The organism is Desemzia sp. FAM 23988 (assembly GCF_045528365.1).
GTDB lineage: Bacteria > Bacillota > Bacilli > Lactobacillales > Carnobacteriaceae > Desemzia.
In genome coordinates, this window is sequence record NZ_JBGQQS010000010.1 from 1 (window position 1) to 101,399 (window position 101,399).

At 39.5% G+C, this 101,399-nt stretch carries 96 protein-coding genes, 8 tRNA genes, 2 rRNA genes, 1 other RNA gene, 2 riboswitches and 2 other annotated features; of the genes, 83 read left to right on the forward strand and 24 right to left on the reverse strand.

The features are described from left to right. Positions 1-15: 15 nt before the first annotated feature. The 12 genes from rrf to ACEN4L_RS07175 all read left to right on the forward strand — a co-directional run bounded on the left by rrf (position 16) and on the right by ACEN4L_RS07175 (position 4,837). Positions 16-131, forward strand: a 5S ribosomal RNA gene (gene rrf, locus ACEN4L_RS07120). Positions 132-142: 11 nt separating this feature from the next. Next, positions 143-218, forward strand: a tRNA-Val gene (locus ACEN4L_RS07125). Position 219: 1 nt separating this feature from the next. Next, positions 220-292: transfer RNA gene (locus ACEN4L_RS07130), tRNA-Lys, on the forward strand. 43 nt (positions 293-335) lie between these two features. Further along, positions 336-417: transfer RNA gene (locus ACEN4L_RS07135), tRNA-Leu, on the forward strand. Positions 418-446: 29 nt separating this feature from the next. Further along, a tRNA-Thr gene (locus tag ACEN4L_RS07140) sits at positions 447-522 on the forward strand. A 4-nt stretch (positions 523-526) separates the two neighbouring features. Continuing rightward, a tRNA-Gly gene (locus ACEN4L_RS07145) sits at positions 527-598 on the forward strand. A gap of 38 nt (positions 599-636) precedes the next feature. After that, positions 637-725, forward strand: a tRNA-Leu gene (locus tag ACEN4L_RS07150). Between the two features lie 6 nt (positions 726-731). Continuing rightward, a tRNA-Arg gene (locus tag ACEN4L_RS07155) sits at positions 732-805 on the forward strand. A 30-nt stretch (positions 806-835) separates the two neighbouring features. Continuing rightward, positions 836-909: transfer RNA gene (locus tag ACEN4L_RS07160), tRNA-Pro, on the forward strand. 475 nt (positions 910-1,384) lie between these two features. Beyond that, positions 1,385-1,846, forward strand: coding sequence for a CtsR family transcriptional regulator (locus ACEN4L_RS07165; RefSeq protein ID WP_407096738.1), 462 nt, complete (start codon positions 1,385-1,387; stop codon positions 1,844-1,846). Between the two features lie 21 nt (positions 1,847-1,867). Continuing rightward, positions 1,868-4,366 (forward strand): ATP-dependent Clp protease ATP-binding subunit, encoded by a 2,499-nt coding sequence (locus ACEN4L_RS07170; protein WP_407096641.1) that lies wholly within the window; start codon positions 1,868-1,870, stop codon positions 4,364-4,366. A gap of 120 nt (positions 4,367-4,486) precedes the next feature. Continuing rightward, a complete protein-coding gene (locus tag ACEN4L_RS07175; RefSeq protein ID WP_407096642.1) occupies positions 4,487-4,837 on the forward strand; it encodes a hypothetical protein in 351 nt (116 codons plus the stop codon). A 50-nt stretch (positions 4,838-4,887) separates the two neighbouring features. Here ACEN4L_RS07175 and ACEN4L_RS07180 read toward each other — a convergent pair whose 3' ends face one another. After that, complete coding sequence (locus tag ACEN4L_RS07180) at positions 4,888-5,751, reverse strand: helix-turn-helix domain-containing protein (protein WP_407096643.1); 864 nt, start codon at positions 5,749-5,751, stop codon at positions 4,888-4,890. Between the two features lie 147 nt (positions 5,752-5,898). Between ACEN4L_RS07180 and tadA the strand changes: the two genes are divergently transcribed. Genes tadA through ACEN4L_RS07195 form a run of 3 tightly spaced genes read left to right on the forward strand, consistent with a single transcriptional unit; the run spans position 5,899 to position 7,201 of the window. Next, on the forward strand, positions 5,899-6,417 hold the full coding sequence (gene tadA / locus ACEN4L_RS07185; RefSeq protein ID WP_407096644.1) for a tRNA adenosine(34) deaminase TadA: 519 nt from the start codon (positions 5,899-5,901) through the stop codon (positions 6,415-6,417). 3 nt (positions 6,418-6,420) lie between these two features. Continuing rightward, entirely contained in the window at positions 6,421-6,906 is a 486-nt protein-coding gene (locus ACEN4L_RS07190) for a ribonuclease domain-containing protein (protein ID WP_407096645.1), read from the forward strand. Between the two features lie 10 nt (positions 6,907-6,916). Next, positions 6,917-7,201: a barstar family protein gene (locus ACEN4L_RS07195; RefSeq protein WP_407096646.1), complete on the forward strand. Its 285-nt coding sequence runs from the start codon at positions 6,917-6,919 to the stop codon at positions 7,199-7,201. Positions 7,202-7,228: 27 nt separating this feature from the next. Here the strand turns inward: ACEN4L_RS07195 and ACEN4L_RS07200 are convergent, their stop codons facing one another. Then, positions 7,229-7,732, reverse strand: coding sequence for an ECF transporter S component (locus tag ACEN4L_RS07200; RefSeq protein ID WP_407096648.1), 504 nt, complete (start codon positions 7,730-7,732; stop codon positions 7,229-7,231). A 147-nt stretch (positions 7,733-7,879) separates the two neighbouring features. On the opposite strand from ACEN4L_RS07200, the gene ACEN4L_RS07205 reads away from it, so the two are divergent. Beyond that, positions 7,880-8,740, forward strand: a complete 861-nt coding sequence (locus tag ACEN4L_RS07205; RefSeq protein ID WP_407096649.1) for a pyridoxamine kinase — start codon at positions 7,880-7,882, stop codon at positions 8,738-8,740. Positions 8,741-9,343: 603 nt separating this feature from the next. Here the strand turns inward: ACEN4L_RS07205 and ACEN4L_RS07210 are convergent. Together ACEN4L_RS07210 and proC are read right to left on the reverse strand one after the other, a co-directional pair. After that, on the reverse strand, positions 9,344-9,739 hold the full coding sequence (locus tag ACEN4L_RS07210) for a hypothetical protein (protein WP_407096651.1): 396 nt from the start codon (positions 9,737-9,739) through the stop codon (positions 9,344-9,346). Positions 9,740-10,070: 331 nt separating this feature from the next. Continuing rightward, positions 10,071-10,901 (reverse strand): pyrroline-5-carboxylate reductase, encoded by an 831-nt coding sequence (proC, locus tag ACEN4L_RS07215; protein ID WP_407096652.1) that lies wholly within the window; start codon positions 10,899-10,901, stop codon positions 10,071-10,073. A gap of 151 nt (positions 10,902-11,052) precedes the next feature. Between proC and ACEN4L_RS07220 the strand changes: the two genes are divergently transcribed. The 8 genes from ACEN4L_RS07220 to ACEN4L_RS07255 all read left to right on the forward strand — a co-directional run bounded on the left by ACEN4L_RS07220 (position 11,053) and on the right by ACEN4L_RS07255 (position 20,339). Then, positions 11,053-11,499: a CopY/TcrY family copper transport repressor gene (locus ACEN4L_RS07220; RefSeq protein ID WP_407096653.1), complete on the forward strand. Its 447-nt coding sequence runs from the start codon at positions 11,053-11,055 to the stop codon at positions 11,497-11,499. Positions 11,500-11,511: 12 nt separating this feature from the next. Continuing rightward, positions 11,512-13,971 carry a heavy metal translocating P-type ATPase gene (locus ACEN4L_RS07225; protein ID WP_407096655.1) on the forward strand — a complete coding sequence of 820 codons (2,460 nt, stop codon included), beginning with the start codon at positions 11,512-11,514 and terminating at the stop codon, positions 13,969-13,971. A 60-nt stretch (positions 13,972-14,031) separates the two neighbouring features. Then, the gene (locus ACEN4L_RS07230; protein ID WP_407096657.1) at positions 14,032-14,253 is read left to right on the forward strand and encodes a heavy-metal-associated domain-containing protein; all 222 of its coding nucleotides are present in this window, start codon (positions 14,032-14,034) and stop codon (positions 14,251-14,253) included. A gap of 444 nt (positions 14,254-14,697) precedes the next feature. Then, positions 14,698-16,911 (forward strand): heavy metal translocating P-type ATPase, encoded by a 2,214-nt coding sequence (locus tag ACEN4L_RS07235; protein WP_407096658.1) that lies wholly within the window; start codon positions 14,698-14,700, stop codon positions 16,909-16,911. Between the two features lie 612 nt (positions 16,912-17,523). After that, complete coding sequence (locus ACEN4L_RS07240; RefSeq protein WP_407096659.1) at positions 17,524-17,814, forward strand: hypothetical protein; 291 nt, start codon at positions 17,524-17,526, stop codon at positions 17,812-17,814. 390 nt (positions 17,815-18,204) lie between these two features. Continuing rightward, a complete protein-coding gene (locus ACEN4L_RS07245; protein ID WP_407096660.1) occupies positions 18,205-19,059 on the forward strand; it encodes a DegV family protein in 855 nt (284 codons plus the stop codon). Positions 19,060-19,076: 17 nt separating this feature from the next. Continuing rightward, the gene (locus tag ACEN4L_RS07250) at positions 19,077-19,748 is read left to right on the forward strand and encodes an endonuclease III domain-containing protein (protein ID WP_407096661.1); all 672 of its coding nucleotides are present in this window, start codon (positions 19,077-19,079) and stop codon (positions 19,746-19,748) included. A gap of 6 nt (positions 19,749-19,754) precedes the next feature. After that, positions 19,755-20,339: a hypothetical protein gene (locus tag ACEN4L_RS07255; protein ID WP_407096663.1), complete on the forward strand. Its 585-nt coding sequence runs from the start codon at positions 19,755-19,757 to the stop codon at positions 20,337-20,339. A 130-nt stretch (positions 20,340-20,469) separates the two neighbouring features. Here ACEN4L_RS07255 and ACEN4L_RS07260 read toward each other — a convergent pair whose 3' ends face one another. Continuing rightward, positions 20,470-20,613, reverse strand: a complete 144-nt coding sequence (locus tag ACEN4L_RS07260) for a putative holin-like toxin (protein WP_407096665.1) — start codon at positions 20,611-20,613, stop codon at positions 20,470-20,472. A gap of 241 nt (positions 20,614-20,854) precedes the next feature. Between ACEN4L_RS07260 and ACEN4L_RS07265 the strand changes: the two genes are divergently transcribed. From ACEN4L_RS07265 to ACEN4L_RS07290, 6 genes are all read left to right on the forward strand, one after another. Next, complete coding sequence (locus tag ACEN4L_RS07265) at positions 20,855-21,706, forward strand: aldo/keto reductase (protein WP_407096666.1); 852 nt, start codon at positions 20,855-20,857, stop codon at positions 21,704-21,706. Between the two features lie 79 nt (positions 21,707-21,785). Beyond that, positions 21,786-22,220, forward strand: a complete 435-nt coding sequence (locus ACEN4L_RS07270) for a hypothetical protein (RefSeq protein ID WP_407096668.1) — start codon at positions 21,786-21,788, stop codon at positions 22,218-22,220. Positions 22,221-22,590: 370 nt separating this feature from the next. Next, the gene (locus ACEN4L_RS07275) at positions 22,591-23,262 is read left to right on the forward strand and encodes a hypothetical protein (protein ID WP_407096669.1); all 672 of its coding nucleotides are present in this window, start codon (positions 22,591-22,593) and stop codon (positions 23,260-23,262) included. A 15-nt stretch (positions 23,263-23,277) separates the two neighbouring features. Then, positions 23,278-23,604: an 8-oxo-dGTP diphosphatase gene (locus ACEN4L_RS07280; protein WP_407096671.1), complete on the forward strand. Its 327-nt coding sequence runs from the start codon at positions 23,278-23,280 to the stop codon at positions 23,602-23,604. Further along, complete coding sequence (locus tag ACEN4L_RS07285) at positions 23,595-23,735, forward strand: hypothetical protein (RefSeq protein ID WP_407096672.1); 141 nt, start codon at positions 23,595-23,597, stop codon at positions 23,733-23,735. Before ACEN4L_RS07280 ends, ACEN4L_RS07285 begins: the two co-directional genes overlap by 10 nt. A 25-nt stretch (positions 23,736-23,760) precedes the next feature. After that, positions 23,761-24,312: a GNAT family N-acetyltransferase gene (locus tag ACEN4L_RS07290; RefSeq protein WP_407096674.1), complete on the forward strand. Its 552-nt coding sequence runs from the start codon at positions 23,761-23,763 to the stop codon at positions 24,310-24,312. A 228-nt stretch (positions 24,313-24,540) separates the two neighbouring features. Here the strand turns inward: ACEN4L_RS07290 and ACEN4L_RS07295 are convergent, their stop codons facing one another. Continuing rightward, the gene (locus ACEN4L_RS07295) at positions 24,541-26,214 is read right to left on the reverse strand and encodes a hypothetical protein (protein WP_407096676.1); all 1,674 of its coding nucleotides are present in this window, start codon (positions 26,212-26,214) and stop codon (positions 24,541-24,543) included. Then, positions 26,207-26,992: an ABC transporter ATP-binding protein gene (locus ACEN4L_RS07300; protein WP_407096677.1), complete on the reverse strand. Its 786-nt coding sequence runs from the start codon at positions 26,990-26,992 to the stop codon at positions 26,207-26,209. Before ACEN4L_RS07300 ends, ACEN4L_RS07295 begins: the two co-directional genes overlap by 8 nt. A 342-nt stretch (positions 26,993-27,334) precedes the next feature. On the opposite strand from ACEN4L_RS07300, the gene ACEN4L_RS07305 reads away from it, so the two are divergent. The 18 genes from ACEN4L_RS07305 to adhE all read left to right on the forward strand — a co-directional run bounded on the left by ACEN4L_RS07305 (position 27,335) and on the right by adhE (position 45,014). Further along, positions 27,335-28,225 (forward strand): transporter substrate-binding domain-containing protein, encoded by an 891-nt coding sequence (locus ACEN4L_RS07305; protein WP_407096678.1) that lies wholly within the window; start codon positions 27,335-27,337, stop codon positions 28,223-28,225. A gap of 17 nt (positions 28,226-28,242) precedes the next feature. Further along, a complete protein-coding gene (locus tag ACEN4L_RS07310; protein WP_407096679.1) occupies positions 28,243-28,929 on the forward strand; it encodes an amino acid ABC transporter permease in 687 nt (228 codons plus the stop codon). Between the two features lie 131 nt (positions 28,930-29,060). Continuing rightward, positions 29,061-30,731, forward strand: a complete 1,671-nt coding sequence (locus ACEN4L_RS07315) for an FAD-dependent oxidoreductase (RefSeq protein WP_407096680.1) — start codon at positions 29,061-29,063, stop codon at positions 30,729-30,731. Between the two features lie 106 nt (positions 30,732-30,837). Further along, positions 30,838-30,926, forward strand: an RNA gene (gene ffs, locus ACEN4L_RS07320) — signal recognition particle sRNA small type. A gap of 616 nt (positions 30,927-31,542) precedes the next feature. Then, positions 31,543-33,393, forward strand: a complete 1,851-nt coding sequence (dnaX, locus tag ACEN4L_RS07325; protein WP_407096681.1) for a DNA polymerase III subunit gamma/tau — start codon at positions 31,543-31,545, stop codon at positions 33,391-33,393. A 21-nt stretch (positions 33,394-33,414) separates the two neighbouring features. Beyond that, entirely contained in the window at positions 33,415-33,729 is a 315-nt protein-coding gene (locus ACEN4L_RS07330; RefSeq protein WP_407096682.1) for a YbaB/EbfC family nucleoid-associated protein, read from the forward strand. Between the two features lie 93 nt (positions 33,730-33,822). Next, complete coding sequence (recR, locus tag ACEN4L_RS07335; protein WP_407096739.1) at positions 33,823-34,419, forward strand: recombination mediator RecR; 597 nt, start codon at positions 33,823-33,825, stop codon at positions 34,417-34,419. Positions 34,420-34,712: 293 nt separating this feature from the next. Next, complete coding sequence (locus ACEN4L_RS07340; RefSeq protein ID WP_079650937.1) at positions 34,713-34,943, forward strand: YaaL family protein; 231 nt, start codon at positions 34,713-34,715, stop codon at positions 34,941-34,943. 33 nt (positions 34,944-34,976) lie between these two features. Further along, complete coding sequence (locus ACEN4L_RS07345) at positions 34,977-36,410, forward strand: aminotransferase class I/II-fold pyridoxal phosphate-dependent enzyme (protein WP_407096683.1); 1,434 nt, start codon at positions 34,977-34,979, stop codon at positions 36,408-36,410. A gap of 60 nt (positions 36,411-36,470) precedes the next feature. Continuing rightward, positions 36,471-37,121, forward strand: coding sequence for a dTMP kinase (gene tmk / locus ACEN4L_RS07350; protein ID WP_407096684.1), 651 nt, complete (start codon positions 36,471-36,473; stop codon positions 37,119-37,121). Between the two features lie 13 nt (positions 37,122-37,134). Beyond that, on the forward strand, positions 37,135-37,464 hold the full coding sequence (locus ACEN4L_RS07355; protein ID WP_407096685.1) for a cyclic-di-AMP receptor: 330 nt from the start codon (positions 37,135-37,137) through the stop codon (positions 37,462-37,464). A gap of 67 nt (positions 37,465-37,531) precedes the next feature. Then, positions 37,532-38,533 (forward strand): DNA polymerase III subunit delta', encoded by a 1,002-nt coding sequence (gene holB / locus ACEN4L_RS07360; RefSeq protein WP_407096740.1) that lies wholly within the window; start codon positions 37,532-37,534, stop codon positions 38,531-38,533. A gap of 68 nt (positions 38,534-38,601) precedes the next feature. Next, the gene (locus ACEN4L_RS07365) at positions 38,602-38,943 is read left to right on the forward strand and encodes a DNA replication initiation control protein YabA (protein ID WP_407096741.1); all 342 of its coding nucleotides are present in this window, start codon (positions 38,602-38,604) and stop codon (positions 38,941-38,943) included. Between the two features lie 167 nt (positions 38,944-39,110). Next, positions 39,111-40,109, forward strand: coding sequence for an NAD(P)H-quinone oxidoreductase (locus ACEN4L_RS07370; RefSeq protein WP_407096686.1), 999 nt, complete (start codon positions 39,111-39,113; stop codon positions 40,107-40,109). A gap of 72 nt (positions 40,110-40,181) precedes the next feature. Beyond that, positions 40,182-40,940: a tRNA1(Val) (adenine(37)-N6)-methyltransferase gene (locus tag ACEN4L_RS07375; RefSeq protein WP_407096687.1), complete on the forward strand. Its 759-nt coding sequence runs from the start codon at positions 40,182-40,184 to the stop codon at positions 40,938-40,940. Next, positions 40,936-41,283: a GIY-YIG nuclease family protein gene (locus ACEN4L_RS07380; RefSeq protein ID WP_407096742.1), complete on the forward strand. Its 348-nt coding sequence runs from the start codon at positions 40,936-40,938 to the stop codon at positions 41,281-41,283. Before ACEN4L_RS07375 ends, ACEN4L_RS07380 begins: the two co-directional genes overlap by 5 nt. Further along, the gene (gene rsmI, locus ACEN4L_RS07385; protein WP_407096688.1) at positions 41,261-42,142 is read left to right on the forward strand and encodes a 16S rRNA (cytidine(1402)-2'-O)-methyltransferase; all 882 of its coding nucleotides are present in this window, start codon (positions 41,261-41,263) and stop codon (positions 42,140-42,142) included. The genes ACEN4L_RS07380 and rsmI overlap by 23 nt, the downstream gene beginning before the upstream one ends. A 274-nt stretch (positions 42,143-42,416) precedes the next feature. Then, positions 42,417-45,014 (forward strand): bifunctional acetaldehyde-CoA/alcohol dehydrogenase, encoded by a 2,598-nt coding sequence (gene adhE / locus ACEN4L_RS07390; protein WP_407096689.1) that lies wholly within the window; start codon positions 42,417-42,419, stop codon positions 45,012-45,014. Positions 45,015-45,066: 52 nt separating this feature from the next. On the opposite strand, the gene mscL is transcribed toward adhE, so the two are convergent. Further along, on the reverse strand, positions 45,067-45,474 hold the full coding sequence (mscL, locus tag ACEN4L_RS07395; protein ID WP_407096690.1) for a large conductance mechanosensitive channel protein MscL: 408 nt from the start codon (positions 45,472-45,474) through the stop codon (positions 45,067-45,069). Between the two features lie 235 nt (positions 45,475-45,709). Here mscL and ACEN4L_RS07400 point away from each other — a divergent pair, with 235 nt between their 5' ends. The 7 genes from ACEN4L_RS07400 (at position 45,710) to ACEN4L_RS07430 (ending at position 53,966) form a co-directional block, all read left to right on the forward strand. Continuing rightward, the gene (locus ACEN4L_RS07400; protein WP_407096691.1) at positions 45,710-46,519 is read left to right on the forward strand and encodes a hypothetical protein; all 810 of its coding nucleotides are present in this window, start codon (positions 45,710-45,712) and stop codon (positions 46,517-46,519) included. A gap of 357 nt (positions 46,520-46,876) precedes the next feature. After that, positions 46,877-47,905 (forward strand): ABC transporter ATP-binding protein, encoded by a 1,029-nt coding sequence (locus ACEN4L_RS07405; RefSeq protein ID WP_407096743.1) that lies wholly within the window; start codon positions 46,877-46,879, stop codon positions 47,903-47,905. Then, the gene (locus ACEN4L_RS07410) at positions 47,902-48,792 is read left to right on the forward strand and encodes a carbohydrate ABC transporter permease (protein WP_407096692.1); all 891 of its coding nucleotides are present in this window, start codon (positions 47,902-47,904) and stop codon (positions 48,790-48,792) included. Before ACEN4L_RS07405 ends, ACEN4L_RS07410 begins: the two co-directional genes overlap by 4 nt. 16 nt (positions 48,793-48,808) lie before the next feature. Next, positions 48,809-49,630: a carbohydrate ABC transporter permease gene (locus ACEN4L_RS07415; protein ID WP_407096693.1), complete on the forward strand. Its 822-nt coding sequence runs from the start codon at positions 48,809-48,811 to the stop codon at positions 49,628-49,630. A 40-nt stretch (positions 49,631-49,670) separates the two neighbouring features. Continuing rightward, the gene (locus ACEN4L_RS07420) at positions 49,671-50,993 is read left to right on the forward strand and encodes an ABC transporter substrate-binding protein (RefSeq protein WP_407096694.1); all 1,323 of its coding nucleotides are present in this window, start codon (positions 49,671-49,673) and stop codon (positions 50,991-50,993) included. Positions 50,994-51,003: 10 nt separating this feature from the next. Beyond that, positions 51,004-52,311: an MBL fold metallo-hydrolase gene (locus tag ACEN4L_RS07425; RefSeq protein ID WP_407096695.1), complete on the forward strand. Its 1,308-nt coding sequence runs from the start codon at positions 51,004-51,006 to the stop codon at positions 52,309-52,311. An 89-nt stretch (positions 52,312-52,400) separates the two neighbouring features. Further along, positions 52,401-53,966, forward strand: a complete 1,566-nt coding sequence (locus ACEN4L_RS07430; protein ID WP_407096744.1) for a bifunctional metallophosphatase/5'-nucleotidase — start codon at positions 52,401-52,403, stop codon at positions 53,964-53,966. A gap of 190 nt (positions 53,967-54,156) precedes the next feature. Here ACEN4L_RS07430 and ACEN4L_RS07435 read toward each other — a convergent pair whose 3' ends face one another. The 3 genes from ACEN4L_RS07435 to proB are packed head-to-tail and all read right to left on the reverse strand — an operon-like array spanning position 54,157 to position 57,362. Further along, a complete protein-coding gene (locus ACEN4L_RS07435) occupies positions 54,157-55,287 on the reverse strand; it encodes an NAD(P)/FAD-dependent oxidoreductase (protein ID WP_407096696.1) in 1,131 nt (376 codons plus the stop codon). Then, entirely contained in the window at positions 55,284-56,528 is a 1,245-nt protein-coding gene (locus tag ACEN4L_RS07440; protein WP_407096697.1) for a glutamate-5-semialdehyde dehydrogenase, read from the reverse strand. The genes ACEN4L_RS07435 and ACEN4L_RS07440 overlap by 4 nt, the downstream gene beginning before the upstream one ends. 18 nt (positions 56,529-56,546) lie before the next feature. After that, on the reverse strand, positions 56,547-57,362 hold the full coding sequence (proB, locus tag ACEN4L_RS07445; protein ID WP_407096698.1) for a glutamate 5-kinase: 816 nt from the start codon (positions 57,360-57,362) through the stop codon (positions 56,547-56,549). Between the two features lie 445 nt (positions 57,363-57,807). On the opposite strand from proB, the gene abc-f reads away from it, so the two are divergent. Then, on the forward strand, positions 57,808-59,385 hold the full coding sequence (abc-f, locus tag ACEN4L_RS07450; RefSeq protein WP_407096699.1) for a ribosomal protection-like ABC-F family protein: 1,578 nt from the start codon (positions 57,808-57,810) through the stop codon (positions 59,383-59,385). 188 nt (positions 59,386-59,573) lie between these two features. Then, positions 59,574-60,569 carry a DUF4349 domain-containing protein gene (locus ACEN4L_RS07455; protein WP_407096700.1) on the forward strand — a complete coding sequence of 332 codons (996 nt, stop codon included), beginning with the start codon at positions 59,574-59,576 and terminating at the stop codon, positions 60,567-60,569. A 298-nt stretch (positions 60,570-60,867) separates the two neighbouring features. On the opposite strand, the gene ACEN4L_RS07460 is transcribed toward ACEN4L_RS07455, so the two are convergent. Beyond that, on the reverse strand, positions 60,868-62,007 hold the full coding sequence (locus tag ACEN4L_RS07460) for an acyl-CoA dehydrogenase family protein (RefSeq protein ID WP_407096701.1): 1,140 nt from the start codon (positions 62,005-62,007) through the stop codon (positions 60,868-60,870). Between the two features lie 974 nt (positions 62,008-62,981). On the opposite strand from ACEN4L_RS07460, the gene ACEN4L_RS07465 reads away from it, so the two are divergent. Continuing rightward, complete coding sequence (locus tag ACEN4L_RS07465; RefSeq protein WP_407096702.1) at positions 62,982-64,046, forward strand: FUSC family protein; 1,065 nt, start codon at positions 62,982-62,984, stop codon at positions 64,044-64,046. 237 nt (positions 64,047-64,283) lie between these two features. On the opposite strand, the gene ACEN4L_RS07470 is transcribed toward ACEN4L_RS07465, so the two are convergent. Next, complete coding sequence (locus tag ACEN4L_RS07470) at positions 64,284-64,799, reverse strand: type 1 glutamine amidotransferase domain-containing protein (protein WP_407096703.1); 516 nt, start codon at positions 64,797-64,799, stop codon at positions 64,284-64,286. 175 nt (positions 64,800-64,974) lie between these two features. Between ACEN4L_RS07470 and mgsA the strand changes: the two genes are divergently transcribed. After that, complete coding sequence (gene mgsA / locus ACEN4L_RS07475; protein ID WP_407096704.1) at positions 64,975-65,406, forward strand: methylglyoxal synthase; 432 nt, start codon at positions 64,975-64,977, stop codon at positions 65,404-65,406. A gap of 54 nt (positions 65,407-65,460) precedes the next feature. On the opposite strand, the gene ACEN4L_RS07480 is transcribed toward mgsA, so the two are convergent. The 5 genes from ACEN4L_RS07480 to ACEN4L_RS07500 all read right to left on the reverse strand — a co-directional run bounded on the left by ACEN4L_RS07480 (position 65,461) and on the right by ACEN4L_RS07500 (position 72,394). After that, on the reverse strand, positions 65,461-68,007 hold the full coding sequence (locus ACEN4L_RS07480; RefSeq protein ID WP_407096705.1) for a vitamin B12-dependent ribonucleotide reductase: 2,547 nt from the start codon (positions 68,005-68,007) through the stop codon (positions 65,461-65,463). 266 nt (positions 68,008-68,273) lie between these two features. Continuing rightward, positions 68,274-69,467, reverse strand: a complete 1,194-nt coding sequence (locus ACEN4L_RS07485; protein WP_407096706.1) for an amidohydrolase — start codon at positions 69,465-69,467, stop codon at positions 68,274-68,276. A 300-nt stretch (positions 69,468-69,767) separates the two neighbouring features. After that, positions 69,768-70,589, reverse strand: a complete 822-nt coding sequence (locus ACEN4L_RS07490) for a MetQ/NlpA family ABC transporter substrate-binding protein (protein WP_407096707.1) — start codon at positions 70,587-70,589, stop codon at positions 69,768-69,770. Between the two features lie 33 nt (positions 70,590-70,622). Next, positions 70,623-71,303, reverse strand: a complete 681-nt coding sequence (locus tag ACEN4L_RS07495) for a methionine ABC transporter permease (protein ID WP_407096708.1) — start codon at positions 71,301-71,303, stop codon at positions 70,623-70,625. Between the two features lie 14 nt (positions 71,304-71,317). Then, complete coding sequence (locus ACEN4L_RS07500) at positions 71,318-72,394, reverse strand: methionine ABC transporter ATP-binding protein (RefSeq protein ID WP_407096709.1); 1,077 nt, start codon at positions 72,392-72,394, stop codon at positions 71,318-71,320. A gap of 292 nt (positions 72,395-72,686) precedes the next feature. Further along, positions 72,687-72,947, reverse strand: a binding site (T-box leader). A 60-nt stretch (positions 72,948-73,007) separates the two neighbouring features. Further along, positions 73,008-73,273, reverse strand: a binding site (T-box leader). A gap of 68 nt (positions 73,274-73,341) precedes the next feature. Here ACEN4L_RS07500 and ACEN4L_RS07505 point away from each other — a divergent pair. The 7 genes from ACEN4L_RS07505 (at position 73,342) to ACEN4L_RS07535 (ending at position 79,277) form a co-directional block, all read left to right on the forward strand. After that, positions 73,342-73,527 carry a hypothetical protein gene (locus ACEN4L_RS07505; protein ID WP_407096710.1) on the forward strand — a complete coding sequence of 62 codons (186 nt, stop codon included), beginning with the start codon at positions 73,342-73,344 and terminating at the stop codon, positions 73,525-73,527. 169 nt (positions 73,528-73,696) lie between these two features. Further along, positions 73,697-73,801, forward strand: a riboswitch (THF riboswitch). A gap of 39 nt (positions 73,802-73,840) precedes the next feature. Next, positions 73,841-74,362 (forward strand): folate family ECF transporter S component, encoded by a 522-nt coding sequence (locus ACEN4L_RS07510; RefSeq protein WP_407096711.1) that lies wholly within the window; start codon positions 73,841-73,843, stop codon positions 74,360-74,362. Between the two features lie 216 nt (positions 74,363-74,578). Beyond that, a complete protein-coding gene (locus ACEN4L_RS07515) occupies positions 74,579-75,784 on the forward strand; it encodes a hypothetical protein (RefSeq protein ID WP_407096712.1) in 1,206 nt (401 codons plus the stop codon). A gap of 13 nt (positions 75,785-75,797) precedes the next feature. Then, the gene (locus ACEN4L_RS07520) at positions 75,798-76,985 is read left to right on the forward strand and encodes a hypothetical protein (RefSeq protein ID WP_407096713.1); all 1,188 of its coding nucleotides are present in this window, start codon (positions 75,798-75,800) and stop codon (positions 76,983-76,985) included. Next, the gene (locus ACEN4L_RS07525) at positions 76,982-77,920 is read left to right on the forward strand and encodes an ABC transporter ATP-binding protein (RefSeq protein ID WP_407096714.1); all 939 of its coding nucleotides are present in this window, start codon (positions 76,982-76,984) and stop codon (positions 77,918-77,920) included. Before ACEN4L_RS07520 ends, ACEN4L_RS07525 begins: the two co-directional genes overlap by 4 nt. Further along, positions 77,904-78,743, forward strand: coding sequence for a hypothetical protein (locus tag ACEN4L_RS07530; protein WP_407096715.1), 840 nt, complete (start codon positions 77,904-77,906; stop codon positions 78,741-78,743). Before ACEN4L_RS07525 ends, ACEN4L_RS07530 begins: the two co-directional genes overlap by 17 nt. Positions 78,744-78,836: 93 nt before the next feature. Beyond that, on the forward strand, positions 78,837-79,277 hold the full coding sequence (locus tag ACEN4L_RS07535; protein WP_407096745.1) for an NUDIX hydrolase: 441 nt from the start codon (positions 78,837-78,839) through the stop codon (positions 79,275-79,277). 72 nt (positions 79,278-79,349) lie between these two features. Here ACEN4L_RS07535 and ACEN4L_RS07540 read toward each other — a convergent pair whose 3' ends face one another. The 5 genes from ACEN4L_RS07540 to ACEN4L_RS07560 form a co-directional block, all read right to left on the reverse strand. After that, positions 79,350-79,790, reverse strand: coding sequence for an organic hydroperoxide resistance protein (locus tag ACEN4L_RS07540; protein WP_407096716.1), 441 nt, complete (start codon positions 79,788-79,790; stop codon positions 79,350-79,352). Positions 79,791-79,885: 95 nt separating this feature from the next. Next, on the reverse strand, positions 79,886-80,701 hold the full coding sequence (yidA, locus tag ACEN4L_RS07545) for a sugar-phosphatase (protein ID WP_407096717.1): 816 nt from the start codon (positions 80,699-80,701) through the stop codon (positions 79,886-79,888). Positions 80,702-80,735: 34 nt separating this feature from the next. Further along, a complete protein-coding gene (yidA, locus tag ACEN4L_RS07550; protein ID WP_407096718.1) occupies positions 80,736-81,545 on the reverse strand; it encodes a sugar-phosphatase in 810 nt (269 codons plus the stop codon). Between the two features lie 17 nt (positions 81,546-81,562). Then, positions 81,563-82,942 (reverse strand): HD domain-containing protein, encoded by a 1,380-nt coding sequence (locus ACEN4L_RS07555; RefSeq protein ID WP_407096719.1) that lies wholly within the window; start codon positions 82,940-82,942, stop codon positions 81,563-81,565. Next, complete coding sequence (locus ACEN4L_RS07560) at positions 82,926-83,807, reverse strand: biotin/lipoate A/B protein ligase family protein (RefSeq protein ID WP_407096720.1); 882 nt, start codon at positions 83,805-83,807, stop codon at positions 82,926-82,928. Before ACEN4L_RS07560 ends, ACEN4L_RS07555 begins: the two co-directional genes overlap by 17 nt. 252 nt (positions 83,808-84,059) lie before the next feature. On the opposite strand from ACEN4L_RS07560, the gene ACEN4L_RS07565 reads away from it, so the two are divergent. From ACEN4L_RS07565 to ACEN4L_RS07635, 15 genes are all read left to right on the forward strand, one after another. Continuing rightward, positions 84,060-84,494 carry a DUF1934 domain-containing protein gene (locus ACEN4L_RS07565; RefSeq protein ID WP_407096721.1) on the forward strand — a complete coding sequence of 145 codons (435 nt, stop codon included), beginning with the start codon at positions 84,060-84,062 and terminating at the stop codon, positions 84,492-84,494. Positions 84,495-84,538: 44 nt separating this feature from the next. Then, entirely contained in the window at positions 84,539-85,180 is a 642-nt protein-coding gene (gene rpoE, locus ACEN4L_RS07570; protein WP_407096722.1) for a DNA-directed RNA polymerase subunit delta, read from the forward strand. A 233-nt stretch (positions 85,181-85,413) separates the two neighbouring features. Further along, a complete protein-coding gene (gene fba, locus ACEN4L_RS07575; RefSeq protein ID WP_407096723.1) occupies positions 85,414-86,271 on the forward strand; it encodes a class II fructose-1,6-bisphosphate aldolase in 858 nt (285 codons plus the stop codon). Positions 86,272-86,914: 643 nt separating this feature from the next. After that, a complete protein-coding gene (locus ACEN4L_RS07580) occupies positions 86,915-88,174 on the forward strand; it encodes a UDP-N-acetylglucosamine 1-carboxyvinyltransferase (RefSeq protein ID WP_407096724.1) in 1,260 nt (419 codons plus the stop codon). A gap of 380 nt (positions 88,175-88,554) precedes the next feature. Beyond that, positions 88,555-89,850, forward strand: coding sequence for a transcription termination factor Rho (rho, locus tag ACEN4L_RS07585; protein WP_407096725.1), 1,296 nt, complete (start codon positions 88,555-88,557; stop codon positions 89,848-89,850). Between the two features lie 153 nt (positions 89,851-90,003). Then, positions 90,004-90,267: a type B 50S ribosomal protein L31 gene (locus ACEN4L_RS07590; protein ID WP_407096726.1), complete on the forward strand. Its 264-nt coding sequence runs from the start codon at positions 90,004-90,006 to the stop codon at positions 90,265-90,267. Positions 90,268-90,457: 190 nt separating this feature from the next. Then, positions 90,458-91,228, forward strand: a complete 771-nt coding sequence (locus ACEN4L_RS07595; RefSeq protein ID WP_407096727.1) for a hypothetical protein — start codon at positions 90,458-90,460, stop codon at positions 91,226-91,228. 173 nt (positions 91,229-91,401) lie between these two features. Continuing rightward, positions 91,402-92,511: a D-alanine--D-alanine ligase gene (locus ACEN4L_RS07600; RefSeq protein WP_407096728.1), complete on the forward strand. Its 1,110-nt coding sequence runs from the start codon at positions 91,402-91,404 to the stop codon at positions 92,509-92,511. Between the two features lie 73 nt (positions 92,512-92,584). Further along, positions 92,585-93,970: a UDP-N-acetylmuramoyl-tripeptide--D-alanyl-D-alanine ligase gene (gene murF / locus ACEN4L_RS07605; protein ID WP_407096729.1), complete on the forward strand. Its 1,386-nt coding sequence runs from the start codon at positions 92,585-92,587 to the stop codon at positions 93,968-93,970. A 369-nt stretch (positions 93,971-94,339) separates the two neighbouring features. Further along, positions 94,340-95,893 (forward strand): DEAD/DEAH box helicase, encoded by a 1,554-nt coding sequence (locus ACEN4L_RS07610; protein WP_407096730.1) that lies wholly within the window; start codon positions 94,340-94,342, stop codon positions 95,891-95,893. Between the two features lie 202 nt (positions 95,894-96,095). Then, positions 96,096-96,446, forward strand: coding sequence for a holo-ACP synthase (acpS, locus tag ACEN4L_RS07615; protein ID WP_407096731.1), 351 nt, complete (start codon positions 96,096-96,098; stop codon positions 96,444-96,446). A gap of 23 nt (positions 96,447-96,469) precedes the next feature. Next, positions 96,470-97,591 carry an alanine racemase gene (gene alr / locus ACEN4L_RS07620; RefSeq protein WP_407096732.1) on the forward strand — a complete coding sequence of 374 codons (1,122 nt, stop codon included), beginning with the start codon at positions 96,470-96,472 and terminating at the stop codon, positions 97,589-97,591. A gap of 142 nt (positions 97,592-97,733) precedes the next feature. Further along, positions 97,734-97,985, forward strand: coding sequence for a hypothetical protein (locus ACEN4L_RS07625; protein ID WP_407096733.1), 252 nt, complete (start codon positions 97,734-97,736; stop codon positions 97,983-97,985). 24 nt (positions 97,986-98,009) lie between these two features. Continuing rightward, entirely contained in the window at positions 98,010-98,366 is a 357-nt protein-coding gene (locus ACEN4L_RS07630) for a type II toxin-antitoxin system PemK/MazF family toxin (protein WP_407096734.1), read from the forward strand. A gap of 132 nt (positions 98,367-98,498) precedes the next feature. Next, a riboswitch (PreQ1 riboswitch) is annotated at positions 98,499-98,544 on the forward strand. A 7-nt stretch (positions 98,545-98,551) separates the two neighbouring features. After that, positions 98,552-99,043, forward strand: a complete 492-nt coding sequence (locus ACEN4L_RS07635; RefSeq protein WP_407096735.1) for a QueT transporter family protein — start codon at positions 98,552-98,554, stop codon at positions 99,041-99,043. 102 nt (positions 99,044-99,145) lie between these two features. On the opposite strand, the gene cbpA is transcribed toward ACEN4L_RS07635, so the two are convergent. Further along, a complete protein-coding gene (cbpA, locus tag ACEN4L_RS07640; protein ID WP_407096736.1) occupies positions 99,146-99,781 on the reverse strand; it encodes a cyclic di-AMP binding protein CbpA in 636 nt (211 codons plus the stop codon). Positions 99,782-99,912: 131 nt separating this feature from the next. Here cbpA and ACEN4L_RS07645 point away from each other — a divergent pair, with 131 nt between their 5' ends. Beyond that, complete coding sequence (locus ACEN4L_RS07645; RefSeq protein WP_407096737.1) at positions 99,913-100,617, forward strand: O-methyltransferase; 705 nt, start codon at positions 99,913-99,915, stop codon at positions 100,615-100,617. Positions 100,618-101,200: 583 nt separating this feature from the next. Then, positions 101,201-101,399, forward strand: a 16S ribosomal RNA gene (locus tag ACEN4L_RS07650); the annotation flags it as partial.

Consider the following 101,399-nt stretch of genomic DNA (forward strand, 5'->3'; position numbering starts at 1 on the left):
ATTCTCACACATATGTGTGGTGACGATGGCAAGAAGGTCACACCTGTTCCCATGCCGAACACAGTAGTTAAGCTTCTTAGCGCCGAAGGTAGTGAGGGGTTTCCCCTTGTGAGACTAGGACGTTGCCACGCATATAGTTTTTGGAGGTTTAGCTCAGTTGGGAGAGCATCTGCCTTACAAGCAGAGGGTCAGCGGTTCGAGCCCGTTAACCTCCACCACGAGTCATTAGCTCAGTTGGTAGAGCATCTGACTTTTAATCAGAGGGTCGCAGGTTCGAATCCTGCATGACTCATACTAGTTGCTTGTTGACTAGTATGTTTTGCCTTAAACTAAATGCGGGTGTGGCGGAATTGGCAGACGCACTAGATTTAGGATCTAGCGCCGCGAGGCGTGGGGGTTCAAGTCCCTTCACCCGCATCATTTATTTTTTTTGGCACTAAACAGTTGCCGGCTTAGCTCAGTTGGTAGAGCATCTGATTTGTAATCAGAGGGTCGAGGGTTCAAATCCTTTAGCCGGCACCATTTTGCGGAAATAGCTCAGTGGTAGAGCACCACCTTGCCAAGGTGGGGGTCGCGGGTTCGAACCCCGTTTTCCGCTTTCTAGTTATACTAGAAAATGATAACTTGTTCATTAAAGCCGGGGTGGCGGAACAGGTAGACGCACAGGACTTAAAATCCTGCGGATAGTGATATCCGTGCCGGTTCGATTCCGGCCCTCGGCACCATTTTTAGCACCCATAGCTCAATTGGATAGAGTACTTGACTACGAATCAAGCGGTTGCAAGTTCGACTCTTGCTGGGTGCATCTCTTTTAAAGAGTTTTTACCAACGTATACGGGAATTAGCTCAGCTTGGTAGAGCACTTGGTTTGGGACCAAGGGGTCGCAGGTTCGAATCCTGTATTCCCGATAATAAAATAGAGTATCCAAAAGTGAGATAAGCAATCAGCTGTCTCGCTTTTTTTGTATTATGGAGGACGTGGATGATATAATCAGTGCATGTTTCTTCTATAGAATGAGAAAGTAAGCTGTGGGATTCTAGGTTGTATATCTTTCGAAATGCGCAATAGTAATCAGAATGGTTCAGGTATTCTGCAGCTCATGACTATTATATAGAACTCTAGTGGTCGTTTTGAGGTTATTCAATAGAGAAGTGAGACAAACGTTGGTTCTATTAAGAAGTGGGACTTTTCAAATGGAGTTTTTTCCAGTATAATAATAGTCAGGATTAGTCAAAGGAGTATAGAACCTTTGTTAGGAAAGTGGCCTTATATGAAGGCTGAAAGAAAAGGAGGGTTATTAAAAAGTTGATGTTGGCATGAGTAGCGAAAAAGTGTATGATACTTAGACACCAATCATCAATGGTTTTTAATAACAAACAGCACATGGAAAATAAAAATATGTCAGATATTATTGAAGCTTATTTGAAAAAGGTGTTAGGACACTCAGATCAAGTTGAAATCAGACGTAGCGAAATGGCTGATTTATTTAATTGTGTTCCTTCTCAAATCAATTATGTGATCAACACGCGTTTCACTGTGCAAAAAGGTTATTTAGTGGAAAGTAAGCGCGGCGGTGGTGGTTACATTCGGATTATCAAAGTTAAATTGTTGGACGAATCTGAGATGTTAGATACAATAATAGAAATAGTGGGCAATAGTATTTCGCAAAATGATGCTTATGCAATTGTACAAAAGTTATATGACGATGATTTCTTGAGTAAAAGAGAAGCCGTCATTTTGATGGCTGCAATGGAAAAAACAGTATTGGGACTGGAAACTAAAGTGGCTAAAGAAGTAAGGGCACGTATATTAAATTCTTGCCTGAACAATTTGAGATACGAATAATGATAATGTGGAGGCGAGAAAATGAACGAATTATTTACTGAAAAAGCACAAGCCGTGTTAGAGATCGCTCAAGAAGAGGCAAAAGCATTTCGCCATCATTCTGTAGGTACTGAGCATATCTTACTGGGGATTGTCAAAGAGCAAGAAGGTATTGCAGGTAAAACACTCCGTCAGTTTTCAATCACCGAGCAAGATATTCGTGAGGAAATTGAACATTTTACGGGATATGGAACAATGAAATACATTTCAAAACAAGCTGTTTTACCTCATTCTCCTCGAGCAAAACAAGCTATTACGTATGCGACTGATGAATCTAGACGCATGGGGGCAAAATTAGTCGGGACAGAGCATTTGCTGCTTGGCTTATTGCGTGAAGAAGATATTTTATCTTCTAAAATTTTAGCTAATTTAGATGTGAGCTTGAATAAGGCGCGTCAAGTAGTCTTGAAAAAAGTCGGACAAGGCCAAGTGAAGAACAGCAAACGTCAAAGACCTGCAACAAAGCAGCCCACTGCGGGAACGCCCACACTGGATTCATTAGCTAGAGATTTAACCGCTCAAGCTAAAGAAGGCAAAATGGATCCTGTTGTAGGCCGTCAAAAAGAAGTTCAACGAATCGTACAGATCTTAAGCCGTCGAACTAAAAATAATCCGGTATTGGTTGGAGAACCCGGGGTAGGTAAAACAGCCATTGCTGAAGGCTTGGCACAGCGGATCATAGATGGAGAAGTACCTTCTACTCTTACAAATAAACGCTTGATGATGCTGGATATGGGATCATTGGTTGCGGGAACGAAATACCGTGGTGAATTTGAAGAGCGCATGAAGAAAATTATTGAGGAGATTTATCAAGATGGAGAAGTGATTCTCTTTATTGATGAATTGCATACGTTAATTGGAGCAGGCGGAGCAGAAGGGGCTATTGACGCTTCGAATATTCTGAAACCAGCACTTGCGCGTGGAGAATTGCAAACGATCGGGGCAACAACATTAGACGAATACCAAAAACACATCGAAAAAGATGCGGCTTTGGAGAGACGTTTTGCACCAATCCACATTGATCCGCCAAATGAAGATGAAACAGAAGAAATCTTATATGGTCTGCGTTCACGTTATGAAGATCATCATGGAGTAAAAATTACGGATGAAGCAATTCATGCAGCGGTCAAATTATCTAATCGTTATATCACATCTAGACAATTGCCGGATAAAGCGATTGACCTGATAGATGAAGCAGCTTCTAAAGTACGTATCGATGTTACTGGAAAACCAACGCCAGTTGCAGCAGCGATGGAAGAGTTGGAAACATTGATTGAAGACAAAGAAGCAGCGATTCAAAATCAAGATTTCGAAAAAGCGGGTCTTATTCGAACGCAGGAAATGAAACAGCGTAAAAAAATTGAAACATTATTGAGAAAACAAGAGAAGAAAGAAACGCCAAATGAACTAGAAGTTACTGAACACGATATTGCTGAAGTTGTGGCATTGTGGACAAGTATTCCTGTGCAACAAATGGAACAAAAAGAATCGGATCGTTTATTGAAGATGGAAGATGTGCTGCATAAACGAGTCATTGGTCAAAATGAAGCCGTTGTAGCGGTCTCAAAAGCGATTCGCCGTGCAAGAAGTGGTTTGAAAGATCCGAATCGTCCAATCGGTTCATTCATGTTCTTAGGACCTACTGGAGTTGGGAAAACGGAATTGGCTAAAGCTTTGAGTGAAGCGATGTTTGGAAATGAAGAAGCGTTGATTCGTGTGGATATGTCTGAATACATGGAAAAATTCAGTACCAGTCGATTAGTCGGTTCTCCTCCAGGTTATGTAGGATATGATGAAGGTGGGCAATTGACAGAAAAAGTCCGTCAAAAACCTTATTCTGTTATCTTGCTGGATGAAGTAGAGAAAGCTCATCCGGATGTCTTTAATATTCTATTGCAAGTATTGGACGATGGTCATTTGACAGATGGAAAAGGTCGTAAAGTAGACTTCAAAAACACAATCATGATCATGACTTCCAATCTAGGAGCAACAGCTTTACGAGATGAAAAATCAGTTGGTTTTACTGTGAAAGATACGAAACATGATCACAACATGATGGAAAAACGCATTAAAGAAGAGTTGAAAAATGCTTTTCGTCCTGAGTTCATCAACCGTTTAGATGAAACAATCGTCTTCCATTCATTAGAGAAAACTGAATTGAATGAGATCGTTAAATTGATGTCGCAAACAATCGTCAAACGATTAGCTGATATGGACATCCATGCAAAAATCACACCAGCTGCCATCGATGTGATTTCTAAAGAGGGATTCGATCCTGAATATGGTGCACGTCCATTACGCAGAGCTATTCAAAAGAAAATTGAAGATCTTTTAAGTGAAGAGTTGTTGAGCGGAAGAGTGAAAATTGGGGACAACATCACTATTGGTGCTCAAAAAGGAACAATCCGTTTTACGGTTCGGGAACCTAAAAAGTTAGAAAAAGATGCTAAGGCGGAAAAGGAAACAGCTTCTGTCAATTAAGCTAACCAACAAGAAACGTCTATCAGAATTTTAAATTCTGGTAGGCGTTTTTATTCGTGATTGAAATTTATTTCTGATATGATGAAATAGAGAAAAATACGAAGAGGGAAGTGAATTTCTATGAAAAACACAACAAGAAATATTTTATTAGGTGTTGGAGCTGCTGTAGCTATTGGAGCAGCATACATGGTGACTTCAGATAAAGCAATGGAAAAAGCTGAAAGCATGATTAACCGCAAAAGAGCGAAATACTTTGTGAAAGATAAACTGCATGGCAATGAAAAAGCTATGAAAGTTGTGGAAAACTTATCTGATGAGGAAGTGATCAACTTACTCAACGTTGTGGATAAAGTTAGTCATTTACGCGGAAGTGTCAGCGATTATACACATCAATTGAAAGAAGCGACAACAGAATTTACCGATCTGTTATCGGATAAAAAAGATACCTTTGTAGACAAAGTAAAAAAATAAAATGCATAAAAACCTTCTCGTAAAAGATTGTCTTTTACAAGAAGGTTTTTTTAGTCCAGCGTCAATAAATAACACAACAGCAAGTCATCCATATTACGCAACGATAGACCGCTTGTTTCATGAAAACGATCGATTCGGTATTGCAGTGTGTTGCGGTGGATATAAAGGGATTTTGCGGCTACAGATATGTTGCCTTGGCTTTTCCATATTGCTAAGATCAATTCCTTCAGTTCGGCATCCATTACATACTGAGTTTTCATTTGCTGCATCAATGGGCTTTGTGAAATAGCTTCCGCCGTATAATAATGTAAAGCAACTGAGGGCAAATCAAAAACTTGGGTCTTTTGATTTTTTTGAGCTTCAAAAATATGCTGTTCTTCTTTAAATATATTGGGCAAAGCAGCAGTTATTGGCCAATATTGCCCCATATAACACACAGTCTTAATTGAAAAATCATCGTCTAAGGTGCGAATAATGCCGGCCATTTCTTCGCTGCTCAATAAATCAGGCTGTTTTCCTTGGATGAGAATACCTTTATTTTCTGTTAGGAAAAAAGTATCCTCTATGCCTGAAAATAAACTTTTGAAGGCTTTTAGCCAAAGTCCGCGTTCAAAAGCAGCATCCTTCTTAATGATCTCAAATTGGATAATGCGATAGAAGCCTTCTTCTTTAGGCAAAGCAAAGGACCCATTAACTAAAAAAGTATGCCATTTGGACATTTTTTTCGTTTTAAAGGGAATAGGCTTTTGGTTGAGCGCATATTGAATCAAGGCCAATTCAGTATCGCTTTTTTGGTAACGTTCAAATTGAATCCATTGATCTTGATAAGGAAAAGCTATGTACTGCTTCCCAGAGGTGTTGTATTCGGTTAAAACAGCTTCTGGATACAAGTTTTTTAGTTCTTTAAAGTTCACTTCAGTTCCTCATTTCTGCATTGAAATCGTCAAGCTGAATAAGTTGAGCATTCTTCTCTATTTTAGCACTCTTTGGATTTTTTTGTAGGGTTTGAGAGAGAATATGCTATCATAGGGGAAGGAAATGATGAGCAAAAGGAGCACAATATGGAATTGACCAGTAGGGAAAAAGAATACTTTATGCGCGAAGCTATTGAAGAGGCTAAAAAAGCTGGAGCTAAATTAGAAGTGCCGATCGGGGCTGTAGTGGTATTGAACGGGGAGATTATTGGGCGCGGTCACAATTTGCGGGAAATGACCCATGATGCGACGACTCATGCAGAAATGATTGCCATTCGGGAAGCCAATCAGTGCTTGGGGAATTGGCGCTTGGAGGATACGCAGTTGTTTGTAACGTTGGAACCTTGTCCGATGTGCAGTGGAGCAATGATCTTGTCGCGTGTCAACGAGCTTTACTATGGAGCTCCGGATCCTAAAGGCGGGACAGCCGGTACTTTAATGAATTTGCTTGGAGATGAGCGGTTCAACCATCAAGTAACGATTGAAAAAGGACTTTTAGAAGACGAGTGTGCCGCATTATTGACGGATTTTTTTAGAAGCTTGCGTGTGCGTAAAAAAGCTGCTAAACTAGCTCGCAAAGAAATGGAACAAGAAAATGAGGAGTAGAAGATGAAACAAAAGAAAAATTGGATCGTAACGATTGTCGGTGTGCTGGTACTTTTGCTTGGAGGTCAGCAGATGGACGTATTTGATGCGCTGTTTGATTCAGATTCTCAAGAGTCACAAATGGAATCACAAACAGTGGATAGTTCGGTGGTTGAAGGACAAGCCTATTCGACGAAAAAAGATGTGGCCGCATACCTGAATGAATTTGGAGAGCTTCCACCCAATTATTTGACGAAAAAAGAAGCAGAAGCTTTAGGCTGGGATAACTCAGAAGGTAATTTATGGGAAGTCACTGATCAGATGTCGATCGGCGGTGATCGCTTCGGCAATTATGAAGAGTTGCTGCCTGAAGCAAAAGGCCGCGTGTATTATGAAGCGGATATCAATTATGACGGGGGTTTCCGTGGAGCTGAGCGGATCGTCTTTTCCAATGATGGATTGATTTTCTACACCGGGGATCATTACGAAACGTTTGAACAGCTTTACTAGGAGGTTAGTGATGGATAAGCGTATTATTTTGGATGGTCAAGAAATGACCAGTAAAAAAAGATTGCATCAATATTTAACGATGCAGTTGAACTTACCGGATTATTATGGGCAGAATCTGGATGCTCTGAAAGATTGTCTGATCACTGATTTTACTCCACAAACGATTGAGATCATTGATGCAGAAGCGATTGAGAAGTATCTAGGAAAATACGGAGAAAATTTGTTGAGAGTCTTTAGGGACGCAGCAGCAGAAAATGAATATTTAGAGATCCACATAAAAAATACCAGCGAGTAGTTTTCGAGACTGCTCGTTGGTATTTTTTTAATTGATTCGTTTGATAAAAATCGGTCCAATAAATTTGTGCAATAGAACGGCAAGTATGGCGCCTACAATTCCTTGCATCAGATTCATAGGAAAAGCGGCTATTCCAGCAGCCAGTCCAAATAAGATCCAATCCCCGATGACATAACCGACCGCCATCCAGATACCGGCGATAAGCGCCGACACAATCGGTTTTGAAGCATTCATTTTCAGGAAAATCCAACCGCACAACAAGCCTTCGATTCCTTTGACAAGGAATGTAATCGGCGCATAAAATGAATAACCCGTAAATAAGTCTGCCAATGCACTTCCTATTCCACCGATCCAAAATCCGCCGGCTGGTCCAAACAGCATCCCAGACAGTAGCAAAATAGAATCCCCAATATTGACATAGCCTTGTGCAAAAGGAATTGGTATCCGAATAATCAACGTCATGACAACTGTCATGGCAATAAATAAAGCATAAAGAACTACATTTTGTGTAGTGAGTGTTTTATGTTTCAATTTCCGTTCCCCCTTAATGTAAATCCATTATACCTTTTTTGATGAGCAGACGAAATGCAGTTTTCAGAAAATTTGAAAGAGAGAGCTGAAATCAGGAACAAAACTGTTATAATAAGGAGAGAATGCAAGGGAATAGTGGTGAAATAAATGAATCAGCCAAAAGTGTTAGTGATACAAGATATTTCTGCAAGCTGTCAAATTTCGATGAATGTAGCTTTACCGATTTTAAGCAGTCTGAATAACAGTACGAGTATCCTTCCGACAGCTCTGTTATCGACTCACACGGGCTCGGGATTTGAAGACTATACTTTTTTAGATTTGACCAGCGAAATGGAGCGCATCCTTGATCACTGGAGACAGCTGGGGATGTCATTTGATGGGGTATTGATCGGTTATCTAGGATCGCATGCTCAAATGAACATTGTGAAACGAGTGATTCGTGAATTTGCAACGGATAATGCAATTATCGTGCTGGATCCGGTAATGGGCGATCATGGAAAATTGTATCCTGGTTTTGATGAAGAATATGTTCAGCAAATGCGGGAATTGTGTCAGTTATCCACAGTAGTTATCCCCAATATGACCGAAGCGGCTTATTTAACGCAGACGCCATATCATAAGGGGCCTCATACGAAACAAGAGATCGAATTAGTGATACAAAAGATGCTGGAATGGAATCGGCAGCAAGTCGTTCTGACAGGTGTGATGCCAAGTGAACAGGAAATCGGTGCAGCATCAGGTAGTGTACACGATGAGCAAGTAAAGACGGCTTTTTCTCGGATTTACCCTGGACATTTTGATGGCACGGGAGACCTGTTCAGCAGCGTGGTTGCAGGATTATTGTTTCAAAAAGCAACCTTGGAGGCAGCAACTGAAACAGCCGTCGCTTATGTAGAAAAAGTGATTCAACGAACTGTTGCCAGCAAATCAGATCCTAAATATGGTGTGCAATTCGAAACCGATTTGCTTTATTTGATAGAAAAAGCAGCACAGCTTAGAAATGAATAAAAAGTAAAGGATTCAGACAAACTTCTGAATCTTTTTTGCGTGTTCAGGGTGTATTAAAAGAACGAGCAAATAGAGAATATCTTTAAGTTGTCCACATTTCTAAAGAAAATGTGGACAACTTAAAGAGAAGTCAGAAATAATTGTTCACAGATTCAATAATGTGGACAAATCACATCGAAAGAGAGCTCAGTCATCGACTTCCTCACAATAGTGGGTAAACGATGTGGACGTTTTTCTTTATTCGTCTATTTGGGTTAAAAAAAAGTAGTCAAATGTCGCTAACAAGACGAATAGGGTCCATTTGGTTGAGAAAAAGTAGTTAAATGACGCTAACAAAGCGAATAGCGTCTATTTGGGTTAGAAAAAGTAGTCAAATGTCGCTAATGAGGCGAGTAGCGTCCATTTGAGTGAGAAAAAGTAGTCAAATGTCGCTAACAAGGCGAATAGCGTCTATTTGGGTGAGAAAAAGTAGTCAAATGACGCTAACAAGGCGAATAGCGTCCATTTGGATGAGAAAAAGTAGTCAAATGTCGCTAACAAGGCGAATAGCGTCTATTTGGGTGAGAAAAAGTAGTCAAATGACGCTAACAAGGCGAATAGCGTCTATTTGGGTGAGAAAAAGTAGTCAAATGGCGCTAACATGGCAAATAGCGTCCATTTGGGTGAGAAAAAGTAGTCAAATGTTGCTAACAAGGCGAATAGCGTCCATTTGGGTGAGAAAAAGTAGCCAAATGTCGCTAACAAGGCGAATAGCGTCCATTTGGGTGAGAAAAAGTAGTCAAATGGCGCTAACAAAGCGAATAGCGTCCATTTGGGTGAGAAAAAGTAGTCAAATGTTGCTAACAAGGCGAATAGCGTCCATTTGGGTGAGAAAAAGTAGCCAAATGGCGCTAACATGGCAAATAGCGTCCATTTGGGTGAGAAAAAGTAGTCAAATGGCGCTAACAAAGCGAATAGCGTCCATTTGGGTGAGAAAAAGTAGCCAAATGTCGCTAACAAGGCGAATAGCGTCTATTTGGGTGAGAAAAAGTAGTCAAATGGCGCTAACATGGCAAATAGCGTCCATTTGGGTGAGAAAAAGTAGTCAAATGTTGCTAACAAGGCGAATAGCGTCCATTTGGGTGAGAAAAAGTAGCCAAAAGTCGCTAACAAGGCGAATAGCGTCCATTTGAGCCAGAGAAAATTCTCGAATAGCACTAATATTATTCTGAGGGGTCCAAATTCAAGCTCAACCCGGAAGCACTCTATATTTAGGTTGCTTATTTGCTCGTTAAAAAATATAAAAAGAAGTTGTCCCGATACTCGAGTATTGGGACAACTTCTTTATGTGTTAGTTCATGTTGGTGTCTTTTTCCACAACTGCATCCACAGCTTTCACAACCGATGTCATAAAGCCATTTTCTTCTAAAGCCAGTACGCCTTCAATGGTCGTTCCGCCTGGAGAAGAAACTTGATCGATCAAATTCCACGGCGTTTCGCCACTTTCTAGGACCATTTTCCCACTTCCTAAAACAGCTTGAGCGGCGATTTTGGTCGCCATTTCTTTTGGAATGCCGTATTTGACAGCAGCGCGTGCCAGCGAATCTATAAATAAGAACGTAAACGCTGGTGAGCAGCCGGCGATGGCTGAAAAGACACCAAAGTCAGCTTCCTTCATAACGATCGCTTCCCCAATGGATTGGAAAATACTGATGACAAATTCAACATCATCTTGTGTAGACTGTTCATTTCCGCAAACAGCTGCCATTCCTTCGCCGATTTGTGAATTCAAGTTAGGCATCACGCGAATGAGGCGCATGGCTGAGTCGCTTCCGATCCAGTCTCGCATTTGAGCTAAACTAACGCCAGCTGCGATGGATACCACTACCGGATTGTATTTAAGCAAATGGGTACTTAATTCAGGTAGCACGGTTGAAAACAAGTTGGGCTTGATAGCCAAGATGACCACATCTACTTTGGACACCAATTCTTCATTAGAGGAACACGCAACAGTTCCTGTTTCCTTGGTCAATTGCTCTAATTTTTCTGGACTTCTATTGGAGATATAAATATTTTCTTTAGGAAGGTGTTGTGCTTTGATCATTCCTTTTACGATAGCACTGGTCATGTTGCCAGCACCGATAAAGCCTACTTTCATGTGAAACCTCCTCTCAAATTGCATCTGTAAACCTGTTTGTATTTTACCACAGCAGACCTTTTTTTAAAATATTGAGCAAAAGAGGTTGACTTATATCGATTACAAATGTAAACTATGAATTGTAGACGGATTACAAGTGTAAACGAAAATAAAAAATGTTGAAAGGAAGAGAGCCATGCAAGCAATGGAAAAAATAACTATCAGTGATGCAGAGTGGGAAATCATGCGTGTTGTGTGGACGTTAAAACAAGCGACTAGTAAAGAAATCAATGCGGTCCTACAAGACAAGATGGCTTGGAAGCCGGCGACCACGAAAACATTGATCGGCCGATTGGTTAAAAAAGGCGCCTTAACCACGGAAGCCATGGGAAATCGATTTATTTATTCTGCGGCGATTAGTGAAGAAGTGGAAATCAAAGAAGCTACTAGCGATATTTTAGCTCATATTTGCAACCGGAAAGCGGGAGAAGCGATTGCACATCTGTTGGAAGAAGCTGCTTTAAGCCACGATGATGTGGCGATGTTGGAAGAATTGTTGAAGAAAAAAAAATCGGAAGCGGTGGATGTTGTAGCGTGTGACTGTGTTCCAGGGCAATGCACGTGTCAACACTTTCATGGATAAAGGAGGAGCAACATGGCTCAAAAAACATTCAAAATAGAAGGCATGAGTTGCGCAAGTTGTGTGCAAACCGTTGAAAAAGCGGCCTCTAAGTTATCTGGGGTGCAAGAAGCCAACGTCAACTTAGTGACCGAAAAAATGAATATTCAATTTGATGAATCTAAAACAACTATCGCAGATATCCAATCAGCTGTTGAGAAATCAGGTTACAAAGCGGTTGAAGACGGTGTGCAAAAGAATTTTGTGATTGAAGGCATGAGTTGTGCGACTTGTGCACAAACTGTGGAGAAAGCGACCAGTAAATTAACTGGTGTAGCTTTCTCGAATGTCAATTTGGCTACTGAAAAAATGACGGTTCAATTTGACCCGAGTGTCCTTTCAGTCAACGACATTACGACTGCTGTTGCGAAATCGGGTTATAGCGCTCATGAAGAAGTCAATTCTGCGGACGCTGTAGATGAAGACCGCGAGAAAAAAGAAGCACACATGAAAGAAATGTGGCGTCGTTTTTGGTTGTCAGCGGTGTTCACTGTGCCGTTGTTGTACGTTTCGATGGGGCATATGATGGGCGCTCCTTTACCAGAATGGTTGAATCCGATGCACAACCCGGGAATCTTTGCGCTGGTGCAATTGCTGTTGACGCTTCCGGTGATGGTGTTAGGGAAGAAATTTTTTACGGTTGGGTTTAAAGCGTTGTTCAACCGACACCCCAATATGGACTCGCTTGTTGCTTTAGGAACCAGTGCTGCGTTTGTGTACAGTTTGGCAGCGACGGTTTCCATTTGGCAAGGGAATGCAGCATTGGCGATGGATTTGTATTATGAATCAGCTGCGGTTATTTTAACGTTGATTACATTGGGCAAATACTTTGAAGCCCGCTCGAAGGGAAAAACGTCTGAAGCGATTAAGAAATTGATGGGCTTAGCGCCAAAGACGGCCAAAGTAATCCGCAACGACAAAGAAATGGAATTGTCGATTGATGAAGTTCAAGTCAATGACATCATTGTAGTTCGACCTGGAGAAAAAATTCCTGTGGATGGCATGATTATAGAAGGCGTGACTTCTGTGGATGAAGCGATGCTGACTGGGGAAAGTATGCCTGTGGAAAAAGTTATAGGAGATCAAGTAATTGGAGCCAGTATCAATAAAAATGGTGCAATCCAATATAAAGCGACTAAAGTTGGAAAAGATACCGCGTTGGCTCAAGTGATTAAATTAGTGGAAGACGCTCAAGGTTCCAAAGCACCGATCGCTAAACTGGCGGATATTATATCGGGTTATTTTGTACCGATTGTAATGGTATTGGCTGTAGCAGCTGGATTCGCTTGGTTCTTAGCTGGAGAGTCAGGAGTCTTTGCTTTGAGTATTGCGATTTCGGTATTGGTTATTGCTTGTCCATGTGCTTTAGGACTAGCTACACCAACTGCGATCATGGTCGGTACGGGTAAAGGCGCGGAACATGGCGTGTTGATCAAGAGTGGTGGAGCTTTGGAAACGACTCATAAAGTGCAAACGGTCGTATTGGATAAAACCGGAACGATTACAGAAGGAAAGCCTAAAGTCACGGATATTTTAGCCGTAGATGGCATCTCAACAGAAGAGTTGTTGAGCGTTTCTGCATCGGCTGAAAAAGGCTCGGAACATCCTCTAGGTGCAGCTATTGTTCGAGCAGCTGAAGAAAAAGGGGTTCATTTGCACAAAACGACCTCGTTCAACGCTATACCTGGACACGGAATCGTGGTGCAGATCGATGGTGACGTGTATTCTCTGGGGAATAAAAAAATGATGGACAACCAGCAGATTTCGTTGGCAGAATTGGCTGGTCAATCAGACGCATTAGCCAGTGAAGGAAAAACACCAATGTATGTGGCGAAAAACGATGACTTGATGGGAATCATTGCTGTTGCGGACACGGTGAAAGGCACCAGTTCCCAAGCGATTGCCAAATTACGCCGCATGGGCATCGAAGTGGTCATGATGACGGGCGACAACAAACGGACAGCTGAAGCCATTGCCAAACAAGTTGGCGTGGACCGTGTGTTGAGTGAAGTATTGCCGGAAGACAAAGCGGCTCAAGTAAAGTTATTGCAAGAAGAAGGCAAAAAAGTAGCGATGGTAGGAGACGGTATCAACGATGCTCCAGCTTTGGCCCAAGCGGATGTTGGAATCGCGATTGGTTCAGGAACAGACGTGGCTATGGAATCAGCGGACATTGTCTTAATGCGCAGCGATTTGATGGATGTGCCGACAGCGATTGAATTAAGTAAAGCCACCATCAAGAATATCAAAGAAAATCTTTTCTGGGCATTTGCTTACAATACGCTGGGCATTCCAGTTGCAATGGGTGTCTTGTATTTATTCGGTGGACCATTGTTGAATCCAATGATCGCCGGAGCTGCAATGAGTTTTAGTTCTGTATCGGTATTGTTGAACGCATTGCGCTTGAAACGCTTCAAGCCCTCTGCAAATCAATAGCAGTTTGTGGTAAGAAAGATTACACTAGTATCAAATACAATTTGAAAAGGGGAATGAATGATGAGAAAAGAAATTACGATTGAAGGCATGAAATGTGAAGGTTGCGCAAATGCAGTCAAACAAAACTTTTTAGACGTTGAGGGAGTAAATGAGGTAGTAATCAACTTGGAAGCTAAAAGTGCTCTGATTCAAAGTGATGGTGCAGTAAATGAAGACGAACTACGCGAATCTTTAGCTGACACAAACTATTCAGTTGTAGGGATCAAAGAATTAGACGCTTAATTGAAAATAGAACGCTTACCTGTTGCTTAGCACTAGATAGGCGTTTTTTGTTTAATGGACCCTTAGTCTTCTAGCGTGGGTAAAGAAATTTCCTCCGGCCTATGGGGTTGCTTATGAAAGCCATGGGACCGCCTTGAGCCGAAAACCGCATCTCTAGGCTTGCAAGCTTTGCCGAAGCCGTTGGAGCGCTAGCGACGTACGGATATGGTATGCGCAGCGCAGCGGAGAACAAACTCCGAGTAAAAGCTGAAGCTTTTACTCGGGATTAATTCACATTGCATCCTTTTTCATGGCTATAAGCAACCCCATAGGCCTCCAGAAATTTCTAGGAATGAGTTTCTAAAAGGTTTTGGATTAAAAAGAAATGTAGGTTTTACTTAACAATGCAAAATGTTGTAGAACCAACAAAAACACTTATTTGAATTACATTAAGGAGTGATTGGAATGGATAAAAATAAACACGATGAACATCAACACCACGACCATCATCACGAAAATCATGAACACATGAATCACACCGGACACGATCATAAAGAAAATAAAGAGCACGTCGGTCACGCTTATCATGAAGAACAAATAGAAGAAGGGATACATGATGACCACAATCCTGCTACGGAACATGAACATCATGACCATACGAATCATCATGATCATGAAAATATGGATCACGACAGTCACAGCGGACACGATCATCATGACCACATGGATCATGGTGGTCATGGCGGACACCATCACCATCATGGAAACTTCAAAGAAATCTTTTTGAAGTCTCTACCTATAGGACTTGTCGTTATGATTTTATCTCCACTGATGGGAATTACGCTTCCGGTGCAATTTACATTTCCTTACTCGGATATCTTGGTAGCCGTGTTGGCGACAGTTTTGTTCGTTTACGGAGGGAAACCCTTTTATCAAGGGGCTGTAGATGAATTTAAACAACGAGCTCCGGGAATGATGGCGCTAGTAACGTTAGGAATAAGTGTCTCTTACGTGTACAGTATTTATGCTGTGGCGGCACGTTATGTAACCGGAACACATGTGATGGACTTCTTCTTTGAATTTGCTTCATTGATTTTAATTATGTTGTTGGGTCATTGGATCGAAATGAAAGCAGTAGGAGAAGCAGGAGATGCGCAGAAATCGCTGGCTGAGTTGTTGCCTAAAGATGCTCATGTAGTGCTGGAGAATGATTCAATAGAAACGCGCTCGGTGTCTGAGTTGAAAATAGGAGACATTGTACGAGTACAAGCTGCTGAAAATATTCCTGCAGATGGAGTCATCAAAAGCGGTACAACCAGAGTCAATGAAGCATTGCTGACTGGGGAATCTAAACCCGTTGAAAAAGGGGAAGGAGATACCGTGATCGGTGGTTCCACAAATGGCGACAGTGTTTTGTATATAGAAGTAAAGGAAACAGGAGATAAATCCTTCATTTCTCAAGTTCAAACACTTATCGGACAAGCGCAAGATCAACCTTCAAGAGCAGAAAATCTGGCTCAAAAAGTAGCTGGATGGTTATTTTACATTGCTGTAGCAGCCGCAGTTATCGCTTTTATTGTATGGTTGTTTGTGGCAGATTTAGAAAATGCTATTCTTTTTACGGTAACGACATTAGTCATTGCCTGTCCTCATGCATTAGGCTTAGCTATTCCTTTAGTAGTAGCTCGCAGTACCAGCTTAGGTGCGAGTCGTGGTTTATTGGTTAAAGACCGTGAAGCTTTGGAATTAGCAACAAACGCTGATGTAATGGTACTAGATAAAACAGGTACTTTAACAACTGGAGATTTCAAAGTTTTGAAGGTAGAGGCATTAAGCGAAGAGTATTCAAAAAATGAACTCACTGCGTTAATGGCAGGTATTGAAGGCGGCTCGAGTCATCCCATCGCACAATCGATTGCGGGATTTGCTAACGAAGAAAACATTCAACCGATTCCATTCGATTCTATTGATGTTGTATCAGGCGCTGGTGTAGAAGGTGTTGCCAATGGGAAGAATTATCAATTGATCAGTCAAAAAGCTTACGGTCAAGACATAGATATAGAGATTCCTGTAGGTGCAACGCTTAGTATTTTGGTAGAAAATGATACAGCCATCGGGACTGTAGCTTTGGGAGATGAACTGAAAAAGACAAGTTCAGAACTCATCAAGGTGTTGAAAGAAAACGGTATTCAACCACTAATGGCCACTGGTGACAATGAAACAGCGGCTCAAGGTGTGGCAGAAGAACTAGGGATCGACTACAAAGCCAATCAATCTCCGCAAGACAAATACAATCTAGTGGAGTCGCTGAAAAATCAAGGCAAGACGGTCATCATGGTTGGAGACGGGGTAAACGATGCACCTTCTCTTGCGTTAGCGGATGTCGGCGTGGCCATTGGAGCTGGAACGCAAGTGGCTTTGGATTCTGCAGATGTGATTCTGACGCAATCGGATCCAGGTGATATCGAATCTTTTATTGAACTAGCTCAAAAAACAACGAGCAAAATGAAACAAAACCTTCTTTGGGGAGCGGGGTATAATTTTATCGCTATCCCGCTAGCTGCTGGAATTCTTGCACCAATAGGTTTTACGTTAAGTCCGGCTGTTGGAGCGATTTTGATGTCATTGTCTACCGTAATTGTAGCGATTAATGCAATGACGTTGAGATTGAAGAATTAATAGTTCCTCAGTAAACGTAAAAAATTTCTCTTTCAAAAAGTCTATTCAGAAATTGGACAAATCATAAGGTAATTGCCTGCGGTTTATACAATTTTGTTTTGGATCCGAGTCTTGGAAGTTGGAGTGGAAAATCCATAACTATCTACATCGAGTGAGTACCAAATCGACCAGTTTAATTTCTACTATTTTTGGCTAAGTATCAATTTCATATAAAAATGCAAGGTGAAATTTGTCGTATATGATAAATTTCGCCTTGCGTATATTTTTTTGAAAAATAATTAAATAATAATTAAGCCACTCAAAACATTAATAATTCAATTACGCTGAATTGGATATTTTTTATAATTTACAAAATAAGCTTTGGTGCTCAGTAATATTATTAGTTTTTTTTGTCATATAGAGCAAGATTTAAATATGAGTGACTTTTTTGATATAATTTTCATGAAAGGAGGAGAACTAAAATAAGTGATTTTCTTATTAAAGGCGAACTATAAAAATGAGGAGAATTTGTATGAAAAGAAAAATAATGATTGGTTTAATTGTTTTGTCCGCTAGTATGTTTTGTCCGCATGTAGATTTAATCAACAAGATTTGACTGAAAATTGGAATGAAATGGCTGCAACACAGAGTTTTTCTCTGGATTCTCCAGATGGATTTCAGATTCGATTTAACGTTGACGGGATGGATGTACGCAATATAAACGAAGTAGCAACACCATTTTCCTTTGAAGAAAACGCAATATATGCAGACTATCAAGTTGTCCAGGAAGGCGAGCAACTTATCATCTCAACTAAAGATGATTTGGAGTACCAGTTAACAATTGAAGGACCAAGGTCTTTTACGGACGAAGAAAATAGTGTGAGTTACCAAACTGTCCCATATCTTATAGAATATGAAGAATAATGGAGAAAATAAGATTGTCTTTAAATTTAGATTACATACAAAAAAAAAGAGGCTGGTTCAAAAGATAACCAGTCTCTTTTTTTTTGTTTTTTGGCAATTAAATTCACGGGATATATGTATTTAGAAAGAGTTGATCTTTGTAAAAAGTGAGATTGTAGGCTACTACTTCATAAAAGCAGGCAATTTTTGTTAGGGGATACGAGCTATCAGAGGTTTAGCTCATAAAAATAGAAGAATTTCGATAAGAAATGTGAGTTAGTCGTTTTCTATACCCACCATTCTTTTGAAAAGGAACTTCTCGAAAGAATTCCTTCTAAACACATGAAATGCTATACTGGAGAAGAAAATGTAAGGGGTATAGCTTTAATTGGGAATCCAGGAGGAGAAATGATGCGAAAGATTATTTTTACAACAGAAAGTGGCGCAGATTTACCTAGGGACTTAGCTGAAAAATACACTATCAAAATTGTACCGATGCATGTCGTGATGGATGGGGTCGATTACAAAGATGATGGTTCGCTTCCGGTATCTGACATTTATGATTACTACAACCGCACTAAAATGATTCCATCTACAACATCTACGAATCCTAACGAATACGAAGAGTTTTTTGCGAAGATTAAACGCGATTATCCAGAGCATACGATTGTGCACATCGGATACACGTCAAAAGCTTCTTCTTCATTCCATAATGCAGAAATTGCGGCAGAAAATTTTACCGATATCCATTTGATCGATGCGTTAAATGTTTCGGCAGGATTATCGGTAGTCGTATTGCATGCGGCTGAGTTGTTGGAAGAGAACCCGGAGATTGCTTTAGAAGAATTATTGGCGAAAATTGAAGCCAGTGTTCCTAAATCAAGAATGGTCTTTGTTCCGGGCAGTCTGGAGTTCTTAAAAGCAGGTGGACGTGTATCTAATGCAGCCTATATCAGTGCCTCTTTGTTGAAAATTAAACCCGTGATTGAATTGGTTGATGGCAAATTGGTTTCCACTAAAAAGTATCGTGGAAAAATGAGTCGAGTGTCTGTCGAATTGATGCAGGATTATTTGAAAAAATACCCTATCGATAGAAAACAGCTTTACTTTGTGTTTTCAATTGGGTTAGACGACAGTATAAAAACTCAAATGGAAGAAGTTGCTAAAGAGAACGGATTTGAAAAAGTAACGTGGATTGAAGCTGGATCGGTCATTTCGACACATGGCGGTCCTGGTGCGTTTGGTATTGCCGGTTTAGAACAGTAAGGAGAACATTTTTTGTTATGAAGAAAGAACTGGAGTTAAAGCAGCTTTATGAATTGTTGGATAAGTATGTCGAGGCTGGGACGAAGTGGCCGGCTGATACGGTATTTGAGATGATGTTAGGAGCTATTCTCGTCCAAAACACGACTTGGCATAATACGACATTATCGTTGACTCGGCTTGGAGAAGTGACGGGGTTTGATCCTGAAGTGATCGCTGACTTATCGACTGAAGAACTCAAAACACTCATTTATTCAAGCGGCTTTCACAAGCGAAAAACGCAGCTGATTCTGGAATATTTTAGTTGGCTGAAGAAGTATGCGTTTGATTTAGAGAAAATCAAGCGCAAGTACCCTGACAATTTGCGCGAACGGCTGTTGGAATTCAAGGGAATCGGGAATGAAACAGCTGACGTGTTGTTGCTGTACGCATTTGAAGAACCGGTCTTTGTAGCAGATACTTATGCGCTCAAATTATTCCGCCATTTAGGCAGTGAACACAGTACGGATTACCTGACATTGAAGAACTATGTAGAAAGTACCGGCACGTTCACGCTGAAAGAGTGGCAGAAGTTTCACGGGTTGATCGATGAATATGGAAAAGTTCATTTGCGGGGGAAACAAGTGGTTGGGCAGCCACATTGGGAAGCGTATAGGTTAGTGATTAAACCAGATTCATCATCAGGGAGTTGATTAGTAGTGGACTTAATAGTCATTATGGGGCCTCAAGCTGTCGGTAAAATGACGGTGGGAAGAGAGTTAGAGAAAAAAATAGAGGCAAAGTTGCTTCACAATCATGAAACGATCGATTTATTTGCCAAGTTTCTCGGTTATGGGAAAGAAACTTTTCGTCTATCGGACCAAACGCGTAAAGAACTCTTCAAAGCTTTCGTCAGCAATGAGCAAAACGTTACCGAAAGCATTATTTTTACAGTTGTAGTAGCGTTTGATTTGATAGAAGATATCGATTTTCTAACTGAAATCAGTGAAATATTTCTGGAAGGACAAGGCAGAGTCTTTCTTATTGAACTGGAAGCAGATTTAGAGACTCGCCTGCAGAGAAACATTGGAGAAAGCCGCTTAGAAGCTAAACCTTCAAAACGAAATATTGAATTTTCTAGAAACGATTTACTAACGACGCACGAAAAGCATCGGTTAAATTCTTTGCCAAATGAGGTTACAGAAAAAATTAAACAGGTAAACTACCTCAAAATAGACAATACGCATCTAGAAGCGGAAAAGGTCGCGAGTAGAATAGCTGAATTTGTTCAAAATAATGGATAGTTTTTTACGTTTGTATTATAATCTTATTGAAGAGGAGATATGCGTGAACATATCCCCATCTTGTAGAACCGTTTAAGACGGTAGCTTTGAACAAGTTAAAAAATAACCGTTGCTGGCTAAAGCAAGACGGTTATTTTTTTTTGTCGTTTTTAGCGATTGCAACCACTAATGTGATTAAGGAAATCAATAGACTTCCAAACATTAGCATGAGTTGCAATGCTTCCGATACGGACAAAAGGCTTCTCCTTTCTAAGACTTCAGCACTTACATACATAAGCACCAACTCCTTTCAAAGATAGCCACCATCTTAACTTTTCTACCAACCAATTATAGCATAATCTATTATAGAAAAAGAATGCTAGAAGTATCTTTTCCCACCATGATCAGGACTTTTCAAGTGATTTTATTTACCGTCGAGTCTTTCATTTGGAATGGCAGATCTTAAAAAGATACAATAGAAGATGAATGAGTCAAGGCAATTGATGAATAGCTAGTGGAAGGGAAGGATGAGAAATATGGAGAATATTTTTGATACTGTTGAATTGAATAATGGTGTGAGAATGCCAGCTTTTGGACTAGGAACTTCTGGAAATAAAGATCAGACAGTCTGCAATGATACGATAAAAGCAGCGGTTGAGGTAGGTTACCGTTTGATTGACACCGCACAAATGTATGGGAATGAAGAGCAGGTAGGAAAGGCCATTCATCAAGTCGATCTTTCTGACAAGAACTTGTTCATTACCAGCAAGGTGGATAATCCTAATCACGGGTATGAGGCAGCCAGCAAAGCCATTGATGAATCACTGGAAAAGCTGGGACTCGACTATATCGATTTATACTTAATCCATTGGCCCGTCGTTGAAGGCCGAGGAGAGAACTGGAAGGAAGACAATATTGAAACCTGGCGTGCTTTAGAAGATGCTTATGAAGCGGGGAAAGTTAAAGCGATTGGTGTTAGTAATTTTATGGTAAAACACTTAGAAAATTTGATTGCCAACTGCCGCATCAAGCCGATGGTTAATCAAATCAGATTGCATCCTGGTGTGCTGCAAGAAGAAACAGTCGTTTTTTGTAAAAAAGAGCAAATCGTTGTGGAAGCTTGGTCTCCGTTGTCCCCAATCAAGCAAATGTCTGAGGATGATAAAGTGCAAGCCATGACCAAAAAATACGGAAAATCCGTTGCTCAGCTGTTACTGCGTTTCAGTCTGCAGCACAACTTTGTTCCGCTGACCAAGTCGTCTCATCCTGAACGGGTAGTAGAAAATGCGGATGTCTTTGATTTTAAAATCTCTGATGAAGATATGGACTACTTGAACAGCCTGAAGTTTGATGATTTAAAAGCACCGGATGTAGATGAAGAAAAATAATCTTTTTAAACAAAGCCAAAATTGTTTTTTGTCAGCAATCTTTAATAGTTTAGTGTATATGAATTAAGTGGGTGACATAATGCAAAAAATAGAAAACATGTTAAAAAAATGGTTTGATTTAGAGAGTGTAGATATCAGTCGACTATTTGGTTCATATTTTAGTCTAGAGCTGGACAATATCAATGAATATACAGAAGGTAAGTATTCGATAGAAGAAATAGAGAATAGCCTATCGGTCTATGGAATTAAATACAATGAAAAAAGCGAGAAATATTTTTCGGAATCTTGGGGGCATTGTTTTCCTTTAAAGACATTAGATGGGGATCTAGTTTTATTAGTTATTACATTTGAAAAAGATAATTATGAATATTTTACAAGTAATTCTACAAGGTTACAGTTAGATTTGATTGTAGAATTGGGAGTAACAGAAGAAGATATAACTGAGCAAAATGATAAATATTATAGTTACAAAGGTGCTAAAGATATATTGGATAATTATGATAAATTTATCTAGGTTGAGTCAGTATGGTAATATGAGTATGAAAAGCCGTTATACTAGTAAAAGGTATTCGGCTTTTTTGTACATATTTTTTAAGATTCATTTTCTTTTTTATTCAGGTTTACGATTCGGAGAAAGAGTGACTTTACTGACTAGGTCTTGGAAGTATTGAAATGACATTCGGAATATATTTCACTTATATCCAAATGAGAATAACGACGTAACTAAACGACTGAATCAAGTTGGTAAACAAGAGTAGTTGGTTCTTGCAATTTTTCTCACGGGGAAAATTGCATCTGAAAGACATATATACCAATAACTTGACTGGGAAGGTGCTTATTATGTGGTAAAATGGAAGGAAATAGATATAAGGGAGTGAGAAATAGTGTCAGTTGAATTTTGGTTAGCAGCAGAAACTTTTTACAATACTACAATGGTTGCAGTGGCAGTTGTTATTCTAGTGTTGCTGATGTTGACCGGCATGATTTTAGGTTATTCAAAAAGTCGGCACAAGAAAAAGATTGCAGCAGGAGGTGGGGTCCTCATTTTAGGACTGAGTATCTGGCTCGTTGCAGGACATTTGAGATACAATGAATTTTTAGAAGTGAATGATCACGTAACACCTCTAGTGCGCGACAGACAAAAGACATTCGGTGATTACATCTATCGTTCTGAAGATGAGATGCAATATTTTGGCAAATTACATGATCCGGAGAGTGTTCGTGCTTTAGAAATGTACGAAGAAGAAACGGTCACTGAACCCATCATTTATGTGGGAAAAGATGCGAACTTTTACTATTTTGAGCAAGAAGATGAACTGTTCAAGCAACGTATGAATGTGATTTTTGATGCGGAAGCTGAAGAAACCGAGATGGTCGGAACCACATTTTCCTTGATCGATGAGTCGTTTTTTGAGATCGGTTTTCGGAATCCGCCTTATATCATGTACGATCATATTGTGGTGAATCAAGAAGATGACGATGAGTTGATCGATGTAGAAAATGACGACTTTGTGGATACTGCCGAAGAGCATTTTATCCGAACTTGGTCTTTTTAAAGGTGGCGAATAGAAGTGAGTAAAGTGATGTTGACCAATATGTGTATGATCACAGACAGCGAGACCAACTTAGTTTTAGTACAGAAACGGAAGAAGAGTTGGCAGGGACTAACCTTTCCAGGCGGAAAATTAGAACCGAAAGAGTCGATCTTAGATTCTGTTGTCAGAGAAGTTAAAGAAGAAACTGGTCTTCAAGTGTCTAATTTGAAACTGTGCGGTATAAAAGATTGGTATGAAGAGGAAGAAGATTTTCGCTATGTCGTCTTTTTATACCAAACAGCTGATTATCAAGGAGAACTATTGGCAGAAACCGAAGAAGGTCTCTGGAATGGATGCAGCTGAATGAACTGACTGAAGAAAACTGCTCTCCAGGATTTGCTGTTACACTAGAGGTTTTCAAAGATTCAGCAAAACAAGAACACTTTTATTATTACGATACTGCAACGAATATCTTACGCAATCAAGTGATGTAAACTATTTTAAAAGGTGGCTGGTGTGATGAATAAAGAATACGTTTTTGCGTTACATAATCAGATTGATGGAGAACGGATTCGGTTGAGACCCATTCGACTAAGCGATGCGGAAGATATGTATGAGTATGCATCTGATGCAGAAACGACAAAATACGTCTTTGAAACCCATAAAAGTTTGGAAGACACGAAAGAAAATATTGCGAAATATTTCTTAGCCAGTCCTTTGGGCAAATTTGCTATTGAGCTGAAAGACACTCATAAGATGATTGGGACCATCGATTTGCGTGTAGATGAAAAGGACAAAAAAGCAGAAATGGGTTATACCTTGAATAAAGGGTACTGGGGAAAAGGGTATACTACGGAAGCTGCCAAATTAATGCTGCAGCTGGGATTCCAAGAATTAGAATTGCAGCGAATCTTAGCCGTTCATGATGAACGCAATCCAGCTTCAGGCAGAGTGATGGAAAAATTAGGAATGATTTGTGAAGGAACACTCCGAAACAATCGGTTTGTAAAAGAGGAATCTGTTACAGACAAAATGTACAGTATCTTGAAAGAAGAGTATTTTTCAAACTAAGTTGTTTTAGCGGCAAATTTGGTTAGGAGTGAGATAAATACTTGGAAATGGCTGTCGAGTCCACCTGGAATGGAAACAGGGAGAATATCGAAGAGAAGACGTTTAAAATCCATTTGGGTGTAGAGAAGAGTATCAAACGAGGCTAATAAACTGTATTAGCCTCGTTTGCATTGCAAAAGAAAAAGGCGTTAGCGAGTATATCGCTGGCACCTTTAATCATTCGAGAAACTAATCGTGTTTAAATGAAAAGAATAATAATTTCATAGTAAGAAGCAGTAAGATGATGGTCAATATCCAGCCGCCGTAAGGAATGTAGCTGTCCAAAGCGTAATTGATAAGCCCAATGACTCCGGCCATGATGACAAATAAGATACTGGTCATACAGCCTTCAGAACTGTTCGCCGCGTTTCTTTCTTGTGAGAATGGGTAGTATTTCATAGTTGCTATCAAATAAACGAAGAAACTGCATGTCAATGCCAGAAAAGCATTCAAAGTGACGGACAGAGCGTCCCAACCAAATAGAAATAATAGAATAGTTCCAGCTGCTAAAAAGAGCGGGCATAAAATACGGATCCAAACGGCTTTGCCAGCTGCGATCACAAAATAGGGTTTATGCGATTTGGGACTTAATTGAAAGGCCCAAGCTCCTTTGTAATAAGTCGAATATTTCATAGAAGCGACTATCTCCGGCACCAATAAAAGCGTGAAATAAAGGTAGTAAGCTAGATTCGTTTCTCTCAATTCAGCCAAATTAAAGCCATCAGAAAACGAAGTGAAAATCAAAATGACTGGCAAAAGGAAGGAAGTCAACAAAGAAGGATATATTCTTGTTTTGAACTCTCTTTCATTTTGAATCGTTTTCCATGTAAAGTGATAGTAAGGCATCTCTTCTGTATGCTGGCAAATCAACTTCTTCGATATGGTCAGCCAGCGACTGGTTTTTTCTGGACTTTGTTTATTAGAGGCAGCCAGCTGCATTAAGCTCTCTTCCATTTTTTCAGCATTTTTTTGGTAAAAAACGGCCAGTACAATAGACAATACTATCATCAAAATTACATAAAGGGCGTAATAAATCGTGACACCTTCTTGCAGCATTCCTAAAGGAGCCGCAAACCAGATGGGGAACAAAAAGACATGCCATAAATGAGGTATATAGACAATAAAAACATCTACAAAATCAAATACTCTGCCTAATAATTGGTAGCCGACCACCATAAAAATAGACAAACCGATTTGAGTATAAGAAATGATATTTTTTAATTTTTCCCCATCAAATTTCTTTAAGACAAAAGAATAAATCCCTAGAGTGAACAATAGTGTCCAAAAACAAAAAACGATCGTCAGAATAGTCACTAAAAGTCCAGGGACGATTCCATTCACGAAGTAAGTAACGATCACCACTGGACCACCTAAAACCAGTGTAAAGGAAAGCAAATAAATGAACACATGCGTAGTTTTGACGGCATTTAATGTTTTCTTGGAAATAGGTTTCGTGCCCAGCAATTCATAGTCTCTGGTGTCCAATAAAATGGCAGAAAAACTGGCGATCAAGTTGGACAATAACATGATAAACAAATAGCTGAAATAAATAGTGTATTGCCAGATCCAAGAATCTCCTATAAATAAGAAAATCACTGTAAAACAACTGATTAGCAGATAAGCTCCCAATGACCGAAAAAAAGAGTTGCCTTCTTTTTTAGCCGGTTGATCTTGGCCTAATAAATTAGGTTGACGTCCGTCCATAATCAATTTGTTCTCAATGATCAAACGTAATGTTGCGTAATCAATATCATTTTTGAGGTAAATCACTTTAAAAAAATCCATTATTTTCAAGATGACTGAATCCTGTTTGGGTGAGAGATTTGTTTCCAACGATTCCTGATTATTGAAAAAATCATTCATAGACCGTTTCTCCTTTCATGGCATCCAGAAAGGCGGCGGCTAATTCTCCTTGCTCATTAAAGCCGGTCAGTTGATTGAATAAATGTTCCAGAGTACTATCTGCTTCTTGAGAAATTTCTTTAAAACTACCGTCTGCCACAACTTGCCCGTTATTCAAAATGAGGATCCGATCGCTTAACTTTTCAACAGTATCCATAATGTGTGAAGAGTAAAAAATCGTTTTTCCTTGTTCTTTCAAACGTACTAAAATTTCTTTGATGACTAAAACACTGTTTGCGTCCAAGCCATTTAACGGCTCATCCCAGAATAGTAAATCAGGATCATGCAGCAGGCTGGAGATGATCAATACTTTCTGACGCATCCCTTTGGAAAAAGTTTCCAGACGTGCATGAAAAGAAGATTCGATGCCTAGAGCCGTCATCATTTGATAAGCTTTATGAAGGACGACTTTCTCTTCCACTCCATACAGCTGCCCCATAAAGACCAAGTACTCTGCAGCAGTTAGTGTTTCGTAGAGATCTGCATTCTCTGGCACATAACCGATGCGCTTTTTATAGTCCTCTTGATTGTTTTGCAACTTCTCGCCAAAAATATGTATTTCACCGCTATCTTGAGACAATAACCCCATAATGATTTTAACTGTGGTGCTTTTCCCAGCTCCGTTTGGTCCAATGTAGCCAATGATTTGTCCAGGGTAAACTTTAAAATCGATACCTGTTAACACTTCTTTTTCGCCAAAGGCCTTTTTAACTTGCTTCATTTCGATGATGGGTTCCATAGTTCTGCTCCTTTTTGAATAGCATCAGATAACAATCTATTTTTAATAAGAATAACCGAAAACGCTTAAGAAAAACAGAGGAGATTGTAGTTTTTTGCACAAAAAGCAGATATTAAACTAAGTTAAACAGATGAATAATACAGTTTCTATCAGCTGTTTTTTGGAGGAATATAAACAATATTGTTTATGATTATTCCTTTAAAGTAGGCTATTTTAAAGCCTTTCACTAAAAAAGAATACAATTTTGTGCTTGAAGTCGAGCTTTTTCTCATGATGGTTTGACGACAGATAATCACACTGTTACTATTTGTAAGGTGATTAAAAAGAAAAGAGGTTTTTAAGTTGAAGAAAAAAAGCACGTGGTTAACGACTTTACTTGCAGGTGCACTGTTCTTTGTTGCAGCTTGTGGGTCACAAGCCGATACTGGAGAAGAAAATGATGAGGAAGAAGCTGCTGAGGCACTTGTTTCAAGAGGCTGGGAAGAAATTAAAGAAGATGGCACGTTAAAAGTCGCTACATCAGGAACCTATTTCCCTAACTCATATCATGATGGGGATACAAATGAACTAACCGGTTTTGAAGTCGAAATTATACGCGAAATCGCGAATCGTTTAGGATTGGAAGTAGAGTTTACTGAAATGGGCGTAGACGGAATGTTGACGTCATTAAACAGTGAACAAATCGATATTGCAGCACTTGGGATCGACCGTGATGGAGAAAACGCAGATAAATACAATTATACTATACCGTATAAATATTCTTTCGGATCTATGGTCGTTAGAGAAACAGACAACTCTGGAATCGAAACGCTGGAGGACTTAAAAGGGAAAAAAGCAGCTGGTGCAGCGACAACTTCTTACATGAAAGTAGCTGAACATTTTGGAGCAGAATTAGTAGTTTACGATAATGCAACCAATGATCAATACTTGTGGGATGTAGCAAATGGACGTACAGACACAGTATTGAATGACTACTATGGTCAAACAATGGCACTAGAAGCGTTGCCAGAAATCCCTGTAAAAATATTGGAAGATGTTTTCTATAATCCAAGTGAAACCAATTACGCTATCAAAAAAGGAAACGATGAATTAACGGATCAAATCAATGCTCAGTTAGAAGCGATGCATGAAGATGGCACGCTAAGTGAAATTTCGAAAGAATTTTACAATGGGGAAGATGTAACCGTTGAAAAAGATTATGATTTCCGTGAAATTGATGTTTCTGCCTACTAAGGAGTTGGAAAAAGACGATGTCTGGAATACAATGGCAATACATTTTTGATCCACAACTCGCGTTAGAAAGTATTCCTTTTATACTGAAAGGATTGCCTTACACTCTTGGAATTGCTCTAGTCAGCACCATTTTTGGAACGATCATTGGTTTTTTTGTGGCTATTATGCGGATATCGAAGATCAAACCATTGGAATGGATCGCCCGCTTTTACATTTCTTTTATGAGAGGAACGCCGGCTCTGGTACTGCTTTTTTTATTGTACTTCGGATTGCCTTTTATAGGGATTCAATTTGATGCTGTGACAGCGGCTGTGATTGGGTTCAGTATCAATTCTGCTGCCTATATTGCTGAGACGATTCGTTCAGCGCTGTCTTCCGTAGATCATGGGCAATGGGAAGCAGCTTATGCTCTTGGATTGAAAAAATCCTTTATTATGCGCAAGATCATCATTCCTCAAGCAGCTCGGATTGCGATTCCGCCATTGAGCAACGTGATGCTGGACATTATCAAAGGTACATCCTTAGCAGCGATGATCACAGTGCCGGAGATGTTTCAAAATGCCAAGATCATTGGTGGACGAGAATTTGATTACATGACGATGTACATCTTAGTAGCCGTTGTGTATTGGGTCGTCTGCAGTTTATTTGGCTTCTTGCAGGAGTACTTGGAAAAACGCACGTCAGTTTATGTAGAAACGCATTAAATAAAAAAAAAGCAACGTAAAACTAGCTACTAGTCACGTTGCTTTTTTTTGTACATTTGTTTCTTCAAATTTTATGAATTGTAAGTTACACTAAAAGAAATCAGTGTCACTTAACTAAGGAGGAAAATGCGATGAGAATCATTGTGATCGGCTCGGTAGCTGCAGGAACATCGGTAGCGGCTAAAGCCAGAAGAAATACAGAAGAAGCAGAAATCGTTGTCTATGAACAAGGAAAAGATATCTCATATTCCGTTTGCGGAATCCCCTATGCTATTGGAGGAGAAGTGGGCAGTATGGATAAATTGACTCCGCGTGATACCCAATGGTTCAAGACACGCTATAATGTGGACGTATTAACAGAACATAATGTGGTTCGCATTGATAAAGATCATAAAACGGTCCAAGTCCGCAATCTGAGAACGGGCGAAGCTTTTCTGGACCATTACGACACACTCGTATTAGCAACAGGAGCAAGACCCTATACTCCGTCGCCATTTGACAAAAGGACATATTCCAATGCATTTCAAGTTCGCACAATAGAAAATACGCGCCATATCAAAGACTATATGGAGAACCATTCTGTCAAAAAAGCAGTCATTATCGGAGCCGGATTTATTGGTATGGAGATGACTGAACAGTTGACCAATCTAGGGATAAAGGTCAGTGTAGTGGAGTTTTCTGATCAAGTGATGCCCTCTTTGGATGCGGATATGGCTTTTCGAGTGGAAGAACACTTAGCAGAACATGGAGCAGAACTTTATCTTGGGGACACGGTTGCTGAGATTATGGGAGAAGAGAAAGTGGAGCAGCTTGTGACCACTAAAGGACAGACTTTAAAAACAGACCTGGTTATCTTAGCGGCTGGCGTGCGTCCCAATACGGAGTTGGCAGAAGAAATCGGAATCGATTTAGGCGAGTCCAAGGCAATCAAAGTGAATCCTAAAATGCAGACGTCTATTCCTGATATCTATGCAGTAGGAGATGTAGCGGAAAGTTTTTCAGTTATTACAGGACAGCCTCTTTACCGTCCGCTGGGTTCGACAGCGAATAAAATGGGGCGTATTGCCGGAGATGCGATAACAGGCGGTCAATTAGAACACCGCGGCATACTCGGTACCGGCATTTATCGCGTATTTGATCTGCACATTGGCCAAACGGGTTTGACAGATAAAGAAGCAGCTCGACAAGGATATGACGTAGAGGTCCTTTACAGTATCAAACCAGATCATGCCGACTACCTGGGCGGCACAGAATTGACGATCAAAGCATTAGCGGATAAAGCTTCAAAAAGAGTTCTAGGCGCTCAAATTGTAGGGAAGAACGGCGTGGATAAACGGATCGATGTCTTAGCTACAGCGATCACGTTTAAAGCTAAAGCAGAAGATTTGTTCCATTTGGACTTAGCGTATGCGCCTCCGTTTGCAACGACAAAAGATCCTGTGCTGTATACGGGGATGGGACTGGATAATGCATTGAATCGCAATCCGTTGATGACGCCGGAATTTTTAGTAGCGTGTCAAAACAAAGGCGATAATTTGCAGATTATCGATACACGCTCCAAAAAGGATTACGAGGTTTCGCGGGTGAAAGGTGCCGTGCATATTCCTTTAGCAGAACTCCGTGACAGAATCGGCGAGCTGGATAAAGCGATTCCCACAGTAACGTATTGCAATAAAGGAGTTACGGGAAATGCTGCTCAAAATATTATGCTGAATATGGGGTTTGAATCGGTATATAATTTATCTGGGGGAAATAAAAACTATCAACTGTTCCAAAAAATGATGCACCGTAAAATGGACTAAGTATATCCTAACGGGCTTTTGAGTCATAAAGGACACAAAAAAAGAATTGTTTTCGAAAAAGACTGGATATCTTTGGAGAAATTTAGTATAATTGGAATTGCCGAAAGGCCGTATAGCAATGGTGGACTTACGAATCGTGTCAGGTCTGGAAGGAAGCAGCACTAAGTTTGCTTCACCATGTGCTGTATGTACATAGAATAATTTTCAAAAAAATTGGATATTATAACATAACACCAGTCGTTCATGCGGCTGGTTTTTTTCGTTCCAATATAGTTGCCTTTATCAAAATACCCTCGAGTGGTAAAGTTTTATAGTTATCGAACCTCTACTTCACAATTGGAGTGGATAAACGAGTTGTAATGAGAGCCAACGAGCCTCTACTTCACAATTGGAGTGGATAAACGAGTTGAAATGTGAGCTAATGAGCCTCTACTTCACAATTGGAGCGGATAAGTGAATTGAAATATGAGTTAACGGTCCTCTATCTCGCAATTAGAGAGAATTACGAAGTTGTAATGTTAACTATCAGTTCCCTATCTCATAAAAAAATCGAATTTTTATAGTGGATTGTTAACTATGCAAGCTAAACAAAAGAACCGATTACTATTTCTAAAGAAGGTGATACTTGCCCTCTGTATTTGGAACGTGAAGTGTATTTGGCTACGGTTAAAAAGGTTGAATGATTATAGAGTATAGGTTTGTATCGGGAAATCGTAAACCTTTTAAAAACAGTCTCATGAATGGTTTAAATTTGCTCCGATTTACCGTATAATAATATCTAGTACAGTGGTTAAAGGAAGGGAGAAGCAAGATGAGTTATCAAGCACTTTATCGAGTGTGGCGTCCACAGCGGTTTCAAGATATTGCAGGACAAAAGGCTATCACTCAAACACTTAGAAATGCTTTGATTCAAGAAAAGACGAGTCATGCTTATCTTTTTACTGGCCCTCGTGGTACAGGAAAAACGAGTGCAGCAAAGATTTTTGCAAAAGCGATCAACTGTCCTAATTTATCAGATGGAGAACCGTGTAACGAATGTGATACCTGTAAAGCGATCACGACGGGGCAATTAAATGATGTTATTGAAATCGATGCAGCCAGCAACAACGGTGTCGAAGAAATCCGCGACATCCGAGACAAGGCCAAATACGCACCGACACAAGCAGAATACAAAGTTTACATTATCGATGAGGTGCATATGCTCTCAACGGGTGCCTTCAATGCTTTGCTGAAAACTTTGGAGGAACCGCCTAAAAATGTAGTGTTTATTTTAGCAACAACCGAACCGCATAAGATTCCATTAACGATTATTTCACGGACACAGCGGTTTGACTTTAAACGAATCTCCGTCAGAGATATTTGTGACCGAATGGAATATATTCTGGGTCAGGAAAATATCGGTTTTGAAGAAGATTCCCTGAAAGTCATTGCCCGAGCAGCAGAGGGCGGAATGCGTGACGCATTGAGTATTCTTGATCAGGCCATTTCATTTGGCGACGATGTTGTCACTATGGAAAATGCAATGGCTGTTACCGGCAGCTTGACACAAGAGCGGTTGGTTGAATTCTTCAATGCGATTACTCAGCACAATACGGAAAAAGGGTTGTCCTTAGTACAAGAGATCCTTGCTGAAGGAAAAGATGTGGCTCGCTTTGTAGAGGACATTATCCTGTTCAGTCGAGATTTGCTGGTCTACCAGCAAGCTCCGCAAAAAGCCGATATCTTGGAAAGTGCTCATGTAGACGAGCATTTTATGGAGTTAAGCAAAACAATCGATTCGCATGTGCTTTATGAAGTGATCTCAACGCTAAATGAAACACAACGTGAAATGCGCTTAACGAGTCATGCAGATGTCTACATTGAAGTAGCAACGGTCAAATTAACGCAGCTTCGTGCAATGCCAACCGCAAATCCTAATCTGGGACAAGCACCAGCAGCTAATATGGAAACAGCTGCTGATAGTCCGCGAATGTCAGAATTAGAAGCCGAATTAGCACAAATGAAAAAGAAAATGCAGGACATTCTGGCAAACGGCTCTGGACAACCAGTCGAAAAAGCGAAGAAAAAACCGAAAGCCCCTATCAAAGGAGCTTTCAAACCCAATTCGACAGCCATCTATAAAGTACTGGAAGTAGCAACCAAGGGCGATCTGGTCCAACTAAAAGACGTCTGGCCAGATTTGTTAAATATGTTGTCAGTAACGCAACGTGCGGTAATGAAAGCTTCTACACCAGTTGCAGCTAGTCCAAATGGTTTGATTGTTTCATTTGAATATGATATTTTGTGTCAAAAGGCTACTGACGACAGCGAATTAATTGAAGCTGTCAGTGAGTATTTACGTCGATTGATTGGCCACTCGCCGCAAATGATCTGCGTGCCGGCTGAACAATGGCCTACGATAAGAAGTACCTATATCAAACAGAACAAAGATAAAATGAAAGCAAAAAAAGCATCTCCTGCTCAACCAAGTCCAAACACAGAAAAAGCGAGTGGAAATTCGCCTGTTCATAGTGGAAACCATGGTGACTGGGAAAGTTTAGACCAATTGATTCCAACGGATGAGGAAGAAATGGAAGAAACAACAGAAAAAAAAGAGGATCCAATCGTCAGCCAAGCGATGCAAATGTTCGGTGCTGACATCGTCGAAGTTCGAAACGATTAAAATAAGAGAGGAAGTTTTAATATGCGCGGTGGAATGGGAAATATGCAAGGTATGATGAAAAAAATGCAAAAGATGCAAAAAGAAATGCAACAAGCTCAAGAGGAATTGAACGCTACAGAGTTTGTGGGTTCTGCAAATGGGGACTTAGTAAAAGTAACCTTTACGGGAGACAAAAAAATGACGGGTATTTCAATTGACCCAGAAGTGATTGATCCTGAAGACAGCGAAATTTTGGGAGATTTAATCTTATTAGCTACAAACGATGCTTTGGCTAAGATCGAAGCTCAAACAGAAGCTTCTATGGGCAAGTACACTAAAGGTATGCCAGGATTCTAACAGCAAGATTAAAATGAAGCAGGAAATGGGATGCCGTTGCGGGATCCCTTTTTTAAAGGAAACAAAAGTTTGTAAATGAGGAAGGAAATGGACATGCAATATCCTGAACCGATATCAAAATTAATGGATAGTTTTATGAAATTACCCGGAATTGGTGCGAAAACAGCTGCTCGATTAGCTTTTTACACTCTTTCAATGAATGAAGATGACGTCACTGATTTTGCAAAAGCTTTGATCAGCGCTAAACGTGATTTGCACTATTGTTCTATTTGTGGGCATATCACTCAAGGAGATCCTTGTGAGATTTGCCAGGATAAAGCTCGTGATCGCAGCATGATTTTAGTTGTGGAAGATGCAAAAGATGTGATCTCAATTGAAAAGGTAAGAGACTACAATGGTTTGTACCATGTATTGCATGGTATTTTATCTCCTATCGAAGGGACAGGCCCTGAAGATATCAATATCCCTTCTTTATTGAAGAGACTGCAGTCTGATGAAGTACAGGAAGTGATTTTGGCTACCAACGCCACCGCTGAAGGAGAAGCGACAGCCACTTACTTGTCGCGTTTGATCAAACCGGCCGGTATCAAAGTTACCCGATTGGCTCATGGATTATCTGTCGGCAGCGATATCGAATACGCCGATGAAATCACGTTAATGAAAGCCGTAGAAGGACGCCGCGAAATATAAGAGAGCGGAGCAGAGCGCTTAGGGTTCCGTAGAGTTCGACTTTTTTCTTTTCATTGGGTGTTTTTCCCAATAAAAAGAAAAAATCGAAATCATAGGAATCCTGCTCTGCGTAGCTCGTCTAAAGAGCAGAGCGTGGAGTTGGGCGTTTAGACTCTCATAGAGTTTACTTTTCTCTTTTAGTTGGGTGGTTTTTCCCAACAAAAAGAGAAAATGAAATCATAGAGAGTCTGCCTTGCGCAACGCGTCTAAAAAGCAGAGTCAACCCTTGATTTGTTCAGAAAGTTGGAAATAAAATGGGATGGAAGAAAAAATATCGATTACGCAAAGAATACGATGATTCTTTATTGCTCCTAATGAAAAAGTTGAGAGAAGATTGGGAGATGTCTAAAAGAATCGAACGTTCTTCTATTGAGAAAGATGGGCAATTATTCGCGCAAACTAAATTGGCGGAAGCGAAATATTTTTACCTGTTCAAAGAAGCCAGAGAACGTAAAATCAAAGGCGATTTGACAGGGAAATACTAAATAGAATAAGAAAAAATAAGGAGGGTGAAAGTTGTGAAGCAAGAGAAACGTATTCAACAACAACGCCGTCCTCTTTTTTGTGCATTGCAAAGTCATCTCCAACAGGAAAAAGTTTCTTTTCATGTTCCTGGACACAAGAATGGGGTAAATTGGCCTGCGGAATCTTGCATGAAGCAGGTATTGGCAATGGATCAAACCGAAGTATCCGGCTTGGACTATTTGCACGAAGCAGAGGGCGTATTGAAAGAAAGTCAGGATTTGCTGACAGATTTCTATAACAGCGAGCAAAGCTACTATTTGATCAACGGCTCTACTGTAGGAAATTTGGCGATGGTTTTAGGAACAATATCGAGAGGGGATGCGGTATTGGTCGATCGCTCCTGCCACCAGTCGGTTATTCATGCTTTAGAGTTGGCAGAGGCTGAACCTATTTTTATTACCCCTACTTATCAAGCGGAGAAAAAGGAAGCTGTAGGTTGGGACTTTCTTCACATTCGCTCAGGATTTGAAAAAGCGGATTCCATAAAAGCACTTATTTTGACGTATCCTTCTTATAATGGCCAAACTGCTGAATTGAAAGAGGTAATGGATTACGCTCATCAGCAAGGAGCGATCGTATTGGTAGATGAAGCGCATGGTGCTCACTTCACGCTAGGTGCACCATTCCCGCTTTCTGCATTAGACCAAGAGGCAGACGTGGTAGTGCAGTCTGCTCATAAGATGCTGCCTGCCCTAACGCAAACAGGATATTTGCACATTGGAAAACAGCTTCCTAAGCAAATACACCAAAATATAAAGCATTATTTGCATATGCTGCAGTCGAGCAGCCCCTCTTATTTATTGATGCAAAGCCTGGAATACGCTCGCTATTTCTTGTCGCAATTTACAGCAGAAGATTTGCAAGAGACATTTGCTTCTCGCAATCGGTGGATTGAGTTGTTCAAAGAAAGCGGATTGGAGTTTTGGCAAAGCGATGATCCTCTAAAAGGAAGAGTACACTGGCCTGACCAAAACGGGGATCAGTTGGCGCAGCTGTTGGAAGAACAAGGGCTTTATCCAGAAAAAAATGATCCTGAAGCTGTTTTATTGACTTTTCCACTATTGAAAGCTGACGAAGTTTCTTTGAAAACAACTCAAGAACTCCATTTGCCGCGAGGAGTGCCTAACGAAAAGCCGCAAAAAATGGAGCAGAACCTTGACTATCCCGTGTTAACTAGTTTAGAGATGGGGTATGCGAAGCAGAAAAAAGCCGCTGTAAAAAAAGTACCTTTAGCAGAAAGTGAAGGCGAAATTGCTGCTCAAAATATTACGCCGTATCCTCCAGGGATTCCGTTAGTATTGAAAGGACAAAGGATTCTGTCAGCGGATATTGTCAGTTTGCAGATGAGTTTAGATAAAAAACACCGCGTTGTGGGACTAGACAAAAATAATTGTCTATCTATTTATTCTGTCAAAGAATTCAGTTAGACTGAAACGCTTAGATACAGTATAATGATAATAAGATAAAAGATTGAGGGGTTTTTAAAGTTGAAGGGAATTTTTATTACCATAGAAGGTCCGGATGGAGCTGGCAAAACGAGTGTCATTAAGGAATTGCTTCCAAGATTAGAACAAACTTTGGAGCAGCACATATTGTCTACAAGAGAACCAGGCGGCAGTCGGATCGCTGAAAAAATTCGAGAGCTTATTTTAGACCCTGAACACACAGAAATGGATATTCGAACGGAAGCATTGTTATACGCTGCGGGCAGAAGACAACATTTAACGGAAAAGATTCTTCCAGCCTTGGAACGAAATGAAATTGTTCTGTGTGATCGTTTCGTAGACAGCTCTCTTGCTTATCAAGGTTATGCTCGTGGAATCGGAATGGAAGAAGTTGCTTCAATCAATCGATTTGCGACAAATGATATTGAGCCTGACTTTACCCTTTATTTAGATATTGAAGCTGAGGTTGGTTTAGAGCGGATCCATAAAGGAAAAGAAGAGCGTCAATTTGACCGTTTGGACCAAGAAAAATTAGAATTTCACGAAAAAGTTCGTGAAGCTTATCTGAAGCTTGCCGACTTAAATCCCGAGAGAATCACAATGATCGATGCTGATCAAGAACTAAACCAAGTTGTTGAGGTTTGCTATAATACCATTATAGAAAAAATAACTAACCATTTTAAGATAGAGTAGGAGAGGGTTACTGATGAAACTTATTTTAGCGATCGTTCAAGATAAAGATGGAAACCGTTTATCAAATGTATTTGTAGATAAAGGGATTCGTGCAACGAAATTGTCTACAACTGGCGGCTTTTTAAAAGCTGGAAATACTACGTTTATTGTTGGGGTAGAAGAAGCAAGAGTGGATGAGGTATTGGACATTATTCGCGAAAATTGTTCTGCAAGAGAACAATACATGCTTCCTCCAACCAGTTTTGATGTTTCAATGGAGACTAGTTTTCCTTATCCAGTTGAAGTAGAAGTCGGTGGAGCTACGGTGTTCGTGATGCCGATCGAACAATTTGAACGTTTCTAATGAGGATGGAAAGAAACCTAAATACAGCAAAAGTGAACAGTAAGGTCGTGATCTAATCGAAAATAGAATAAATCGGCTCCAACCTGTACTCATGCAGCAGTTTCAGCAAAAAATGCAGCACAACAAGCTGGCTCATGCTTATCTTTTTGAAGGAGCAAAAGGTACGGGAAAGAAAGAGCTGGCCTTATGGATTGCTGCGGGGCTTTTTTGCCCAAATAAACAAAATGGAATACCTTGTACGACGTGTCAAAATTGTACGAGAGTATTTGAGCAGCACCACCCGGATGTGGTGGAAGTTGAGCCAGAAGGTCTATCGATCAAGGTAGAACAAATTCGTTATTTGAAGTCTGAATTTGGGAAAAGCGGTGTAGAAGGAAATCAGAAAGTTTTTATTGTCAGCGATGTGGAAAAAATGACAGTGGGTGCAGCGAACAGCTTATTGAAGTTTTTAGAAGAGCCTAGCGGAAATGTGACAGCCTTTTTATTGACTACTGCCAAGCAGCGGATCCTGCCGACCATTTTATCCCGTTGTCAGTTGATTCACTTTTCTCCGCTTCCAAAAGACATCTTGCAACAAGAGTTAGAAGATAAAGGGGTATCCAAAAACCAGGCAGCATTGCTGGTACATTTGACCAATGACATTGCGAAAGCTCACGAAATGAGTCAAGATGAATGGTTCATGGATGCACATCCAGTCATATGGAAATGGTTCTTGAAAATTGCTAAAAAAGATAAGCAGAGTTTTGTCTTTGTTCAAACGACAATCATGAATCATTTTAAAGAACGCAGTCAGTACCAATTAGCTTTAGAACTGTTACTGCTCATTTACCGAGATGCATTAAGACTAGCTTACGATGCAGAGGCCTCTCGACTTGCTTTTCCTCGCTACCAAGAAGAATTGACTCAATTCGTGGATAATAAATCATCTAAGATCATTATTTCATCAATAGAAGAAATCTTAGCCAGCCAGAAAAAATTAGAAAGCAACGTCAACGCTCAAGGTATATTTGAGCAATTAGCGATTCGTTTAATGAATGACGCATCACGTTTGCCAGCAAAATCGCGGTAAAAAAGTAATGAATAGAACAAGAAACGTTCTGTTTTGAAGGAGGATCAATGATAAGCGTGGGTGAAAAGATGGACAAAAAAACTTTGTTTGATAGTTTCAATCGTTTAGAGAATGATGCGGGCCAAGCGTTGAATCGAATTTCAGAATTAAAAAATGAAATTGGTGCATTGGTTGAAGAAAATGCTTCATTACGGATTGAAAATCAACATCTGAGAGATCGATTGACAGATTTGGAAAAACCAGATGCTAGTAAAGAACCAGCCGAGACGGAAATGTCAAAATCTCGTTTGAATCTTGAAAAAATCTATGAAGACGGCTTTCATGTCTGCAACGTATTCTATGGCTCAAGAAGAGTCGATGATGAATCTTGTGCGTTTTGTTTAAATGTGATTTATGGCGAACGCCGTTAAAAAGAATCCGATAAAAGTACTTAGTCCAAGCTGGTCGAACGAGCCCAGTAAAAGCTGAGTATTTTTTTGTTTTTCTGAAGTATAAGCGTAATCAGTTCTAAATAGAAAAAAGAAAGTTAGCGTGTTATAGTGGATGTATTTGATAAGATGAAAAGTGAGGGATATCTATGAAAGCAGTCAGCATGAAAAAACCAGGAAGTGCAGCAGAATTGATTATGGAAGAGCGCGCTAAACCAACGCCTCAAAAAGGTGAATTACTGGTAAAAGTAAAAGCAACGGCTATCAATCGAACAGATATTATGAAGCGTGAAAATCAACAATTGAAACCGCCATATCCTATTTTAGGTGTTGAAATGGCGGGAGTGGTGGAAGAAAATAACAGCTCGAATAAGGAGTTTACACCTGGAACTCGAGTAGCTAGTTTAGTGAACGAGGGAAGTTATGCAGAATACGTAACGGTTCCAGCTGAACGAGCGATTGTACTGCCGGATGAAACTACTTTTGAAGAAGGGACAGCCATACCAGAAGTATTTTTAACAGCTTACCAAACGTTGTATTGGTTAGGTGAATTAAAACAAGAAGAAACTGTATTGATTCATGCAGGCGGAAGTGGTGTTGGAACGGCTGCTGTCCAATTGGCGAAACAACTGACTGGCGCAAAAGTAATCACAACAGCTGGTTCAGCAGAAAAATTAGATTTTTGTAAAAGGTTGGGAGCAGACGAAACAATCAATTACAAAACAGAAGATTTTTCTGAACGTGTTCTTGAAATGACAGACGGTAAAGGGGTCGATTTGATTTTAGATTTTATCGGAGCTTCTTACTGGGAGAAAAATCTGAAGTCCATCAAAGTAGACGGCCGTTGGATTTTAATTGGTGTTTTAGGTGGCGCAACGGTTGAAAACGTCAATCTAGGTGCGTTATTAGGTAAACGGGTTTCCCTGATAGGGACATTATTGACCCCAAGATCAGATGAATACAAAGCTGAATTAACGCATGAATTTGCAGAGAAGGCATTGCCGCTGTTTACAGCTGACAAAATCCATCCGATTGTTGATCGTGTATTTCCATTTGAAGAAGCCGCGGATGCGCATCGCTATATGGAAGACAATAAAAACACAGGGAAAATTATTTTGTCTTTGGAAAAAGTGGACAGCAGAGACTAAACTTCCTTAAAACGGAGAGCTGCATTATGCTATAATAAAAAAAGTATACTGAATGAAGGATGTGTGACGTGCATGGACCAGTTGCTACAAAGTGACGAACGAGTAGATCGAATTATCAGTCAAGACTTGGATATTATCCAAAGTCCTTCTGTATTTTCTTTTTCACTGGATGCTATTTTATTAGCTGATTTTGCTCAAGTTCCAAAGCATCATAAAGGAAAAGTTGTCGATTTATGTGCGGGGAATGGAGTTATTGGACTGATCTTAAGTCAAAAGACGAAAAGCCCGATCATTGGAATCGAATTGCAAAAACGTTTAGCAAACATGGCTGAAAGAAGTATTCAGATGAATCAGTTGGAAACAAAGGTGTCCATTATTAATGGGGCAATAGGAGATGCTGCAAATTGGATCAAACATGATTCTGTAGACGTAGTGACTTGTAATCCGCCTTATTTTGCAGCTACCGAAAAAAGCACTCGTAATCCGAACCAGCATTTGGCTATTGCGCGTCATGAATTACATACGAATTTAGACGAAGTGATGAAAGTGACTAGCGGATTATTGAAAATGAATGGAAAAGCTTATTTTGTCCATCGCCCAGACCGATTGTTGGAGATTTTAGAAACAATGAAAGCTCATCGCTTGGCGCCTAAAAAATTGCGGTTTGTTTATCCAAAAATTGGGAAAGAAGCCAATACAATTTTGATCGAAGGTATCAAAGATGGAAAAGATACGGGATTCCGCGTGCTGCCTCCATTGATTGTTTATGATGAAGAGAACCATTATTTACCGGAAGTGAGTGCTATGTTATTTGGAAAAGAACACCATTAGTTATTTCTATGTCTTGTATTGCAATGACGGCACCTTTTATGGCGGCTATACCACAGAATTAAAACGGCGTGAAGAGGAACATAATTCTGGCACTGGGGCCAAATACACCAAACCTGTTAAAAGGCGTCCGGTGCATATGGTCTATGCGGAAGCATTTGCTACAAGAAGCGAAGCCACTAAGGCAGAATATGCGTTTAAACAGCAAACGCGCAAACGAAAAATACAGTACTTGATGCAACAAGGAGTTGAATTTCCTCTTTCCGCAGATTCAGCATGTGTGGTGAATATGGAAATGTTAAACACTAAGGAGGAAACAGCAGATGTTTCAGCAAAAGAGTTTTGAGCCGCAATCCACTGGGACATTGTATCTCGTTCCTACTCCGATAGGGAATTTAGAAGATATGACGTTTCGGGCGATCCGTCTTTTAAAAGAAGTCGATTTGATTGCATCAGAAGATACGCGAAATACGCAAAAATTATTGAATCATTTTGATGTCCATACGAGTCAAATCAGTTTTCATGAACACAATTCCCAAGAACGGATCGGCCAATTGATCGATCGGTTGGAAGACGGACAGGATATCGCTCAAGTAAGTGATGCGGGCATGCCTTCTATTAGCGACCCTGGACATGATTTAGTAGTAGCTTGTATTGAAGCAGGTATTTCGGTCGTGCCACTTCCTGGAGCAAATGCAGCTCTGACAGCATTGATCGCTTCAGGTTTGAGTCCACAACCATTTTATTTTTACGGTTTTTTGCCGCGTAAAAAGAAAGATCAAGTAGAAGCGCTAGAAGAATTGAATTTGCGGCCGGAAACGTTCATCTTGTATGAATCCCCGCACCGGTTGAAAGAAGTGCTGAAGAATATGAGCACGGTATTAGGCGAAACTAGAAAGATCGTTTTATGTCGTGAGTTGACGAAGCGGTACGAAGAATTTATTCGAGGGACGATAGAAGAAGTTCAGGAATGGGCGCAAAACACAGAGATTCGTGGAGAATTTTGTGTGATTGTTGAAGGAAACAGCGAAAGCTCCTTGTGTCCGGAAGAAGATATGAGTTGGCAAAAATGGACAGTCAGAGAGCATGTTACACAAGTCATGGAGGAACAACGCCTGCGCAGTAAAGAGGCTATTAAAGAAGTGGCTAAAATACGCGCTATGAAAAAGCAGGAAGTTTATTCACACTATCATGAGATAAATTAAAAGAAGAGCAAAAAATCCATTTAATTTTCTGTCTAATTAAATGGATTTTTTTGTTTAATTTTAAAAGCACTTAGAGAAAAAATACAGACCATATATGCTCAATTATTAACAAAACAACTGTACTAATTATTCGTCGATCCTGTTATAACATTTTTTAGTTCGAAAATAGAAGTTTAAAATAAGCGAATTTAATCACATAAAATGATTTACTTTCTAAAAAAAATGAGGTAATATCATATGTGAAATAGATAACAAAGTTTGGAGGAATAGGAATATGCAAGAAGTGCTAAGAGAATTTAAAACAAAAGAAGTTTCCGTTGAGGATGTTATTCAAGGGTACACAACTAAAGCTAAAAAAGCGTTGACAGAGTTGGAAGACTTTAATCAAGAAAAAATTGATTACATTGTCCATCAAATGTCGTTGGCTGGACTGAATGACCATATGCGCTTGGCTAAATTAGCCGTGGAAGAAACTAAACGTGGCGTTTATGAAGACAAATGTGTGAAAAATATGTTTGCAACAGAATCCATTTGGCATGATATCAAAAATGATAAAACAGTTGGCGTCATTCAGGATGATGAACAAGCCGGGTTAATGACGATTGCAAGTCCGGTCGGAGTAGTGTGCGGAGTAACTCCGGTAACTAATCCAACTTCTACAACGATGTTTAAAGCCATGATTGCTGTAAAAACAAGGAATCCGATTATTTTTGCTTTTCATCCAAGTGCTCAAAAATCATCCGCTGAAGCGGCTAGAGTATTGTATGAAGCTGCGGTAAAAGCAGGGGCACCAAAGAATATTATTCAATGGATCGAGACACCCTCGTTAGAAGCCACGAATACGCTGATGAATCACCATGATATTGCGGTTGTACTGGCTACTGGGGGATCAGGAATGGTAAAAGCGGCTTATTCTACAGGAAAACCGGCACTTGGTGTAGGTCCTGGAAACGTACCAAGCTACATTGAAAAAACAGCTAAAATCAAGCGGGCTGTAAACGACATTATTCTGTCGAAAACATTTGATAATGGAATGATTTGTGCTTCTGAACAAGCGGTAATCGTGGATCAAGAGATCTATGATGAAGTAAAAGCAGAATTCGAACGTCTACAAGTATATATTGTGCCTAAAAAAGAGTTGGCTTTACTGGAAAATACCGTGATGAATAAAGACAAAACAGCGGTAAACCCAGCTATCGTTGGTCAATCGGCAGACACCATCGCAAAACTTGCTGGTCTGAAAGCACCAAAGGGCACTAAAATATTGGTGGCGGAATTAGATGGAGTGGGCAGTGAATATCCATTATCCAGAGAAAAATTATCTCCTGTATTAGCTATGCTGAAAGCGAACGATACAGCACAGGGATTTGAATTAAGCCAACAAATGTTGGAACTTGGCGGACTTGGGCATTCTGCAGCCATCCATACCAATCGTATGGATCTAGCAGCAGAATTTGGAGAACAAATGAAGGCCGGTCGTGTGATTGTCAATTCACCTACTGCGCAAGGGGGCATCGGGGATATTTACAACAACATGCTGCCATCTCTAACCTTAGGATGCGGTAGTCATGGGCGAAATTCCGTGTCAACAAACGTTTCTGCAGTGAATTTGCTGAATGTCAAAACAGTAGCAAAAAGAAGAAACAACATGCAATGGTTCAAATTACCGCCAAAAATTTTCTTTGAAAAAAATTCGGTCCAATACTTGCAAAAAATGCCGAATGTGAATCGTGTATTTGTAGTGTGTGATCCTGGTATGGTGCAATTTGGATATGCAGATATTGTAGAAAATGAATTGAAGAAACGTTCAAATCCAGTAGCTGTGCGCATCTTCTCAGATGTGGAACCCAATCCGTCTATTGAAACGGTCAATCGCGGAACAGCAGCTATGCGAGAATTCCAACCGGATACAATCATTGCCTTAGGTGGTGGATCGGCTATGGATGCGGCTAAAGGAATGTGGTTATTCTATGAACAACCAGAATCTGATTTTGATGGTGCAAAACAAAAATTCTTAGACATTCGTAAGAGAGCGTACAAGATTCCAGATTTGAAAAAAACACAATTTGTTGCTATCCCTACCACATCAGGAACTGGTTCAGAAGTAACTCCGTTTACCGTTATTACAGATAACGCGATCAATGTGAAGTACCCGCTGGCTGATTATGCGTTGACACCAGATGTGGCCATCATTGATGCTCAATTCGTGATGACAGTGCCTAAATCCATTACGGCAGATACTGGGATGGACGTATTGACTCATGCAATAGAATCCTATGTTTCTGTTATGGCAAGCGATTATACAAAAGGCCTTAGTTTACAAGCTATCAAACTGGTTTTTGAATATTTGGAAGAATCCTATGCTTTTGCTACTGAAGAGGCCCGCGAAAAAATGCACAATGCTTCTACTTTAGCAGGGATGGCTTTTGCAAATGCCTTCTTAGGGATCAATCATTCTTTAGCACATAAAATTGGAGCTGAATTTGAGATTCCACATGGCAGAGCGAATGCAATCTTGATGCCCCATGTAATTCGCTACAATGCTAAAGCTCCTTCAAAACATCAATTGTTTCCGAAGTACGAGTATTTCCGAGCAGATGAAGATTATGCTGAAATTGCTCGTTACCTTGGGTTAAAAGGAGAAACGACAGCTGAATTGGTAGAAGCTTTGATTCAAAAAATCTACGAATTAGGGAAAAAACTGAATATTCAGATGAGTATGAAAGAGCAAGGAGTTACAAAAAAACAACTGGATCAAGCGGCAGACAGATTAGCAGAATTAGCCTTTGAGGATCAATGTACGACAGCTAATCCAAAAGAACCATTGATTGCAGAGTTGAAAGAAATTTTATACGCTACTTATAAAGGTTAAGCTAAAAGACACTTCTCTCTATTTTGAGTGAAGTGTCTTTTGATTTTGTTCATTAGATAGAAGTGCCTTTATCCTTGGCCAGCAAGTCACGGATTTCTTTTAAATATTGCTCAGAAGGAGGTACTTCCACCTCTATCTCTTCTTCCTCAACCTGTTTCATGAATTTGCCTTGGGCATTATTGATGACTTTCACAAATAGAAAGATAACAAATGCAATAATCAAAAAGTCGATCACTGAACTGATAAAAGCTCCGTAAGTAAGTTCTACTCCAACAATCGTGAAAGAAAGGTTCGATAAATCAGATCCGCCGGTAAGAGCACCAACCACGGGGCTGATAATGTTGTCCACAAGTGAAGTCACGATTCCTGTAAAAGCTGAACCGATAACGACCCCAATTGCTAAGTCCAGAACATTCCCTCTAAAAGCAAATTCTTTAAACTCTTGTATAAAATTTTTCATATTGTTCCACCTCCTTGCTTTATTCATTATAGTATTAGATGAATTGTATTCACAAGAAGAATATTTATAGAAAGGGATAGCAAATTTTAATAGTAATTTAGTTTTATTATTATATAATTGAATCAAGGGATTCAGAGTTTGCTTCTGTAAAGGAATAAACACTGAGTGTCTAAGCTGATGAATTGTGTTTACCAATGTATTAGCTTTAAAATAATGGAAACAAGGAGGCTATATCATGAGAAACAAAAAAGTTGCAACAGCAGTTCTTTTTCTAAGTACACTGGTTATTGGAGCATGTGGAAATGGGGGAGGTAGCGCAAGCAACGCAAGCTCTGCAGACAGCCAATCGAGTGTTGAAGTCACTCAATCAGAAGAAGTCTATCAAAATATGTACGATGACAGTGTGGTTCTGTTTGAATCTGGAAAATATAGTGAAGCCGGCGGGACGATTGATTTATTGTTGCAAAATGATCTTTCTGAATATGCTGATTTAGAAGCGAAAGCCCAAGACTTAAGAGATAAAATCAGCAGTGCACAAGTTGAAACGATGAAAGAAGAACCTACTTATGAGTTAGTTGAAAATTCTGTTTATAAAGATGAACGAAATTCTGTATTGATCAGTCAAGAATACGCGGCTGCTACAGGAAATGATATTCTAGAAGCTTCTGATGAAGAAATTAAAACTTGGTTGGCAAGTAAAGAACAAGAAGCAAGTCAACCAGAAGCCACTCAATCCGAAAGCAGCAGTGAGAGTACTGAAACAGAAGAGTCAGAAAGTGTTGAAACAGCGTTAACTCCTGAAGAAGAAGAGGTTTTTGTTTTAGAACAAGTCATTGCACAAACTGGAATCTCTCCAGAAAATAATCAATTCTTTACTTCAAAATTAGATGATGATACTTATCAAGTCGAGATTCGCAACTCTCACGAAGTAGATGGAGTAGAACTGTCCAATATGGTCGGTATGTTCGAGTTCACAATGTCTAATGAACAAGTTAAGAAAATGGACCCGATGACGGGTGAATACGAGGTAGTTGATCCTCAATAAAATGAATAGGCACGATAGAAAAGGGGTTGTCTCATAAAAGAGGCAGCCCTTTTTCTATTGTGTGAAATCTTCTGTGAGTAATCCAAATACATCTCGGTTAAACACGAACGATTTATAGTTATTAAACCTATATAGTTGCTTTATAGATAAAGCCTCCAGTACTACAATATACAACAAATGCACATTTTAAGCAATATGTTTACAAAAACAAAACAAACGAACTTGTTAAATCACGAACTTTACATTAAATTTATGTATCCAAATCCATTCTGGTTTGTTACAATGTTTTTGGATAGGAAAGCAGTAAAGAAAAAATAAGAGGTGAAAAGTGTGCAAGTTCATTTTGAAGAAATTGCTATGGATTATGGAGACAAAGAAGTATTGCATGATCTGAATTTTGTTATTCCCGAACATTCGCTGGTTTCTATATTAGGACCAAGCGGCTGTGGAAAATCAACGACTTTGATGTTGATATCAGGATTAACCTTTCCTACGAAAGGGAAAATATTTTTCAATGAGAAAGAGGTCACCAAGCAAGATGCTGTAAAAAGAAAAGTGGGCATGGTTTTTCAAAATTACGCCTTGTACCCTCATTTGTCTGTTCTAGAAAATATTATGTTCCCGTTGAAAATGGTAAAGATGCCTAAAAAGCAACGGAAAGAACGTGCACTGGAATTAGCCAAGCTTGTACAGATCGAAGACCACATACATAAGAAACCTAAGCAACTTTCAGGTGGACAGCAGCAGCGAGTTGCCATTGCCCGAGCGCTAGCAAAAGAGCCGGATATTTTATTGATGGATGAACCGTTATCCAATTTAGATGCCCGTTTGCGAATCGAGATGCGCGAAGAGATTCGCCGTATCCAGCAAGAAACTAATGTTACCACTATTTTTGTGACTCATGATCAAGAAGAAGCGTTGAGCATCTCAGATCATGTGATGGTATTAAATGAAGGACACATTCAACAAATCAGCGAGCCGCAAAAACTTTACGAGCACCCAAGTAATTTATTTGTAGCGGAATTTTTAGGGAATCCAGCCATCAATACATTTGATGCAGATGATTCGCGGATCAACCTTTCTACGTTGGAACTTCCTGAAATGATCCAGCAGCAAGTGAAGAAAATCGGTGTTCGCCCTGAAAACATCGTCCAAACAATAGATCCTACTAAAGCTTTTTACACGGGAGAAGTCACTCATATCGAGCGGATCGGGAAAGACACATCGATCAAATTAATCCAAGATGGACTGGCTATTGTTGCCAATAATATAACAGGGGAATTTCAAATCGGTGAGACCCTTCATCTGACGATTGACGCAAAGGATGTCCTTTACTTTGATGCTGCAGGGCAAGCGTTGCTGATGGAGGAGGAGGTTGCTCAATGATCCAGAAACCAACTTGGAAAAGCTCTTTAAAAGCCTATATGTACTTAGCCCCCATGTTGATCGTTATGCTGACATTCAATATTTACCCGATTTTTAAATCTTTGGCGATGAGCTTTTATACGGATTACAATTTTTTCCAGGATATCGTCAACGAATATGGTATCGGAAACTTCGTGGAGATTTTCCAAGACCCTAATTTTCATATTGCCCTAAAAAACACCTTCATTTTTGTATTGGGAGTCGTTCCTGTATCGATCGCATTATCGTTATTTATCGCGTTGATGCTGAACAAGATAAAACTGTTGTCCAGTTTTTTCAGAACCATCTATTTCTTGCCTTTTGTAACCAGTACAGTGGCGATTTCATTGGTTTGGAACTGGATTTACCATACGCGTTTTGGATTGATGAATTACTTTTTAGGCTGGTTTGGCATTGATCCAGTCAATTGGCTGACGGATCCTGATTATGCTTTACTGGGATTGATTATTATGTCCGTTTGGAAAGGATTAGGCTTTAACATCATCCTCTTTTTAGTGGGGTTGAACAATATTGATGAGAGTTATTATTCAGCGGCTAAGATTGACGGTGCAAGTCCGTGGCAACGATTTTTAAACATTACAATTCCATTGTTGAGTCCGACAACGTTTTTAGTAACTGTTACGGGGTTCATCAATAATTTTAAAGTGTTTGATGAAGTTTATGCGATGTTCCAAGGCCGACCTGGTCCAGGGAATTCTGCGTTGACAGTGGTGTACTATTTATATGAAAAATTTTATACCGAATACAATTACGGTGAAGCGGCAGCAGCGGGAGTAGTCTTATTCGTTATTATTTTACTTGTGACTGTTCTGCAGTTAGCTTACAATCGCAAATTTGTCCATTATTAAGAAAGGAATTGGCTAAATGAGTGAAAAAGTACAAAAATCCATTTTATATATTTTACTAACGCTTGGTGCCATTACGATGTTGATTCCTTTTGTATGGATGTTGTCAACGTCTATCAAATCTGCCGGCGAAACGATGCAGATGCCGCCAGTATGGATTCCGGATGAGCCTAAATTTGAAAATTATATTGAGGCTTGGAACGCAGCACCCTTTGGACGGTATTTCTTAAACAGTGTTTTGGTGACGGTGCTTTCGACAGCCGGTGAACTGATCACGACGATTTTAGCGGCCTTTGCTTTTGCGAAGATGGAGTTTTATGGAAAAAATATCCTCTTTACGATTTTAATTGCGACTATGATGGTGCCGGGAGAATTGTTGATTATTCCGAACTTTGTAACCTTGTCCCGATTTGATTTGATCAACACGTATGCCGCACTGATTGTTCCTTGGCTGGCAAGTATCTTTTCTGTGTTTGCATTACGTCAGACTTTTCAAGGCGTACCGAATGAGTTGTATTACGCTGCAAAAGTGGATGGCTCCAGTGACTTCCGTTTTTTATGGTCCATCATGGTGCCTTTAGGAAAATCTTCAATTGTAGCGATTGCGATTTTAAAAATTATCGGCAGCTGGAATTCATTTATGTGGCCGTTGATTGTGACCAATGACACCGAGCTTCGGACATTACCTGTTGGATTGCAAGCTTTCACAACCGAAGCAGGAACACGCTTTGAGCTGTTAATGGCGGCTTCAACAATCGTTATTATCCCAATGGTCATCATTTATGTTTTTCTTCAAAAACAGATTATTGCTGGGATATCTAAGAGTGGGTTAAAAGGGTAAAAGCCCAAAAAAATATACATATAAGGGAGAGAAAGAAGAAATGAAAAAGTCTAAAAAGTTGTTGGCAGGAGCAGTTACATTAATGAGTGCGTTTGTATTGGGAGCTTGTGGAGCTGGTGAAGGGGAAACGGCAACAACGGAAGAAAACAGTTCAGCAGATGCAACAGGCGAAACTGTTGAAATCACGTTTTGGCATGCGATGAATGGACCTCACCAAGAAACCATCACGAAATTGACGGATGCGTTTAATGAATCACAAGATCAATACGTGGTTGAAGAACAAAACCAAGGCGATTACGATACACTGCAACAAAAAATCATGGCATCTGGCGTTTCTGGCGATTTACCAACAATGGCTCAATTGACTCCAGGGGATGTTCCAGATTTAGCGGACAACAATTTATTGGTTCCTTTAACAGATATACTTGTTAGCGACACTGGCTTTACTCAAGAAGCGATGGACGATATTTATGAAGGATTCTTAAGCAGTTCAACATACAATGAAGAACTATATGCCATGCCTTTCTCCAAATCAACTCGGGTAATGTATTTCAATCAAGATATTCTAGACGAATATGGCGTTGAAGTCCCAACAACTTGGGAAGAAGTATCCGCTCTAGGAGAACAAATGGTAGCTGCTGGAGACGATGCGGTAGCTCTTGGTCTTGAAAATTCATATGAAATGGAGTACGAAACATTGGCTCGTCAAAACGATGCAGAATTTATCAATGGCGAAACGTTGACTACTGATATCGGCGGCGAAGAAAGTGTCGAAGCTTTAACACTTTTAATGGACTTGATTGATCATGGATATGCTCGTACAGCAGGTGAAGATGGATTCTTCTCTGGTCCATTTGGCCGCGGAGAGAGTGCTCTATACATTGGTTCAAGTGCTGGTTTAGCTCACGTAGTTCCTGTTGCTGAAGAAAATGGCATCAACTGGAGCACAGCTGAACTTCCTGCTTACAACGATACTCAATTGACTTTATTTGCAGGAAATGACTTAGGCGTATTCTCATCTGCAACAGAAGAAGAACAACAAGCTGCGATTGCTTTCATGGCTTTCTTATTAGAACCTGAAAATACAGCTACATGGGCAATTGAAACGGGTTATGTGCCAATTCGCCGTTCAGCATTAGAAGTGGAAGAATACAAAACATATTTAGAAGAAAACCCTCGTGCACAAGCAGCTAACTTAGAATTAGAATATGGGATGTCTTCTCCTTCATTTGTAGGTTCTGGAGAATACCGCAATAATCTATTGGAAACGCTAGATGGTGTATTGGTAAATGATGCAGATATTCAAGAATCATTGACTCAACTAGAAGAATCTACTCAAGCACTATTAGACGAAAACAAATAGGAGCGATTGAATGACGACATTTCAGATTTGGAATGGTCTGAATACAATTGGCGGAAATATTGTTGAAATACAGACAGAAACAGCGCGAGTTATCTGTGATTTTGGACTAACGGGTATTGGAAAAGGGATTGAAAATACCGATGGGCTTAGTGAAATGGAATATTTGATCAAACATGGTTTTATGCCTGCTATTCCTGAATTATATGATACTTCAGCATTTCAAACGATAAAACTGTCTTCAATTGAAGACAGTTCACTGGAAACAGCAATTTTTATCTCTCACTTGCATTTGGATCACATGGGATTATTGAAATACTTGCCCGCTACAACGAAAGTTTATCTTTCAGAAGAAACAGACAAATTGTACCAGACATTAGTAGCAGTAGGAGAAGAAGATAAGAGTCATGTGGAACGCATTACTTTTAGCGATGACGAAAAAATTCAGATTGGTGATATTCAAGTCCAACCTAAATTGACCGATCACGATACGATAGGAGCTTGCGCCTTTTTTATTGAAGCGCCAGGATTGAAATTAATTCATTCAGGCGACGTGCGTTTGACAGGGTATTATCCGGAACGCGTTGAAAAATGGGTGCAAGAGGCTGCAGAGTGGCATCCTGATGTATTGTTGCTGGAAGGGACCACGTTTAGTTTTGAAAGTTCAAAAGAATCTGGTTTCGATTCAGAAAAAGGGTTAGTAGAAAACTGGAAGCAATTGCTCCAATCCACAATCGATCAAATCATCTTTTACAATCCGTATATTCGGAATGTGGATCGATTACGAAATGTTTCTCTAGCAACAGAAGAATGCGGTCGCACCTTTGTGTTTGAGGAATCTTATGCTCAGTTAATGAACACTTTCTATCCAAATGAAACATGGACAGTCTTGACGGAATCAGCAACGGATCTTCAAGAACAGTCTGGTACAAAGTGGATTTCTTTAGCCGAAGTGCAGCAACATCCGGAACAGTATGTGTTGCAAAACAGCTTTAAAAATATAGAGGCAGTATCGGCATTTGATAAAGGTATTTATGCTCACAGCAATGGCGAACCCCTTGGTGATTACGACAACAACTATGCCGTTTTATTGGACAAATTAGCTGCCAATCAGTTTGAGTTTCTGCCATTTAGCACCAGTGGACATGCGGCTCAAGGAGACTTGATCGGTATTGCCCAAAAAGTGCACGCCAAACACACAATACCTTGGCATACATTTGAACCAGAAAAAATGCACCGAAGATTTATTGCAGAAGGAGTGCCTTCTTTATTAGCAGAAAAAGGAGTAGTTTATTCTGCGAGTGAAATTGAACAGGACTAACCATAATGCATCAGGAAACCATTTGGCGATAACAGCTAAATGGTTTTCTGTGTTAAAATCAATCATATTAAGAGATGGAGATGACGCAAATGGAATTGACGATTCTAGAAACGAGTGACTTGCACGGTTATTTATTTCCGACTACTTATCAAAAAAGAAACATGGACGAACCGTTTGGTATTTTAAAAGCCGCAACGGTCTTTAAAGAAGAACGTAAAAAAGCCAAGGGGCCTGTATTTACAGTGGAAAATGGAGATTACATCCAAGGTTCTTCTTTAAGTTACTACTTGGCTAAACAGCGAAAAACTCCTGCAGAATTGATGCAAGCATTGAACGCGATGAAATATGATGTAGGAGTCTTGGGCAATCACAGTTTTAACTATGGGCTGGAGTATTTGAAAAAAGGCATCGCAGCAGCTGATTTTCCGGTGATGTCAGCCAATATTTTGAATGTACAAAATGAACCAGCTTTTGGCAAAGGATATGGCGTATTTGAAAAAGAAGGCGTGAAAATCGGCTTTCTAGGATTGACGACGCAATACATTTCGCAATGGGAGCATCCGAATCACTACGCAGGCTTGTATTTCCAATCTGCCGTAGCCTGCGCCAAAGAGATTGTTCCTGTACTGCGCGAAAAAGCGGATATTGTAGTAGTCAGTTACCATGGCGGTTTTGAACGGGATCTGAAAACAGGCAAGCCGACTGAAGTATTGACCGGTGAGAATGAAGGGTATCATTTGCTGAGTGAAGTGAAGGGAATCGATGTGCTGCTGACAGGCCACCAACACCGCACGATCGCAGAAATGGTGAATGGAGTTGCAGTCATTCAACCGAGTGACAAAGGCAGTTATGTGGGAAAAGTAACGGTGGAGCTGGACAAAGCAGCTGACGGATACAAGATTGCAGCCATGATCCCGAGTTTGATTTCAGTGAAAGATGTGAAAGGCGATGAAACAATGAGCCGTCATTTTGAACCGCTGCATCAAGAAGTAGAGGACTGGCTGGACCAGACAGTCGGAGTGGTAAAGGGGAACATGAATATTACTGATCCGCATCAAGTCCGAATCAAAGAACATCCCTATATTGAATTGATCCAAAAAGTGCAAATGGATGCTACGGGAACTAGTATTTCAGGGACTGCTTTATTCAATAATCAAGGAACTGGGTTTGATACCACAATCACCACACGGGATATCGTAACGAATTACATTTATCCCAATACATTAGCGGTGTTAAACATTACCGGGGCTGATTTGAGAGCAGCACTGGAGCAATCTGCAGGTTATTTTGCTTTGGAAAGCGATGGTACGATCGGAGTGAATCCCGACTTTATGGATCCGAAGCCGCAACATTACAATTACGATATGTATGAAGGTGTTGAGTACACGATCGATGTCGCTAAACCGATAGGATCGCGAATCGTGGAGTTGACCAAAGACGGCAAACCTATTCCAGATGATGAGCTGTTAGAAGTGGTTACCAATCAATACCGCGCTGTTGGCGGCGGGGATTATATGATGTTTGATGCGTCAAAAATCGTACGGGAAGTCACCACAGACATGAGCGAACTGATTGGAGAGTACATCAAAAAGAACCCTGTAATCAACGCGACAGTAAATGATAATTTTAAAGTCGTTGTGGGAGAAGGGGAATAATAGTAGATAAAAGGAGTGTCTGTGAATGTTGACAGGCACTTTTTTGTATTTGATGGTTTAAAAGATTGTGAAAAATCTAAAGGAGTTTTCTATGTATAAGCGAAAATCATAAAATAAAAAACACCCTAACTAGCGCTCGCAATACATTGAGGAGCGCTAGTTAAGGGGATCTAGTGGATAACTAATTTTGTTATCTTTTAATGTAATTTTCAATCGGATAATCTTCCACAGGCAAATCGGTAGTCCCTCCGTTAATCAGTTGCGTTAGGATTTTTGCAATCATTGGACCGCTTGTCAATCCAGAAGAACCTAGTCCGCTGGCGGCATATAATCCAGGAGCGTCAGGGACTTCACCGAAAAACGGGGCAAAGTCAGACGTATAAGCACGCGTACCCACGCGAATCCCTTTGATTTCTGCATCAGCTAGTTGTGGAGCCATTTCGATGGCTTCATCCAACATCATGCGCAATTGTTGTTTGGTCGGCTCTAAATCGTATCCTTGATCATTTTCGTGAGTCGCACCGACAATAATTTTTCCGTTGGCAAAGGGGATGATGTCTTTTTCCCCATCCGGCATAACCAGGGGCCAATCGTCAGTTGCAGCGTCCAGATACAATTCGACCAATTGGCCTTTTTGAGGTCGGATATCCACCGTGTAACCTAGTGGTTCAAGCAGTCTGGGCAGCCAAGCACCGACTGCCAAAATGACTTTATCAAATGACTGCGTGCTAGTTTCGGATTTTAGAGAGTACCGTTGTTTTGCGGCATCTACTATAGTAAGTTCTACAGCAGCATGGATAACGGCAGCGCCGTTTTTCTGAGCTTGTTCTTTTAATTTGCTGGTCAATAAAGCACCATCAACTTTAGCGCCGCCTGAAGCGAACAGAGCATCCTCTTCAACATCAAGAAGCGGCATCTTTTCTTTGATTTCTTCAGGCGACAAGATGGCTAACTCTCCAATAGTAGGTGCGTCTTCGCGTCTTTTTAATGCGATTTTTTCTAATTTGGACAGTAGTTTCGGCGTTTTTTTAAAGACCAAGGTCCCAACTTGACGGTAAATATCCGAACGAGCAGGGTCTTCGCCTAAATCTTGCATCAATTGAGGGTAAAAGGCCGCACCGCTAGCGGCTAATTGGTACCACTGCTTGTTCCGGCGTTGTGATAACCACGGGCAAATAATCCCCGCTGCAGCTGAGGTAGCTTGGCCCGTTCCACTATCATAAAGCGTCACATCATACTGCGATTGTTGGCTGAGGTAAAAAGCTGTTGTGGAGCCGACAATTCCCCCGCCCACAACAGCAATCTTCAATTTTTCACTCATCGTATTTGACCATTCCCATAGATAATGGTTTTGTAAGAAGTTAATTCAGGCAATCCCATTGGTCCGCGAGCGTGGATCTTCTGAGTGCTGATGCCGATTTCTGCTCCAAACCCAAATTCAAATCCATCTGTAAAGCGAGTAGAAGCGTTGACGTAAACAGCAGCGGAATCTACTTCACGCAGGAATTGCTGACTAGCGGCATAATCATCGGTCACGATCGCTTCGGAATGCCCCGTGCTGTAACGATCGATGTGTTCAACGGCTTCTTCCAGACTTGAAACCACTTTGACCGCTAAAATGTAATCCAAGAATTCCGTTTCCCAGTCTTCTTCAGAAGCAAGAACCGATTTGGACAAAATAGCGCCAGCTCTTGCGTCTGCACGTAATTCAACAGTGTATTCAGACAAGGCTGTTTCAATTTCAGGTAAGAAAGCAGCAGCCACATCTTCATGAATCAACAATGTTTCAGCAGCGTTGCATACAGACGGACGTGAGCATTTAGCGTTGACGATGATGTCTTTGGCCATTTCAAACTGAGCATCTTTATCGATATACACGTGGCAATTGCCTATACCTGTTTCAATCACCGGAACTGTAGCATTTTCCACAACTGCTTTGATCAAACCGGCTCCTCCTCGAGGAATCAAAACATCTAAATAATCTGTCAGTGTCATCAATCCTGTAGAAGAAGCTCGGGAAGTATCTTCGACCAATTGGATCGATTGTTGAGGGAAGTTCGTTTGGCTAAGCGCTTTTTGTAAAACAGCAATGATTGCTTTATTGGTGTGGATCGCTTCTTTACCACCGCGTAAAATAACGGCATTACCAGATTTAAAGCACAATACACCAGCATCTGTTGTGACGTTTGGACGGGATTCATAGATGATTCCAATTACACCTAGAGGCACACTTTGACGGCCGATAGTCAAACCATTGTCCAGCGTGCGCATAGAGTGAACGGTGCCTATTGAATCTGGAAGGCTTGCTACTTGTTTGATGCCTTCTGCCATAGCGAGGACTCTTTCTTCATTCAATGTCAGGCGGTCCAACATCGTTCCTCTAATACCGTTGCTTTCGGCAGCCGCTAAATCATGTTGATTCGCTGTTAGAATATCTTGTTGGTGCTCCATGATCATTTCACTCATGATCTTAAGAGCTCGATTTTTCTCTTGAGCAGAAGCTTGAGCTAATTTGCGCGAAGCTTTTTTTGCATGCATGCCTAACTGAGTTAAACTTTCCATAGTAAACTTCCTTTCTGGTTAATCTTTAGGAGTAAATAAAGTACCTACTTCTTTGCCGACCACAATATCAAAAATCGTGTCCGGTACTTTTCCGTTTGTTAAGACCATTTGTGCTTGGAGTTTGAGCATGTGCTCTGCAGCTTTTAACTTTGTAATCATTCCACCCGTTCCAAATCGAGAACCTTGGCCGCCCGATTGTTGGTAATGAGCGTCGGTGATGTCGTAAATTTCAGAAAATAAGACAGCATCTTGATGCGTATTCGGATTTTTATCGTAAAAACCAGCGACATCTGTCAGCATGATCAATAGATCGGCATTTGTAATTTCAGCAACGATCGCAGACAATTGATCGTTATCACCAAATTTAGTCAAATGATCCAGCTCTTCTACAGAGACCGAGTCATTCTCATTCACAATAGGGATGACGCCTGTTTTCAGCAATTGTTCAAATGTGTTTGAAGCGTTCAAACGACTTTCAGGAAATTCTACGATGTCGCGGGTCATTAGGATTTGTCCAATGACTTGACCGTAACTCAGGAAGAATTTGCTGTATAAATTCATAAGTTGACTTTGGCCGATAGCCGCTACAGCTTGTTGTTCAGGTATCGTTGCTGGTCGTGTGGATAAATTAAGCAGATCCATGCCCACGCCAATTGCGCCAGATGAAACTAAAATAATGTCTTTTCCTCTATTTTGCAAGTCAGTCAGTACAAACGCCAACCGCTCAATGCGTTCCAAATTGACGCTCCCATTCGGATACATTAAAGTGCTCGTACCCACTTTAATAATAATACGTTTGCTGTTAGCAACTTTTTGTCTAGCTAATGTATTCAAGTATGTCCCACCTTAATGTTAGATAACTAATTCATCATTTTAGTGATTATTGTATCAGTTTAACGCAAGAAAAACCACCACTGCAAGAAACGGATTAGGATGAAAGGCCTTTAGAATGAAAGGAAGCACATTTTCAAATGGCGCTTAGAGGACAAATGAGTGTTCAATACAAATACTTGTATCGAGATGAATAAATTGCTAGAATAAAGGTGTAGAAAAACTAAGAAAGGTACAGGTGCAGGCCGATGCGTATTATTCAATCTTAATTCAGATCAATAGTGTGTTGTTCATAGAAAAAACGAAGAAATTTCAGTTTATTTGATATGGACAAAATGACAGGACTGAACGTAGATTGAATGGAACATAATGGCTTATACCTATACTGTAAATAGGTTTATTTAATTATGTGCAGGCAATCTTCTTCAGAATTGAAGGAGGTTTTTTTATGCTTATAGAAGTAAAACAACTTGAAAAGTCCATTGGCGAAAAGAATTTATTTACGATTCCTGAATGGCATGTTTATGAAGGCGATCGGATCGGTATTGTAGGAAGAAACGGGTCTGGTAAAACAACTTTGCTGAACGTCTTGGCTCAAAAAGAAACACCGGACACCGGAAGTATCCAGACCAATGGAACTATAGGATTTATTGAACAATTGCCAGACCGGGAGCCGTTGGATACATTAAGCGGTGGCGAACACACGAAAGAGCAAATCAACAGAGCATTGTCTATCCAGTCTGGGATTTTATTTGCAGATGAACCTACTAGTCACTTAGACTCAAATGCTCGTCAATATTTGGAAAAACAATTGCAACAGTTCATGGGGGCTGTCTTAGTGATCTCGCATGATCGAGCTTTTTTAAATCGTATCTGCAATCGGATCGTTGAGATCGAAGAAGGTGAAGTACGATTTTACACGGGAAATTATCAAGACTATCGAAAGCAAAAAGATCAGGAAAAAGATTTGGCTCAACAAGAGTATGAAGCTTATGTCAAAGAAAAGAAACGGTTGAAAAAGGTCATGACCAGTACTCATCAGAAATCAGAGAATGTACGCAGAGCGCCTAAACGTATGGGGCCTTCTGAAGCTCGTTTGCACAAAATGGGCGGTCAAGGGGCACGCAAAACGTTGGATAAAGCAGTGAAAAATTACGAAAAGCGCATCGAACATCTGACTGTTAAGGAAAAGCCTGTAGATCTTCCGCCAGTCAAAATCCAATTGGATAAAGGCAGAGAAATCCACAATCCGATTTTGATCTCAGGGTCGAAAGTGCACAAAAGGTTCGACTCACGAGTCTTATTCGACAACACCGACTTTCAATTGCTGAACCATTCCCAAACGGCTTTGATCGGTGCAAATGGTTCTGGTAAAACCACATTGATCAACATGATTTTTCAAGCAGGCAAAGGAATTCATTTAGCCAAAAACATCCACTTCGGGTATTTCAGCCAAGCATTGGACTTGTTGGATGAATCAGAAACGATTTTAGAAAATGTGATGAGAAAAAGCACCAAAGAAGAATCCTTTGTCCGTATGCTGTTGGCGCGATTGTTGTTTAAAGGGGCTGAAGTATTCAAGCCTGTATCCGTTTTGAGCGGCGGAGAGAAAAACAAAGTTTCTTTAGCATTGCTGTTGGTGAGTGATGCGAATGTGCTGGTATTAGACGAGCCGACGAACTATCTGGATATCGCCTCTATGGAAGCTATTGAAGAAGCTTTAATGGCATACGAGGGGACAATTCTATTCGTGTCTCACGACGAACAGTTCGTTAAAAATGTTGCGACTCACATTTGGCAGATTAAAGACCGGAAAGTTTTAGTGTCAGAAGTATTTGCAAAAGAAGCTTCAGCCCTACTGCCAGCAAAACAGCGCGAAGCTGGCAAAGAGGAGTTGTTGGTGTTGGAGAATCGATTGAATGCAGTCATTTCAAAACTATCACTATTGACCGGAAAAGAGTCGAAAGACCTATTGGAAAAAGAGTATACTGAACTACTTCAGCAGATCCGATTGCTCAAAAAATAATGTTAACCTGAGATGGCAGCTTTAAAAGTTCTTAACCGACTTTTGAAGCTGCTTTTTTTTGGCTTAAACATCAAGGGGCGGTACTGAATGATGAAGCAAGCGGCTCAACAGCCAGCCGTAAATTGAATTGGTGATTACGGAAAGGTATACTAAAGGCAATGAATAAAAGCGCAGAGGAGGGGTTAGGAATGAAAAAAGGAATAGCGAAATTAGGAATGTTAATGTTGGCATTATTACTGGTTGGATGCTCTACCAATGATTCGTCAACTTCAGAAACGGTCATGGAAGATAGAGGGGGACTTGCAAACACCACGGAGGTCGAAACTACCGGTTCTCAAGAAGAAGCCAGCACGGATCTATTGATAGGAGAAAAAGTCATCACCACGATAGATATGACATATGAAACTCTCGAATACCAGAATGCTGTCACTCAGTTAAAAGAAATCGTCGAAAAGTATCAGTCTTACATCGAATCGTCAAATGAAACAACAAACACCATCAATGGCTACAGCAATCGGAGCGAGGCTGATCTTCGTCAAGGAAATTTCTCTATCCGTATCCCGTCAGAGGCAGTAACCGACTTCTTAGCTGATTTAGATGGAAATCTAGGCACTAAGGTCAGTGAACAAATCGGGAATCAAGATGCCACTAAACAGTATCAAGATACCCAGACTCGAATTGAAGTGCTGCAACGCAAAGAAGACCGATTACTGGAATTATTGGATCAAGCTACAGCGATAGAGGACATTTTGGCAATTGAAAATAATTTATCCGAAACCGTTGCGGAGAGAGAAATTTTGCAGTCCCAAAATAATACGATCGATGATTTGGTAGAATATTCAACGTTGTATTTAACTATTCTGGAACGCTCCAGAATCTCCAACCAACCTGGTTCTACTATGCCATTTTGGGAACGAGCAAAAGAAGCCATTGTTGATTCAGCGTATACTTTCTACTATTGGTTGCAAGATACTGCTATCTGGTTGATTTATGTGTTGCCTTACTTGATTATTTTGTTGCTGATTGGAATTATGGTCTGGAGAGTACGCAAAACCAATTGGTGGAAGAAAAAAGAAGCTGAGAGAGCTGCTAGAAATCGACAATCGAGCCGTTATCCAGAAAAGAAAATAATAATGGCCAAGAGAAGAGACAAAGAAGAACGGAAAGATAAAGATGCTGAATAAAAAGTTTGGCGAAATGAAACTGTAAATCCTGCTATAGCTGAAATGCCTTAGTACTCCGAGATTGAGAGGACATAAAAAAACACCCTCATTTGCTATGCAAGTGAGGGTGCTTTGTGTTCAACTAGTTCAGCACATGTTGAATCACAGAAAAGGGTATCTTTACTTTGGAGGAGTAAAGAGTAAACAAGGGGTTGCTTGTTTGTTTGGTATAAATAGAGTATAGCCGTTAAATATGAAGATTATGTGATGGAACTCTTTTCTTTTAGCGAATTTGTTCTATGCAATTCAAGACTGTTTTCTATTTTTCAATTGGTCCCAGTAAAAGTGAAGCCCAGGAGTCATGAAGCGATTCTTGGTCAGAAGGTTGGAACAGACCGGCATAAACATCCCGTACTAAACGTGACAATTCGCTGTTATTGGAGTATGCTCCGCCGCCAGAAGCACGAACCATTTCTTCGACTGTTTTGAAAGAAGCTTCAACAGAATAGTTTTTTATAGCAGATAACCTAGGCATCCAATAGACTCCGTGGTCCACATCATTTTCCACATCATCTGCTAAAGTATTGATTTGCGGGGGAATGGCATCCAACCGTAAAGCTGCTTCCGCAATGCGCCAGCGGATATTTTTATCTTGATCGTAAGTCGTTCCATGAGCGATGGACTTGCGTTTTTTCACGCGCTCAATCCCTAATTCCAACGCCCGTTGACCCAGACCATGATACGTCGCAGCCAGTAAAATTTCAAAGTGGGCAAATATTCCAAAAACCACGGGATCAAAACTGGGACCAGGCGCTACTGTTGTCAAAATGCTGTCTTCAGCCGCGTAAGCACCGTCTAACACTAAGTTGTAAGACTGAGTTCCTTTCATTCCCAGAGTATCCCATTCTGAATTGACTTGAACGGTTTTAGGATCGTTTTTGATGTAAGCAAAAACAGATTGTGGATCACCACTAGTATCATCCATTCCATAGGTCACCATACGAGCAGCTTCTCCAGACATAGAAATAAAGACTTTTGGCCCGTAAAAACGGTAGCCTCCATCTTCCTCTGGTTTTGCTTGGCAAATGGATCCAAAAAGAACACGATCGTTAGCCGGTTCTGAGATAGCAAAAGAAAGCAAATGACCTTCAGCGGCGTCCTTTAGGATTTGCTCGCCTCGTTTATTTCCATGACGAACCATGTATTTTCCAACACCGACAATAATTTGGTGCATATTGATACCTAGCGCTGTTGCAGGAGCAGCTTTTGCCAAGCGAATCTGCTCTTGTGCGATTTCTTTCAACGTCAGTCCATGACCTCCGTATTCTTTAGGAACAAAGGCTTTGTAATATCCTGCTGCCTTTAAAGCATCGTAATCTTCATAAGGAAAACTATTTTCTTGGTCATACTTTGGGGCGCGTTGATGAATCTCCTTTAGCAATTCTTCGCTTAAAAACATTTTTTTCCTCCTTAAATCCATTCATGTATATGACTAAAGATAATTCAAAACCGATCATTACTGCAAGCTCATAAATGAAATAAGAAAAGGTTGAAGCTGTTTTCCACTATTATCCATTCAAATCAGACAGAAAGACCCTCTATTAAATACAATTCTGTTTTTCTGTTACTCTCTAAATAAAAAAACCACTTGCTGCATGAGCAAGTGGTTAAAAGGAGTAGTACCTGATACTTTGGAGGAGTATAAGGTAAAAATGAAAATATAAAAAAGTTGGTTGTTATTGGTATGAATTTATCATACTCAATAATTGTGAAGAAATTATGCCTAAACTGTACTTTTTTTTCTATTTGTAAAGCCGGTATTGTTAACACGTCATACGCATGAAAAACTTTAAATAAAAAATAAGATTACGAATCCTCACGTCTCTCTGCTAAAAGAAAAATGCGGAGGCGGGCGACATAAACGAGATTTTCCATCTGTTGAGTGAAGGGGAAGTCTTCGGTCTTCATTATGAGAAAGTCCTGCTTTCTTTGAACTTCCCGAAATACTTAGGCACGCTTTTTAAGCTGTGACTCGTTTGAGACCCGTGATATTTCTGGAGGAATAGGGGTTGCTTGTAGCCATGTAAGGGATGAAATGTGAATTACGGAGCGTTGGCGCTTCAGCGCTTACGATTCCGTTTGAAGCTTGAAAGTCTGGAGACTACAGGCTCCAGACAGTCCCATGGCTTTCCACAAGCAAACCCGTCCATCCCGGAGGAAATTTCACCTCATAGAGACGCCCCTACTCATTAAGAGAGCGTTTTAAAAAGAAGACCTTAATTTTTTTGGGAGAAAGTACTTTTCATGCGTATGACGTGTATTGTTAAAAGAAGACGAGCAAAGATGTGATAAAGGGTGTATAATATAAGAGTTACTGATATTTTTGGTAAACCAATACAGTAAACTATAATTAATAGAATAGGTGATTGACAGATGAGTAAAATAAAGAATACCGTTAAAGATCTCTTGTTGATCAAAGAAACGGATGATTCTCTATTACGGGTTTTTGGAGCAGGTATCACAACTGGTATGATGCTTTTCATAGGCTATTTCTTAGGCAATATGCAGATTGGAACTTTTGGAGCATTAGGGGCATTTGCTTTTTTGTATTATTTACCGATTCCCACGAAATATTTAATGCAACGAATCTTTAGAGTAGGAGTTTGTATCGTATTGGGTTTCTTTTCAGGAGCTGTATCGACCTTTGTACCTTGGATGATTCCGATAACGATTAGTGTGATCAGTTTACTTGGTTTTATCATCTTTAGGATATTAAATGCACCGAAGCCAGGAGTGTTCTTTGTTATTATGGTGAGTTCTATGGCAACAGGAACGTCATTAGACTTTGCAGGAATCTTACATGCTACATCATATGTTGTGTTTGGAGTGATAGCAGCTATTCTTGTCGCTTCTGTAGTAGGAATGATGCATCGCAGATTAATTGGAGAGATGGAACCCTATAAATCCATTTCTTTTAGAGAAAAGCTTGATTATGCACTTAAAAATGATTCGAAATTATTGCTCTCTTCTATCCACCATGCAGGGATTATCTTTTTTGCTACTTATATTGGTATGTCTTTAGGACTAGGAAACCCTTATTGGGTCACTATTTCTTGTGCAGCTGTTCTGCAAGGAAGAGAATTGATTATTATTTTCCATCGTAACGTTCAAAGAATTATTGGAGGAATTGTCGGATTACTATTAGGAATTCTATTATTTTCTTTGGATTTGAGTATGCTTTCGACAATCATTATTATCACTGTGCTGAATATATTTGTAGAATATTGTATGGTTCGAAATTATGGATTAGCTAATTTCTTTACCAACCCGCTATCTTTGTTGTTAGCTAGTTTATCTAGCGGTGCTTTTGTACATGACCTGGTAAGCTATCGTTTTGCCGGATTGGTACTAGGAAGTGTGATTGCTTTTATTGGGGCTGCGTTTATTGCACTAGCCATCAAAATGTATAAACAAACGATATCCAATACAGTAAAATAGAAAAGGCGTTGCTATAAAGCAATGCTTTTTATTTTTACGCAAAAAAAAGTAGAAACCGGGATAGGTTTCTACTATTAGGGATAAGTCTCTTTTCATTAGGGGGAGAAAAGAGTCTGAAAATTTTTAGGTTTACTTAAACGACTAAAAATAGTATAACAATTTCCCGAAAACTCTTCATGAAAAACAGGTGAAGTTTTTAGGGTATTTTAATGAAAAAATACTTATTTAGTAAGCGATTTAATCTAATGCAGCTACAATCGCTTTGTTAAAAGCTGGCAAATCATCAGGAGTACGACTGGAAATCATACCACTGTCATCTGTAACTACTTCAGCATCAATAAAATCTGCTCCTGCGTTTTTTAAATCAACAGCAACTTGCTTCACAGCAGTTAATTTTTTGCCTTTTACGACTTCTGCATTGATCAATAACTGCGGTCCGTGGCAAATAGAGAAAATCGGTTTTTGATCATTTGCAAAAGCTTGGACAAAAGCCAAGAAACGGTCATCTTTACGAAGTTGATCTGGAGAAAAACCGCCTGGTATATACAGGGCATCGAAATCTTCAGGTTTTACATCGTCAATCCCTTTATCGATAGTCACAGAAGCTTCGCCTTTTTTGCCCTCAACTGTTTCACCAGCTTCAAAGCCAATGGTGACTACTTCATGGCCAGCATCTGTTAAAGCCTCTTTTGGAGAAGTAAACTCAACATCTTCGAATAATTTAGTTATAACGGTTGCTACTTTTTTTCCCATAATAATCTCCTTTTCTGTTTTTTTTTGATTCTAAAATCAGTGTAACGAAATTAGAAAAGAGCATCAAGTAATAGGGCTTTTGCAAAAAAATTCTCACGATACAGAGCAGAGTTTTAAATTTAGAATGCTAAATGGTATGATAAGAAAGAAAAGATAATGGAATGGAGTGAATAAGTTGATTAAATTAAATATTGCTTTGATTGCCCATGATAAAAAGAAAGATGACATTGTAAAGCTAAGTATCGCTTACCAAGAAATCTTAAATAAACACACACTTTATGCAACGGGAACCACTGGAGAACGAATTATTGAAGCCACTGGATTACCGATTCACCGTTTTAAATCAGGACCCCTAGGCGGAGATCAACAAATCGGTGCTTTCATCTCAGATAACAAAATAGATATGGTGATTTTTATTCGTGACCCGTTGACTTCGCAACCTCACGAACCGGATATTTCTGCTTTGCTGCGTTTGAGCGATGTCTATGAAATTCCTTTAGCAACCAATCTTGGGACAGCTGAAATGTTGTTGCGCGGATTAGATGCCGGTTTCTTAAATTGGAGAGAAATTGCTAAAAAAAGAGAACGAGATTCCATCGATATCTGATTACCTGAAAAATCCCCGCAGACCAAGTGTCCGCGGGGATTTTTCCAAGTGATTCTATAAACCGCATTTTAATTGAGCGCTGCAGTTAGTACATGTATTGCAGCCGCCGATATCTTCGACAGTACCTTGGCGGCAAATAGGACATGTATCACCTACTTCGTTACCGATATTAACTTCTTCAGCATCCGCAAAAGCTTTTATTTCTACTTTAGTTTCGTTAGGAGTAGGTGCAAGAGCGTCCTCTTCCCAAGTATTTTCTTCCGCTTTTAGAGTCAACACTTGAGTATCACGGCTGCCGTCAACGTAAACTGTGCCGCCTTTAGCGCCTCCGTTGTAAAGACGTTCGTAAATACCTTGAACTTGTTCTACACTGTAACCGCGTGGCGCGTTTACCGTTTTAGAGATAGAACTGTCTACCCAACGTTGGATAGTAGTTTGCACATCTACGTGAGCTTCAGGAGCTAATTCCATCGCTGAAACAAAGAATTCTGGAAGAGAATTGGCATCTGCTTCAGGGTGTCTGTCCAAATACTCTTGAACAATATCTGCTTTGACTTCAATAAACTTGCCCAAACGTCCGCTTCTGTAGTAAGAGAAAGAGAAGTAAGGTTCTAGTCCAGTAGAGACACCGACCATCGTTCCTGTAGAACCTGTTGGCGCAACTGTTAATAAATGAGAATTACGGATACCATGTTTCAAGACGCCTTCGCGAATGTGTTCCGGCATTTCTTTCATATACCCAGTATTAATAAAGTTTTCTCTTAGTTGAGCTGTTTCTTCATCTGTATTCCCAATCAGGAAGGGGAAACTACCGCGTTCTTTAGCCAATTCAATGGAAGCTTCATAAGCTGAAATTGCAATGGTTTGAAAGACTTCATCGACCAATTGATTCCCAGATTCAGAACCATAAGTCTCACCGATATAAATCAATAAATCGGCTAATCCCATGACGCCGAGACCAACGCGACGTTCGCCAAGGGCTTGCTGCTCATTTTCTTCTAGGAAGTAAGGGGTCGCATCAATGACATTATCTTGCATTCTAACACCTGTTTTAACAGTTTGAGTTAATTTGTTAAAGTCGACTGATTGCGTATCTTTGTTGACCATTTGCGCCAAATTAACGGCTGCCAAATTACAAACAGAGAAAGGAGCTAAAGGTTGTTCGCCACAAGGGTTCGTAGCCACTACTTTTTGCCCATATGCAGTAGCATTAGTTTTCTTATTGGCATTGTCGATAAAGAAAACGCCAGGTTCTGCAGAATAAGTTGCACAAATGTTGATCAATTTCCATAATTCGCGTGCACGAATAGAACGATAGACACGTATGCCATGGCCTTGAGCTTCCCACTCACGAACATCACCGCAGTCTGCCCAATGAGCATTGTAATAGTCCATTTCTTCAGGGCTGTAATTTTCAACATCAGGGAATTTCAATTGATATTCTTCGTCGTTTTCGACAGCCTGCATAAAATCATCTGTTAAGCACAGCGAAATATTGGCACCTGTTAAGAAATCTGGATTGTGAACAGAGTAAGTACCACCTGTGTGCAATTTATCTTCTGCTTCTTTGATAATAGAAACGTCAAATCCACCAGTTCCAGGCATGTTTTTGTAATTAAGGACTCCTTGATACAACGCTTTTTCTTTTTCACTGAAAGGAGTAAAGTTCAATTTTTCTTGAGCCAGCTGTTTGATTTGCTCGTCTTCTGTTTGCTCAATTAAGAAACGAAGAATACGAGGGTTTTGCATTTTGGAAATAATAAACTCAAGCACATCTGGATGCCAGTCAGCCAGCATGATCATTTGAGCACCTCGACGGCTGCCACCTTGTTCTACTAAATGGGTCAATTTAGCAATGTCGTCTAACCAAGAGATGGAACCAGAAGATTTCCCGTTTACTCCACGTGCTAATGTATTGCGAGGACGTAAAGTCGAACCATTTGTTCCCACACCGCCACCACGACTCATAATTTCCATGACTTGTTTCCGGTGATCAGAAATCCCTTCACGAGAGTCTTCTACAAAAGGCATCACGTAACAGTTAAAGTAAGTAACTTCTGTTTGAGAACCTGCACCATACAAGACACGACCGGCTGGAACAAAATTCAACGATTTCAATTCTGCGTAAAAGTCTTCGAAAGCAGCAGCTTGTTGAGAACCAGCTTCAACCTCTGATAATCCGCTGGCGTTTCGTTTTGCGATTTGTTCGTAATAGATTTCTAATGGCTTTTCAATGGTGTCGATACTACGAACGATTTCACCTGTTTCGCGTTCATGAGCATCTTCTAGATTACTTCTATATTCTTCTTCGACAAGAACCGTCACTTGATTTTTTTGATGATTCAGTTCGGTGATGAATCCAGTGCCGCGAGCAGGATATTTTGGATCTTCTTTAATGGTTAAGACCACTAAATCTCCCGTAGAGAGAGTCATTTTTGAGGTGTCTTTAAACGAATAGCGGTCGAGCATCACTAAACGAGAGACCCCCTCAAAAGTTAGACTCATCTCTTCAGTGATAGGGTGGACTTGAGGAAATCCTTTGATGTCCCCATTTAATTGTTTGATATTTAAAGTTGCGTTCGATGATATATTCATTGCCATAACCAACACTCCAATCTTTAGTCAATATTCGCACAAAAAAACACAATATATAGTGTTTCGAAAATAGTTTATACGCTATATATTGTAATACTTAGTTTATTATATATCAAACAAAATATGTTTTTAAGTCTTTATTTCTAACAGAAAATGTGCTTGTCTTTTGAAAAATCACATGAAAGCAAGAGTATCTAAGGAATATATCCAAATAAAAAAACTCAGAATTTTTTCTGAGTTTTTTTATAAGAATCGAATGACAAAACTGTCTATTATTCAGTTAAAAAGTCGAGTGCGTAATTCACATGCAGTTCCGTTGCGATAGCCAAACCGCGTTCATCGATATCGAAATTTTCGTGGTGGTGACCATAGCAAGTATCTGGATCATCTGGGTTACGTGTTCCCACAAAAGCATACACGCCTTGAGCGACTGCTAAATAATCGGCAAAATCGTCAGCGCCCATACTTTTTGGTGAATCAGTAATGATATTTTCAACACCAACAATGCCAGCAGCTACTCGTTCAGCGCGTTTAGCTGCAATTGGGTCGTTGATAAGAGGAGCGGCAGCATCGTAGTTTTCAAATTCAATCGTCGTCCGATGAGCTTTGGCTACCTCACGAGCTACACGTTCCACAGCCTCCAAGACAAACTGGCGTGTTTCGTGGCTAAATGTGCGAACGGTTCCTTCTAAACTGGCTTCATTGGCGACAATATTGTACCGCGTGCCTGCGTTTAACACACCGACAGCAACAACTGCTTGATCCAATGGGTCTACTTCGCGTGCGACGATACTTTGCAATTCAACTGTGATAGCAGCTGCAGCTAGTAAAGCATCTTTTCCTAAATGTGGTTTGCCTACATGACTGCTTTTTCCATGCACTTTGATTTTAAAAATATCACATGATGCATTAGAAGCACCAGAAGTAATGTCGATTTTTCCAATAGGAGTGCCCGAAGAAACATGGATGCCAAATACTTGATCCACACCGTCTACAAAACCGCCTTTGACAAATTGACGAGCACCAGCACCGATTTCTTCAGCTTGCTGAAAAGCTAGTTTGATTGTTCCTTTGAAGTCTGCTTCATGATTTTTAAGAATTTTGGCGGCACCGAGTAGAGCAGAGGCGTGACCATCATGACCGCATGCATGATGTAAACCTGGTTTTAATGATTTATAAGGTTTGTCTTTAGCATCATCTAACTCCAATGCATCAATGTCCGCCCGCAAAAGTATGGTTTTACCTGGGCCTTTACCACCAGTGATCGTTCCAATAGCTCCAGTTTCACCGACAGACTCATGGGGTATACCTAATTTGTCGAGTTCTTCTTTAATACGTTTGATTGTTTCAAATTCTTTTAAGCTCGGTTCAGGATGTTGGTGGAAAAAGCGTCTTAAAGCAATCACCTCATCGGCACCTTGTAAAATTTCTTCTTTGATTGTTGTTTGTGTGAGTGTTGTCGTCATGAATGATTTCCTCCTTAGAATGTTGGTGTTGCTGTTTTTTTGGTTTCTGATCTGAAACGAGCTGCGCAAGGCAGACTCTCTACGATTTCACTTTCCCTTTTAGTTGGGAAAAGCACCCAATTAAAAGGGAAAGGTGAACTCTACGAGAGTCTAAACGCCTTGCTCCGCTCTCTGTTTTAAACGAGTTGCGAAAAGCTGCCTATGCGACTATAAGCTAATCCCAACTGTCAGGTAAAAAACACCTGCCTGTTGGGATTTTCTTATAGTCGATAGGCAAAACGCTTTTCTTCGCTCTCTGTTTTAGTCCCAAGCTGGTACTGAGGAGCCTTTTGAGGATTCTGCGATTATTTCTTTAGTGTCTTCTGCTTGATAAGCTTCTACGACTTTTTGGTACAATTCGTTTTCTGTATCTTCGGCACGTGCTACGATGATGTTGATGTAGGGTTCAGAGTTGTCATCGACTGGTTCTAGGAAGATAGCGTCTTCTACAGGGACGAAACCTGCATCAACTGCCATACCGCTGTTAATGATGGAAACAGCTACGTCCGGAAGAGAGCGGGCTGTTTGAGCAGCATCTAGTTCTTGGATCTCAAGGTTTAAAGGGTTATCTGTAATATCGTTCACTGTAGGTGTTGTTTCAGCTGCAGGATCGACTGTTATCAGACCAGCTGTTTGCAATAGCAATAATGCACGACCGCCATTTGTAACGTCATTCGGAATAGCCACAATATCATTTTCTTTTATTTCTTCAATAGAAGTAAGGTTTTGAGAATAAATACCAAGTGGAGCGATCACGGTATTTCCAATAGCCGTTAAATCAGTGCCACTGTCCTCGTTGTAAGAATCTAAGAAGATTTGATGTTGGAAAGAGTTCAAGTCTACTTCGCCTTCATCCAATGCGTTATTGGGTTGTGCGTAGTCAGTGAATTTTACTAATTCTAACGTAATACCGTCTTCTTCTAACTTATCTGCTACAAAATCCCACACATCTTGATCTTCTCCGATAACACCCAATGTAACTGTTTGGTCTTCATCTCCTGCAGCTGTATTTCCACAAGCTGCTAAGACCAAAGCTCCAAAACCTAATACGATACTCGATAATAATTTTTTGCTGTTTTTCATGATAATTTCTCCTTTTAATGTGTTTTAGTTTGATTAATGACTGGTTTTTTTGACCAAATAATTTCCAAGCGCCTGACTGATAAAAACGATCAACAGAATTAGTAAAGTAGCTACAAGAGTGACATCCGTTTGGAATCGATTGTATCCTCGCGCGATAGCCAAGTTTCCTAAGCCACCACCACCAATAGCTCCTGCCATTGCTGTTAACCCCACTAAATTAATAATCGTTAAAGAGGAAACACGAATGATGGGCGTTAACCCTTCTTTCAAATACACTCTAAAAATAATTTCAAGAGGACTCGAGCCCATCGCTTCAGCGGCTTCAATTACACCAGGGTCAACTTCTAGTAAAGCATTTTGTATTTGTCGAGCAAAAAATGGTGTTGTCCCTACGATTAAAGGAATAATAGCAGCAGAAGTCCCGATGGAAGTTCCTACAACCAATCGTGTGAAAGGCACGATCAATGTCATCATAATAATGAAGGGGACGGAACGAAAAATATTAATAACTTGATCTAAAAAATTATAGATACGCTTATTTACGAGGATTCCTTTAGGTCCTGTAACCACTAGAATAATCCCTAGGAAGATTCCTAAAACTCCCGCAATAGCAGCAGTCAATAAGACCATATAAATTGTTTGGATAAAACTTTCAATCACTTCATCTTGAATTTCAATCACATTTGGAAAATACGTATTTAAGAATTGAGACATGATTCATTTCCCCCTTAACCAATTTTTTGTTTTAGTTTGAATTGAATGACTTTTTCAGACTGACTTGTCAGAATCTCCACAGCAACGTCTTTACTGGCTAGATAAGACAAGGCTTTTTGTTTTTGAGCGGGTTCTCCAGACAGAACGACCAATAAATTTCCTACCGGCGTTTCTTGCAATATCTCCACATTCCCAAAGAGAATATTGGTAGAGACATGGAACCGACTGGATAAAGTAGCGATTAAAGGTTCGCTGGTATTGGAACCGACATAAGAAATGTTGGCTAAGGTATCGTCTCCTTGCAAGTTCAATAGAGTAGGGTGGTTCAATATTTTTTCTAATGCTTGGTCCACATGAGTAGCGGTATTGATAAATTCTTTTGTGATTTGCTCTTTTGGCTGAGTGAAAATAGAAACCAAATCCCCGTCTTCAACAACATGCCCATTTTCCATTACAGCTACTTTGTTGCAGATTTCTTTGACCACTTGCATTTCATGAGTAATGATGACGATAGTTAATGACAAGCGCTCATTCAATTCTTTCAACAAGCTTAAAATAGAAAGGGTAGTCTTAGGATCTAAAGCACTTGTGGCTTCATCACAAAGCAGCACATCTGGATCATTCGCTAATGCTCTTGCTATAGCTACTCGTTGCTTTTGCCCACCGGAAAGTTGAGAAGGAAAAGCGTCGATTTTGTCTGAAAGTCCTACTAAATCAAGTAAATCGGCTACCTTTTGTTGAATAGCTGATTTGCTAAGCCCTGACTTACGTAGGGGATAAGCAATATTGCCAGCTACGGTGCGCGAATCCATCAGATTAAAGTGTTGGAAGATCATTCCAATCTTTTTCCGCGCAGCCCGCAACCCGCTAGGATTTAGTGCCAAAAGATCTTTTCCAGCAACGATTACTTTTCCGCTAGTAGGGCGTTGCAATAAGTTGATTGTTCGAACCAACGTGCTTTTTCCGGCACCACTGTATCCGACAATTCCATAAACATCTCCTTTATCTACTGAAAGCGAAACCTCTTCAACAGCTTTAATTGGTGCATTTGCACTTCCAAAAGTAACTCCAATATCTTTTAATGTAATCATTTAATGTCCTCCTCAAATTTTTTCTCAACTGGTACAAGAGCTAAATGCTTTTTACTGCTCTCTGTTTTTGAAACGAGCTGCGCAAGCCTGACTTCCTATGATTTCATTTCTGCTTTTTGTTGGTAAAAACCACCAACTAAAAGCAGAAAATGAACTCTACGGAAGTCAAAACGGCTGGCCCCGCTCTCTATAAGAAACGAGCTGCGCATGGCAGCTTTCGCGTCTATAAGCTAAACGCTTTTCTTCGTTCTCTAATAAAAAAAGCGCTCGTCCTTTTCTATAATTGTTTATAGAAAAGGACGAACGCTTTTTTGTTCGTGTTACCACCTTTTTTCAAGATTCCCTCACAGAAATCTCCTCATCAAGTACCTGAACAAATTGCTCAGAGACTCTAGCACTGTAATGGGTGCGCCCATGATAGCCTTGTGCTTTTCAGCATTCGGTATCCCGCTCAGAGGCCATTTTCCTTCGATGTCTAGCAAACCTGTTCTCAGCAATTCAGGCTCTCTGTTGTTGCTTTTTAAAGAAGTACTTTTCTCGTCAATGCGTTAGTAGAAAGAGTTATTTAATTGTAAAAAAAATCGTCCTTAACAACAGTCATTCAATGACCGTTGTTAAGGACGATAGCTATAGTCGCTTCGTGTTACCACCTTAATTTATAAACTTATTGCTAAGTTTACCTCTATCAGTACAAAAGACAAATGCATCTTTTCATACTGGGGCACTGTAACGGGTGCTTCCCGTAATAAGCTATATCTCTTGGATAGTCGCTTATTCCACTCAAAGACCATCTTCTGTCAGGCGCGTCTGCTTATTTTCACCAACCATAAGCTCTCTAATGAGAGTTGCCAAACTTACTCTTCTTTTCATCGTGTTTTTGTATGTGTGAACTTGTTTATTAATATACCGGTCATTTATGAGGAAGTCAACAGGAAAATGATAAAATAATGAAAAAAATAAATAGAAACTTCACGTTCCAAAAAAAATTTCCGGTTAAAAAAATCTTAAAGGGTGATTTAGGAGGAAGGAGAGGCGTTTATTCTTCAAGTGAAGAACGAATGGGAGATCACTTGACTAGTAAAGTGAGTTTGCTCATCAAATCAAGACAAAATAAGAGCTTGCTTGCAGAATAAATCCATTTTATTCATCAAGTGAGCGCGAAACAAATCTTTGCTTGACTAGTAAACCAGTTTTTTCTAAATAACATTAGAAACTCCGAATGCATTTGCCGAGAAATCCGTTGTAGAAAGTGAGGAAACAGTGTATAGTTGCCTATGGAAGATAGACAACTGTCTTCAAAAAAACAGAGTAGGAAATAAAGCGTTAAGTGCTGAGAGGATGGGATGTTGCCTCTCGGACGAAAAATTGACTCTGTCGATTTGCGGTTTTATTTTCGCATTCGCTGCATAATAGATATGTGGGGAGCTCGTAAAGGGGATCTTCAATATGAAAAAAATGAAGTTTGATGCTAGAACCATCTCAAAGATTGCTTTGCTGATGGCGCTAGACATTATTTTGACACGCTTTGTTTCCATTCAAACACCGATTGTACGCATCGGATTTGGCTTTTTGCCTACTGCAATGATCGGGATGTTGTTTGGACCAATGGCAGCAGGGATAGCTGGAGCATTGACCGATATCGCCGGTATCTTTTTATTCGGTGGTTCTGGACCATTTTTCCCAGGCTTCACTCTATCGGCATTTCTAGGCGGCTTTATCTATGGTGTTTTTCTGCACAATAAGGCTAAATCGCTATGGCGGATTAGTTTAGCCGTACTGGTGATTACAATCTTCGTCAATTTAGGGTTAAATACATTATGGGTATATATTTTAACGGAAGAAGCAGCTTTAGCGATTTTACCAGCACGTTTGATCCAAAATGCCATTCTTGCTCCGGTACGTGTAGCGGTAATTTATTTTGTTGTAAATAACCCTACGATTCGCAAAGCCATGCAGTTGAAAGACTAAATAGAAAATACAGAAACAGACTCGATTCTTTTATAGAAATGAGTCTGTTTTTTTGTGCATCCAACCCTCCTTCAAAATAAACCTAGACACTATTTAAGCAAAGAGTCAGTCTAATATCCAATAGTTTTTACATGATAAAACTATCATCTTTTTCACACTATGCTATAATAATATAACGTAAGTTCATTAAAGAGGTCTACTTAAAAGGGTGAGTTGATGATAGCGAAGGTAGTTTTTGTCAAAACGTTTAAAAGAATGGTAAGGAACAAAAAGAACCGTTTAGTGTGGATTATCGCTTTTTTAGGAGTACTGATTTATTCAGGACTCATTTTACCGAATACAGAACCAATGGATACCGTAGACATGGAACGATTGGAAATTGATTTGTTGGGAAATCAAGGATTGATGAAAGCTCAATTTGAAGCAGGGAGTACAGAGTCCAATAACTACACTGGCTTATCCACATATGGAGAAGCCAAAAACAAATTCGAACAACAAAGGGCTTTTAAAATAGCTGTAGATACAGGGAATGTTCGTCAATATATTCAGTTAAATTATCTGCCAGAAGATTTGAGCAAAGAAATAATGGATGATTACTTAAAAAATTCGGAAGAACCTATGAAGGATTTGCATTACGACCAAAGTAATAAACGGCTTCGGTTAAATAGTTATTTAGAAGAAATACCAGCTATTACGTTTCATTTGGTCCAGGAAAAAACAGCATGGCAGCAAATTCATTTATTTTTTCTTAACTGGGGACCGCTGATTATTCTCATTCTAACTGTTTTCTTGGTGAGTGATGTGACCACAGGAGAAAGAGAAGCTCGAACTCAAAAAGCAGGCATTCCTTACAATTGGAGAAAATATCTATGGGTACAATCTATGGCTGCATTTTGCTTTGTGTGTTTATTTTTTGCAGTAGTCTTTATATGGTTCTTTTTAGTCAATGGGATTTTATTTGGGTTCGGAAGTTTAGATCTAAAAGTACCTTTGTATACATATAGTTCGGATTACACGACCAATGATGCTGTGTTTGGCTTGATGGAGATTGGAACCTTTGTGATAAAAGTGTTTCCTTTTTTAGTCTTGTTCATTTATGTAATGGTTCGATTATCGGTACTGTTCAGCTTGTTATTCAAAAATGATGTGGTGGTGCTTACTCTTGGCGTATTTGCGGTTGTTTTTGAGAAGTTGTATTACAGTCGACGGATGCGAGATATCTTAGGCATTGATTTAAGTTTTTTCCCACAAACCTATATTGATTTTGGGAAAGTGGTTAGTGGAGAGAAGAACTTCTTATTGAATACATCAACGATTACGATGGATAGAGGTCTTTTAGTGATGGTAGGGACGGTACTCGTTATTGAAAGCTTATTAGTATTGGCGACCAAATTTATTCATCGTCAGCGATTTGTGAGATAAAGGAGGGAAAAAGATGGGTTTAGCGAAATGGCATTGGCGAAAATTATTAAGGGACTGGAAAACACGAATCGTTTTAATAGCGTTCTTTCTATTTTTTAGTTCTTTTTCGTTATTTTACCGCCAACAAAATTTAGATTTGCCACTAGATCAAGTAAGGGAACAATATAGCATCACGCAACAACTGTTTCACATTATTCCAGAATCACACTTTGAAGGAGCATTAGGAGAAGAAGCGTACAATCTTTTAGCGCAACAACAAAGGCTTTATGGAATGCAACGCTATATTCTATCCGAAAAAGAAGGCAACACGGTAGAAGCGATGGCATCGGTGGTAGACAATTACTTAGATAACGGACGAACCATTGCAGAAAATCAACAGCGCTTATGGGAAATGACTGATTTTGATTCCTATACGATTTTGACAAGCATCTTGCCTGACCGTGAAACTCTTCAGCAAGAACTAGCTTTTTATCATTATTTAGATCATCATCAATTGGACATTGAGTGGAATCCGTATTCTGCCAGCCAAGTGTTTTACCAACAAGCTGAGCTCATTGTAGGAATCGTGTTGTTTTTATTCGCCGGCCTATTAGCAGCTGATCGGTTTACACAAGATCAGAAAAAGAATTGGAGTGTGACACAAGGGATTCCGATTTCTTGGAAAAAACAATGGCATCAACGCAGCATGCAGTTGTGGCTATTGATGTGGTCGGTAACGATCCTTGGCATGGGCATCAGTTACACAATCAGCTTATTGCGCGAAACAGCTGGAAGCTTATGGTACCCCATAGCCATCTATAACAGAGAAGGGATGGAATACCTAGCTACCTGGCAATACATCCTGTTGTTGATTGGATTTGGAATGCTTCTTAGTTATGTGGTCTTGTTACTGGCTACTGGTCTAAGCTGGATCATTCGGAATGTCTACTTAACCATTGGTTTAGTAGTGAGTGTTTATTTCATCCCTTCCATCTGGCAACTAGTCGAGCCCTTTAGTTCATGGCAGCCCTCTCTTTATTTGCAAATTGTGCCCGTCATAAGAGGATCAAGTGCAGAAAAATTTGGCTTAGCTTCGGTCACTAGTTGGAAAATGCTGCTTCTGTTGCTGGTTTATCTACTCATACTAGAAGGAGTATTTACAGTCGTATTTAACTTTATTCCGACTAAAACCATGGGATTGAAGAGGAGGAAGGTATCATGAGCTTAGAAATCAAAGGCTTGACGGTTGCTTATGGGGACCGAGTAATATTGGATGATGTAGAATTGACTTTAGAAAATGGACAGATCATAGGATTGGTAGCTCCTAATGGAACAGGGAAAACTTCTTTGTTCAATGCCATCATGCGTTTTATTCCTATACGTGCAGGTCATATATTGATTGATGAAAAAGAATATACAGACACTGCAAAAGATGTTTTGGAATTGCATAAAAAAGTTACTTTCTTTCCTGACCAAGCTGACTTGCATGAGAACTTTTCTGGAAAAGAACACATCCAAATGTATGCTAATATTTGGAAAAAAGACAAAAGCGATGTAGATGCGATTATCGATCGATTGCAGATGAAAGGATATGTGGGTAGAAAAGTAGACACCTATTCTTTGGGGATGAGACAACGGTTGTGTTTTGCGATGATGATTGCTGCAGATACGCCGATTATGTTAATGGACGAAGTGATGAATGGTTTGGATCCGGAAAATGTGGATTTAGTCTCCAAAATTTTACAAGAATTGAAAAGAGAAGGGAAAATCATCTTTGTGTCGTCGCATTTATTGGACAATCTAGATGAATACGCTGATCGGATTTTATTCTTGAAAAAAGGCGGGATTCATTTTGTTTACGATCGACATGCAGCAGCTCCGGATTATTATAAAATATCCCTGAATGCAGAGCAGCAAGCTGAACTGATGGAGAAGTGGGGACTTCCTGAAGGAACCATTCGCTTAAATCATTCTAAAATTTGCATTCCTTTAGCTCAGTATACCCAGCAACAAGAACTAGAATTGTTCCAACTCTTGCGAAGTGTGAAAACAGCAGGACTAGAAGTGGGTTCTTTAGGAACTTCGGAATATTACACTCACCTCTATGGAGATTCTGAAGTAGAAGCGAGGAGGGAACCAAATGAGAGAACACCTTAAGGAAGCTAGTCTATTGAGTGTTTTCTTTGTGGGAGGTTGTTTGCTGCTTTCTGGCTGTGCCAGTTGGACAGGTCTGATTCCGGAAAAATATGATGGGAATGCTATTGAAGCAGATGAGGCTGCCATTGCTGCTTACAATAATCATAAAGAAGTCATTGGGGCAGGAAAAGAACTTTTTATCCTAGAACCATTTAGCGAAGATTTGCTGAGACCTTCCTTCCCGCTGACTGAAAAGAGATTCGTTGGGATTGATTCAGGCGAATATACGGTTGGAGAAGACTTATCTGAAGGACGTTATCAATTCCGTTATGTAAGCGAACTTATGGAACCGCATCTAATGAATAACGCAACATTGCGAGTGACGGATGAAACTGGAAATTTAGTATTTGAAGAATTATTGACTCCTTTTGAGACGTCTTTTTTAGAAATGGATTTGTATGAAGGCAATAAACTAGTTTTGATGGGGGAAGATATTTCTGTTGAAATAGGAGCCAGTGAAAGTCGATTTGTGGAAGAAGAAACAGCTCTCTCTTTGTCAAAAATGGATGTTTTACTGACCAACGGTGTGTGGGAAGCGGGAGAACATCTAGAAGTTGGTACTTATATCATACCGGAACTGCCATTGAGTGGTTATTTGTATGTATTTGATGATACGACAGAGCCGCGTGTATTTGAATTGGGCGGAATAGCGGAGTTTAGTGAAGAGACAGGTGAAATGGTCTCTGTGGAACCTGAGAAGGAATTAAGCCTTGAGGAAAATCAAAAAATCTATTTAAAAGATTTGAGTCAACCATTGGAATTAAGGTATAAAGAAAATGAATAGTAGGAAAGATGAGCAATGTATTGACTAAAATTGTGAAAATGGTTAAGATAATGAGTATAAAATGAGAAAAAGAAAAAGGGGACAGTGGATGAGATGACAATCAAGCGATTTGGAGAAAAGATTGATGGAATAACGTATACGTTAAGAGTCGGTATTCACTTGATTGTGTTGAATCCAACACACGACAGAATCTTACTGGTTTCACCTCCGAATGGTTCTTATCTGTTGCCAGGGGGAGAAAGAGAACGAAATGAAACACACGTTGAGACACTCGAGCGTGAGGCAATGGAAGAACTTGGGTTTGAAATCACAGTAGGAGAATACTTAGGGGAAGCAGATGAGTACTATTACTCATCACATCGCAAACGATATTATCATAATCCTGCACACTTTTACGTGGCAACTTCATGGAGCAGGGTCAGCGAACCGTTAGAAGATTTCAACACGTTGAAATGGACAACCATTCCTGAAGCTATTTCTTTATTAAAAAGAGGAAGTCACCGTTGGGCTGTTGAACAATTCGCTCAACGGTAATTTCTTTTTCTCATTTGAAACAAAAAAAGCCGTTGAGACTCAACTCTCAACGGCTTTTTTTGTAGCTAGCGCTTATTCCTCGCCAATGTATTCTTTTGTTTTTACAGTAACGTCGATATTTCCTTGCGTTGCTTTTGAATAAGGGCAGTATTGGTGGGCTTTTTCTGCCAACTCTTGTACTTTTGCATCTTCCAGACCTTCAATGGCTACTTCGATAACAGCAGATAATTTAAATCCTCCGTCAGTTGGGTCACTTAATAAGTTGATGGTCAGTGTAACTTCTGATTTATTGGAAATTTTTTCTTCTTTTTTGTAGTGTTCTAGTGCTGAGTGGTAGCAAGCACTGTACCCCAAGGCAAATAATTGTTCTGGGTTGCTTCCTTGTCCTGGACCGCCCATTTCTTTTGGAGTAGATACTTTTACAGAAAAAGAGCCATCTGGTAAGCGGCTTTCTCCGACGCGGCCTCCAACATTAATCGCAGTAGTGGAATATTTTACTTCTGATTCAGTCATTTGATAAAATCTCCTCTCACTTATTTATTCTTACATCTTTCATTATACAAAGTACAGATCAGAATGCGAATAAAACGATTTTTGCTATTGAGAGATCAGGGCATCAAAGCAAATTTTTCAATGACAGTTGCTACGCCATCATTTGCGTTCGTGTCGGTTACATAAGTGGCATTTTCTTTTACTTTAGGGACCGCATTTCCCATAGCTACTCCAAGACCTGCAAATTCGATCATGTCTAAGTCATTTTCATTATCGCCTATGGCCATTACTTCATCTTGAGTGAAACCTAATATATCGATAAGGCTTTTTAAAGCTTGTCCTTTACTGGCAGAAGGATGGAGGATTTCTAAATAAAAAGGTTCGCTTCGCAAAACAGTATAGCGATCAACAAAATCCTTCGACAATCGTTTGATTCCTTCATCCAAAACAGCTGGTTCATCAATCATCATCATTTTACTGATTGAAATCTGTTTATCCATTTCTTCCACAGCACGATATTTTAAAGGCATTTGAACTAACATAGCTTCACGTACAGTATAAGCACTGATATCTTTATTAGAAGTATACATAGCATCTTGGGTAGTCGTATGGTAATGCACACCGGCTTTTCGACTCATTTCTTCTACACGATAAAAATCGTCAATATCTAAAGTATGATGAGAAATGACTTCTCCTGTATGTGTATCCTGGACTAATGCACCATTATACGTGATGGCATAGTCGCCGTTGTTTCTTAGATCTAATTCTGTTAAGTAATCTGTCACTCCTGGTAAGGGGCGCCCAGTGCTCAATACAATTTTGATTCCAGCTTCTTTAGCTTTTAGTAAAGTTTCTTTTACGCGTTTACTGATCACTCTTTCAGGTGTCAATAATGTTCCATCAATATCAATAGCAATTAATTTTATCGGCATTTTTATTAGAGCTCCTCTTTAGTCAATCAATTTTTTAGAATGCAAATTTTTCAATAGCGGTTGCTACGCCATCATGAACATTGCTGTCCGTGACGTAATCACTAGCTTCTTTAGCAGCAAGAGAAGCATTTCCCATAGCCACTCCCATTCCAGCAAATTCCAACATGTCCAAATCATTTCCATTGTCGCCAATCGCCATGATTTCTTCTCTGGGAATATTCAGAATAGCTGCCAAATCCCTGAGTGCTTGTCCTTTGCTAGCGGATTTATTCAATACTTCTAAGAAAAAGTCTTCACTTCTCAGTAAAGTATATTTTTCAGCGAATGCTGACGGAATTTTAGAAATAGCTTCTTCTAAAATTTCTTTGGGATCCACAAACATGATTTTACTGATCAATAACGATGGATCCATTTCTTCAGCTGAACGATAACGAAGCGGAACAGTGGTTAAGAAAGATTCTCTTACAGAGTAGTAACTGATATCTTTATTGGTCGTATACACTCCAGTGTCGTTTACTGCGTGACAATGAATACCCAACTCTCGACCAAGTCCATCTACTTCAAGAAAATTTTCATAGTCCATTGTATGGTGAGCAAGGATTTTACCATCATTTGACTGCTGAACTAAAGCGCCATTATAGGTAATGACGTGGTCGCCTTCGTTTTGCAGATCCAATTCTTCCAGTAGCGGTAATACGCCGGGCAATGGTCTTCCAGAGCAGAGAACAAGCTTGATGCCTTTTGATTGGGCAATAGCTAGCGTCTCAGCTACTTTTGGTGATACGGTTCTATCAGGCAGTAATAAGGTACCATCTAAATCTAGGGCAATTAATGAGATTTTCACAAAACAAAACTCCTTTTTTAATTATTGTCGGTTGGATGGTAAACAGCTCCATTTTTAATGTAGCGCGAAAAGCCTGCATACAATTCTTCAAACAACGTGATTTCCATTGATTTGTCCGGTTTTAGAAACTCTTTCGGGACATAAAAACGCTCGTCGCCGTATTCTTTTCCAGCGATGGAAGTGACCAGTGCACTGGCTTTAGACAATTCGATAAAACTTCCATCAGGATAGATCAATTCGATTTGAGTAATTTCATTGTCTGTTTCGGGACGGTAAAAGTCATATGGCAAATCGTAACTATTGTTGACAGCTGTGTAGTATTCTGTGTCGTAACCAGCTTTTTGAATCAACTCACTCAGCTTATCCAGAATATCTGTATCGGTTTCTTTTGAAAAAGTGACTGATTTAAAAGGTTTCCGGTCTAAAAAGCGCGATGCCAGATCACTTAAAATAGGGTCTTGATCGTCACGCCATAATGTAAAGTACGTATTTAAAACACCATCATCTAAAGCCAGATAGTCTTTCAAAGTGAACTCTTCTTTAAAAAAGGGTACCAATAGAGAAAAACTGTGTTTAAAGGTAACTTCTGGATTTTCGTAGACTGTTTTAGCTCGTTTCAGTAAATGGTCCAAAATAACTTCCATCCCCCGAGAGACACGGTGGAAATAAACTTGCATGTACATTTGATAGCGGCTGACGATGTAATCTTCAACAGCATGCATTCCTTGTATCTGAAAAGCAATCCCGTCTTTATAAGGTCGGATTACACGCAAGATACGGGTCAAATCAAAAGTGCCGTAATTGACTCCGGTAAAATAAGCATCTCGTATCAAGTAATCCATCCGGTCAGCGTCGATCTGACTGGAAATCAATTGCACGACCTGAGGGTTAGGGTAAGTTTTTTCAATCACGCTGGCTACTTTTGCAGGAAAGTCTAAACTGACCCGAGACAACACTTGATTGACTTCAGTTTCTGAGGAAAGAATAATCGCTACCGTCAATTCTTCGTGATCAGTATGGAAAATACTTTCAAAAGTATGTGAATAAGGGCCATGTCCGATATCGTGTAAGAGTGCCGCACACAGTGCAACCAATCGTTCATTGTCATCCCAGCCACCATCTCCAGGGTTTTTCATAGCATAATTACGCAAGAATTTGTCACAAATGCGGCGCGTGATCTCATAGACTCCAAGGGAATGACCAAAGCGAGAATGTTCTCCGCCATGAAAAGTGAAAGAGGTAGTCCCTAATTGTTTGATACGGCGCAAACGTTGAAATTCTTTTGTGTTGATCAAATCTAGGATAACTTGGTGCTGAACATGAATATAATCATGAACCGGATCTCTAAAAACTTGTTCCATTGGTAATAACTGATTGGTTTCATACATTAGGTTCATCCAACAGCCTCCTGTCTAGTTTGTCTTGGAGCATTTGTTCATTTCTGCGGATCATTTTTTTAAAAGCTGTTTCGTAGTCTTCCATGATTTCATCTGAATAATTTCCTTTAGAAACAGTACTATTCATTTCAGATAAAGCTTTTAAAATATGTTCTTTCATATCGCTGAGTGTCATAGTGACCTCCAGGAGATCTTCCAAGGTGGCCATGACTTGCGGATCAACGTTGGGGTAATGCCATTTCACTGTTTCATTTTGTAAACCAACTTGATAAAAGTCGCGGATCAATTCAGCTCGCTTAGTCTGGTTTCCATTTACACTGATATAAATCATAACAGCAATCCCGTTTTTTATTCGACGTTGTGCGATGCCGGCAAATTTCTTGCCGCCGATACTCAAATCGAAGTCTCCGGGACAATAAGAATCTTCAATTTCATAGGCTTCAATTGTCTTTCCGTATTGTTTTAAGGCTAAATGAACCAGCAATAGCATGATAGAATAGCCTTCATCAATCGGGATGCGTTGGTTATCGCGTTCAGGTAAAATAATGGAGAAATTGAGCACCCCTTCGTCGCCCACCACAGCTAATCCCCCGGAGTTGCGGACGATATAATCTGCTCCGGCATCTTTCAAAACCGCTAAAGCTTTGCTGAAAAAGGGCAATTTAGTGTCCATCATTCCCAAAATAATCAAATTCGAAGTCGGCCAAAAATGGATAATCGATTCCTGATTTTTTCCTGCAGCTATCAGTAGAGCATCTGCTAAAGCGAAATGGGAAATGGTTTGATTTTTAAAAGGCATTGTTTCTGCATCGTATTGAAGAAACGATTGCTGAGCAATATAATCGGTTGTTTTTAAAGAAGTCATGCGTTTGACGTACTCCAATCTTTATCAGCCATCTATATAAAATGACTAGTTAATAGTCTAATTGCCATTATTATACCAAATGAGTATCAGAAATAGGGAAATAAACGCAAAGACTTGGAAGGATTTATTTAGGGAAAGTCATTCGTTAAGAGAATTTAGTAAAGTAAGAGAGATTTCTATGCTAAAATAGAAGAGACTTGATGAAGTAAGGTGTCAAAACCAGACAGATAGAAAACTGCTAGAGGTGAAAAAATGGATTTAACAAAAGGAATGCCGGCAAAAATACACGTTGAGACAGCTATCACTCAAAATAATGATACAGAAAAATTTGTCTTCGATGAAAAAGGAAAAGTTGTTCAAATGGGAGGCTCATATTATATACGTTATGAGGAAAACTATGAGGAGCAAGGACGAATTCCTGTCACATTTAAAATTGAACCGAATGGTATCGTCACTTTAACGCGTAAAGGCGAAATGACCACTCGCTTAAAATTCGAGCAAGGAAAAAGCTATGAGACGCTTTATCGTACTCCACAAGGTGGAGTTTATGTAGACACGGTGACCCGACAATTGCAGATCAGCTACACAGACAATCCTTTCTCTGGGAAGGTATTTATCGGATACGATTTGTTTATGGGAAAAGAAAAGTTAGGAGAATACAATTTACAATTGCTTTTTACTGTTTAACTATTGTAAGATAGAGAGTAGACTCTTGAAAGGACGGAACTTTAATGGAACTAACACAATTTGATGGACAAATTAGAAGTGAATTGTCAATGATTGAAGTTGCTCATGCTATTTTGGAACAAACAGGTGAAGTCATGGATTTCACGGATTTGTTGAAAGAAATTATCGATTACTTAGATTTAACAGATGAAAAAGTTGAAAAAGAAATGCCGCAATTTTATACAAACTTAAATATTGATGGTAGTTTTATTTCCCTTGGAGATAACCGCTGGGGATTACGTTCATGGTATCCAATCGATTCTATTGATGAAGAATTAACTCATGATAATGATAACGAAGACGAAAGACCACGCCGTCGTAAAAAAGCTAAAACTGCTTATGGTGACGAAATTGATTACAATGCAGATGATCCTGAAGACTCTGACGAATACGAAGAAGAAGAAGAAGTCGTTGAAGAAGATGAAGAAGAGGACGACAAAAGAACTGTTTATGGTGGACGTGTAGATGTATCTGATCATGGTGTCTTGATTGATGAGGAAGATGAGGAAGACCTTGGCGAATACAAAGAAGACTTGTCAGCTTTAGGAGCAGACGATGACGAAGAAGATGAATTGCCGGATGGTGTAGAAGGCGATTTAACATTGATTGAAGATGAAGATGACGAACAAGATGAAGAAGATTTCTAATCTTCGTTAGGTCCCATCTTTAACCCATGGCACAAAAAACTCTCTATTCAAAAAGGAATAGAGAGTTTTTTTGCAGAGAAAAGTAGTGAGACTAATTGTCTATTTTAAATAGACATAATGAAAACACGTTATTTTTTTCAATTTTCATGGAAAAATAAGTTAGAGTCTGGTACAATTGGAGCGTCGGCTAAGTTCATTAGCACACAAAGATATCTCTGAGGAGGCAACAAAGTATGACTCGTTTAGTAAGCATGACAGATATGTTACAAAAAGGGTTGAAAGGTCACTACGCAATTGGTCAATTCAACATCAACAATTTAGAATGGACTCAAGCTGTATTGACTGCTGCACAAGAAGAAAAATCACCGGTAATTTTAGGGGTTTCAGAAGGCGCAGCAAAATATATGGGCGGTTTTAAAGTAGTAGCAGCTATGGTGGAAGCTTTAATGGAAACTATGGAAATCACAGTTCCAGTAGCGTTGCACTTAGACCATGGTTCGTCTTTAGCAAACTGTACTGCAGCTATCGATGCTGGATTTTCTTCAGTAATGATCGATAACTCAAAATTCCCAATTGAAGAAAATATTGCAGCAACAAAATCTGTTGTAGAATATGCTCATTCAAAAGGCGCTTCAGTTGAAGCTGAAGTTGGGTCTGTTGGTGGTACTGAAGATGGCGTTACAGGCGGAGTTTTATATGCAGACGCTCAAGAATGCAAACGTATGGTTGAAGAAGCTGGTATTGATGCATTAGCAGCAGCACTAGGTTCTGTACATGGGGATTACGATGGCGAACCAGTACTAGGTTTTGATGAAATGAAAGAAATCTCTGAATTAACTGGTGCTCCATTAGTATTACACGGTGGATCAGGAATTCCAGAATTCCAAATTAAAAAAGCTATTGAATACGGCCACACTAAAATCAACGTTAATACTGAATTACAACAAGTTTGGGCTAAGAAAACTCGTGAAGTTATCGCAAACAATGCGACAGTTTACGACCCACGTAAAATTGTTGGACCAGGTAAAGAAGATATTACTGCAACAACAAAAGCAAAAATGCGTGAATTTGGTTCATCTGGCCAAGCTTAATGCATGACTTTAAATAGATGATTAATGCCTTTTCCTTCGGGAGAAGGTTTTTTTGTTGAAAAAAAGCTGACTATGATCATTTTTTAGACACTATTTCGTTGCTTTTGACCTCTGCCGCTATATAACACAGCGATGACAGGATATGACAAAAATATTTTCTTGGTTAAAGTTGTTTCAACTTTCCGTTTGAAGCGTTTGTTTGGTCTATAATAGTTGTCAGATAAGGTGCGATGTAGTAGAATAGTGCTAATGTCTTACAGTTTTTTATACTGCCATAAAACTGAACAGGAGAGCATACATCCTCAAAAGCTGCGTATCAAAGAGCCCTTTTTTCTAAGTGGCCAGATTCGCTGAATCTTCGCTAGTCACCAATTTTATTTTCATTGATCTCATTTCTCATAGCACGGAACAACAAAACTACAAAAGTAGTTAGAGTAATATCATTTATCAGAGTGAGAAGAGATTTAGCGAAGAATCTTTTTTTGATTGTGGTCTTCCAATTTTTATGTATAGAGTAAGGGTAGTAGGCTGTCAAGAGAGTTACTAAGAAAACGAAAATCGTGTGATCCTTATTGAATAGAACTAGATTGATCATCCAAAAAAATAAAACGAACGTATAACTATAAGTGAGGTAATGAAACAAATGAAAAAAATTGTCATCCGTGGTGGTAAACAATTGTCTGGAGAAATCACCATTAGTGGAGCTAAAAACAGTACTGTCGCATTGATCCCAGCTACAATTCTTGCAGACTCACCGGTAACGTTAGAAGGTGTGCCTGATATTCAAGATGTGCACTCATTGATTGAAATATTAAATGATATGAATGTAAAAACGAATTTTGATGGTTCTACATTAGTGGTAGACCCCACAGAAATGATTTCGATTCCGATGCCCAATGGTAAAATAAAAAGTTTAAGAGCTTCTTATTATTTTATGGGTGCTTTATTAACTAAGTTTGGAAAAGGTGTTGTTGGTTTACCTGGAGGTTGTTTCCTAGGTCCTCGTCCAATCGATCAACATTTAAAAGGTTTTAGAGCTTTAGGAGCTACTGTAGACAATGAAATGGGAGCTATGTATTTAAAAACTTCAGAAGAAGGATTGACTGGAACGCGGATTTATATGGATGTCGTGTCTATCGGAGCAACCATTAATGTAATGTTGGCATCGGCTAAGGCAAAAGGCAAAACCATTATTGAAAATGCAGCCAGAGAGCCTGAAATTATTGATGTAGCTACTTTATTGAATAATATGGGAGCTAAAGTACGTGGAGCAGGTACGGATGTAATTCGTATCGAAGGTGTCGAAGAAATGCATGGCTGTCGTCATACGATTATTCCAGATCGTATTGAAGCAGGTACCTACCTAGCCATGGCTGGAGCAGTTGGGAAAGATGTTCTTGTACAAAGCGTTATCGTAGAACACATTGAAGGTCTATTAGCAAAAATGGAAGAAATGGGCGTACCGATGGAAATTGGAGAAGACAGCGTGCGTGTTAAAGAAGCGACTGACTTAAAACCTGTTTCTGTCAAAGCTGTACCTTACCCTGGATTTGCAACAGATTTGCAACAACCTCTTACTCCTTTACTGCTTAAAGCAGGCGGAGAATCGATCATCAAAGATACGATTTATCCTAAACGAGTTAAACATATTCCGGAATTAGTGCGTATGGGTGCCAAAGCGAGAGTAGAAAGTGATATTATTATCTTAGAGGGTCCAAACGAATTAACTGGTGTGGAAGTTGAAGCGAGTGATTTAAGAGCAGGAGCATGTTTAGTTACTGCCGGATTAATGGCTCAAGGAACAACGACCATCACTGGCGTTGAAAATATCCTCAGAGGTTATGATCATATCATAGAAAAACTGACCAACCTCGGAGCAGATATTGAAATGATAGAAGAATAGAGAGCGGAACAAACCGTTTAGGCCTTCGTAGAGTTCGACTTTCAGTTTTAATTGGGTGCTTTTCCCAATAAAAACTGAAAATCGAACTCATAGAAGAACTGGTTTGCACAGCTCATTTAATAGAGAGCAGAGAAGAGCGTTTAGACTTCCGTAGAGTTCGATTTTAACTTGTCATTGGCGTTTTTTGCCAATAACAAGTTAAAACGAAATCATAGGAAGGCTGCTCTTCGCAGCTCGTTTAAATAGAGAGCAGAGCGTGGCGCATGGCGCTTAGACTTTTGTAGACTTCATTTTTTCCCAACTAAAAGAAAAAATGAAGTCATAGAGAGTCTGCCATGCGCAACTCATTTTAATAAAAGACTGGAGTGAGGGGCAAATTTATGGATGAAATCTTAACATTGAAGGAATTAGAAAACAAAACACTAAAGGAAATTTACCAATATGCTAAAGCATTAAAAATTCCCTATTACAGCCAAATGAATAAAAAAGAGCTTTCTTTAGCAGTTATTCGTGCACAGGAGGAGAAACAAGGCTTCTTTATTGTAGAAGGTGTACTGGATATTATGGACCAACAAGATTTTGGGTTTTTACGTCCAATCAACTACACACCTAGTAAAGAAGATATTTATATTTCCGGCTCTCAGATCAAACGTTTTGGTTTAAGAAATGGAGACAAAGTTTCAGGTAAAGCTAGACCTCCTAAACCATCTGAACGATATTATGGTTTGATGCATGTTAACTTAGTAAACGATAAGAATCCTGAAGATGCAAAAGAACGGTCACATTTTCCAGCCCTGACACCTCTTTATCCAGACAAACAGATTGTCTTAGAAACAGCTCAAACAAAGGTTTCTACTCGGATCATAGATGTCGTTTCTCCAGTTGGTTTTGGACAGCGTGGATTAATAGTTGCACCGCCAAAAGCTGGTAAAACAGTCTTGCTGAAAGACATTGCTAATGGAATTGCAGAGAATTATCCAGATGTCGAACTGATTTTATTGCTGATCGATGAACGACCAGAAGAAGTGACTGACTTAGAACGTACGGTTAAAGGTGAAGTCGTATCTTCTACTTTTGACCAAATGCCTCAAAATCATGTCCGTGTTTCGGAACTTGTTCTTGAAAGAGCTATGCGGTTGGTGGAAGATAAGCGAGACGTAGTGATTTTAATGGACAGCATCACTCGTTTAGCAAGAGCTTATAATTTAGTCATTCCTCCAAGTGGACGGACATTAAGCGGTGGTATCGATCCAGCTGCTTTGTACAAACCTAAAAAATTCTTTGGGGCTGCTCGTAATATTGAAGAAGGTGGAAGTTTAACGATATTGGCTACCGCTTTAGTCGATACAGGAAGCCGTATGGATGATATTATCTATGAAGAGTTTAAAGGGACTGGGAACTCTGAACTGCATCTTTCAAGAGAATTGGCGGAAAGACGTATTTTTCCGGCAATCGATATCAAAAAATCTGGAACTCGAAAAGAAGAATTGTTGCTTAGCGGAAGTCGCGTAGAGTCGATTTGGAAAGTACGTCATGCAATGACGGGAGAATCTTTAGAGTTTACGGATCAATTTATTCGAGCTTTAAGAAAAGCGAAAACAAATAATGAGTTCTTTGACACTTTCTCGGCTTCAGCATTGGCCCAGCCTAAAAACTATCGGAATAATCGTCGATAGCATTGCGATGGAGTAAAGTAAAAGACTCTTAATCAAGGTCAGAAAAATTAATTGCAATCATCTGCTAAACATGATAATATGCTATTGTTGTGAAAAAAACAGCGAATAACTCTGGTTCAGCAAATGATCCAGGGCATAAGGAGAGATATAACTATGAAACAAGAAATCCATCCAGGATATAATCAAGTTGTATTTATGGATACAACTACAGGGTACAAATTTTTATCAGGATCAACTAAATCTTCAGATGAAACAGTTGAATGGGAAGATGGAAACACATATCCATTAATCCGTGTTGAAATTTCTTCTGATTCTCACCCGTTCTACACTGGACGTCAAAAATTTACTCAAGCAGATGGACGTGTGGACCGTTTCAACAAGAAATATGGTCTTGCAGATACAAACAAAGAAAAATAAATCAACTATCCTTTATTGTGATGATTGGTCAAAACTCTTCGAAACTTTTTCGAAGAGTTTTTTTTGACTTAAAAATAAAATTGACGGACAGACTTAAGCGAGATTGTAACGTTATTTTCATCATATTGATACAGTATGAGAGGAATTTTGTAGTACAATAAAGATGACTATAACACGAGGAGAATGTATTGTGGAAAACGATTTTATTTATGTCCACTTGGACAGCGTCTCTAATTCAGTTTTGAACAAAGGGGTCAGCTTTTCAGGTTATAAGGACATTATACAACAACCACTGAAGAATCTATTGTTGCTGAATGCTGCAAAAGACACCGGCGAATACGATTCTCATACGGGCTTTCGGGTAATTCGTGGAGCACAAAAAGTGGAAGAATTTTTAACTAGTGAAGCTTACCACACATACATTAAAAAACTGGGCAAATGGATTGATTTTCAAAGCTTGGATTTATTACACGAATTAACACCTGTAGAAATCTCTGAATTGCTTTATGTTGCACATGCTTATACTTCGCTGCACTCACCTTTCTATTACAAGCTGCAAAATAACTTTATCGTACTTACCTTAGCAGATGGCTTTACAAAAATTTACTGTCGTGATTTAAATTTATTTTATGATTTTTTTGCTCGGGAAATTACGAATCGAGTAAATGAGTGTGTCAATGAAAAACGGATTCTATTTAAAAAACCGAAAAAAATCGAAACCATTCCACTTGAACTGACCCATGAACTGACACCTCTGTTGAGAGAAGGTGCTGCGCTGTCTTTTTCGAAAATAACTTCTCGAGACACTGTTTCAGAAATAGGGGTTTACTTAGTAGAAGATCGAGTTCGAAATTTGCAATCCCAAATGAAAGAAAGCGAGTTAATGTCTTTGGTGCTTTATGATCACCAAGAACAAAAGTGGTCAATCAAGGAATTGCAACCTTTGGCTCCAAGTTTGTAAAAGTAAGGACTACTAGCTGAAAGAAGTATCGGACAGCATAAAAAGGGCATTGTGTCACAAATATTTAACGCCTAGGAAACCTAGGATTCTAAATTGAAATATGATACAATTACAGCTGAATTATCGCTAATAACTGATTTATAATGATAAGTCCGAAACGTGGAGGAACAATAATGAAAATTTTTCTTTTATATGGTGGGAAAAGTGCAGAGCATGACATATCTATATTGACTGCATACTCTATCATTCAAGAAATTTATTATCAATATTATGAAGTGGAACCCATTTACATTACTCGAACTGGCCAATGGATTCGAGGACCGATTGTACACCAAGCGGATGAAATTACGTCAGCGAAAGCGTTGCGTATGGAACCATCAGAACAAAAAGGATTTACGAAAGATGATCTTGTATCATCAACCGGCCAACTGGTTAAACCGAGCGAGATCCAAGAAGAAAACGCCGTCATTTTCCCAGCTCTTCACGGGCCGAATGGAGAGGATGGAACTGTACAAGGTTTATTTGAAGTGTTGAATATGCCTTATGTTGGGGCTGGAGTGTTAGCCAGCGCTGCCGGTATGGATAAGATTGTTACAAAACACTTATTCCATCAAGCGGGACTGCCCCAGGTACCTTATGAACCGATCACTAAATTTGATTGGGAAAACCAGCGGGAACAAGTCTTTATTCGTTGTGAAGGTTCATTGATTTATCCGATGTATGTTAAACCAGCAAACATGGGATCCAGCGTAGGAATCAATAAAGCCACTAATCGTGAAGAACTGGAAGAAGCCGTTCGTCAGGCCTTCCAATATGATCGCAGAGTGGTAGTCGAGCAGGGTATCGAAGAAGCGCGAGAAGTTGAGGTAGCTTTATTGGGTAATGATGACATTCATACATCTGTCCCAGGAGAATTACTGAAAGATGTAGATTTTTATGATTATGAATCAAAATACATCAGCAATGAAGTGCAAATGCAAATACCAGCTGCTTTAACCGAAGAGCTGACCGCTAAATTAAGGTCGTACGCAGTTCGTGCGTTCCAAGCGATTGATGGAAATGGATTAAGTCGTTGCGACTTCTTCCTAACAAATAATGGAGAGATCTTTGTAAATGAGATCAATACAATGCCTGGGTTTACTGCATATAGTATGTATCCATTATTGTGGAAAAATACAGGTTTGCATTACGGCGACTTGGTGGAAGAATTGATTCAATTAGCCTTGAAACGGTTTGAAGAACGCCAAGGGTTTCAACAAAAAAATTATGATGCAATGAAGTAAAAGAAAAATAATAGGCTAAAGGGGCTTGACTATGCATTTTCAGTCCAGCCTCTTTTTTTATGGAGGAATAACAATGATTTCTTTATCAGTAAAAGAAACTGCCCAAGCTTTAAAGAGTTTAAACGACACAAGCAAATGGGATAATGTGGAAATTACAGCAGTTGGCTTTGATACTCGAAAAATGGTTTCCGGTTCTTTATTTGTTCCATTGATTGGAGAGAGCGATGGACATCAGTTTATCCAAAGCGCAATCGAGAATGGTGCAAAAGCTGCATTATGGAGTGCTCCTTTGGAAGATGCACCAGCAGATTTTCCGGTAATTCTAGTAGAAGATACATTAATCGCGTTACAAGAATTAGCCCATTATTATTTGAAAAAAGTGGGTCCTAAAGTGGTCGCTATTACAGGAAGCAACGGGAAAACGACCACGAAAGATATGACCGATGCTGTTATGTCCAGCCGTTACTGTGTTTATAAGACCCAAGGCAATTTTAATAACCAAATAGGACTTCCGATTACAATTTTAAGCATGCCTGCTGACACAGAAGTAGTGATTTTAGAAATGGGTATGAGCGACAAAGGAGAAATCGAAGTCCTCTCTCGAATTGCAGAACCAGATATTGCCATCATTACGATGATCGGAGAATCACACATCGAGTTTCTAGGTTCTCGCGCCAATATTGCAGATGCAAAGATGGAGATCACGTCAGGGATGAAAGAAAACAGCTTACTGATTTATCCGGGAGAAGAAGAATTATTGGAAGAAAGAGTAAAAAAATTAAAAGGGATTCAACGAAAAACGTTCGGTACCAAAGAGTCAAATGATATTTATCCGTTACAAGTGAAAAATCAAATGCGCGAGACGTCATTTGTTACAAACGTAGATTCATCTATTGAAGTGAAAATTCCTGTCTTGGGTACTTACAATGTCAATAATGCTCTAGCTGCTTTAACAGCGGGTATGGCACTGGATATCCCAGTTAAGGAAAGTTACACGCCTTTGGCTAAGTTTCAATTGACTAAGAATCGTACGGAGTGGGATAAAGGAATCAATGGAAGTATGATTTTGAATGATTCTTATAATGCAAACCCAACAGCTATGAAACTGGTCATCGAAAATTTCAGTCAATTAGAAAGCAATGGAAAAAAATACGTTGTTTTAGGGGACATGCTGGAACTGGGCGATTTGTCAGAAGAATTGCATGTCAGTGTCAAAGAGGCTTTGGATCCAACTAAAATCAATGAAGTTTATTTATATGGAGCGGAAATGAAAGTATTACAAGAAGCTTTGCTGAGTGAAGGACGATTTGCCAAAGAAAATATCCATCACTTTACAGGAGACAAACACCCTTTAATAGAAGAAGTAAAACAAAAATTAGCGTTAGATGATTATATTTTGATCAAATCTAGTTTTGGAACTGATTTATTATCAGTGGTTGAAGCACTGAAAGCAGAGTAGAATAAAATAAGAACCGGATGTGTCTATTGAACCCCTTTCATTTAATAAGGAAACGTGTTCATTGGATACTCCGGTTAAATTTGTTGCCAAATAAGCATTTACATGGTAATATTACACAAGTTGCGAACCGGCAATAAATAAAAGTAATGAAAACACTGAGGGTTTAAGTAGCTCAGAAACGCAGAAAATAAGTAGCTTGTAAATACAAGCCTTTGATATGAGAAGAAACTGCTGGTAACAACAGAGCTCAGTTGCCAGGATTTTATAAAGACTGACCATAGCAGGTGTCCTTGATGAAGATCAACGAAAAACCTGTTTTTTTTTGCAAAAACTCTCTTTCGGTTTTCAAAAATACGGGAGGAAAATTAGTTGAAATTTTCAGAATTAGGATTAGCACCAGATTTGCTTAAAGCAATCGAAAGAATGGGATTCGAGGAAGCAACACCTATCCAAGGACAAACCATTCCATTGGCATTAGAAGGAAAAGACGTTATTGGACAAGCTCAAACAGGAACTGGTAAAACAGCTGCTTTTGGTTTACCAATGTTACAAAAAATCGATAACAAAAACCACAATGTTCAAGGGTTAGTTATCGCACCAACAAGAGAATTAGCTATTCAAACACAAGAAGAACTATTCCGTTTGAGCCGCGATAAAAAAGTCAAAGTTCAAGTTGTTTACGGTGGAGCTGACATCAGTCGCCAAATCCGTGGATTAAAAGACGGACAACATATTGTCGTTGGAACTCCAGGACGTTTATTGGATTTAATCAAACGTAAAGTATTGAAATTAAACAATGTAGAAACATTGGTTCTTGATGAAGCAGATGAAATGTTAAACATGGGATTCATTGAAGATATCGAAAGTATTATTCAAGAAACTCCAGCTGCACGCCAAACATTATTGTTCTCAGCAACAATGCCATCTGCCATCAAACGTATTGGCGTTAAGTTCATGAAAGATCCTGAACACGTTCAAATCAAAACAAAAACATTATCAAGTGCATTGATCGATCAATACTTCGTGAAATGTAAAGATTTCGAAAAATTCGATATCATGACTCGTTTGTTCGACGTTCAGACACCAGAATTGTCTATCATTTTCTGTCGTACTAAAAGACGCGTGGACGAAATCGCTAGAGGATTGGAAATGCGCGGATACCGTGCTGAAGGAATCCACGGCGACCTTTCTCAACAAAAACGTATGAGTGTATTAAAAGCTTTCAAATCAGGAAGAGTAGATATCTTAGTAGCTACTGACGTAGCAGCTCGTGGACTAGATGTTTCAGGTGTAACTCATGTTTACAACTTTGACATTCCTCAAGATCCTGAAAGTTATGTTCACCGTATCGGCCGTACTGGTCGTGCAGGTAAAGAAGGTATGTCTGTATCTTTCATTACACCAAATGAAATGGGTTACCTGCGTACGATCGAAAACTTAACTCGTAAAGCAATGACACCATTGCGTCCACCTTCAGATGCTGAAGCATACAAAGGACAAATCAAAGCTGCAATGGATCAAATCCAAGAATTGATCGATAAAAATGACTTGGAACGGTACGAAAAAGCTGCTCATACTCTATTGGAAGAATTCTCAGCTGAAGATTTAGCTGCAGCATTCTTGAAGAGTACGATTAAAGATTCCACTGAAATTCCAGTGAAAATCACTCCAGAACGTCCATTGCCAAGCAAGTCTCATAAAGGTGGCGGCGGTGCAGCCCGTAGTCGTTCAAAAGGCAAAAACTACGGAGACCGTCGTGGTGGCGGAAAACGTAACGATCGTCGTGGTGGCAACAGCCGCAGTGGCGAAAAACGTTATAGCTCAGACAAACGCCAAGGTTCATCAGTTTCATCAGATAAGAAAAAAAGCGACCGTCGTGGTTCAGGAAACGGTAAACGTGACTTCACGATTCGTCAAAAATAATCTATCCGTACGCAAAAGAGAGCAGATTTTCTGTTCTCTTTTTTGCATTTTAACGATGACAGAAAAACAATAGAAGTGTAAAAATGGATTTATTAAGAAATAATAAAATACTATAAATAGGAAGTGTTATTGCTATTCAAATGCCTCTTTAGAGGTGTATACTAAAGAGAAAACAAGAATGACTGCTTCAAAGGAGTTAAACATGATTATAGGGATAGGATTGGATATTGCAGAAATAAACCGGATCGAAAATGCGTATAATAGAAAGAACACATTTTCATCACGAGTTTTAACAGAGGAGGAGCATAACATTTTTTCCTTGTTAAAAGGGAAAAGACAGATGGAGTTTTTAGCAGGACGATATGCGGCAAAAGAAGCTTATTCAAAAGCAATGGGGACTGGGATAGGGAAGTTGGGCTTTAAAGATATTGAGATCTTACCTGATGCATCTGGCAAACCTGTAGTTACAAAGAGCCCATTTGATGGGAATGTCTTTTTGAGTATTACCCATACAGATTCAATTGCTGCGGCACAAGTAGTGTTGGAAAAGTGAATGAATAGGAAAGGAAGAGTAGCTTGGTTGCAGGAGAATACCGAAATACAGTTGCCGTTGTAGACAAAGACGCCATTCGTTGGAATATAGAGCAAGAAAAAAAACGTTTGACTGATGCTTCTTTACTTTATGCAGTAGTAAAAGCTGACGGCTATGGTCATGGGGCTGTAGAAGTTGCAAAAACAGCTCAAGAGGCAAAGGTAGATGGTTTTTGTGTGGCATTATTGGATGAAGCCGTTGAATTAAGAGAAGCAGGTGTTACGGAGCCGATTTTGATTTTAGGTTTAGTAGATCCACAGTATGCGGATCTTATTGTGGAAAATCAATTAAGTGTGACGATTGGGCGTTTGGATTGGATTGAAGAAGCTGAATCCGTTTTGCGTCAGAAAAACATCATAGGTTCAGTTGCTGTACATATCGCATTAGATACCGGTATGGGAAGAATCGGTTTTAGAACTGAAGAAGAAGTTAAAGAGTCGGAGCTACAAATACATAAAAGTGAACACTTCTTTTTAGAAGGAGTATTTACGCATTTTGCAACAGCGGATAGTGAAGACAATACGCTGTTTATTCAACAGCAAGAACGGTTTAATGTTTTAATCAAATCATTTGATAAACTACCTGAAATAGTTCATACTGCAAATAGTGCTACGACTTTATATCATCCAAGCAACTCATCGAAATTGATTCGATTTGGAATCGCAATGTATGGTTTAAATCCTTCAGGTAATCTTATTCCCCCCCCGTATCAATTAAAACCAGTCTTACAATTGAAAAGCGAATTGATTCATGTTAAACAAATGCATCAAGGAGATTTTATCAGCTATGGAGCTACTTACCAAGCTGAAGAAGGAGAGTGGATTGGGACGCTTCCTATCGGTTATGCAGACGGCTGGCTTCGCGGTCTACAAGGTCAAGAAGTATTAGTGAATGGTAATCGTTGCGAGATTGTAGGAAGGATCTGTATGGATCAATGTATGATTCGACTGCCAGAAGAAACTCCTATTGGAACTGAAGTTGTTTTGGTAGGGAAAAGCGGACAAGAAGAAATTACATTGCAAGAAATTGCGGATAAAATGGATACGATCCATTATGAAATAGCTTGTGGTATTTCATCAAGAGTAAAAAGAAGATATGTCCATTAAGAATAATAGTTTGTGAATGAGTTTTGAACATTAAATGGATTCTCGAAAAACCTATTTTAATGTTTTAGATTACATGTTACTATAAGCTAAAGCTTGGTTTTTTAGCTTATTGGGTACTTGGTAATCTTTAGGAGGCAAATTCATGAGCAATAAAGAGTTTAAAGTTGTTGAAATACAATTAGAAGCGGATCTTTACGAACAAGTACAAGAATATTGCGCTTTGGAGGAACTAGAAGAAAAAGAACAAGTAAGCTGTTTTATGACAAAATTTGTTAAAGAAAAACTAAATATAATCGATACCCTGCGCAATGGTTATGCGGAAATGGCTGGAATCAATCTTGATATTTGTAATGAGTTTGAAGAATGCGAGAAAGAAGTCCTTTCCCAATACTAGCAGGTATTGCAGGAGGAGGTACCTATGGTTAAACGTGGGGACATATATTACGCTGATTTATCCCCAGTTGTAGGTTCAGAACAAGGCGGCATGAGGCCAGTGCTTGTGGTGCAAAATAATGTAGGAAATCATTATAGTCCTACTGTTATTGTTGCAGCAATAACTGCTAAGATACAAAAAGGAAAAATGCCGACCCATGTAGAAATCTCAGCTGAAAAGCATGGCATAGAACGTGATTCAGTGGTGTTGCTAGAGCAAATACGTACAATAGACAAACAAAGACTACGGGAAAAAGTAACTCATTTAGATTATGCGACAATGAAAGAAATCAATGAAGCTATTGAAGTTAGTCTTGGTTTAGTAAGCAAATTCAGTACTTAACTTAAATCTACTTATTCTAAAGAGTCGATCTTGCAAATGAATTTCATTTGCGAGAGAGGCTCTTTTTTGGTTTAAATGAGTGTGGAAGACATTGTTTTTTGAAAAAGGGGATGTTATGATAATAAAGTTGAAAACAGCGTGGTTCGTCGACCATCCCACGAAAAAAAACTAGGAGGAACAAATAGATGAAAGTAAAAACTATGGTAATCAATGCCATTGTCGCAGCACTATATGTAGCTGTCACTTCGGTGATTGCTCCAATAGCGTATGGAGCTGTTCAGTTCAGAATATCGGAAATTTTTAACCATTTAGCGGTTTTTAACCGTAAATACATTATCGGAATCGTAGCAGGTGTTTTTATCGCCAATCTTTTTTCACCATTAGGGTGGTATGACATCATCTTTGGAACGGCGCATTCGTTGATTTCGTTGGGTGCGATGCTTTTGCTGACACGTAAAACGACAAATGTATGGATTAAGATGGCTATCAATACCTTAATGTTTATCCTTTTTTCCGGAATTATTGCTTGGGAATTAAAACTCGCTTTTAATGCGCCGTTTTGGTTGAATTATGCCTCAGTTGCTTTTGGGGAATTGGTTATTATGGGCTTGGGTGCTCCGATAATGAAAGTATTAGATGATAAAGTCCATTTCTCTAAACGATTAGAAACCAAATAAAAATACGCAACAGTCCACTAAAAAAACATCCCTTAAAGACCGGTCAGTCTTTGAGGGATGTTTTGCTAGTAAAGAAAATCTATTGGCTATTAAAACAAAAGATTAATTATTTAAACTCTCTTTTTCAATGACACGGAATCCTTTTTTATCTAAAGCGGTTGAAATTTGATTGACGGTCTCTTCAGTTACTCCAGGTTCTAAAGTAATGATCGTACGACGAATCAAATCTTCACGTTCAACATCTAACGTGATACAACTAGAGATAGAAGCAAATTTATTAATGATTTTTGAAATATTTGCCAAATCTCCTTTTTGTCCAGCAGAAGCAATAGTCAGTACAAAACTTCCATTGTCAATACTCCAGGATTGTTGTAGCATGGAAAGTAAAGAACTATGTGTTAAAATACCATAAAAATGATTATCAGAATCAAGTACAGAAATATAAGGCAGTTCTTTGATCGAGAAGAAGATATTAAAGAAAGAGTCATCCAAATGGACGTATTTAGTAGCGTTTTTTAACAAATGAGTTACAGGTAAATTCATGTCTCCACCGTTGGCTTTGTGACGATAGATATGCATTTTATAAATATTGCCTCGGAAAATTTGACCGCTCTCATCTAGGATAGGAACGCACCGATAGCCGGATTCTTCTAAGATCTCAATAGCTTCTTGAAGTGTGACGTCTTCATTAACAGTTGTTAAACTTTTTTTGGGGATACAGAGTGATTTAATGAGCATTTTGCTATTCTCCTTTAACCTTTATTTAATTTGATAATAACACATTATCAGTTTTCTAAACAGTTCTTTTGATATAATTTTTTCAGACAAATAGTAAATGATGCAATTAATTGAAGAAAGTAGGAAAAATAATGAATCAGAATGAAATGATGGATCGACCAGTTATCAATAATGATGTTCGAGAATTTTTACGAAATGCACAAAAACCATTAGCGGGAAAATTAGGTGAGATCGAACAAGACGCACATGAAAGAAGAGTCCCGATCATTCCGCATGAAACAGTTGTTTTCTTAAATTTGCTTTTAGGACAATTAAAACCGAAGCAGATTTTAGAAATTGGAACGGCGATTGGGTTTTCGTCTAGTTTAATGGCTCAACATGTAGGAGAAAAGGGACAAGTAACTACTATTGATCGCTATGAAAAGATGTTCCAAGAAGCTAAAGTGAATTATGAAGCACAAGGCATCACCGATAAAGTTACATTGTTGGAGGGAGACGCAGCAGATATACTTCCTACTTTAGAAGGGCCGTATGATCTTATTTTCATGGATAGTGCCAAATCAAAGTATTATGATTTTTTACCAGAATGTATGAGATTGCTAAAAGTCGGGGGCATGTTGATTGTTGATGATGTTCTTCAAGGCGGTACAATACTAGAACCTAAAGAAAACATTCCACGGAAAGTACGTACGATTCACCGCAAATTGAATCTCTTCTTGGATGTTGTGATGAAACATCCTTCTATAGAATCCAGCTTACTGCCTTTAGGTGATGGTTTGCTTCTAATCGTAAAGAAAGACGAAACAGACTTTTCTTATTTATTAAATAAAAAATAGAAGTGATACCTTTAAAAACTAGGTCAAGTTGACCGTTTATTCGTTTAGAAATAGCCTCTGCTAATTCTAGAATTAATAACAGTAGAGGTTTTTCTAAGTTGATATTGGATAGCTTAAAGGATATATACAGAAAAAAATGGATAAAAAGTAAAAAAAATGCATTTTTAGGATTGACGAATTTAAAAAATCTTGGTAAGATATAAAACGTTGCTGCTAGAACTACTGAGCAGAACAAAATAAACAATGTAAAATAATTAATTATATATATTGACATTGTTAATTGCAACATGGTATGATATCTAAGTCCTAAAGAAACGGATAACTTTATAAAATGAATTTTTATTCATTAAGTTGTTTTTTAAGAAAACGAAATAAAGGTTGACAGTTTCGATAGATGATGATATTATTTAGAAGTTGTGAAACAAAGTAATTGACCTTTGAAAACTAAACAAAGTAAGACGAACCAAACGTGTAAGAAAGTTTTGGCAAGTGCCAAAACAAACAAATTAGTGAATATTTATTCGCTAGCAATCAATTAATGAGCTACAAGCATCATTAAAATAAGCAGGCTTCGGTCTGCAACTTTTATGAGAGTTTGATCCTGGCTCAGGACGAACGCTGGCGGCGTGCCTAATACATGCAAGTCGAACGCTTCCTATCGGTGCTTGCACCGAGAAAGAAGAGTGGCGGACGGGTGAGTAACACGTGGGTAACCTACCTATAAGCGGGGGATAACATTCGGAAACGGATGCTAATACCGCATAGATCTTAATGCCTCCTGG

Bases quoted from the DNA above. Each gene is read 5' to 3' on its own strand.
- ACEN4L_RS07300 (WP_407096677.1), bottom strand. From the start codon at position 26,992: ATGGAACCCATCATCGAAATGAAGCAAGTTAAAAAGGCCTTTGGCGAA.
- ACEN4L_RS07220 (WP_407096653.1), top strand. From the start codon at position 11,053: ATGCAAGCAATGGAAAAAATAACTATCAGTGATGCAGAGTGGGAAATC.
- ACEN4L_RS07455 (WP_407096700.1), top strand. From the start codon at position 59,574: ATGAAAAAAGGAATAGCGAAATTAGGAATGTTAATGTTGGCATTATTA.
- ACEN4L_RS07330 (WP_407096682.1), top strand. From the start codon at position 33,415: ATGCGCGGTGGAATGGGAAATATGCAAGGTATGATGAAAAAAATGCAA.
- ACEN4L_RS07460 (WP_407096701.1), bottom strand. From the start codon at position 62,007: ATGTTTTTAAGCGAAGAATTGCTAAAGGAGATTCATCAACGCGCCCCA.
- ACEN4L_RS07535 (WP_407096745.1), top strand. From the start codon at position 78,837: ATGACAATCAAGCGATTTGGAGAAAAGATTGATGGAATAACGTATACG.
- ACEN4L_RS07505 (WP_407096710.1), top strand. From the start codon at position 73,342: ATGAAAAAAATAAATAGAAACTTCACGTTCCAAAAAAAATTTCCGGTT.
- ACEN4L_RS07240 (WP_407096659.1), top strand. From the start codon at position 17,524: ATGGCTGCAACACAGAGTTTTTCTCTGGATTCTCCAGATGGATTTCAG.
- ACEN4L_RS07375 (WP_407096687.1), top strand. From the start codon at position 40,182: ATGGACCAGTTGCTACAAAGTGACGAACGAGTAGATCGAATTATCAGT.
- ACEN4L_RS07235 (WP_407096658.1), top strand. From the start codon at position 14,698: ATGGATAAAAATAAACACGATGAACATCAACACCACGACCATCATCAC.
- ACEN4L_RS07165 (WP_407096738.1), top strand. From the start codon at position 1,385: ATGGAAAATAAAAATATGTCAGATATTATTGAAGCTTATTTGAAAAAG.
- tadA (WP_407096644.1), top strand. From the start codon at position 5,899: ATGGAATTGACCAGTAGGGAAAAAGAATACTTTATGCGCGAAGCTATT.
- cbpA (WP_407096736.1), bottom strand. From the start codon at position 99,781: ATGCTCATTAAATCACTCTGTATCCCCAAAAAAAGTTTAACAACTGTT.
- ACEN4L_RS07565 (WP_407096721.1), top strand. From the start codon at position 84,060: ATGGATTTAACAAAAGGAATGCCGGCAAAAATACACGTTGAGACAGCT.
- ACEN4L_RS07260 (WP_407096665.1), bottom strand. From the start codon at position 20,613: ATGTATGTAAGTGCTGAAGTCTTAGAAAGGAGAAGCCTTTTGTCCGTA.
- acpS (WP_407096731.1), top strand. From the start codon at position 96,096: ATGATTATAGGGATAGGATTGGATATTGCAGAAATAAACCGGATCGAA.
- ACEN4L_RS07510 (WP_407096711.1), top strand. From the start codon at position 73,841: ATGAAAAAAATGAAGTTTGATGCTAGAACCATCTCAAAGATTGCTTTG.
- ACEN4L_RS07515 (WP_407096712.1), top strand. From the start codon at position 74,579: ATGATAGCGAAGGTAGTTTTTGTCAAAACGTTTAAAAGAATGGTAAGG.
- recR (WP_407096739.1), top strand. From the start codon at position 33,823: ATGCAATATCCTGAACCGATATCAAAATTAATGGATAGTTTTATGAAA.
- ACEN4L_RS07490 (WP_407096707.1), bottom strand. From the start codon at position 70,589: ATGAAAAACAGCAAAAAATTATTATCGAGTATCGTATTAGGTTTTGGA.
- ACEN4L_RS07430 (WP_407096744.1), top strand. From the start codon at position 52,401: ATGGAATTGACGATTCTAGAAACGAGTGACTTGCACGGTTATTTATTT.
- ACEN4L_RS07400 (WP_407096691.1), top strand. From the start codon at position 45,710: ATGAGAAACAAAAAAGTTGCAACAGCAGTTCTTTTTCTAAGTACACTG.
- ACEN4L_RS07440 (WP_407096697.1), bottom strand. From the start codon at position 56,528: ATGGAAAGTTTAACTCAGTTAGGCATGCATGCAAAAAAAGCTTCGCGC.
- rpoE (WP_407096722.1), top strand. From the start codon at position 84,539: ATGGAACTAACACAATTTGATGGACAAATTAGAAGTGAATTGTCAATG.
- ACEN4L_RS07295 (WP_407096676.1), bottom strand. From the start codon at position 26,214: ATGAATGATTTTTTCAATAATCAGGAATCGTTGGAAACAAATCTCTCA.
- ACEN4L_RS07495 (WP_407096708.1), bottom strand. From the start codon at position 71,303: ATGTCTCAATTCTTAAATACGTATTTTCCAAATGTGATTGAAATTCAA.
- ACEN4L_RS07465 (WP_407096702.1), top strand. From the start codon at position 62,982: ATGAGTAAAATAAAGAATACCGTTAAAGATCTCTTGTTGATCAAAGAA.
- ACEN4L_RS07405 (WP_407096743.1), top strand. From the start codon at position 46,877: ATGGATTATGGAGACAAAGAAGTATTGCATGATCTGAATTTTGTTATT.
- ACEN4L_RS07480 (WP_407096705.1), bottom strand. From the start codon at position 68,007: ATGGCAATGAATATATCATCGAACGCAACTTTAAATATCAAACAATTA.
- ACEN4L_RS07190 (WP_407096645.1), top strand. From the start codon at position 6,421: ATGAAACAAAAGAAAAATTGGATCGTAACGATTGTCGGTGTGCTGGTA.
- ACEN4L_RS07645 (WP_407096737.1), top strand. From the start codon at position 99,913: ATGAATCAGAATGAAATGATGGATCGACCAGTTATCAATAATGATGTT.
- adhE (WP_407096689.1), top strand. From the start codon at position 42,417: ATGCAAGAAGTGCTAAGAGAATTTAAAACAAAAGAAGTTTCCGTTGAG.
- ACEN4L_RS07355 (WP_407096685.1), top strand. From the start codon at position 37,135: ATGAAACTTATTTTAGCGATCGTTCAAGATAAAGATGGAAACCGTTTA.
- abc-f (WP_407096699.1), top strand. From the start codon at position 57,808: ATGCTTATAGAAGTAAAACAACTTGAAAAGTCCATTGGCGAAAAGAAT.
- ACEN4L_RS07230 (WP_407096657.1), top strand. From the start codon at position 14,032: ATGAGAAAAGAAATTACGATTGAAGGCATGAAATGTGAAGGTTGCGCA.
- dnaX (WP_407096681.1), top strand. From the start codon at position 31,543: ATGAGTTATCAAGCACTTTATCGAGTGTGGCGTCCACAGCGGTTTCAA.
- ACEN4L_RS07420 (WP_407096694.1), top strand. From the start codon at position 49,671: ATGAAAAAGTCTAAAAAGTTGTTGGCAGGAGCAGTTACATTAATGAGT.
- ACEN4L_RS07245 (WP_407096660.1), top strand. From the start codon at position 18,205: ATGCGAAAGATTATTTTTACAACAGAAAGTGGCGCAGATTTACCTAGG.
- fba (WP_407096723.1), top strand. From the start codon at position 85,414: ATGACTCGTTTAGTAAGCATGACAGATATGTTACAAAAAGGGTTGAAA.
- ACEN4L_RS07225 (WP_407096655.1), top strand. From the start codon at position 11,512: ATGGCTCAAAAAACATTCAAAATAGAAGGCATGAGTTGCGCAAGTTGT.
- proC (WP_407096652.1), bottom strand. From the start codon at position 10,901: ATGCAATTTGAGAGGAGGTTTCACATGAAAGTAGGCTTTATCGGTGCT.
- ACEN4L_RS07520 (WP_407096713.1), top strand. From the start codon at position 75,798: ATGGGTTTAGCGAAATGGCATTGGCGAAAATTATTAAGGGACTGGAAA.
- ACEN4L_RS07315 (WP_407096680.1), top strand. From the start codon at position 29,061: ATGAGAATCATTGTGATCGGCTCGGTAGCTGCAGGAACATCGGTAGCG.
- ACEN4L_RS07485 (WP_407096706.1), bottom strand. From the start codon at position 69,467: ATGACGACAACACTCACACAAACAACAATCAAAGAAGAAATTTTACAA.
- ACEN4L_RS07250 (WP_407096661.1), top strand. From the start codon at position 19,077: ATGAAGAAAGAACTGGAGTTAAAGCAGCTTTATGAATTGTTGGATAAG.
- ACEN4L_RS07410 (WP_407096692.1), top strand. From the start codon at position 47,902: ATGATCCAGAAACCAACTTGGAAAAGCTCTTTAAAAGCCTATATGTAC.
- mscL (WP_407096690.1), bottom strand. From the start codon at position 45,474: ATGAAAAATTTTATACAAGAGTTTAAAGAATTTGCTTTTAGAGGGAAT.
- ACEN4L_RS07265 (WP_407096666.1), top strand. From the start codon at position 20,855: ATGGAGAATATTTTTGATACTGTTGAATTGAATAATGGTGTGAGAATG.
- ACEN4L_RS07590 (WP_407096726.1), top strand. From the start codon at position 90,004: ATGAAACAAGAAATCCATCCAGGATATAATCAAGTTGTATTTATGGAT.
- rsmI (WP_407096688.1), top strand. From the start codon at position 41,261: ATGTTTCAGCAAAAGAGTTTTGAGCCGCAATCCACTGGGACATTGTAT.
- ACEN4L_RS07600 (WP_407096728.1), top strand. From the start codon at position 91,402: ATGAAAATTTTTCTTTTATATGGTGGGAAAAGTGCAGAGCATGACATA.
- ACEN4L_RS07500 (WP_407096709.1), bottom strand. From the start codon at position 72,394: ATGATTACATTAAAAGATATTGGAGTTACTTTTGGAAGTGCAAATGCA.
- ACEN4L_RS07175 (WP_407096642.1), top strand. From the start codon at position 4,487: ATGAAAAACACAACAAGAAATATTTTATTAGGTGTTGGAGCTGCTGTA.
- rho (WP_407096725.1), top strand. From the start codon at position 88,555: ATGGATGAAATCTTAACATTGAAGGAATTAGAAAACAAAACACTAAAG.
- ACEN4L_RS07170 (WP_407096641.1), top strand. From the start codon at position 1,868: ATGAACGAATTATTTACTGAAAAAGCACAAGCCGTGTTAGAGATCGCT.
- ACEN4L_RS07630 (WP_407096734.1), top strand. From the start codon at position 98,010: ATGGTTAAACGTGGGGACATATATTACGCTGATTTATCCCCAGTTGTA.
- ACEN4L_RS07425 (WP_407096695.1), top strand. From the start codon at position 51,004: ATGACGACATTTCAGATTTGGAATGGTCTGAATACAATTGGCGGAAAT.
- ACEN4L_RS07365 (WP_407096741.1), top strand. From the start codon at position 38,602: ATGGACAAAAAAACTTTGTTTGATAGTTTCAATCGTTTAGAGAATGAT.
- ACEN4L_RS07625 (WP_407096733.1), top strand. From the start codon at position 97,734: ATGAGCAATAAAGAGTTTAAAGTTGTTGAAATACAATTAGAAGCGGAT.
- yidA (WP_407096717.1), bottom strand. From the start codon at position 80,701: ATGCCGATAAAATTAATTGCTATTGATATTGATGGAACATTATTGACA.
- ACEN4L_RS07370 (WP_407096686.1), top strand. From the start codon at position 39,111: ATGAAAGCAGTCAGCATGAAAAAACCAGGAAGTGCAGCAGAATTGATT.
- ACEN4L_RS07270 (WP_407096668.1), top strand. From the start codon at position 21,786: ATGCAAAAAATAGAAAACATGTTAAAAAAATGGTTTGATTTAGAGAGT.
- ACEN4L_RS07525 (WP_407096714.1), top strand. From the start codon at position 76,982: ATGAGCTTAGAAATCAAAGGCTTGACGGTTGCTTATGGGGACCGAGTA.
- ACEN4L_RS07285 (WP_407096672.1), top strand. From the start codon at position 23,595: ATGCAGCTGAATGAACTGACTGAAGAAAACTGCTCTCCAGGATTTGCT.
- murF (WP_407096729.1), top strand. From the start codon at position 92,585: ATGATTTCTTTATCAGTAAAAGAAACTGCCCAAGCTTTAAAGAGTTTA.
- ACEN4L_RS07560 (WP_407096720.1), bottom strand. From the start codon at position 83,807: ATGACTTCTTTAAAAACAACCGATTATATTGCTCAGCAATCGTTTCTT.
- ACEN4L_RS07555 (WP_407096719.1), bottom strand. From the start codon at position 82,942: ATGAACCTAATGTATGAAACCAATCAGTTATTACCAATGGAACAAGTT.
- ACEN4L_RS07415 (WP_407096693.1), top strand. From the start codon at position 48,809: ATGAGTGAAAAAGTACAAAAATCCATTTTATATATTTTACTAACGCTT.
- ACEN4L_RS07195 (WP_407096646.1), top strand. From the start codon at position 6,917: ATGGATAAGCGTATTATTTTGGATGGTCAAGAAATGACCAGTAAAAAA.
- ACEN4L_RS07340 (WP_079650937.1), top strand. From the start codon at position 34,713: ATGGGATGGAAGAAAAAATATCGATTACGCAAAGAATACGATGATTCT.
- ACEN4L_RS07310 (WP_407096679.1), top strand. From the start codon at position 28,243: ATGTCTGGAATACAATGGCAATACATTTTTGATCCACAACTCGCGTTA.
- ACEN4L_RS07540 (WP_407096716.1), bottom strand. From the start codon at position 79,790: ATGACTGAATCAGAAGTAAAATATTCCACTACTGCGATTAATGTTGGA.
- ACEN4L_RS07580 (WP_407096724.1), top strand. From the start codon at position 86,915: ATGAAAAAAATTGTCATCCGTGGTGGTAAACAATTGTCTGGAGAAATC.
- ACEN4L_RS07435 (WP_407096696.1), bottom strand. From the start codon at position 55,287: ATGAGTGAAAAATTGAAGATTGCTGTTGTGGGCGGGGGAATTGTCGGC.
- ACEN4L_RS07530 (WP_407096715.1), top strand. From the start codon at position 77,904: ATGAGAGAACACCTTAAGGAAGCTAGTCTATTGAGTGTTTTCTTTGTG.
- ACEN4L_RS07205 (WP_407096649.1), top strand. From the start codon at position 7,880: ATGAATCAGCCAAAAGTGTTAGTGATACAAGATATTTCTGCAAGCTGT.
- ACEN4L_RS07290 (WP_407096674.1), top strand. From the start codon at position 23,761: ATGAATAAAGAATACGTTTTTGCGTTACATAATCAGATTGATGGAGAA.
- ACEN4L_RS07635 (WP_407096735.1), top strand. From the start codon at position 98,552: ATGAAAGTAAAAACTATGGTAATCAATGCCATTGTCGCAGCACTATAT.
- ACEN4L_RS07470 (WP_407096703.1), bottom strand. From the start codon at position 64,799: ATGGGAAAAAAAGTAGCAACCGTTATAACTAAATTATTCGAAGATGTT.